Source organism: Shewanella denitrificans OS217 (genome assembly GCF_000013765.1).
Taxonomy (GTDB): Bacteria; Pseudomonadota; Gammaproteobacteria; order Enterobacterales; family Shewanellaceae; genus Shewanella; species Shewanella denitrificans.
The window spans coordinates 1210171-1325513 of sequence record NC_007954.1 but is presented as its reverse complement, the minus strand read 5'-3'; the positions used below and the strand labels follow the sequence as shown (position 1 = coordinate 1325513).

The window sequence follows — 115343 nt, the reverse complement described above, 5'->3', positions numbered from 1 at the left end:
CGAAGAAACTGGGCAAACAGGCTTTCATTTTGTTGATGAAGCCCTGCCGCCAAAGACTTTATTTGCCTTCGCAAAACGCTTAATTGAGCGCGGTGTGGTGATCAGTTGGTGGGGCAACATTCGTTTCGAGCGAACCTTTAGCCCAGCACGTTGCCAATTACTGGCAGACTCTGGTTGTATCGCGGTCAGCGGCGGCCTTGAAGTGGCGTCCGATCGCCTTTTAAAACTGATGAAAAAAGGCGTCAGTGTAGAGCGCGTCGCCAAGGTCACTAAAGCCTTCAGTGATGCTGGGATTATGGTTCACGCTTACTTGATGTATGGCTTCCCCACCCAAACCGAGCAAGAAACTGTCGACTCCCTTGAGATGGTGCGTCAGATGATGGCCCTAGGCTGTTTTCAGTCCGCCTACTGGCATCGTTTTGTCGCCACGGTTCACAGCCCTATTGGCATGAACCCTGAACAATTTGGCATTACCCTCGCTGAGCGCCCAGAAATTTTATTCGCTGAAAACGATGTGGACTTTACCGATCCCACAGGCACAGATCATGAAATGCTGGGCGAGGGGCTGCGTAAAGCTATCTACAACTATATGCACGGTATAGGTTTCGAACAGCCGATGAGCTTCTGGTTTAACCAGAGCGTTTGCCGCACTTCAATGAAAAAAGACTTGATATCAAAAGCAGTTAATAATCTCATCGAAAGCTATGAAGAATGAGTCATAGTTAATCGCTATTCGTTAATCGTTAATCGTTAATCGTTAATCGTATAAATTAGTAGCATCAGCTAAAAAGGCCACCTTCTTGTTTCTGAAACTTAGCAGTTTCGACAGAAAGTGGCCTTTAGTTATTATTTATTTCGAGTTTGCATGTTAAACATCAAATTCGCTTTCACCGCTAACCATTCATGGTTGATTATCGAAAATACCACGGTATCTCGATAGCTACCATCGGCCATTATCTGCGCGTTTCTGATCACGCCATCTTGTTTGGCACCTAAACGAGCAATTGCTGTACGTGAAGCCTGGTTGTACCAATGAGTTCTAAACTCAACGGCAATCGCCTTGAGGTGCTCAAATGCATGGTTCAAGAGAAGGTATTTACATTCTGTATTCACTAGTGTTTTTTGATAGCTTTTTGAATACCAGGTATAGCCAATTTCTATTCGCTTATTCGCACAATCAGCATTGCAGAAACGAGTGCTGCCGATAATCTTTTGGCTAAGATTATCAACCACCACGAAAGGCAAGGACCGCCCTAGCGCTTGTTCTGATAACGCTAAATCAATATAGGCATCAACAGAATCCTGATTTGGAACACTGGTAAACCATAAGTCCCACAGTTGGCCATCAGATGCAGCATCCACCAAAGCCGCTGCATGCCCTCTCTGTAATGGCTTTAACGTCACTGTCTTGCCTTTAAGCTCAGTGTCAAACAGCCACTTTTCATCCTGCATATTTCACATCCTGCATATTTCACATCCTAGTTAGAACGACTAGATAATAGTTAAAAAAAAGCCACTTAGCGCTTGTGGCCTAAGGCGCAGCCCTCAATGACATTGCCAGTTTCTCAATACCATGGGAAGGCGTCCAGCGCTTATATTCAACAAAACCCTGCTGCTTATATAACTTAATGGCAGGGTGATTGCGAACGGCGGTCTCGACAACCGCCTGTGCATATTCAAAATTTACTAGCACATAGCGTATTAGCTTGCTGGCAATGCCCCTCCTAAAATAGTCAGGGCTAACGGTGAGGCTATTAATATCTAAACAATAATCCTCCAGAACAATCTCTATTACCGCCGCTAGACTGGCATGCTCACTAAAGCCATAAAATTGTGACCCTGATTGTGCTATATCTGCTGCGCTTCGGGACAGTGGCGGAAAGTTAGCCGCGCCTATTAGCTGAGCTTCGATCTTGTATGAGGCTTGGAAAATAGAGAAAATGTGATCCGCTATTTCGGCATCACAATGTTCAAGTTTTGTAATCATGCTAGGCCTTAAAATTGTCAATCAGTGCAAACCAGTGTTTGTTGAGCATAAGAATGATAAGTCCTTTATCACAGTCGATATTAAATCAACGGTTTCGTTTAATTCAGCCTGAATATTAAAATGAATTTTTATAGCGAGCCCTGCTAACAATAAGTACCTTGATGATAAACCATTTGCCATTGCTGATTTCTAAGCTGCCAAATGGAGCATCTAAGCGATACACTTGCCTCTGTTTCACCCGCTTTTACCATAGTCGCCCGATACAAGAGTTGGGCACAATCTACTGCTAGCATTCTAAGTTGATAATCTTGGGCTTGAATTAGGGGTGGCGACTCAAAAGGCAGGCGCGCTAATGCAGCTTGTTTGTCAAATTGGCTACCCGCTGCGGTTATTTCGATAAAATCATCCCCCAGCAGCTTATCAAGTTCGGCAATTGATCCCCTCACCTTAGGCTCGAATAAGCATTCTTCTAAATCGATCAATTTCGCCTTAAGTGCTTCCAATAAGATTCCCTCCAGTGAGTACTGCTAATCAACTGTATTTAATGAACTTATCAGAATCATCCAAATTATGCTATGGGCAAGACACTACACATAAGCTTGAAGTAAATTTTTAAACGGGGCACTAACTCTACTGATGTAAACAGTGAGCTTATCCTTGCAATCAGGCAGAAACAAAATAAGTGAAAACAATTATATATAGATATATCAATAAGGTAAGAGGCCAGTATTTGATGATGCATAAAAAACAACTCAAAATTAACTCAGCTCACTTTACTGTATAAAAAACCAGTGTATACTGTTTATCAATACAGTGTTTGTGCATTTATCGAACGGGAATTGACTATGCTTTGCCAACTCAGCATTAATAATTTTGCCATTGTACGTTTTCTTGAATTAGATTTCAGAGCGGGCATGACCAGCATCACAGGTGAAACCGGTGCCGGTAAGTCTATTGCGATCGACGCCTTAGGCTTATGCCTAGGTAATCGAGGCGATGCTAATAGTGTGCGCCCGGGGTCAACAAAAGCCGAGATCAGTGCCCGCTTTAGCTTAGATGATGTACCTCTTGCCAAGCGCTGGCTCGAGGATAACGATCTCGAGCTCGATAATGAATGTATCTTACGACGCACCCTAAACAGTGATGGCCGTACCCGTGCCTATATTAACGGCAACCCAGTACCTGTCACCCAGCTTAAACATATAGGGCAGCTACTCATTGGTATTCACGGCCAACATGCCCACCATGCCATGCTAAAAAGTGAGCACCAGCTTACCTTGTTAGACAGCTACGCCAATCACAAACTCCTACTCGATGCCGTCAGCAGCAGCTACCAAAGAAGCAAGCAGATTGAAAGCGAGCTCAAGCAGCTGCAACTGAGTCAGCAAGAACGCATTGCCCGTAAGCAATTACTGCAATACCAAGTTGAAGAACTGGATGAGTTTGGACTGAAGCCGGAAGAGTTTGAAGAAATTGAGCAAGAACACAAGCGCCTTGCTAACGGCAGTGAGTTAATTGAAAGCTGCCAAGCGGGTCTGTCATTATTGTGTGAAGATGATGAAGCCAATATTGAGAGCTTGCTCAATAAAGCGGTATCCTTGGCCGATACGTTAGCCGGCTTAGATCCAAAGCTTGCTAATGTGGCTGTGATGCTTAATGAAGCCTTGATCCAAGTGCAAGAAAGCGCCAGCGAGCTTGAAGACTACTTAAGCCATTTAGAGCTTGATCCTGAGCATTTCGCTCAGCTTGAGCTGCGTCTCTCAAAGGCCATGCAATTAGCACGAAAACATCATGTTAGCGCCGATAAGCTGGCAATACATCATCAGCTACTGTCCCAAGAGCTGGCTGACATTGACGGTGATGAAACCAAGCTTAATGAAATAGCGGCCCAACTTGAAATCAATAAGCAAGCCTACTTAAGTCATGCGCAAAAGCTCAGTCAGAGCCGCTGTCGCTATGCCAAGGAGCTAGATAAACTGGTGACTCGCTCCATTCATGAGTTGAACATGCCTAAAGGAAAATTCACCATAGCGGTTAATTTTGATGCGCAAATGCTTAGCAGCAATGGCTGCGATCACGTAGAGTTTTTAGTCAGCACTAACCCAGGGCAAGAGTTACAGCCTTTGGCAAAAGTCGCCTCAGGTGGTGAACTGTCACGTATTGGTTTGGGCATACAAGTCATTACCGCCAAGAAAGTCGCCACCCCAACGCTCATTTTCGATGAGGTGGACGTGGGGATTTCAGGCCCAACGGCCGCCGTGGTTGGCCGTATGCTCAGAAGTTTAGGTGACTCCACCCAAGTCTTGTGCGTGACTCACTTGCCGCAAGTGGCAGGCAATGGTCATCAACACATGTTTGTGGATAAGTTTAATAAGGCGGGCAGCACTGAAACCACAATGAGACCATTAGATAAAGAGCAAAGAATTCAAGAACTGGCACGCTTACTGGGCGGTGATGTGATCACAGAAAACACTTTAGCCAACGCCAGGGAGCTTATGCAGTCAGCGTAGCAAACAAGGTAAATACTGTTAAGCTTACAGATACAAAATAGCCGCTCTATGAGCGGCTATTTTTATTTTTGGATATTGATTATCTGTAATCTGTAATCCGTAATCCGTAATCCGTAATCCAGTTAGCCTAACCAGAAGATGATGAGCTGTAAGCTCAAAAAGGCGAACACACCGGCTAGCACATCGTCGATCATTATGCCAAAGCCGCCATGGACTTTGGCATCGAGCCAACGTATGGGCCAAGGTTTAACAATATCGAAGAAGCGAAATAGGCCAAAGCCTATAGCAAGCCAGATAACGCCTTGTGGGGCGGCAATCATAGTAATCAATAAACCGGCGACTTCATCCCAGACGATAGCACCATGATCGTGCACCCCCATGTCTTTAGCGGCTTGCCCGCAAATATAAATGCCGATAACAGAGCAAAATACCGTGATGGCCAGATACCAGGGAAGGCTAAGTTGTGCCAGCAATAGGTACAGGGGAACGGCGGCAAGGGTACCAAAGGTACCAGGCGCTTTGGCTGCCAGCCCGCTGCCAAAACCCAAGGCAAGAAAGTGCACCGGGTTTTTTAGGGATAACTTAGCAACATTAGCGTCTTGGGTGAGAAACGTCATTAAAAATGCTCAAAACCACTGAAATTGGGGATAAATGCTTGGCCATCGAGGAGCAATTTAAGTTCACGCCCAGCTGAGATTTGACCAATTTTGCTGAACTTAACCCCAGCATGCAAGAGTGCAGTATCCAGCGCCCCCCGCTGAGATTCAGGCACAGTAAATAACAGTTCGTAATCTTCGCCGCCGGTGAGGCCGTAACTTAGGGCATCATCTTGGCTAACACTGCTGGTCATGGCTTCAGACTGTGGAATACTGCCGACATCGATGATGGCCCCCACTTCTGAAGCCTTAAGAATATGGCCAAGATCTGACATCAAGCCATCGGATAAGTCGATGGCGCTACTGGCTAATGAGCGCAATGACTGTCCCGCTAGCACCCTAGGTGTGGGGCGATAATGACGACCAATTAAGTAGTCTTTATTGTCGGCATCTACTTGCACCTTGCCAGCCAAAATATTCAAACCTAGGGCGGAATCCCCTAAGGTGCCGGTGACATAAATCCAATCTCCCACTTTGGCGCCACTGCGCTTGAGCGCTGTGTCATTGGGCACTAGACCATGGATGGTGATATTGATGCTTAACGGTCCGCGAGTGGTATCACCACCAATCAAACTGACGCCATAGTAATCCGCCGCTTCAAATAAGCCTTCGCTAAAGCCTTGCAGCCAGGTTTGGTTAACCTCAGGTAAGGTTAGCGCTAAGGTCATCCATGCTGGCTCTGCGCCCATCGCCGCTAAGTCAGACAGATTCACCGCTAAGGATTTGTAGCCCAGTTCTCTTGCTGGCATATCGGCAAAGAAATGCACACCTTCGACTAAGGTATCGCAGGAAATGGCCAGGGATTTGTTTTCGGGGACTTGAACTAAGGCGCAGTCATCACCTATGCCCAGCTTCACGTCGCGGCGCTGCTGATTTTGGCGATGAAAATAGTGCTCGATGAGTTGGAATTCTTTCACTTTACCGTCTGGTGCGGAACACTCCGCCCACCTTCTACAAATTGAGTATGGGGTGAAAATGAAAAACGGTATCCTAAGATACCGTTTTACTGACTCGTTAACGTCTAACGAGTTTATCTAATAGTCCGTTAACAAACTTATGGCTATCGTCCGCACCAAAAGCTTTTGCAAGCTCAATGGCTTCGTTAATGGCCACTTTGTAAGGGACATCTTTACGGAAGGTCAACTCGTAACCTGCCAAACGGACAATCGCCTTCTCCACTGGAGAAACGTCTTCAAATTTACGGTCTAAATGTGGCCTAAGCAAGTCATCAATTTGTTCATGCTTAGAAGCCACACCCGCCAATAATTCACGAAAATAAGCGACATCCACGCCATCAATATTTTGCTCTGTGATAAATTCATGTTCAACGTCAGCAACATTGTTTTTGCTTAATTGCCATGAATAAATAGCCTGCACAGCTAAACGGCGAGCCTTACGGCGCTCAGAAGGTTTCATTACTTTTCCTACTATGACAGCTGTTGTTCTAATTGTTGCAGCACGTTAACCATTTCGAGTAAACCCAGAGCCGCTTCGCCGCCCTTGTTACCCGCTTTAGTACCTGAGCGCTCGATAGCTTGCTCTATGGTATCTGTAGTTAACACGCCAAATGACACAGGCAAGTCGAACTCAAGTGCAACTTGAGCTAGGCCTTTGTTACATTCACCGGCAACAAAATCAAAATGAGGAGTACCACCACGGATCACTGCACCCAGTGCAATAATGCCGTCAAACTTACCGCTAGCCGCAACGCGACGAGCCGCAAGGGGTAATTCGACTGCGCCTGGTACTCGTACCACTGTGATATTTTCATCAGCGACTTGACCAAAACGCTTTAGGGTATCAATCGCCCCGTCTAGTAAGCTTTCAACTAAAAAACTGTTGAAACGCGACACAACGATGGCCACTTTGGCATTTTTCGCTTCGATATTGCCTTGAACTACGTTCATTATCTTACCTAATTTAGCTAAAGCACCCCGCTCGGGGCGAAAAGAGGCGCTATGATATCACAGCAAAACGCCCTGAGCGCTATGCAATTAATGAGAATTGTTAAATTTTGCCTAGAGTAAATTATTCAGAAATATAATCAGTCACTTCTAAACCAAAACCTGAGAGTGAGTGATAACGCTTAGGCGAGCTCAATAGGCGCATCTTACTCACCCCTAGGCTTGCCAAAATTTGCGATCCCACCCCCACACGACGCGATGTCCCTTGCCATTTCGCAGAGACGGGCGCTTCACCTTTGTCTTCGGCTTCAAAGGCTTTCACTTTAGCGAGGATTTCGCTTGAATGTTCACGGTTACCCAGCAACACAAGTACCCCGCCTTCAGTGGCGATGCGCTCCATAGCTGTCTCTAAAGGCCAGCTGCGCTTTTGATCTCGCTCAGAATGCAGTAAATCGTTGAAGGTATTTTGCAGATGCACTCTCACTAATGGATTGTGATTCACATCGCCTTTCACCAAAGCATAATGCAACTGGTTATCGATAGTATCTCTGAAGGTCACCATGTTGAATTCACCGAAACGTGTCGGCAATTTACATTCGGCTTCACGCACCACACTGGTTTCTTTGGTATTGCGGTATTCGATAAGGTCTGCAATCGTGCCCATCTTAATGCCGTGTTTTTCACTGAAGATTTCAAGGTCTGGACAGCGCGCCATGGTGCCATCTTCATTTAAAATTTCAACGATAACCCCTGATGGCTCAAGGCCAGCAAGGCGAGCCAAATCACAACCCGCTTCCGTGTGACCAGCGCGAATGAGCACGCCGCCATCTTGGGCCATTAATGGGAATATATGCCCAGGCTGAACTAAATCAGAAGCTTTGGCATCTTTAGCCACGGCAGCTTTTACGGTCACAGCGCGATCGTGGGCAGAGATCCCCGTCGTCACACCGGTAGCGGCTTCGATAGACACAGTGAAGTTAGTGGAGAATTGAGCGTTATTGTTGGTCACCATCAAAGGAAGATTCAACTGCTGACAGCGCGCCTTAGTCATGGTCTGGCAAATTAGGCCGCGGCCATAGGTGGCCATGAAGTTAATGGCCTCTGGGGTCACTAAATCGGCCGCCATAATAAGGTCGCCCTCATTTTCCCTGTCTTCATCGTCCATCAGAATAACCATTTTGCCCTGACGTATGTCTTCGATGATTTCTTCTATGCTATGTAGCGCCATTATGAGACCTTCTATCAAGTTGAAGTGTTAAAATTAGTTATGCATTAATTTAAGCTGTTATTCGTTACCCAATCACTATTTCATAAATCCTGAGCGTGCCAGTAGCTCCATGGTCACGCCGCCTTCGGCCGAAGGTGCTTTCGCCCCCATCAAACGCTCAAGGTAGCGGGCGATAAGATCCACTTCAAGGTTTACCCTGTCACCCGTGTTTAAATCTAATAGTGTGGTTTCGCCAGCAGTGTGCGGCACGATAGTGAGCCTGAAATTATCACCATCGACTTCATTAACCGTAAGACTAACGCCATCTATGGTCACTGAACCTTTATGGGCAATATAGCGGGCAAGCTCACTGGGCGCTTTTAACCAAAACTCGATGGCCTTGCCACGAGCTTGTCGCTGCATCACCTCTGCCATGCCATCCACATGACCGCTGACCATGTGGCCGCCTAAACGTGTGGTGGCGGTAAGGGCTTTTTCAAGATTAACCTTCTGGCCCACTTTATAGCGAGCAAAGCCTGTCAATGCCACAGTTTCTGCAGACACGTCGGCCATGTACCCCTGTTTAAGGCTCTGAACGACAGTTAGGCACACGCCATTAGTGGCAATGCTATCACCGAGTTTAACATCACTTAAGTCAAGCTTGCCGCTATCCACAGTGAGGCGAATATCCTGACCGTGGCGCTCAATCTTAGTTAATGTCCCTAGGGCTTCGATTATTCCGGTAAACATGTTTGGCTCACTTATCTTATATGCTGTTATCTGATGTGGCGCCATCTTCACGGCGACGCTTGGCAAGTTGAACCGCGTGGCACTCTGCCAAGTCTAAACGCGTTATTCTTTGCCAAGTCTAAAAATATAGCGTCTATCTTCGCCTAATTGGCGACTGTCTTTCAGCTGCAAGCTTGGAATATCATCCATGGCCTGATAATCCGGTAACTGCACTAGGTTTCGCCCATGGCTACCCAAGATTTTCATCGCTTGATATAGATACAGTTCATCCCCAAGCCCAAGTTCGAGCACCTTACCCGCTAAGGTGGCGCCGGCTTCAATTAATACCTGATTATAGCTTTTGCCTAAGTGGTGAAATAGGCTTATCAACGGCACTCTGCCATCATTGTCTGGCGCAAACTGCAGGCATTGCACATGGGCTGGAAAGATAACTGTCTCGGGGTAGGCTTGAGTGCTGACCAAGATAATGGGGCTAGTGATGCTAAAAAGCCTTTTGTCTGCTGTAAGCCTCGCTTTACTGTCGAGTACGATTCTTACTGGCTGGTGAAGCTCAGTCACATCAAGCTCATCTTTAAGACTGCCAAGGCTTTGATAGCGCACATTAAGGCTCGGGTCATCGGCTAATACGGTTTCTATGCCTGTGATTAACGCGCAGCTTCTGGCGCGAAGTTTTTGCACATCGTTACGGGATGCATCGCCCGTTATCCATTTAGACACCCCATTTGAGAGCGCAGTTTTACCGTCAAGACTTGCAGCAAGTTTCACTGTCACCCAAGGCAAACCTGTGCGCATGCGCTTCATAAAGCCTAAATTTAACTCAAGAGCCTGGGCTTGCAATAAACCGACTTCAACCGCTATGCCAGCTTCTCGCAGCATAGCAATGCCTTTACCGGCAACCTGTGGATTAGCATCTGTGATGGCGACCACCACTTTGGCGACACCGCTTTCCACTAAGGTTTGGGCGCAAGGCGGGGTGCGGCCGAAATGGCTGCAAGGCTCTAAGGTTACGTAGGCGGTGGCGCCTATGGCGGATAAATTGGCGGATTTCAGCGCAGCAAGGGCGTTAACTTCGGCGTGACCAAAGCCCGCTTTCTGATGGTAGCCCTCGGCTAACTTGATGCCATCTTTGACAATTACGCAGCCCACACAAGGATTGGGGCGAGTGGTATAACGGCCTCGTTCTGCCAATTGGATGGCACGGCTCATCATTTCTATGTCAAATTTGGACCAGCTTGGCATGGTTAGCACCTAATGGTTTGCTCGCGTTAGCATTGGCGTGTTGCTAGCCTTTATATGGGCAAAATCGTTGATTTCAAGCCAGTGTTAATACAATCAGTGTGATTAAAATCAGTATCACGATTTAAATTCTGGCTACTTCTCTAACTTGGCGATGGCTTCACCGAACTGTGAAACATCTTCAAAGGCACGGTAGACAGAGGCAAAACGGATATAGGCCACTTTATCTAAGTGCATGAGTTGTTCCATCATCAAATTGCCTATCATCTCTGAGTTAATTTCACGCTCACCGGTTGCCCTCAGGGTTGATTTGATTTTTGTTAAGGCTTGCTCCAGCTGGTCCATGGACACAGGGCGTTTCTCTACTGCCCGCAGCATACCGCCTCTGAGCTTATCTTCATCGAAGGGTTGACGAGTATCATCACGTTTTATCACCCTAGGCATCACAAGCTCAGCGCCTTCGAAGGTGGTGAAACGTTCGTGGCACAGAGTGCACTCACGGCGACGGCGAACTTGATGACCATCTGCCACCAGCCTTGAATCTATGACTTTAGTATCTGTGGCACTACAAAAAGGGCAATGCATTGGTGTCTCCAGCAAAAAACAAAATGGCCACAAAGACTTAAGTCTTGAGGCCATTGAAGTTTATCCTATTTGGGCGTTAAGGTTAACTGAAACCTATCAAATTGCCCTTAGGATTAAGCGTATACTGGATACTTGGCACACAGGGCTAACACTTCACCCTTGACCCGCTCAATAACCGCTGGATTATTAGCGTCATCGAGAATGTCACACACCCAAGTTGTCAAGGCTTTGGCTTCGGCTTCTTTAAAACCACGACGGGTAATAGCCGGAGTACCGATACGCACACCAGATGTCACAAAAGGTGAACGTGGATCGTTTGGCACCGAGTTTTTATTCACGGTAATGTTAGCGCTACCTAAGGCGGCATCCGCTTCTTTACCGGTAAGATCACGGCCAATTAAGTCAACCAGCATCAGGTGGTTATCTGTGCCGCCTGAGACGATTTTATAACCGCGCTCGATAAACACTTCAACCATAGCCTTAGCGTTTTTCACCACTTGCTGCTGATAGGTTTTAAACTCAGGCTCTAAGGCTTCCTTAAAGGCCACCGCTTTACCCGCGATAACATGCATCAATGGGCCGCCCTGTCCGCCAGGGAACACGGCCGAATTTAGCTTCTTGTACAAGTCTTCATCGTCTGCTGCCGATAAGATTAACCCGCCACGAGGGCCTGCTAAGGTCTTATGTGTGGTGGATGTCACCACGTGGGCATGGGGCACAGGGTTTGGATACACGCCTGCGGCAATTAAACCTGCAACGTGGGCCATATCAACAAATAAGTAAGCGCCAATTTTGTCTGCGATTTCACGCATTTTTGCCCAATCAACGATACCAGAAAAGGCAGAGAAGCCACCGATCATCATCTTAGGCTTATGCTCAACGGCTAAACGCTCCATCTCAACGTAATCTATCTTGCCCGCTTCATCGATGCCGTAAGGAATGATGTTATACAGCTTGCCAGAAAAGTTCACTGGTGAACCGTGCGTTAAGTGACCACCATGAGCCAAATTCATCCCAAGCACAGTATCACCGGGCTTAAGTAGCGCCATGTACACAGCGCTGTTGGCTTGCGATCCTGAATGAGGCTGAACGTTGGCATAAGTCGCGCCAAACAATTCTTTAGCACGTTCGATGGCCAAGGTTTCAACCACATCGACGTATTCACAACCGCCGTAATAACGCTTGCCTGGGTAACCTTCTGCATACTTATTGGTAAGCTGTGAACCTTGTGCTTCCATGACGCGAGGACTGGTGTAGTTTTCTGATGCAATTAACTCTATGTGCTCTTCTTGACGACGGGTTTCGTCTTCAATGGCTTTAAATAGTTGTGGATCATAATCCGCGATATTCATAGCTTTGTTTAGCATTGGTTACTCCAACTGCAAGTTTCTATTTGTAGGGTTGCGCGGTATTCTACTCTGCCAAGCGCAACAATCCCAGTATTTAGACCATGAAATTCCTTGTATTAGCATGCCCTAAAAGCGAAAACTCAATTTGAGTTAGCAACAGAATACAGTAGAATTATCGCCATCATTAGTCACTGAAGAATCCATAACATGGCTCAATTTGTATACAGCATGCTTAGAGTGGGCAAAATTGTCCCACCCAAGAAGCAAATTCTTAAAGACATCTCCTTAAGTTTCTTCCCCGGCGCCAAGATTGGTGTGTTAGGTCTTAACGGCTCTGGTAAATCAACCCTACTGCGCATCATGGCAGGCCTTGACACTGAAATCGAAGGTGAAGCTCGCCCTATGCCAGGCCTTAAGATAGGTTATTTGCCTCAAGAGCCTAAGCTTAATGAAGAGCAAACGGTGCGCGAAGCCATAGAAGAAGCGGTAGGCGTGGCCAAAAATGCCCTTAAGCGTCTTGATGAAGTCTATGCACTTTACGCCGAACCCGATGCAGACTTTGATGCCCTTGCCAAAGAACAAGGTGAGCTTGAAGCCATTATCCAAGCTCAAGATGCTCATAACTTAGATCATATCTTAGACAGAGCCGCCGATGCGCTACGTTTGCCTGAGTGGGATGCCAAAATCGGCGTGCTGTCTGGGGGTGAACGTCGCCGGGTGGCCTTATGTCGTCTACTGCTAGAAAAGCCTGAAATGCTATTGCTCGATGAACCGACCAACCACTTGGACGCTGAATCTGTGGCTTGGCTTGAACATTTCTTGCAAGAATACTCAGGCACTGTGGTGGCCATTACCCACGATAGATACTTCCTCGATAACGCAGCAGGCTGGATTTTAGAACTTGACCGCGGCGAAGGTATTCCATGGGAAGGTAACTACTCATCTTGGCTTGAACAAAAAGATAACCGCCTAAAGCAGGAGTCATCCACTGAAAGCGCCCGTCAGAAGACCATAGCCAAGGAATTGGAATGGGTGCGTCAAGGCGCAAAAGGTCGTCAGTCTAAAGGCAAGGCCCGTATGGCGCGCTTTGAAGAATTGAACACCAATGATTACCAAAAACGCAATGAAACCAACGAGCTCTTCATTCCGCCAGGACCACGCTTAGGCGATAAAGTGATCGAAGTCACTAATCTGACCAAATCTTACGGCGATCGCGTCTTGATTGATGACTTGTCATTCTCTGTGCCTAAGGGCGCCATTGTCGGCATTATCGGTGCTAACGGCGCGGGTAAATCGACCCTGTTCAGAATGATTTCTGGCGATGAGCAACCAGACAGCGGCAGCATTTCTGTGGGCGAGTCAGTGCAATTAGCCTCGGTTGAGCAGTTCCGCGACTCAATGAATGACAAGAACACGGTTTGGCAGGAAATCTCTGGCGGCCAAGACATAATGCGCATCAACAATATGGAAATCCCAAGCCGTGCTTACGTGGGCCGGTTTAACTTCCGTGGCGGCGATCAGCAGAAAATCATCGGCACTTTATCCGGCGGTGAGCGTAACCGCGTCCACTTAGCCAAGCTATTACAAGCGGGCGGTAACGTACTATTACTCGATGAACCCACCAACGACTTAGACGTTGAAACCTTGCGCGCACTGGAAGAAGCCTTATTGGAATTCCCAGGTTGCGCCATGGTGATTTCACACGATCGTTGGTTCCTCGACCGTATCGCTACCCACATCTTAGATTATCGCGACGAAGGCAAGGTGAACTTCTACGAAGGTAACTTCACCGAATACTCCACTTGGCTCAAAGCCACCTACGGCGCCGATATCGTCGAACCCCACCGCTTGAAATACAAGCGTATGGTGAAGTAAAGCTTCTCCTGCTTCGCTATAAATAGTGAAACTTATCTCGGTAAAGGACAAAGACAAACAAAAAAGGCATCGAATTCGATGCCCTTTTTTATGGCAGGGGTTTATAAATGGCTTAATGAAGGTAAATATTAGGGTTCACCTTTTCGGTTTTTGTGTGCCCTTTAGCCTTAAAAGATTACCAACCTGACTTTAGCGATCGATAAGCATCCACCGCGATCAGATTTAACACGTTTTTGGACAAAAGCGTGTTTTGGGGGTTAATTTTAGCAAGTATTTAAGACGTCCAAACTTCGTTTGGATTAACCTCGTGGGTCTTCAACCCACACCCGACCAAGAGGGAAAGTTCAACAGCAAACCCTCCCTTGTAATGGTCAAGTTTTTCTGGAGAGATTTTAAGCCGCTTTTTTTAACTCATTATATTTTTGATGTGGCGTCTTATAATCTATTGCCGAATGTCTGCGTTTGTAATTGTAGAACTGAATATATTGCTCAACCACGCTCACTACTGCGCTGTGATTTATAAATGCTAAATGGTTTAATCTTTCAGTCTTTAAACTCCTAAAAAATCGTTCCATCACCGCATTATCCCAGCAATTGCCTCTACGACTCATGCTTTGCTCGATACCTAAGTGTTTTAGCCGCTCTCTAAACACTTTGGCTGAGTACTGACAGCCCTGGTCGGAGTGAAACATCAATGCCTGTGTATTGGGCCTCTTACGTTGTATCGCGTTATTTAAGGCCGCTGTCGCTAATGCTGCATTGGGTTGACTTGATAAAGCATACCCAACGATCTCTTTGGTTCCTAAATCAAGCACACAGGCTAAATAACTCCAGCCTTGATGTGATTTTATATAGGTAATATCACCAACCCAGTGAGTATTATAAGTCGTAGGATTAAACTGTCGTCTAAGCAAATTAGGGGCGTAAACTTGCTCCTCACCTTGGTTAGGATAGTAATGCTTTTTCTTTGGCCTAATCGCCCTTAGCCCCAAGTTTTTCATGACCGTAGAAATAGCGTAAACACCTACTCTACAATCTAAATCAAGTAGTTCAGCCTGTATTCTTCGTTTGCCATAAGTAGAGTAAGAATCAGTGAAAACTTCCTCAACCAACTGCATAACTGACTGTTTATTAATACTTAACGGTATTGGTTTGTAATAGAAACTACTGCAACTTATTTCGAAGGCGCGACATAACTCATTCACTTTAAACTCGGGGTTTGCTTTCTTTACTTCGCGCATCATTTTAAGTTTTGATTGTCTCGAATGAAGAAAGCTGCAGCCTTTTTTAAGATATCATTATCCCTCATGGCTTGTTTTAGTTGGGCTTCTAGAAGCTGTATTCTTCGTTGGTCTTCAGTTAATGCTTTGGCATTTTCTGGGGTTTCACCGGCTAATTCAGCTTGATACTGCACTTTCCATCTAGACACCGCAGATTTACCGGCACCTGACATATCTTCAATTTGCTTGTTGGTGTAACCCTGTTCGACCATCAGCTTGGCATATTCTAATTTTTGAAGAGGGCTGATATGGACTGCGCTTTTTCTGGTCATGTTTAATACCGATAAGATTTTGTGTATTTTAAGCTGAAAATCACTCCAGTTTCATTAGACCATTACACCTCTTGGAGCTCCCTCCGTGCCGCCCCGACGAAGTTGTTCTTCCTCATATTCAAGTAAAAATACCTAACGGCACGACAGTACGTCCATGTACTAACGCGCCTTAACCATCATCCCTGATGGTTACACGGTATTTTTACGTGAATATTTCGGCAACTTCGAGGGGAGTTGATGCAACCTGTGAGTGTACTGTTAAGGTTAGCATAGCTATGGTTCTAGATTTTTAAGAGCGAGAAGAACACACCTAAATATATAAGGTGAGCCATGAGTATTTGCGAGCCGACCGTCCGCCCCACAGCCGCTCTCTGGCATCCATGCCATCGCGGCATTTGTGAATCCTTTCACATCAGATGGGGCGGCCGACTTTAGTTTAAATCAAGAGCCAAGGACGGACTTGCTGCGTGTCGGTGAGTGAATGCCATGGTAAGCCTGTATGCGGGACTTCAGTGACCTACGTTTGAAGCTTAACGATTTAGCACCAATTATCTGACACGTTTTTGGACAGAAGTTTGTTAGATTTTTAGCAATAATTCGTGAATTGGGGATTAGCATTGAAAACTAACGCCTGCCAGCAGAGGCGAGTGAAGCGAGTCCAGCCAGCTTGCTGGCGAATTGGCTGGCTTTGTTATGTGTGGTTACTTGCATTGATGTATTTCTTTATAAAGGTGGCTATTTTCATAATCACAAGTACAGGTTTCGTAATTGTAACTTCCACCAGAATCTAGACAGGAGTCTGCAACAGGTACCATCCAGTCAAGAGCTAGTGAAACTGCTACAAGGAAAACAAGCAGCACTAGTAAAGCACTTAAAACATATCCAAATACTTTCAAAAATCTTTCATTCCATTACACATAACGCTGCTATCTAGGGAATCCCCTGATAATTGCTTTTATTTTCAATTTAGTAGACACGCATGGTGCTATCTGATCTAATCAATTTCGCCAAAAACCTACTAGATCTAACACCATGCGTGATATCCATATCTTACACGATTTAATCAAAAAACAATGCCCTCAAATACACCAAAAACGACTTAATTCTCTGATGGTTGCCACTGAGTCACTCCTCGATGGTAATCAACTATCACTTACTCAGCTTGGTCGTAATATTACGGGCTCCGTGGCAGCTAAACACAACATTAAACGTATTGACCGACTCATTAGGTAATTATCACTTAGCTCAAGATAAAATAACAATATATCAGTGGCATGCTCGCTATCTTTGTGGCGCAAACCCTATGCCTATTATCTTGGTCGATTGGTCTGATGTCCGTGAACAGCTTCGAATAATGACGCTACGCGCATCCATCAGCGTTCAAGGTCGCTCTGTGACTCTGTATGAACGGACTTTCTTGTTTGAGGACTACAACGCACCTCGCAGCCATAATGCTTTTCTCGCTGAACTTGCCAACGTTTTACCTCAAGGTTGTTGTCCTCTGATTGTCACCGATGCAGGCTATCGCAATACTTGGTTTAGGGAAGTTGAGCGCTATGGCTGGTTCTGGCTTGGCAGAGTGCGAGGCGATGTAAGCTTTATGCACCACGGGCAAACCACTTGGCATTCAAATAAATCACTCTACTCAAAAGCAAACTCAACCGCTAAATACATAGGTAATGTTCAGCTTGCACGTAAATCACCGCTAAGCTGCCATTTATATCTATTTAAGGCTAAGTCCAAATTACGTAAAGATAAGCGCTCTTCAAAAGCGGGCCGAAACCACACCGCACAAAAGAGTTATCGCTTAGGCAGTAAGGAGCCGTGGCTGCTGGCGACCAACTTACCGCCTGAATACTTCAATCCAGCAAAAGTGGTTGAGCTATATGCTAAACGCATGCAAATTGAAGAAACCTTTCGGGATTTAAAAAGCCCACAATATGGCATGGGATTGAGGCAAAGTCGCAGTCGGTGTCCAAAGCGATATGATGTATTGTTGCTTATCGCTATGCTGGCAGAAATACTGTTGTGGTGTATAGGCATAGCCGCGAGGCATCTTGGCTGGCAGAAGGATTTCCAAGCTAACAGCATCAAATATCGCGCTGTATTATCCGTTGTAAGATTAGGAAAAGAAGTGCGGCGAAGGCCAAAATACACACTAAAAGCATCGATAATTTACTGGGCATTAAACGAATATATCAAACTGGTTCATACCGCTGGCAGACCTAAATTATGAGGGGATCCGCCAGCGCCCCAATAAGGGGCTAAAAATTGTTTGCTAAAATGTTGAGGGACGAAAACAGCAAACTGTTTTTAGTCCTGCTTGATTGGCTTGTTGAACGAAGCCGCTTTGCGGCAGGAAAGATAAAACACCGCCTTACCTCCCCATCCCAAATACTTACTAGACCCTGCCAATTTGGCATTTATCTAGGAGTATTGTCATGAACCCATCCGAGCAACAACGCTTCGATTGTCTTTATCAACAACATCTTACCAACTTAACCCTGCAAGGCAAGCGCCCTGCTACCATCGATGCCTACAGTCGGGCTGTTAGGCGTATAGCGGCCTACTTCGACTGCTGCCCCGACAAGCTCACAACTGCTGATTTAAAACGTTACTTCGCCGATTTAATTGCCTCTCATTCATGGAGTACCGTGAAACTTGACCGTAATGGTCTGCAATTCTTCTATCGCCATGTGCTCAACCAAGCTTGGCAGTGGCTCAGCATCGTCAAGCCGCCGCAAGTCAACCATCTGCCCGATATCCTCACCCCCGCTGAAGTGTCTATGGTCATTAGCCTCACTCACAAGTTGCGTTATCAAGTGTGCTTTTTAACCCTTTACAGCATGGGATTACGTCTCGGTGAAGCGGTCTCGTTGCAGATTGGCGATATCGACTCACAGTTGATGCAGGTGCATATCCGTGATGCCAAAGGCGGTAAGGATAGACTGATTCCTTTACCGCAACGCACCTTGCAGGCACTGCGTTATTACTGGCAAACCCATCGCCATCCTCGTTATTTATTTCCGGGTAAGGATGGTAAGCCAAATTCACTGATGGACCGTGGTGGCATTCAGAAAGCGATGAAAAAAGTGATTAGTGAATGCCATATTCACAAATCCATCAGCCCACATAATTTACGTCACAGCTATGCCACTCATCTGCTCGAACAAGGGTTAGATTTACGCTCAGTGCAGCAGTTACTCGGCCACAACAGCCTCAACACCACCGCCCGTTACACCCGGCTCACCACCATCACTCGCAAGAACACTGTCGAATCGATTAACCAACTGACGAATAATCTGGTATTGATGTGGGAGTGTGAACAATGAAGTTCATCGATATTTTACGTGACCATCTTGATGAGTTTAATGCGCATTATCAAGGGTATATCACCACATCCATGCGCCAAGCCATTCATGCCATGCTCAGTTGCCGCACTCATTCCCAAAAAGTCAGCCACTGGGCTTGTCAGGGATGCGCTCATACTGCTGACTTTCCGCTGTCATGCGGCCATCGCAGTTGTCCGCAATGTCAGTACAACACCACGAGTGACTGGCTCGCTAAACAGCAGGCTAAGCTACTCCCCGTCAATTACTACATGGTGACTTTTACCTTACCATTTGAGCTTCGAGTCGTGGCAAAACATCAACCTGAGGTGATGTATCAAGCGATGTTCTCCGTTGCTGCCAGTGTGCTAAAAGAGTTTGCTAAAAACTCGAAGCTACTCGGCGGTGAAATTGGTTTTACGGGCGTGCTGCATACTCACAATCGGCGGCGCGACCTGCATCCGCATATTCATTTCATCATCCCTGCAGGTAGCTTCGATAAAGACAGAAAACAGTGGCACAAGAGTAAAGGCAAATACCTGTTCAACAACGTTAATCTGGCCTCGGTGTGGCGAGCAAAGTTACTAGAGCAACTGACAAAAAAGTTCAACATCAAGCTACCATCAGCCACACCTAAGAAGTGGGTTGTCGACTGCCAGCATGTTGGCAAAGGGCTGCCAGCGCTTAAATACCTATCACGCTATCTCTATCGCGGCGTACTGCCTGACAAAAGCATCATAGGTACGACCGATGAACAAGTCTGCTTCGAGTATCAAAATAGCCAAACCAAAACCACTGAAATACGCACTTTACCTACAGTGAAGTTTCTATGGTTGGTACTACAACATGTATTACCCAAAGGGCTACGGCGAGTCAGAGATTATGGACTGTTGAGCGGTAACTGCAGCAAGCTCAGGCAACAGATACAGCTCATGCTCGCTGTCGCTGGTGCGGTGTTTCCAATAATATCTGAGCTAAAGCGAACTGTGGCGATACGACTTTGTCCATGTTGCCATCAGCCTATGTCATTTATCGGAATACATGCACGACCGGCAAGCTTACAAACACCAATAAGCAACACTGCCTAACGCCGCTGTTTAAGCGGTAAAGGTCATGAGTTTAAGACTTAAGATACAGAAGCCGATGGACAAAAAGGAGGTGATTAAGGAGTTGATATATAAAGTTAATTAATTGGCTATCGATGCCAATGGGTTGTTGCATCTTATAAAAAGTGACATAAACCAAACCCACCGACAGCGGCGTAAGTTCTTACGTCGATATTTACTATATAAAGGTATCACTTCTAGCAAGCTCGGGCTTGTTCAACACTTGGGATAAGGACGCGGCTTCGCGCGGCCTATCCTTATTAGTTATGTGCCTTGGTCAATTTGGTACCAATTGAAATAGCTTTAGAGAAAATTATATCCATTTCCTTAAAAGCTTCTATTGTAGCTCCTGAGCTTACAATGCCACCAGGCTTAATGTCTTGAACAATAGCATCAATCAGTTGATGGAAAACAACAATATCATGAGCCATAGTTTTTTCTATCACCCCGACGTGCATACAGTTTTCTTGATAAACCCTTGAATAATGATCAGGAACACTAACAACAAAAGAATAGGTAGTTCCTTCTGGTTGATTTTTTAATTCTTCTGCTGCTTTTTTAATTGAGCAAAGATATCCTCTTTGATTAATAATCTCTATTAATGCTGATATCTCTGCAATCAAACATGATTCGATTTTTTTAGAAAAATTTCGCTCTCTTCTGCGCTCTAAAAAATATGTAGGGAAAAAAGAAACTAAACCACCAGCAACAGCCCCGCCTAAAGCAGCGTAAACTGGTAACCATTCATTTGGTTTTGACGCAGCCATATCACTCAACAACTTAATAGTTTCAGTAATAGCTTTTATTTCATCAGGTGACACCACACACTCCTTGGCACATAACGCCCCAAGCAGGGGATTTTATGAGTGTTTTTAAGCGAGTAAAATTCCCGCTGACTTGGTTTGTTGAACGCGGCTTCGCGCGGCCTATCCTTATTGTATGGATAATAACTAAGTAATTTGGGTAAAGTGAGTCCCAAGCTTTTGTCGCAACTTAAGCCTTCTATATGATAGCTCGATATCCTTATGGCTCCTCTATTGAGAGACCGATAACAAACGTGAGCATCATGTAGAACTCCAAGCATTATACTCGAATAGTCGAATGGGTCTAGAACCCGTATTTCGCAATAAAGAGAACGCTTATTATGAAGAGCCATCACATGCAAAACATCAATGTCGGAGTTGATATTGGTAAATCACAACTTGATATCTTTATCCGCCCCCTTGATATCTTTTTCACTGTTGCTAATGACGAAAAAGGGATTAGAGATGCCATCAATAAGATAAAAATTCACAAGCCTCAGTGCATTGTAGTAGAAGCCACTGGTCGACTGGAAATGCCATTCATTCTAGCTTGTTCAGAAGCAAAGCTTCCCTTTGTTATCGCTAACCCTATGCACGTGAAACGATTTGCTGGCGCGATTGGTCGACGAGCCAAAAATGACCGATTAGACGCTGAACTTATCGCCCACTATGCCGAAGCCATCAAGCCTAAACTGACTGAGTTAAAACCTGAAAAAATAAGATTAATGAGTGATTTAGTTACTCGAAGGAATCAACTTCTCACCATGCAGACCATGGAAAAAAATCGCCATCAAATCTTATCTAAAACACTCCTTTCTACCATTAAACCCATTCTTACAGCGCTAAAGAACCAGATAACAAAAATCGAGTTGAAAATACAAAAGTTAATTGAAGAATGTACCGAGTATCAAAGCAAAAACATCATATTGCAGAGCATGCCAGGGATAGGAAAAATAGCAGCCGCATCAATTATCAGTAATGTGCCAGAGCTAGGCTATATCACCAATAAACAAGCAGCTTCCCTCATCGGGGTTGCCCCCATGACCAAAGAAAGTGGCGACTACAAAGGCAAGCGGGTCATCCAAGGCGGACGAGCACAAGTACGCACTGTACTCTATATGGCAATGATGTCGGCTATGCAGTGTAACCCAGTGTTTAAAGCCATATATCAGCGACTACTTGGACTAGGAAAGCCCAAGAAAGTGGCTATTATTGCATGCGTGCGAAAGATGGTCGTCATCCTCAATTCGATGCTAAGAGATGGCGTCATGTGGGATGAGAATACAGGTGAAAATAAGTTGTTGACGCCATAGTCGTTTGTTATATTGCGACATTGTGTTGTACGTAATACCAAGCAGTACTCGAAGCCACAAAGCCAATAAAACTATATTGCATTATAAATACAATACTATTTACGTCTACTGATACCGAACCCAATATTAATATTGGTGTAATACCACCTAAAACTAAACCTGTAATTGCGAACAGTGATCCACTTTGCCATTTTTTTAGGCTTAACTTTGAACGAATATAAATCAACGGATATGAAAGAGCTACAGAGCAAATAAATGCAACAGGAAAAGCAAACAAGCCAAATAAAATTGAAGCTCCAGAATAATCAGGAAGTGCAATTATTATCAATGCTAATGCAGAAGTTAAACTTGCATAAAAACTTGCGATTAAACAGTGCTTCAATTGAACTCCCTAGCAATATAACGCCGCCATCTAGGGAATCCCCAGATAATCCTGTTGTAATTCAAAATAGTAGACACGCATGGTGCTATCTGATCTAATCAATTTCGCCACTCTTAAACAAGATGGCGACTAAAACTCACACCATGTGTGCTGCTGGTCAATTTAAGCATATCTTACACGATTTAATCAAAAAAAAATGCCCTCACTCTTATAACATAAGCATCAAAAACGCCTTAATTCACTGATGATTGCCACTGTCCCCTTGCTCAATGATAATCACTCGATGGCAATCAACTACCACTCACACAGCTTGGTCGTAATATCACAGACGGTGTCGCAGTAAAACATCTTGGCTGGCAGAAGGATTTCCAAGCTAACAGCATCAAATATCGCGCTGTATTATCCATTGTCAGACAGGGATAAGAGGTACGACGAAGGTAATAATTCGCACCCCATTCAGTTAAAAAAGTTGTCGATAATTTACTGGGCATTAAACGAATATATCAAACTGGTTCATACCGCTGGCAGACCTAAATTATGAGGGGATCCGCCAGCGCCTCATTAAGAGGCAATAAAATAGTTGGTTAAAATAAGCGAGGCACGAGCAAAAACCAACTGTTTTTTGTCCTGCTTGAATGACGTGTTAGGGCACTTATCGAAAGTTTTTTGCTTTTTCAGGATTGTAGAGTGGACTGGATTTGTCCAGATAAAAGCCCTTAAGTTGCTCGGTTGCTTGTACATCACCTTGTTTAACACCTTTTATTAGCAACATTTCAGCTAACAGGGCATTTTTATGAGTACCAAGCCCCTCATGATGAAGTATTGCAAGCTCACTATATATTGGTAAACCTAACTTGAAAGCTTTTGACCATTCTCTAAAAACAAGTTTGTAATCAGGTTTATACGAATCATCTCCAAAGTGCAACAAACCATACCTGTAATGACCTATCGGGATACTCATTTCAGAAGCTATTTTGAATAATTCATTTGCTCTCGCTAGGTCTTCACTTCCGCACTTGCCTGATTCGTATATAGAGCCCAAATTAATTAATGCTCCGGGTAGATTTCTATCGGCTAGCTCATGTAATAAGAGCACCCCCGATTCACAATCACCATTGTTAACCTTGCTCATAGCCTCTTTGAATAAAGAGTTAACATCTGCGTGAGTAAAAAAGCTACTCAGACACAGCAATACAATAGCGATAGATTTAATTGAGTTCGAATACATGCTAGTGCCCTAAAGTCTTAGTATTTATGCCTTGTGCTGTTTGCAAGGCATAAATCGCGTGTTGGACTTGGCCGATGCCAACTCCAGATTAATTGGTATGCTTTATGCTATAGGAATTTGCTTTTTTGAAGCTGGTTCTGGGCTGTAGAGAAGTTAAAAACTGATTGTTCGGCTTGATTTGTACGTGTTTCATTGAAATTCCTTTGTCATAGTTGTGTTCCATCGTATCTTTTTTAAGTTTAGCTGATTCAATGAAGCTTAAACATTCACGCAGCCTCTTTTGGGCTCCGCGCAGCGGCTTAGTTCAACGCTAAAGCTCACTGGCGGCAATGGAGCGCAGCGGAATAGCCGTCCAGTGCAGCGCCTTGTTAGGCGCAAGTTTTCTACGCTGAAGTTCGGATTGCAATTTCAGTCTGCCATTTTTGCGGATCGGGTTCTTCCGAAGGATCAGTCAAATAGGTTTCAAGGCGAGCACCCCAACGGCTCTCATCTTCGGAGGCATCCCACCGCACGTTATTATCAGCAGCCCATTTCTTTAGGTTTGCGGTTGCATCCTGCAGGCGATCGTATTCCCCAATGTGTGTAGTGACTGCATAGCGCCCAGCAGGAATTACACCTGCATCGACCCTACCATCACCTTGTAAATGGTTTGATACAGGAAAGCCCACTTCAATATCAAATTCTTCGTTCTGATCTATGACAAGATATCTGTAAAATGGAGCGCCCGCTGGATTGACCCCACGAGCTGCCAACCAAACCGCAAGCTCCCCAATGAGTGGGGGTAGTTTGGTAGACAGTTCAGCCCTACTGGCATGCGCTCTAATCGCAACGTAACTTTGATCTCTTCGTTGTTCTAGCTTTGGTGAAGTATCTTTCATATTCACGATTTCGCCTCGCTTCCTTCGCCTAACGTCCAAAGCAACGGCGCGGCTTTTTGCGTCCGCTGCCTTTGCTTGTTATTGCGCCACCAGTTGCAATTTCGCGGTTTACCGCCAGCCCTGTTAACACAACAATTCGATATAAAATTATTACCCACACTGTAAAACAACCTTGCGTAAAACTGCAACGAATAATTGCATACTAGGTTGAGCTGATGCTGATAAAACTGTTGGAAGTTAAACGCGTTGTTTGGCGAAAAACTGAAAGGGCGATTACCGAAAAAGACCCTAGCCAACCACAAGCTATTGAAATAAATTTTACCGATTAACCGGAATAAATAGTTGAAAAGATAAAGCGCTATAACAGCTTATTGATTAGCAGCAGGATAACCCTCCTGCTTTCTTGTAAGTTTCTTCGTCAAAATATCACTTGTAAGTGTTTGTTGTAAATATATTATTTAACAAAAAATACAGGTTAAATATGACAATTCAGCAGATAAAAAAGATGCATAGGTGTTTACGAGGTCTGCATAGCACTTTTATATATATTACAAACTATTGATAATAATGAGTTAATGCTTAACAGTTAGTATTATCGATGCGTCAATCCAACGATTTATGCATCTTTTTCATAGCAATTATCTCAACCTCAACTATAACTGTATATAAACACAGTGCATTGGTAAGGTAACGGTTATGGGGCAATTAACATTTTTGGAGGCTATACGGACAGAGATCAGGGTACGCCATTACAGCTATCAAACAGAAAAATCCTACCTCTATTGGAACCGCTATTTCATTCGACATTGCAATATTCGTCATGGCGCTGATATAACCCCCGCTTTGATTGAACAATTTCTCTGTTTTTTAGCAGTGGAGTGCGAAGTGTCGGCGAGCACCCAGAAACAGGCCCTATGTGCCATTGTATTTGCTTGTCGCCATGTGTTAAAAATTGAGCCCAATGAGTTACAATTTCCCTATGCAAAAGCCCCTAAACGAATACCGCAGGTATTGTCTAACGAAGAAGCAAAACTGATCATCAGCAATTTGTCAGGCTACCACTATTTAATTGGTGCCATCCTATTTGGCTCAGGGCTAAGATTAAAGGAAGCCTTAAAACTTAGGGTAAAAGATATTGATCTAACCACTAAATCTATCTTTGTGTACCGAGGTAAAGGGCAAAAAGATCGAGTTTGTATGCTACCTAACGGATTGATTGATGTTCTAAAGTCACAAATGAAACAGGTAAAAAAGCTCCACGAGGCGGATTTGTCAGATGGCTTTGGACTTGCTTCATTGCCCATCTCTCTCATCAGAAAATACCGTAGTAACGCCTCTAAGTTTCATTGGCAATATATCTTTCCTGCTAGCCGCCGTTGTATGCACCCAAGTGACAACTATGTGTGCAGACACCATATTCATCCAACGGCTTTTTCACGTGCATTAAGGCAAGCTACCACTAACTGTGGTATAGATAAGCGCGTTACCGCCCATACTTTCCGCCATTCATTTGCAACATCTTTATTACTCAAAGGCCATGACATTCGTACCATCCAAGAGTTATTGGGACACAGTGATGTCAAAACAACCGAGATATATACCCATGTGATTGGTGGCCATCATACTGGGGTCATAAGTCCTCTTGACAGTCTTTAAGGCATAATACAAAACAAGTTACTAGGGCCTTATCTTTTGCTTTCCGCATTAGTAAATATAAGGCAAACACAGAAACACAAAGTTCGAATGAGTAATTGTTCTAAATCATAATGGGGCAAAACTCGCTAGAACTCCGGCCAAAGTTTATCAATGAGCAGCTCAATTAATACCTCTTGATTAAAGCTGAAAAGTTACACTGGAGCCAATAAAAGGACATTGAGCTAAATGGCTCTAGTTAAACTATTGAGCCAGGCTGCTGGGCCGCTGGGATGCCGTACCCAGGCTCACCGGGACTTTTCGAATTGCAATTAACAATTTGTATTAATTGAAGATTTAATGATTACTTGACAAAAACCTCATCTAATTTAAATGTCTCCAGTCGTTTGCCAGCTTCTTGGCTAACTAACACCATCTTTTTTGCCACTTCATTGCCTGTTATCGGGCGATAACGCCTGAGAAAACTGATGCTGCAAATCACTGGGAGAATATAAGCCGCAATTTTTTCACCTAAGCGAAAATGCCTGCGCTCACCAAGCAATAGTGAGGGTTGGAAAATGCTGATGCGATTAAAGCCTAACGCGCCTATTTTTACTTCTAACTCCCCTTTCATTTTTAAATAGGGACTATGACTTTTTTCATTGGCGCCACTGGATGAAACCAATAAATAATGGGATACGCCGTTGTTAAGCGCAAGTTTTGCTGCCTCAAATTGATAATCAATATCGACCTTGCGCTGAGCGGCCAATGAGCCTGCTTGCTTAAGCGTTGTCCCAAGGCACGAGAACAAGATATCCCCCTTAAAAGCAGCGCTGTAAGCGGCTAAACGTTCAAAGTTAACGACATGATTCACCACGTTAGCGGATGAATAAGCAACAGGGCTACGGGTTATGCTAATGACTTTTTCAATATGCGCAGCATTAACTAAGTGCTCAACCACAGATTGACCAACCAAGCCTGTAGCGCCTACAACTATGGCCGTTTTCTTCATCATCAGCTCTGTTTGTATCTCAATGGGAGTAAAATAGCATATCTAGATCTAGGGTTTACAAACTAAAAGGGTAGCAACCTCTATTCTCCTGCCATTTGCTTTAAAAACGCTAGCCTGTGCAGCTCTTGTTCATTCAGTTGCCTACTGGTGCATCGTATAACTGCAGGGCGGACTAAGGGTTACTCCCTTAGCAAGAAAAAAGCCCCGCTAATCAGCAGGGCTTGTTTATTTTAAGGTCATAGGATTAACCTTATCAAAACTATTTACTTAACTTTTAAGGTAATAGTTCCGGTTTTACGCTCACCTGCTTTAGTCGTGTAACTATAATCAAATGTGGCGCTATTGGCACGACTTGCCGTGTCATCCTCTAGATAGAGGTAAGCATAACTTGAATATTTATAACCCGATTCTAAGCTAGTACCCCGCAGAGGAGAAATTGAGTCATACGTAATATTTTCATTTTGAGCCGCTTTAAGCAAATATTGCTTGTTTACATTCCCCAGGTAACCAGACTGAACCACTTGAATTACATTATTTGCAGCAATGTTGACTCCATTAGCAGTATAAGAGGTCATAGTAAGGGTGAGATCACTTAAGCTATTAATAGACAGTGGAAAATATACCCTAACACTTGAGCTTCCACCGCACCAACCGCATGAAACCGCAACATCGGCAGTATTTTTGGCGACGATCAGTGCACCATTGGTAGTGTAATTGACGTTATCTAGCACAACATCATTAATGCTAAAGCTAGTTTTATAGACATTCAATGCATTAATGTTGTCATTGGAAACATCTTCCTCTTGACCAGAAATCACATTAACTAACTTGCCAACTCGATACTCATATTCGCCATCCTCTAATGTTGCTGAAGTTGGTGTTGCAGTCAGCTTAGTGCCGTTTAACGTTAACGAGACTTGTGATTCAAGTGTTTTGTTATCACGTTTTACCGAAGTGCTACCTGGCAAAACACCCTGATCATTAGTGGTATTCCCAGGAATAACTTTTAATGCATTCACAGAGGCTAATGTCACACTAACCTGCTTGCCATCTACTTTAATTAATTCAACGGGAGCCGAATAAAAGACGTCAAGTTTATTGTCTTTAACTTTCTGTGAAAGAGCGGTGATTGAAGGTGACTGGTAACTAAATGCAGATAATCCTACAACTAAGTTCAATTTGCCATCAACAACTTCGGTAACAAAATTTTGGTATTGATTGCCAGAAACTTGCACTCGGTATTGTTTGTCAAAATCAGTCGGAGAAATTGTCATTTCAGCGCTTGTATAACTCACATCCCCAACGGTAAAGCTAGGTATTTTAACCGTGAGGTATCCCCTGTATCGCGTATCTAACACATACTGAGAGGTCGCAGCGTCATAGGCAAAGTAGGCATTACCATTATCATTATCATTTGTTGAGACTCTAGCCCCTTCTAAGGTCGAACCCTCTCCATCGAGCAAGCTCAAGCGTAAATTATATTCCCTTAATTGGTTGACCTCTTTAAGATAAAGGGTATTTTCAGCCCATACCTTGTTTGCACTCAATAGTTTAGTCGCTGAGCCGTTCTGTCCAAGCTCCAGTTCGAAATCATTAACGCCATCGCTGTCAACATCGAGTTTTGCATGCAGCTCAGTTGAGATCCCTTCGGGTAATACCAGCTTGTACTCGCCAGTCTCTTTCGTGTAGACAGCTAAGCTCTCTGGCTGTAGTAGTTCTAGCTTGTAAGGGCTGTAATAGGGTGATGAGTTGTTAACCACATATTGTGGATATAACTCTAAGTTCTCAACATAGGAGTTTTTACCCGTTTGTAACAGTGTAAGTTGCTTCTCTTTTGGCTTACCCACTAGGATTTCGCCGAGATCTTGACTGATAATTTGACCTTGTGAACTTGTTTTTGTCATGCCTTTGAAAGTCATTGAAACGAACGCCGCTGACGGACTGGTCACTTTCAATAAGAAATCACTATTTGCGGCTTGTTTAGTCAGGAGCAGCTTGGCACTGGTAATATTGACAGGAGCCGACCATTCACCAGCAAACTTGATAGAAACTTGCGCGTCAGATAAGTCAACATCTGCAGTCGCACCTTTAATTGTTGCTGATAAATTAATCGGTGCTACATTAGCATCAATTTGATTTTGTAATAATTGGTTTTGAGCTTCTAACGCGGCAACGACATTATCGTTATTATTGTTATCTTCAACCTCTAAACAGCCGGATAAAGAAAGTGCTGCAGAAACAGCTAACACTATTTTAATATTGTTTGACATCAAATACTTCCTATATTTGTTTAATTTCTTTACGCATTTACTTTTGTTAATATTTTCATAAAATTGTCAATACGTTATTTTTTCTATAAACGTAAATGCGACAGGGTAACTGGGTGGCGGCAGGAATGTATCAAAGCCATTACAGCACTGCAATCAATTTATAAAATAAAGATTAAACTTATATCTTATCTAAATGGACTGGGGACATAGACGTGTACTCCCCCTCACCTGACTTCTTCTAGGGCACGGCATTGCTCAGTTTTCGTTAAGGTCTGTCCAAAGTTTAGGCCTAATTAAAAAGCGTATGACCTTCCATGAGTGCGGCAGGGCAACCGCATGAGTGTTCATTATTTAGTCGGTGCGCATAATCCAGCGATTAACACCTTCTCCAGAAATGCTGGATTCATTAAACAACGCTTTCGTTTACCAACAATACTGAGCTTTGTCGGTTCTTTTTGCAGCATGTTTAGCGACATGTGCCTTAAGTAAGCGAGATTTTCAGCGCCGTTATTTTTGTAGATCTGGCATTCATCTTCGTTCATGCTGACATCCAAGACCCAGTGCATTGACTCGATCCCCCAATGTTCGCGAGTCGCACTTAAGGCTGCTCTGCTGATAACACTTTCGAACTGATATAGTAACGATATTCAAGGCTCGCCGTCTTACCTTTAACAGCCCTAAAGCTTTCAACCATAACGATGGATTTGAGTGCTTCCCAATGTGTAAAATCACCGTCAAGCTCTGCTGAGCTCAACACAAAACAGGCTCGATTTTCTATACGACCATGGCTTTTTTCTATATTGACATGGTCATCACTTAAGCCAGCCGAACGATGCGAACTAAAGGCTTTATTTATTGCTTTAGCTAAGTTGCCTTGATTGTTTTTTACCGCCAATAGGTAGTCACCACCTTTGTCGATAATCGTTGTAGCAATAGCCGTTTGACAGCCCATAGCATCGATTGTCACTAGCGCTCCGCGCAGGTCTAGCATTTTTAATAGGGTTGGAATGGCTGTGATTTCATTACTTTTTTGCTCTGCTTTTAATTGACCAAGTACCAACTTATTCGCTGAGGCATAAGCGCTTATCATGTGAATAGTACTGCTTCGATCATCGCGATTATATGACCCACGTAGCGTCTTTCCATCAATCGCAATGACTTCTCCATTAGTCAGCTGATGAACCGACTTCATCCATGCGAGAAAGCACGCATTAAAGCTATCTGGCTCAATCATAGAAACTATCCTAGCAATGGTATCGTCAGCAGGGATCCCATCGATGAACATTTTTTGTTTTTTGAACCAAGAATGGTGACCAAGAATGTATTCTCGGATCTCGAACCAGCCATTGGAACTCGCAATAACAGCGCACAGCGAACCGAACAGTACATCGAACAGGGGATAGGTAACTTTTGCACTTTGGCGATGGTCGTCAATGGCACTAAAATGCTGCTTGAATGATTCGATATACATGAGCTGACTCCTGAAAAAGGAGTATAAGATCACAAGCACGTGATCAGGTCAATATTCTTCTAAAATCGCTCAAATAACGTTCACGATCTGGCCTTGATGAGTGCGGCCTGTTAAATCTCTATAAAGGCAAGGTGAACGTCTACGAAGGCAACTTCAGCGAATACTCCACTTGGTTAAAAGCCACCTACGGCGCCGACATCGTCGAACCCCACCGCCTGAAATACAAGCGCATGGTGAAGTAAAGCTTCTCCTGCTTCGATATTAATATTGAATACTTATCTCACGACGGGATAAAACAAATAAAAGGGCATCGAATTCGATGCCCTTTTTTATTCTGTGTTTGCTCACAACGTCAAAGTACCCAAAACAGATTAATTACCCTGTCACAACGTCCCACAAAGTAGGTCATGACAGTATCTTTACTCAGTAATTGTTGGACCATTTTGAATAAAGTCGAGCAAGATACAGTGAGTACTTTGTACCTGTCCCCAATTAAAGCCATATTTTTCCATCACAGCCGGACTTGTAATTCCTCGTTTTACATTATTATCAATCAAGAATACCGTGGCATTACACTGTGCGAGTATTGCGCCATTGGTCATGTCAGGGCCTCTTGGAATATTGATTGAGTCAATACTGACCGTAACTTCGCCAGAAAATAAGTTATTAAATGTTTCTGGGTTTGGGATCCAGCGGCGCTGACCTTGATCAATTAAGTAAGTTTCTGCTTGGCCTGGGGCTCTTACTCGAACACCATTTAATTCATTATAATCTGCTGCATAAACATTAAGGCTGGTGAAAATAATAAATCCTGTTACAGCTGATTTAATTAGGTTCATAATGTGTATCCTTTATGGTTGCTTTGAAGATGGAGAGCTTCCATCTCTCAGCTCACTAAGTTAATCATTAATCCATTCACTACAACCACAGAGGCGATACATTTACGCTACAAAATCATAACTGTTTTATATGCAATAAAACCTAACAATTTAACGCCCTATTATAGACAGTTAAACCCTAGCTTTTTAAAGTCTGAATTCAATATCTAAGTCCACCAATACAAAGCTCACCACTATTCTCCTGCCATTTGCTTTAAAAACTCTAGCCGTTGTAATTCTTGCTCGTCCGGCTGCCAGGGTTCATCGGATAACTGTTCTACGGCAAAGTCCCCGAGCTCAAAGCTGGGTTTTTCGCTATTGCCATAGCGAGTTAACTCCCCAGGCACAGCAGGGCGGCGCTCTAACACAAAAGTGGTCAATGTAAATGGCCCTGAATGGTTTGAAAGCACGCCTTTGTAGGCTTTAAGCTCCATCGAAGTGCTACCTTCGGCAAGCTTCTTCGAGCTGGTCAGTAGTGCTACTGGCTGCTCATTTTCACGGTAAAGGTTTGCCCGTAAGCGGTAGTAGCCCGCCTTTTTAACCTCAATACTCACCGGAATTAACATGTCACTGCCTTCAGCGCTCATGTCGCCCACCCCGGTAATCGTTGCCGTGGGGTAGCTGTATTCTATGCCAGTGGAGAGGGTTTGCTGTTTGCCTTTGGCGCTGAAGCTGAGCCTGACTTCCAGTGGGCCGTCCCATTCTTCTTTGGGCTTAAGCTGCGCTGTCCAATCGCCATCTGTGGTTTGCATCTCTTCCTTGGCTAAGGCATCCCCCCCTGCGCCCTGCTCACTAAGCAAGGTGACTTTTGCCTTCGTTACCTGCATACCATCCACAAGGAGTTTAACCACCACAGGTTCTGGGTAACTGAAACGATACTTAGGTAAGACTATGCTGGCACTCCCCCCTTCCAACATGACTGCCTGAGGCAAATAGTTATTTGGGTTAAGTAAATGAGTGTCTTCTGCGGTTAACGGCACTGAGTATGACGGCTGGGATAACTCACTGGCGTAAGCTTTGGCCAACAATGAAAAGCTTTCGCTGATAGACTCTGGAATAATTTCGACCTCGCTCACATCCTTTGGTTTTATCTTATTCACTGACGTTGTGGTTGTAACGTCTTTGACAGTAGGCAAAGCCAAAACCTCAGCTGGCGCAATTGCCAGTTGAGGTTCGGGTTCAGAAGCCAAATACCAGAACCCTGCTAGACCCACTAGCAGAGTGACAACACTGATGATTTTTTTATGCTTCATAATCGCTTAGTTTGCCGCCTGATACACGAGTGATGACATGCTGGTATTGCCTGAGTTACGCACTAAGCGATAGCGCGAACTGAACACCCACCAACCGCGTTTCTCTTCATAGGTAGTAAACTGCAAATTATCCCCATTGAGATAATTAACACTGCTATTGGCTGTAGTCACCTCATCTTTAGCGCTGTTAGTGATAGTGTCACCATGGCTATAACCCTCGCTCATTAACATAGGATAATGGTAAGGCATAAACTGGCTTGGGCCGCTGACCGAAGTGAGCTTGCCATCGAACGCCACTGTGCGAGAACAGCTGTTGTAACTGCCAACCGATGCTGCGCCGCAGCTAGAATGGCTGGCAACGACGCCATCATCTTCGCCGGGTAAAAATGCCCCTGTCGCCCCTAAGAAATCAGAACCCGCTCCAGCAAAACGCAGGCGTGGCACACGGCTAGTGGGAAACGCAGCCAGCTGGCGAGCACTATTGACTCGTAAGTCATTCAACACACCTATGGTTGAAGGTGTCGGGGTCATGCCAAGCCATAAAGATACGGCAAATCTTAAGGTGGCATCGATAAGGCCTGAGCCGTTAGCCACATTCACCGCCAAATCGGCCAACTCAACCCCACCACCGGCGCCAGCAAAGTCAAAGGTGGCAACTATGTTCAGTGGTTGCAGCCCCGCATTTTGCAGCCACAGTGCTTGGTTATCGATAATATAACGGGTGACTAAATCGCCGGTAGAATGGGTGACAAACACGCAGCCACTGGCACAAGTCCCAGCCCGTGACATTTGCTGTAACTTAGGCCACACATAGTCGCTGGTGATTTTATTGGCGATACGCTCTTGTGATGGCCAGTCAATGCGCTCATCGGCGCGATCGCGCCAATATTGGGCCCAATATTGGCCGCCGTTTGTACGAACTTGCTCCCCTGTGGGTCTACTCTCTAAATTGTCGGCTTGAAAGCCATGCACTAGCACCACTGGATAGCCACCCACTGCGGCTTGCGCTGCGCCACTCAGTAAGCCTGCTAACAGCAAAAACGTCGATTTTCTCATTAGGTTGTCCTTCTCATTTTTCTGCTACTGCGGCCTTAACGGCGCTAGCATTATTGTTATATTTATAGTGTTAAACACAGGAGTCTTGTTACTGCCCATCAACAACATAGAGCAGATAAAAAACTTTGCAACTACTAAAAAAAGCCCCTTTTGGGGCAAATAATCGGCCTGCGTTTGAATGCAAAAAATGCTAACAAGAGTAGATAAGCTAAGGGGTTTATTCTAAATGATTTACAGCTAAGATTGAGTCAAGATGGATTTAACAAAACGTTAACACTGTCGTTTTAAGTTATTACTCTATCTATTTTTCATCAAGGACACTTTTTTTGATTTCAAGACTAAAAAGCATCATAGAGAACAACTATGAGTCAGTCACCTCATGGGAGGCAGCCTGGTGGATTGGCTATTTATCACTGAATGTAAAACGAGGCTAGGCTTGTACCTATAACAAAAAAACCGCCGATAGGGCTATCAGCGGCTTTATCTCAAACTTACTTAAGACTATTCGCTGATCCAAGTGACGATATTAGTGAGGGTTTTCTGAAAAAATCCCATGGGTTTAATCATGACATAGCCCAAATTTAGCTCCCGTTCATCAGTATTTTCTTTAAGCTGCTTATTTAGTTCATTTAAGTGTGACACACTCAGATCCAGCGCCGCTTCCTCTGGCTGATATTGGCTGCCTATGGGGTAATAACTGCCCCCACTACGCTTCATCTCTATGTGAGCCCCCATAATGGCTGCAATTTGATTATTGGCAGCAAAGCTAGCCAATCTGTCTATGCTACTTCGATAAGCATGCCAGTCTTTCACATAGACCAAACCTGGATAAAGGGTATCACCAGTCATTAACCATTGAGTTCGTGAGTCATAAATACTAATGGCCTGCGCTTGATGCCCAGGGGTTGCCATCACAGTCAGCATTCTGCCACCGAGTTCTAAGGTCTTAGTCCCTTTGGGCCAATTATCGAAACCAAAATAGTCTTGCACCGCCTTAAGGTTTGGCTCTATGACAGTGACCTTAGTTTGCCCCTTGAAATAATCATCCCCTCGATAATGATCCCTATGACCGTGACTGTGGGCAAGCAGCATATTCCTCGCGGAAAATTCGGCCTTACCTAGCTGTTTTGTTAGTAAGGTTTCAATTGCTTTATAGACAGAATGCTCCGCTTCATCCAGCGCTCCAGAGTCCAACACCAGAATAGTCTCACTGCCCACCAGCAAGTAAATGAAGGGCGCTTCGAAGGTTAAGCATTTATTCTGCCGTAAGATAAAGGTGTTTTCATCATGCTGATAAACATCAAGGTTTGCCGACTTATCCGTATCGCAATCTACTGCGCCATGGTGCCACTGGGTTTTAGCAAGGACTGACTGATAGGGCACAGTGTCATTAGCCGTTATCTTGGCCTGTGACTGAGCAGAACAGGCCGACAAGAGCAAGATGCTTAAACTTAAAGACAGTGATTTCATGTTATTTTCCTTACGTTTTATAGCCCAAGTAACACAGTTCACCGCCAGTAAGGATCCCGTTAATCCGCTTTCAAATAACTGGCGATAATGCTGGTGCTTAATACTGAACGAGTAAAATAGGCATGTTTCACTTCAAGATAGCGAGGATCGCTAAAGAATTCATTCATGTGAGCTTCAGTGGGAAAATTGATGGTAAACAGGCGATTTATTGGCGCCTCACTGGGGGACTTCAACACTTCAGACACTCTCAAATCGTAACCGAAGTCACCTCCGAATTGAGTTAAAATCGGCTTCATTGCACTGCGATATTGATCATAAATCTCATTATCCGTAACCGCTAATCCCACTAACATCTCAAACATCAGCATCCCTCAATTCATCGTTTTTTATTAAGCTTAAAGCTAAACTAGTGCCTTTTTAGCGCAAAAGCTTACCCTTGACATTACTGCTTAGGGAGTGGGTTTTCAAGATAAAACCATGAAATGAGGGGCCATAGAAGCGATTAATATGTAAGCAAATTATTCGCCTGTGCAGAACTGTGCTGAGCTACACCGAACTGAACTAAGCCGAAATGGGCTGAACTGGGATTAACACAAGATAATCCCTTTACTTAGCACCTTGACAGGGTAGTTCAGTCTTCAAAAAAGCATGCAATTGTCGCTCGATTTCAGCCTTAAGCCAGACTGGGCCAGCATCATACATGTCGTTATGGCGTGACCTGGGAATACTAATGATACAAAGCCCTAAGGCTTGTTGCTCATCAGGAGTTGGCAATACGTCTTTGTCGGCGGGGAAGTCACTGCCACGAATGGATAACAACTTGATAGCAGCGGTCTTAGGCAGCGGCACGCGGCGGCTGTCTAAGGTGATGACTGTTGAGATAAACGCCTCATTTTCAGCCAACATCTCATTGGCAAGCCAGGCTGAGATATCGCCACCATTGGAGTGGCCAATCAAGAGTAGGTGATCAAAATCAAACCCTGTCATGGTCTGTTTAAGTTGCGAGCGAACAAAGCGCAATGTGTTAGCGCCTCGCTGCCAGTTTTCACTGCGCGTTTGGTATAAATTTCCAGTCACAGATAAGGGAGGGTCTGTCGGTAACTCGTGACCCACGGCGACGACTAGATAACCTAACTCGGAAAGGCTAGTCGCCAAAAAACCATAATCTGTGTGCAGTAAACCGTAACCTGCACTAAGGATGGCCACTGGGCAAGGTGAATTCACGCAGTTTTTGTCATCAGCCCATTGCGGCGGGTAAATCGCAATAGGGATAGCACGCCGGCGCTGTTCGTCCATCAGCAGCTCCTTGCTAGGTTCGCGCAGCTGTATTTTGAAATTGCCCTCTTGTGCCATCAACCAAGGGCTGGGTAAGTAAAGTGCCACTAGCAAAGTGAAAAAAAGACAAGCTGACAAGAAAGCAAGTTTGAGCGTGAAAACTGAAAAGTGAGGCATGTTCACCCCTGAAGTAAATAATTGTTATTTTGAGAAAAATGGATAAATAATCCATAACCAATAGTGAAGTTTAACCACTCACTACTTACCACTCGCACTCAGCACTCAGCACTCAGCACTCACTATTATCCATTAACTCTAGTAATCAAACCCTTCCTGAGCGGCGATACCATTGTCGAAGGCATGTTTGACTGCAACGATTTCACTTACCGTATCGGCAAGCTCTATCAAGGTTCGGTGACAACTGCGACCGGTAATGATCACATGCTGCATAGATGGGCGGTTATTTAACGCCTCGATGACCCGCTCAAGTGGTAAGTAGTGATAACTTATCATATAGGTCAACTCATCGAGCATCACCACATTAAGGCGCTCATCTTTGAGCATGACTTCAGCGGCTTGCCACGCTTCTAAGGCGGCGGCCGTGTCTTTGGCCTTGTCTTGAGTGTCCCAGGTAAAGCCTGTGCCCATCACATGAAATTTCACTCCGGCGCCTTCAAGCAGGTTACGTTCGCCGCACTCCCAGTTACCTTTGATAAATTGCACCACCCCGGCCTTATGACCGTGCCCGACGGCGCGGGCGACTGTGCCAAACCCTGAAGTGGACTTGCCCTTGCCGTTGCCAGTGAGCACCAATAAGATGCCTTTTCTGTCCTGGGCGGCGGCAATTTTGGCATCCACTGCCAGCTTCACTTTTTGCTGGCGTTTCTTATGACGATCGGCATGAGTATCCACAGATGTTGTGCTCATAGGGCTCTCTGGCGTCGTTTCAGGAGCCGACTCTAACTCGAGTGCTTCTGGGCTTGAATGCCTGTCATGGTTTGAACTCACTGGCGGCTCCTTGCTTTGTTTATCACGAAATAAGGTGGGCATTAATAGCATACATTTGAGCACGCTATTAATGTTTGTGTTGACGACTCAGTTGAGTCGATGAGATTTTTGTCACTTAAACTTAAACCCTCAAATCTAAACACTCAACCTTAGGCACTTAAGCCAACGGCAAGAATAATCAAGTAACACATGATTTCACTCACTTGCTGGGCCGCATCTAAGGTATCTCCAGTGTAACCACCAATCTGACTTCTAAAATATTTGCACAGACAGAAACGCAGCGCCCACAAGGAAATAAACAATACGAAGGCCGCTAAGCCATTGAGCCAAAACAGCACAAAAATACCACTGGCCAGCAGAATAAATAGATCATTCAATGATTGGTCATGGCTTAATCGCTTACCTTCTTCAAGTTCAAGATCGGTGACGTATTTCACGCTAAAAATCAGGCTTGCCGCCAACACTCGGCTCAAAGTGTGAGCCACAATAAAACCAGTAATCGCCGCCCAAGGACTAAATAACGCCAATTCCACCAGCAGTTGCCACCTGAGCAATAAAATCAACGCCAACACTATGGCACCATAGCTGCCAAGGTGGTTGTCTTTCATTATTCGAAGTTTATCTTCAAACGTCTTGCCACCAAGGAAACCATCAGCGGTATCGGCTAAGCCATCTTCGTGGAAACCGCCAGTGACCAATACCCCAGCCACCATGGCTAAGAGCACTGCGACACTGGTAGGCAGCCATTGTTGGGTGAACCAATACACAAGCGCACAAATAAGACCAATCAAGAGCCCGACGAGTCCAAAGTAACGGCTGGATTTTTTAAGCTCATTATCATCCGCGATGACCCAAGAAGGCGTGGGAAGTCGAGTAAAAAAACCTGTGGCAACAAAAAATAAATTCAACTGTCTTAGCCAGTTATATTCATTCGACATTCAAGATGTTCCTTAGTTAAACAAAAAAGTTAAACAATAAGTTAAGCATTCGACAAGTATGAGTTAGTTTTTAGTTGTTCATGTCTTGCTAGGCGGCTGTATTTTACAAGTAAAACCGCCTAATTACTCAACAATTTAAGGTTTTTTCCATTACTTTTACTAATATCAGCCCTAGTAATTAGCCGCGCTTGCTGTAATAACTGAAAACGATAGTCTTGGCTTTAACTCAGCGGCGCCCACGCAAAACCACCAAGAAAAACACACTGCCAATAGCGGCGGTAATAATGCCTACGGGCAACTCTTGGTTTGCCAGAATACAGCGAGCAAACACGTCCACCCACAACATAAATAGCCCGCCAACTAAGGCGATTAAGCCAAGGCTTTGACTGCGGGGCAATAACAAACGTACCAAATGCGGCACCATCAAGCCCACAAAGCCTATGCCGCCACAGCTGGCGACTAAGGTCGCCGTGAGTAGTGAGCATAGCAGCAAGACGCCAAGGCGCAATTTGACCACATTCACCCCTAAAGTATGGGCGGTTTCATCTCCGGCCAATAAGGCCAGCAGTTGACGTTTAAGGCCAACAAACACCAAACCGCACAGCAGCACCACGGCACTTGGCAAGATAAGCGCGCTCCATGTTGCTTTGGTAAAGCTGCCAAGGCTCCAAAACAGCACTGAGGCCGCTGCCTGCGGACTTGAAAAATACAGCACCAAACTGGTCAAGGCGCCAAACATAAAGGAGGTCGCCACCCCAGAGAGCAACATGCGCTCTACTTGATTGCCCCTGCCAAAACCTGACAGGCTTAGCACTAAAAGAATAGACAGACTCGCACCAATAAAGGCCCCAACAGACAAAGAAAGATGGCTCCAACTCAAAAAGCTGCCGCCCGCCATCATAAAGGAAGTCCCCATCAGGCTCATCACCACTACTGCGCCAAAGGCCGCCCCTGAGCTTATGCCAAATAAATAAGGATCTGCCAAAGGATTACGGGTCACGGTTTGCAGCACACTGCCCGCAAGGGATAACCCTGCCCCAGCCACTATCGCTAACAAGATGCGCGGAAAGCGCAGATCCATCACGATACGCTCGATTAACGGGCTCACCTCTCCAAGGCCAAACAGGCTGTGGGCTAAAGCGGCAATCACTTGACTGAGGCTAATATCGGCGGCGCCGAAACTTGCGGCAAATAGCGGGCTGACTATTACCAACAAGAATGCCAGCAAGCATGTGAGCAAGCGTAAGATTAATTTAGGCCAGCTCTGAGTCATCATTGCTCTGCTCCATCAAAACCACCAGCTCTTTTCGCAGCCCTTTCCGCACCGATTAGATGGGCCGTCGCAGTGGATAAGGCATGAGCACTGGCATTGTAGCCATAAAAGTAACTGATCAAAGGCTGACCATGCTGAGGATGAGGGCGAATATCGCAGCAGACCCCAAACACTTCACTTATGCGCGCGGGAGTCAGCACCTCATCAGGACGACCTTGAGCCACCAAGCGGCCTTGATGAATAAGCAGCAGTTTGTCGCACAGGGCGCTGGCAAGATTTAAATCATGGATGGAGGCCATGACGCTTATACCTAAGCTTTTGACTAGTTCAAGAATTTGAATTTGATAACGTATGTCTAAATGATTGGTGGGTTCATCCAAGATAAGCAGTTTGGGCTGCTGCACTATGGCTCTGGCTATCAAGGCGCGCTGCTTCTCCCCCCCTGACAATTGGCTAAAGGCTTGCTCTGCCTGCGTCTCAAGCCCGACCTTAGCTAAGGCTTGATCTACCCGCTGTTTATCCTCAGAAGTTAAGCCATCAAACAAGCCTTTGTGGGGCGTGAGCCCAAGGCTTACAACCTGCACTGTGCTCATGGCAAACTCAGCCGAGCCTTGGGCTTCTTGCTGCACCACGGCAATCAACTTGGCAAGCTCGCGAGAGGAATACTGGCCGAGATCACGGCCAAACAGCTCAATTTGGCCATCACTTGCCTTAATAAACCGATAAAGGCAGCGTAATAAGCTGGATTTCCCTGCGCCATTGGGGCCTATGAGCCCCAGCATGGTGCCTGCCTCTAAGTTGAAACTCAGTTTATCCAGCACCTGCTTGTGCCCTGCCTGCCAACTGAGATCGGATACCCTTAAGACCTTATCTTTCAATAAGCCAGTTTGGCTATTCTCAGCTAATACTTCGCCATGATTCATTTGGCTTTCTCTGGCCCCTTTTGTTAACCGTGTTTTTGAACCGCGCTCTTTTATTTAACCGAGCTCTTTATTAACCGCACTGATTATTAACCTCACTGATTTAACCGCGCTCTTTATTAACCGCACTATCATTAATCCTGCATTCTGTTCATCAGTGAGCCATAACACTCTTGGGCCTAAGTGTACGTTATATGCCATGCAAGTCATTAATAAAGATGACTTAAAACTTATCCCTTCAACTAATATTAAACGGGCACAAACCTAAAGCATGCCAATATTACAGTTTGTGCTTGCTCTCGGTGTTAAAATCTGACTATTATAGCCATCTAGACGTTTAAACACCCAAAACTAGTTCAATCTCAATCCTGTGTGTCCTGCTGAACCCGAACAAGAAAAGCAGATACCAAAAACAGCAGATGGAATTGAACAGTAGAAAGTTGCTAGATTTTCGTCGTTATCGCGTCACTTATTTTATGCAGTAAAAGGTAAACAATCCATGGCCACAGCAGCACACAGCACTACCTTAGTCCAACTCACTGAATTATTAGCACAGCGCATAGTGATGCTGGATGGCGCCATGGGTACCATGATCCAAGACTACAAGCTGGAAGAAGCAGATTATCGCGGCCAGCGCTTTAAGGATTGGCACTGCGATGTCAAAGGTAACAATGACTTATTGGTGTTGAGTCAGCCGCAAATCATCAAACAAATTCACCTAGATTACCTGCTCGCTGGCAGTGACATCATAGAAACCAACACCTTTAACGCCACCACTATCGCCATGGCCGACTATGACATGCAGGCATTGGCGGCTGAAATCAACCAAGTGGGCGCCCGCCTTGCACGGGAAGCTGCCGATGAAATTAGCACGCAAACTGGCATTCGCCGTTATGTTGCTGGGGTCCTTGGGCCCACCAACCGCACTTGCTCCATCAGCCCAGATGTGAACGACCCAAGCTTTCGCAATGTGAGTTTCGATCAACTCGTTAAGGCCTATCTTGAGTCCAGCTTAGCCTTAATCCAAGGCGGCGCCGACATCATCATGGTGGAAACCATATTCGATACCTTAAACGCCAAGGCGGCGCTGTTTGCCATCGAAAAAGCCTTCGATGTTTTAGGTGAGCGCTTACCTGTGATGGTGTCTGGCACGATAACGGATGCCTCGGGCCGTACTCTCACAGGGCAAACCACAGAGGCCTTTTATAACTCACTGCGTCACATTAAGCCCATTTCCATCGGCCTTAATTGCGCCCTAGGGCCAAAAGAGCTGCGCCCTTATGTCGAAGAGTTAGCAAGAATTTCAGAAACCTATATTTCAGTTCACCCTAACGCTGGCCTGCCCAATGAGTTTGGCGGCTATGATGAAACCCCAGCGGAAATGGCTGAAATTCTCGCTCAATGGGCCGAAGAAGGGCTGGTGAATATCGTTGGCGGTTGCTGCGGCAGTACTCCAGCTCACATTCGCGCTATCGCAGAGGCGGTAGATAAATTCGATGCCAGAGCCTTGCCTGATATTGCCATCGCCTGCCGCTTATCTGGCCTTGAGCCCTTGACCATAGACAGTAACTCCTTATTCGTGAACGTGGGCGAGCGCGCCAATGTGACAGGCTCTGCCAAGTTTTTGCGCTTAATTAAAGAAGAGAAATTCGAAGAAGCCTTAGATGTGGTGCGTGAGCAAGTGGAAAACGGCGCCCAGATCATCGACGTCAACATGGATGAAGGCATGCTAGATGGCGTGGCGGCCATGAGTCAGTTTTTAAACTTAATTGCCTCTGAGCCCGATATCTCACGGGTGCCCATCATGATTGACTCCTCCAAATGGGAGGTCATAGAAGCCGGGCTTAAGTGCGTGCAAGGCAAGGCCATAGTCAACTCCATTTCCATGAAAGAAGGCGAAGCTGCCTTTATCAAACAGGCCACCTTAGTGAAGCGCTATGGCGCCGCCGCTATCGTGATGGCGTTTGATGAAGACGGTCAGGCAGACACCCGCAAGCGTAAAACCGAGATTTGCACCCGCGCCTATCGCCTCTTGGTGGATGTGGTGGGCTTCCCTCCCGAAGACATTATTTTTGACCCTAATATTTTCGCCATCGCCACCGGCATCGATGAACACGATAACTACGCGGTGGACTTTATCGAGTCCATCAAAGACATTAAGGCGAACCTACCCCATGCGATGATTTCCGGCGGCGTCTCCAACGTGTCCTTCTCATTTCGTGGCAATAATCCGGTGCGCGAAGCCATACACGCCGTGTTTTTATACCACGCCATTCAAGCGGGCATGGACATGGGCATAGTTAACGCCGGTCAATTGGCGATTTATGATGATATCGACCCAGAGCTTAAACTCAGGGTCGAAAACGTGGTGCGCAACTTACCTTGCCCAGTGGCGGACTCCAGTAACACAGAGCAATTATTAGAAATCGCCGAGCAGTTTCGCGGCGATGGCAGTCAAGAGGTCAAAAAAGAGGACTCAGCCTGGCGCAGTTTGCCGGTGGCAGAGCGCTTATCTTATGCCTTAGTGAAAGGCATCACAGAATTTATCGATGAGGACACAGAAGCTGCACGCCTTGAGTCCGTGCGGCCACTGGACGTCATCGAAGGCCCCTTGATGAATGGCATGAATGTGGTGGGCGACTTATTTGGCTCGGGCAAGATGTTCCTGCCGCAAGTGGTCAAGTCCGCACGGGTAATGAAAAAAGCCGTGGCCTACTTAAACCCCTATATTGAGCTTGAAAAGGTTGAGGGTCAGTCCAACGGCAAAATCTTGATGGTGACGGTAAAAGGCGATGTGCACGACATAGGCAAGAATATTGTCGGCGTGGTATTGGCCTGTAACGGTTATGAGGTTATAGACCTTGGGGTCATGGTCTCCATTGAGAAAATCATCGAGGTAGCACGGGCTGAAAAGGTCGACATCATCGGCATGTCTGGGCTTATCACCCCAAGCTTGGATGAAATGGTGCACAACGTAAAAACCTTAATTCGCGAGGGCTTAAGCCTGCCGGTTATCATAGGCGGCGCCACTTGCTCAAAAATTCATACCGCAGTGAAAATCGCCCCGCATTATCCCCCTGGCGCCATTTATATTGCCGATGCCTCCCGCGCTGTGCCCATGGTGGCAAAGCTGATTGGCAATCAAACTCGGCAAGACACTATCGATGCCACCTATGTGGAATACCAAGAGATGCGCGAAAAGCGTTTATCGCAAACTAAGCGTAAAACCATCACAAGCCTTGCTAAAGCGCGGGAAAACCGCTGCCAACACGACTGGCAAGATTACACCCCGGTTAAGCCTAAAATACTGGGCCGCCAAGTGTTTGAAGATTATCCGTTAAGCGATTTAGTTGAGCGTATCGATTGGACACCGTTTTTCAGAAGTTGGGAGCTCCATGGCCGTTATCCTGAAATTTTAAACGACAAAATCGTCGGCGTTGAAGCCCAAAAGCTGTTTGAGGATGGCAAAGCCATGCTAGAACAAATCATCAGTGAGAAGTGGCTCACCGCCAAGGCGGTCATTGGGCTGTTTCCCGCCAATACAGTGAACTTTGATGATATCGAGCTATACGCGTGTGACGGCACTGATGAAGACCGAAGCCAGCCTATCATGACCACCCATCATCTACGGATGCAGCTTGAGCGTGTGGGCAATGATAACTTTTGCCTCGCCGATTTTGTCGCGCCAAAAGACTCTGGGGTTGCCGATTACATGGGCGGGTTTGCGGTCACCGCAGGTCACGGTATTGATGAGCATGTGGCCCGCTTTGAGGCCAATCACGATGACTACAGCGCCATCATGCTTAAGTGCTTGGCTGACAGATTAGCAGAAGCCTTTGCAGAAAGAATGCACGAGCGGGTGCGTAAAGAATTCTGGGGTTACGCAGCCGATGAAACCTTAGATAACGAAGCGTTAATTCGCGAGAAATACAAGGGCATACGCCCCGCACCCGGCTACCCGGCATGTCCTGATCACACTGAAAAAGGCTTGTTATGGGAGCTGCTCAAACCCGATGAAACGATAGGGCTCAATATCACCGAAAGCTACGCCATGTTCCCCACTGCAGCGGTGTCCGGTTGGTACTTCGCCCACCCCAAATCCCGCTACTTCGGCGTCACCAACATAGGTCGCGATCAAGTGGAAGACTACGCAGCCCGTAAGGGTATGAGCGTCACAGAAACCGAACGCTGGTTAGCACCAGTGCTAGACTATGATCCTGAGTAAAAGGTGAGCCCGAGTAGGGATTGAACCTGAGTTTGATCTTTGAAATCGGCCAAAAGAGCAAAATAAAATGGGTGATAATCGCTAATATAGATATTTGTCACTCACTAAATTTAAGCGTGCCTTAAAGACTAAATAGCATTTATCTAAATAATTCCAGTACAGGCTTGCCAGGGTGTTCACTTGCCGACACGCGTGAATACTTCCATGTAGCTCGCTTCGACGTCCTGTCTCAGACGGTCGTCTCGCAAATCACCATGGTTCACCTCTTAAACTCAGAGGTACCTGTCAGCTCCAGAAACTTAAAGGCAGCCATTTAACAGAATTTAACAATGGGGAGATTACCGCACGGTTAAACTTTTAGAGCTCACTCGTCGTATCAGCAGAAAAGCGCTTTAGCTTAACGAAAAAGTAAGTAACTCGTTTTTTGACATAAGTACATTAGATGCATAACTTTAATGTGAGGGATTTTGATTAGAGAAAGTATCTTTAAAATTTAAACATTGTTAAACCCGTTCAATTGAGACAAGAGAGCTAGATATAGATCGACTAACTAAGTCATTGTAATCTAAAGTCTTCGTGTAATTTTCAGACAAAAACAAATTATATATATCCATCCTCGTGTTTTCATCTAATGAATCCCACCAAGATAAACGAAAATAGTTGTTTTCAGTGTACGCAAATATACAGGTTGTTAACCAATTATTTATGTAAGCAAGAGGCATGGATAACACCTCTTTTAAGTAATTCCCGATAGTGTCATGTTTTTTGAGGTGACTTACTACGTAAGCCGCATTACCGTTTAATGTCACGGTAGAAATAGAGAAATGCTGAAATTTTTCATTTGCATAACCTATATTTTGGATTTTTATTCCATTAAGGTCAAAATATGGAGAAATGCTTGCACATACTGCGATTGTAAGCGGTGCATCAAACTCAAGAACATAAGAAATAATTTCATCAATTTGACTATTGACTTTGATATCCTCGTAAGCAACTTTGATTAGAGCTATGTCACTGAACCCCTTCTCAATGTTAACTTGGTGAATGTACAGTCTCTCTTGAAGAAAAACTTGATGATACACATCTAGTCCACTGTCCAAGTACTTTCTCTGCCAATCGGTAGCATCAATAGCGGCTTTCTTTTGGTAGTACTCATGACAAACTGCGCGATATGAGCTAGCCCAACAATTTTCTTTTGTTTTAGAAAAACCATTTAGCTCAATACATTTGAACAATTCAGTATCATGATACTTACAAAAACCCAAAAAGATTGATGCTTTTTTCTCAATGCCAGCTTTTAATCTAGTGGGATTATCTATACCGTTTAGATTTCGGTAGAACGTCCCCACATGACCATTTTCAGCAAAACTAGAAAGTACCTTACCCTTTTGAATTGTATGTGCCTTACTGATCTCAAATACACAGTTTTCTTTATCAAATTCAGCACAGCAATATTTATTTTGGTCAAAAATAGCGCTTACTTTATTTCTGACTTCATGCTCACTGAGCTCTCGTTTTAGGTTACGCTCTTTATGACAGTCTTTGTATAAACGGCCACTTAAGCACCAACATTGCTCGTTATCACTCATAATCGAAGCTTGCAATGTACAGTCTACAAGATGAGCATGACTATTTTGATTTAGTTTCCCAATAGCTTCATTTAGCAAACTTCTTATGGATGACATGTATTGTCCCTAAAGTAGTTAATACTTCAAAAAGTAATTGTATGCTTTTAAGTGAACATAGGGTGACAGGGACCCTGCCGTGCAGCTCACCCCAATAGCCCAGATTGTTTCTAGGATTGAAAATGTTGCTGTTGTTTTCATTTTATTCATAGGCGGTTCCTCCACTTGGTTGATAGTTTGCACTGATAGACTGAAACTTCTGATACACACAAGGATTACGAGGGCTACGAGGAAAACTGACACCAGAGGAATTGAACCTCCCGCTGCCACCCCAATCAGCCTATGTTCACTCACAGACATATTTAACTAAACAAAATTAGGACTCTTGGTGAGGTAAGTTATTTAACAATTTACAAAATGCTCTATCTGCTGCACCTTGCCCTTCATAAATATAACCAGTATCAAAAAACAAATCTCCACCTTCGTTACTTACCTGAATTCCCCAGCAGCCATGATCATTTTCTGGACTTTTCACAATTTCAACGATAATTTTACTCACAATATAATCTCCTTTATCCATGATGGTAACATTCCATGTGATCCTGAATCATGTTGCCAATCACCGCCATAGCGATAGGAATGACACTCCATACTAATTGTAAGATATGAATTAAGTCAAAGTATATCGCGTCAATTATGGCGTCTATTATTTGAGCTCTATAGATTGTGAACTTCGCAGGTTGATCCATACACCTCATATTAAACCAATCTTCTTCAGGCCTTGTATTGTCAAGGATGCGAGCGTAGCGAGTACCAGTATGGCTTGTCCTTGATGATAGAAGGCCCTGATTAAATAATGACCTATGAGGCGTATTCTTATTGAAGCTAAGTTGCCTTTCTAGTTGTCGTCTTACACCAAACGCACTATTACACTACAGACATGTTGAGAATTGAAACCCCATCGAATCAGATAGAATGATATTTTTAACAATGTCTGCAATCTCGTCCAAATCACTATTCGCCGTCAAGTTTCGTCCTAAAAATGGCGCTACAATTAACTTCGTAGCATGATTTGAACTAAGCACTGATATGATGTTTCGCTCGCCAATCTTGAATTCTGTTTCTGTGAGAGATGCTGGTGAGCCCTCCCCCCAAAAAGCGAGTTTGAACTCTTCCATATAACCACGGCCAAAACAAACGATAACCTTTGGTTTGAACTCATTGACTAAGGCATGTAATAGCTTGAACCTGTATTGAGCGCAATATGTTTGGTAGTGATACTTAATCCGTGTTTTAGTCAGCTCAATATGCTCAGCTGACCATTTATCGATTTGCGGTGCTGGAAGGGGGAATAAATTAACTTTAAACTCGTTTGAATCTGCTTCACAATATTTTTCGCGCATGTACTCCTTATAACCACCTTCAAAGTCGAATACCCGGCATAATAACTTCGCAATTTTTTGATCAAACTGCCATTTAAAAAATTGAGGGGTCTCGTCTTTCCATTCCTTTGATAAATAAGGAACGTCAAAGTTCGCAATGGAATACGTAGGTCTGGTTATATTAGCCGTGATCTTTTCATCAGATGATCCCCATTCCAAACCGGAAAACCAAAGCGGAGAGCGAATGTTCCCCCCATCAAAGCCTATTAGCTTCGATTCTAAACTAGTGTAGAAATCAATCATGAATGGTGTTTGCTCCGTTCCGGGGACAGCTTAATGATATGTCCAAAAGTACAGACTCAGGTCATCCAACCTATATACATAATCCCATTGTGTACTCAGGTCTTTCGAATAGGTTATTCACGGCACATTGATGCCGAAAAAAGAGGGGAGTCCATTCAGTATCCCTAAGAGCTAAATCGCATAGTAATTAGTTCTGGATGAGGCTCTAAAAGCGATAGATATGGTTTACCTGTTTTTAAGCTTTTGTTGTACCAGCCATACAACAAGAACCAGCTACCATTTAACTCTTTGCATGGTTCATCATTTGAAAGCTTACATTTAGCTTTAAAAACCCTAAAAACATCTTTCGGGATCTTGATGGATAGGTCTAAGCAATCTTCACCAGTGTTCAACCAAACAGTGCCATCGACTCCTTCATGAGCATTCCAAATAGAACCCCAAAAAAAAGTTGGAAACTTACCTGGAATTAGCTTATCCATATAGCTGCTAAATTTATCTGTATTGTAAAACACATTTCGAATTGGTTTTTGTACCCCTAAAACTTTTATGTGCGCACTACTTTGCGCAAATTTCGGATCTTCCTTTAATGTTTTAAGAAGTGTACTTAAACGTCTGGACCACTCGCTCTTACCTTCACCTGAAGCTTCACCGAATTTACGATACGAACCACGTTTCTTCTTTGTGGTATTTTCATCACCCTTTGGCTTAATAGGGTTTACCTGCGTTTCATCTTGCCCAAAGTTAAAGTCCACTACATAGACATCATTTTCATTTTTTAGCTCTTGAACAGATTCATAACCTTCGCTGCTGACCTTTACACTTTCAGGGCTTCTTTCTGGGCAAATAGTCCCATCAATTAATTGGTGGACACTTCTGCAATGAGGTGCACGTCCGTTAGATGATCGTGCAACATAAGCCGCTTTTTCGAAGCAACCCGAGCAGTAAAGCCTGGTTCTTACTCTAGCCAGTTCAGTTGGTTCCAACTTTTCTAGTCTTAAAGCACTGTAATGGTTTTCCTCTGCTTCAGTCAGTGGAGTGCCATGTTTAGAAAAAATAACAGTTTCCATTGAATTCCTTATCCGTTTATTTTGTAGTGGCCTACGACGATTAAACAGCTTGATCGAAGCTTTACAAATTACACTGTATGTTACTGATTTTAAGAAATATATGCACTTTAATAGTTATTATTCTTGTTTAAAGATGGACGTCGAAGCGAGCTACATGGACGCCTCTGATTTAAATCAACTGCCCGCGTGTCGATGAGCTAAGTGTCATGGCAAGCCTATATGCCATACCTTCAGCCACCATTTTTTTACAGTAACTAACACTGCCAACTAATGTACGATTCAGTGTTAGTCATTACTGTTCATCGCGGAGCCAACATCTTATTTCCTGAGGAAATATAAATCTAATAATATGACGCTGTCGTTAACAAGCTTTCACTGAAATTGAAAATGTCATCAATTGATTCTATTGGGTGGCGAGTTTCATTTTTATCGTTGTCAAAGATACCAATATATTTCTGCTTAGCATTGAAATGTAAACGGGTTAGTGGTTTGCGATTATTATCATCTAACAATACGCCAAAATAACTCTGAGTATCACGAGCAACGATTCTGTGTGCAGCAATTTTTTGGCGGAGTATGGCTTTAATTATGTTATAGCCTTCGGTTTCTTCATCTGTAGTGATGACTTTCGACTTGTTATCTTTATCTGAGTTGTCATCCGTTTCAGCATGCACTAGTTGAGATTCTACTGCTTTAGCATCATCCCCTATCGCTGATTTTAATCTGGCATTAATGCTATCGTTTAAAAACTGTTTAAGTGCTTTGGTCGTGATCTCAAGAAACTGCGCTTTCACCTTCGCAGTAAGTACACCTTCGTAAACCCTTGAAGCAAAAAATTTAACGAACTCTTCTTCTGGTTGGGAAAATTGCGCCGTAAGTTCTTTTTTTATCTGGCTGAGATATTTAAGCTCACCTGCCGCATCCACGATAGAATCGACATCAAATGAACTCTTTGTTAATTTTTTAACTTCATTAACGATATGCTCATCAATATCCTCAATGTCCAAGGTAAGAAATGGCTTCTCATCCATTTTATTTGGTGTATCTAAGTCTGTAAAAAATTGATACAGCGAGCCATTCGTTAATATTGCGAGCCTAGCGTTAGTAACAGAAAAATACCTGAACAGCTGACTAGCATGCTTACTACTGAGTTTTTCACCGTACTTTTTACACTCTATAAGAATTTGAACCTCACCTTCTTTCATTAGAGCATAATCAACTTTCTCACCCTTTTTTATGCCTGTATCAGCAGTAAATTCAGGAATAACCTCACTGGGGTCAAAAACGTCATAGCCCAAAACAGAGTGTAAAAATGGCATAACAAGCGCATTCTTAGTGGCTTCTTCTGTTAACAAACTATTTGATACTTGGGTAATTTTTTTCTGAAGCTGTAATAATCGTTCAATAAAATCCATTTTGCACCTCATCCATTTAGCTGTGTCATTTAATGAGTGAGCCATACTGCTCACATTGCTGTTCAAATAACATACGCCTGATTATTAGAATTATCCACATCAAAACTGCATTAATCACCAAATTACAATGACTAACACCTATCGCATTAAACTCCAAACATCCCAATCAGCTTGGTTAATAGCAACCTATTGTGGCAAAAGGTACACGGAAACTAATAAAGTGAACCGTGGCAAGCCTACATGCCATGGTATAAGCCCACACAAAGTGCTTAATCCTCTGACTGCTTGGGTTTTATGTTGAGTTTATTGGCGAAAAGAGCATAAACATGGCTAACACCATTAAATACTAAGTTTTTCCTCTTGTATCTCCATCATCAACATGTTTTTTTACCGGCATTTGGCTCCTCAATATTGTCAATGTCGACGAGATTCCACGGCATGTTTTTTTGACGATAAAGGCGTTTGTTTAACTTTGGATAATCACCAACATCATGATCAAGACGCTGACCCACCACTATACATTTCAATATTGAATTGCCAGTATTTTTAAGCGAATGAGCCTTTCCGCCTGCTCGATACCCTATAAAATCACCCGCTTTCACTGAGTATATTGCCTCTCCTATCTGAGCTTCAGCCACACCTTCAAGAATGTAAACGCACTCGTCTTCATGGTAGTGCCGATGAAATTCTGTAGATTCATGGCTAGGTTGAATTTCGATGATATGAAATCCAAATCCAGATAAACCAGTGAGATCACCAAGAGATTTATTAGTCCGTTTTGCGTTTTCATTCAAAAAATGTGTTTTTGATATCCCTTCAAATTGCTCAATTTCTTCTTTGGTGACTAGGTATTTATCCATTGTTCTCTCCATGATTAACTGTGACATCCATAACAAATCTTATTGCTAACAGAAACATAAACGCTGATAAGGTGAGCCAGCGTGCTTCGCTAAGTGACTGTCTACTTATTGTTTAAAGGTAGGACATCGAAGCGAGCAACATGGACACCTCAGCTTTAAACCCCAAATACCCCTTTTGAGTAAATAGCATGGCTGTAAGCCTAAGTCGTGGTGCTTAATCTTCTGGCAGCTTGGGTATTATGTTGAGCTTGAGTTTATTGGCGAGTGGCTCTAAAGCGGCGCCTTGGATAATGACCGAGATAAGGACGATGAAAAATACCATGTGGATCATTTCTCGTGAGCCTTCAACGCCTGCGGCGGCGGGAATTAGTGCAAATACAATTGGCGTAGCGCCCTTAAGGCCTATCATAGATACGAATAACCGCTTGCGCCAATTGGCCTGCCTAAACGGCAGATAGCACAATTGTACCGCTAACGGACGTGCCACTAATATCAGTAAGATGGCAGGTAATAATGAGACTGCAAATACAGGCAATAATTGCTGCGGGAACATTTGCAAACCAAGAATAATAAACATCAACGATTGGGCTAACCAAGATATGCCATTGAAGAAATGCTTACTGACTTCAGCGCCTTTCTTTAAATCATTGCCTATGATGACCCCTGCAATATAAACCGCGATAAGCTCATTGCCCCCTAACAGCCCAGTACTGGAGACTGTGATGGCAAAGCTTGCCAAAATAAACACAGGAATAAGGCCAAATTCAGGCAGTTTGATGTGATTTAGTGCCCAAACGGCTAATTTACCTATTAATAGACCAATAATGACACCAACGCCGATTTGCTGCCCAAGGCTAAAAATGACAGATAAGGCCGTGGGGGCACCGTTGGCGCTATTGATAATATAGTCAGTGAGCATGACCACCATCAGCAAGGCGATGGGATCGTTTGTGGCGGATTCAAATTCTAAAATAGTGCTGGTGCCATGTTTTAATTTCAATTTTTTTGATTCTAAAATTGAAAATACTGCCGCCGCATCTGTGGATGACACTACCGCTGCAAATAACATGCAAGTTACCAAGTTAAAATCGAGTAACGCATTCAAAATAAAGCCAAAAATCACCGTGGTCAGAATCACTCCTGCGGTAGATAACATGCCGCCTTCTTTCCAAGCAAATTGAATATGCTTCATTGGGGTGTTCAGCCCGCCCACGAACACTATGGTATTTAACGCTAGAGTCCCGATAATTGAGGTGACGTTTAGGTCGTCATACACAAAACCAAACTCACCATTGCCAAAAACCAAACCTACCCCCATGAAAATAAGTAACGAGGGTAAACCTAAGGTTTTAGAGGGGTGATGAAGTAAAATCCCAATAGCAATAAGGATGGAAATCCCTAAAATAATAATCTCCGACGGCATATGGGCACTCTTTAGCTTAAAAGGCAGTAATTGAAATTAACGTAAATGGCTATTTTAGCATTTAATTAGCCTAAGCTTGTTTTATGGACATTTATTAATAATACCAATCCTATTAGCCATCTGATTTTGCTGAAGTGCTCTTGGCGACTAAATGTTGAATCTTTTCATTTAGACCTCTAATTACCATTCTACCCCACAGTGCTAATCACAATACTAATCACAATACTAATTACAGTACTAATTACAGTACTAATTACAGTACTAATTACAGTACTAATTACAGTACTAATTACAGTACTAATCAAGTGCTGCCCAGGCATGTATGTGTTTGGCCAACTGCTGTGGTTTTTCTAGTGGCAACATATGACCTGTGCCCAATGTTTTGTGCATTAAAAACTGTGGGCTTTGCGCCGTTAACTCATCCAAACACGCGACATCGACCAAGGGGTCTTGGTCACTGCAATAAAAATGAATGGGAAAGTTAAGCCCACTCAAGGCTTGAATAACATCGACCCTGTGGGAAGTGTGTTGATACTGACTGATAAACTCGGCTTCACCTAACTCAGCATCCATCTGCTGCACCAAATCGATAAGTTCCCCTTGCTGAATTGAGTCATCGAACAAGTTTGCTATCTTTTTTCGGCTAGCGCCTTTATAACCATGAGATTGCACAAACTTCAATATTGCACTGCGCTGTTCAAGCTCGGCAACCGCTAAAGCTGTCGGGCTATTGGCTATCACAAACAACTTGGCAATACGCTCTGGGTAGCGGGTGGCAAACAAGCTGGCGATATACCCGCCCAATGAAAAGCCGATGAGGCATATTTTATCCTCGCCAATGATGTCATGGAAGTGCGCGGCGAGTTGCTCAAGATCCATGTCTCGAGGAATCGCTAAGTATATTAACTCAAACGCACTGTCCAAATGAGGCTGAAGCCTTGTCCATAATCTGTGGTTGCACATGGTGCCTGGCAATAAATACAACTTTTGCTTCATAACCGCTCCGAAACTGAACGCCCTAATCAATTAACGCCACAACACCTAAGATCCAACATCCCAAACACACAAAAACAAAAGAACAAAAAACCTAATTTCAGCAATGTCTTGGACTTTATCACCCAATCAGTTTGCTGCGTCTTTCCATCAAGACGACATCGCGCCAAAGGGGGCCCATTTGGCCAAATTTTTCTCGAACACCGATAATTCGAAAGCCGTTTTTCTTGTGTAGCTCAATGCTAGCTTCATTTTCAGGGAATATGCCCGCTTGCAAGGTCCAAATATGATTGGATTCTGAATCTGTAATTAGCTTAGACAAGAGTAAATGCCCTATGCCTTTGCCTTGGGCGGACTTCGCAAGGTAGACGCTCACTTCAGCCACGCCAGAATACACTTGCCGGCTTGAAATGGGGGATAATGCGGCCCAGCCAAGAATGAGTTTATCTTGAACAGCAACCAGTCGACAGCACTTGAGCATTGAACTATCCCACTCGAGCCAATCTTTGGCCACTGTCTGAAAGGTTGCATTGCCAGTATCTATCCCCTGCTGGTAGATGCGTTTAACGTCAGGATAGTCTTGTTGGTTAAATGTTCGAACTACGAGCATTACATATCCTAATAAGCCTGCAATCGGCAACTAATTTGATGAGTGATGACAGTATGTTAGCTAGCTTATCAGCTTATGCCAAGTTAACTTTCAAGAGTAATGTGGCACATAATGAGCATCGGAATTGGCGATAACAGACTAGGGCCTTGTAGGTACGTTATTAGTACATTTAAGCCCTATTCAGCAGCCCTGTGCAGCCTTATTTTAATTGCTACATGAGCCGCTTGAGCATCATAAAAATGTCGTCATTTAAACAATCAGGGCTAATCAAATAATTCTTCTACTCTATGCTGGCTAAATTTGCATTTTCATCATCAACTGCTAACGTGAGATGGTGCTAATTTGGATTTAAGCTAATCGAAATTATGTCATTACAATCAAGGACAGAGCCAATATCGACGGCAAGCTTACGCGCCGCTAATATTACCCGTAAGAATAATTGAGGTGAGCTATGAGTCCATCTAATGCGTCGCGGCGCAGCTTCATCAAGCAATGTGTAATTGGCGGCGTTGCCGTTTATTCCGCCCCTTTGCTGTGGGAAATGAGCCGAGCCAATGCGTCCATGGTGTCAGCAGAACTGGCAGCCCAATGGCAAACTCAGGTTAATGGCCAATCTAGACTTAAGTTTCGCAACGACGGCATAGCCAAAGTGACAGGTCAGAAAGTCTATGGCCGTGATTACCGTGCCATGGACATGGCGGGCTGGCCAGCACAGCAAGGCTATGCCTTTATCCTGCGGGCCACTGACGCCTCCCGTGTGTATCAAGGCTTCTCCCTTGACCACCTCCCTGATCCTGCTAAGCCCTATAAAGTCATCACCGCCGCCGAGCTTGCCCGTGACAAGGTCAAGCTGCCAGACTTTTACGGCGACAATATGTTACTGCCACCAGGCCAAACCGCGGATTATCTCGGCCATGCGGTAGCCTTGTTGTTATTTGATAATTTTCCCGCCTTTAAACAGGCTAAGTCTTTGCTGCAGTTTGATGCCGATTTATTGCGTTACGGTGAGAAAACGCCTTTTGTGTCTGATTCGAAAGACCCCTACGCCAGTTGGCGTATTATTCGGGTCGAAGGCGAAAATGGCGCAAGGGAAGATCGTTACAGCCCACTCCATGATGGACTCTTCTTCCCTAATTTCAAAAGCCATCAGCCCCAATGGTTAGGAGACGCCAATGCCCAGGGCTCAATTTCAGAGCGTGGGCTTTTTTATGCCGGCGAAATAGACAAACAGATTGCCAAGGGTAAAACCAATCAAGAATGGCAAGTGTTAGAGCGGGAATACCGCACCCAAATCATAGATCCCATGATGATGGAGCCCGAAGCCTTTAATGGCTGGTATGATGCCGACAGCCAAACCTTCCATACGGTAATCACCTCCCAATCTCCCCATGATTTTCAGGAAATGGCAGTGCACATGCTGGCGCAGGGGCCATTGGCGGGAAAAGTGAAGCACTTAGTGGTGCACTCGCCTTATATTGGCGGCGGTTTTGGCGCCAAAGATCATTCGATATTTCCCTATTATGGCGTGCTCGCCGCCCTTTATGCCAAGGGCCCAGTGCGCCTTGCCAATGACAGGTTTGAGCAGTTCCAGTCCGGCCTTAAGCGCCACCCCTTCACCATGAAGAGTCGCTTAGCGGTAGATAAGGCCAGCCTAAAAATCCAAGCCCTGACCTCAGAGATGACCATAGATGGCGGCGGGCGGGTGAATTTTAGTCCCTCGGTAACCTCAGTTGGCGCCACGGCAATGCAGAGCATTTATTACGTGCCGCGCAATGACATTATCGCCACCTCTTATGCCTCACGTAACCCAGATGCGGGCTCGATGCGCGGCTATGGCACCTTGCAATCCATGGCAGCCATGGAGGGCATGATCCACGAGATGGCGGCCGAGCTAAAGGTTGACCCTTTTAAGCTGCGGGCGGCCAATGTGATGGAGTCGGGTCAGCGCAATACTCAAGGGGCAATTCCTAATGGCACCTTAAGATATCGCGAGATGCTCAACATGGCAGAAAAAGATCCCGTGTGGCAGCAGCGAGCCGCCACTAAAACCCGCTATGAGGCCGAGCACCCTGGCATGCGTTATGGGGTCGGTTTTGGCATAGCCACCAAAGATTATGGCACAGGCGCTGCGGCCCCAAGTGCGGCCCTTAAGCTTGCTAAAGACGGTAAAATATCCCTAGATATTGGCTTTATCGAAATGGGCACGGGCACCCAAACGGCCCAAGCTGTGGTGGTCAGCGAATCCTTAGGCCACTTTGCCCATGAAGTGAAGCTTGCCACCATGGATATCTGGGAGGCAATGCAATTAGAGCAAACCGATAACCCTTATATTATCTCGCAGCAGCGCCAAGATGAAATGGCGGCTAACCCCCGCTGGACCCCAGTCAAAGCCATGGCATCCTCAGCCTCCATGTCGGCTTATTATCAGAGCCATGTGACCCGTATTGCCGCGGATCTCATCTATCGCCACGGGCTCTGGCCTGCGGCCGTGTCTATTTGGAATGAGTTGTATTTTAACTCTCCCATGGGCGCCACTAACCTTAACGACCCTCATCAAGGTCGCTGGGTCGATGGCAAGCTCACCGCCATGGGTTTCCCGCCACTTGCCATGGATATTCTCGCCAAACGAGCTCACGATCTCGGTCTAGTCGTTGGCGTTATGTGCCACGGCTTTAATCGCTGGGCCTGGGCGCAAGCCGACTTTGAGATTTTTGGCACCACAGAGCGCATCGCCATCGATGCCTTAGCGCTGCAATACGGTGAAGGCAATCATTATCACGGCAATGCCGCTCGCCATGCCAAGATGAGCTCCATGGGCTATCACCTTATTGACCGCAAAGCCATGAGCTACCCTAAGGCCGAGCTCAATAATGCCATGGTGACTTACTACGCCCCCTGCGCCACTTTAGTGGAAGTCGCCGTCAACGAAGGCAATGGCGAGGTCAGCTTGCTCAGCACTCATACCTGGTTAGAGGCCGGTAAGGTTATCGTCAAAGAATTAGTAGAAGGGCAAATTCAAGGGGGGCTAGTGATGGGCGTTGGTCACGCCTTGTATGAAGAAGTCCCCCCCTTTGAAGCGGGCGCCGGCAATGGCACTTGGAATCTGAACCGCTATCAGGTGCCACTTGCGCGCCATGTGGGCGTTTGGAAGCAAAAGCATACTATCTTGGCGCCACTGTCGGATACTGATCCCAGTCGCGGCATCGCCGAAGTGGTGATGGTACCTGTGGTGTCAGCCTTGGTTGAAGCCGTATATCAAGCCACCCAAGTGCGTTTTTACGATCTACCCATGACAGCGAAAAAAATCAAGGAGGCCATGGTATGAACCAGTCCATTAAACTGACCATAAATAACCAAGCTGTGGGCCCCATTGAAGTGACTGATGGCGTGATGATGATAGAGTTCTTGCACGAGTACTTAAACCTTACCGGGACCAAGTTTGGCTGCGGCGCTGGGGTATGTCATGCCTGCACTGTGATTGTCGATGATGAACAAGGCATGAGCGAAGTCGTGCGCACTTGCATTAATGGCGTCGAGCGTTTCAATGGCAAGCGCATTCGCACCATTGAAGGTCATGCCAAGCTCAATGAACAAGGAGAGATCACCGCCCTGAGCCCAGTGCAGCAAGCATTTTTGGAGCATTTCTCGTTTCAATGTGGTTGGTGCACCTCAGGTTTTGTCAATGAAGCCACGGCGCTAATTGAACGGCTGGAGCGAAAACCTATCCCCAGCGCTCAAGTTGAAGACGCCATAGAAGAAGCCTTAGGCGAACATGTTTGCCGCTGCACTGGCTATGTCAAATATTACGCCGCAGTCAAAGACGTGATCCTCAGGACAAAGGGGCTAACCCTCTCATGAAACCTGCATACTCAAGCCATTTATCACCGCTTTACAGCCTAGTCCTAGCACTATGTTTATGCCTAGTGGCATTGCCCAGCATGGCCGCCGATAAAGATGAGGAAACTAGCGCCATCGAACGCGGCGCTTACCTAATGAAGATAGGCGATTGTGTGGCCTGCCATACCGCGGTAGGCGGCCGTGAATTAACCGGTGGTTTGCCATTTGAAACCCCCTTTGGCCCTGTGTATTCCACCAATATCACCTCAGATAAAGACACTGGCATAGGCAACTACAGTTATGATGATTTTTATGATGCCATGCACCATGGGGTCGGGATTAACGGTAACCTGTACCCCGCCATGCCTTATACCTCTTACAGCCTACTAACCGATGAAGACACTAGGGCCATTTATGCTTATTTGATGAGCACTAAACCCATTAAGCAAGCCAATCTTGATAATGATGTGTCCTTTCCGTTTAACTTGCGCTTTGGCCTTAAGGGATGGAATTTAATCGCTCACGATGCCAAGGTGTTTAAGCCCAATAACGCCAAGAGTGAGTCGTGGAATCGTGGCAATTACTTAGTCAACGCCCTAGGGCATTGCGGCGAGTGCCACACCCCCAGAGACACCCTCTATGCCATGGAGCCAGATAAGCACTTTCAAGGCGCCATCATAGAAGGGCTTGAGGCATCGGACATCACCCCTTCGGAGCTTAATCGCCAAAATTGGACCCATGAGGACCTTAACAATCTTTTTACTGAGGGCTATTCACGTAAAGGCACCGTCTTTGGCGGCATGTACCCTGTGGTGTACCACAGCTTTAGTCACTTAACCGACACCGACATGCTCGCCGTGAGTCGTTACCTGCTGGATACTGATGACAATATTGAGCCGCAAAAACTCACCTTTAATGGCCACAACCCCAAGCTCCCTGGGTATCCCCTCTACAAGGGGTACTGCGCCGGTTGTCATGGTCAAAATGGTGAAGGCAGGCCCAATGTCGCCCCAGCCATGGCAGGTAACGCCACCTTAGATAAGGCCAGCCCCCACAATGTTGTCGCGGTTATCCTTAAAGGGATTGACAGCCAGCATTACAACAGCACCACCAGCTTCTATGCCATGCCAGGTTACGCAAAAGAGTTAGATGAGGAACAGATTAAAGATTTGGCCAACTATCTGCGACTCACTTGGAGCAATCAGCCAGCAAACCTTGATATCAAGACGATAAGAAACGTGAAAGAAACAGTGTTCAGCCACAACTAATACCAAAAAATCTTTGATAAATGAAAATACTCCCTCTAGGGAGTATTTATCAGCGCTCGAACCTTGTTGTTCTGAATTGGGATTTAGCGGAGTTCAGAGGTTCTGTAACGCCTTAAACGATAGAGGTTTAGCGCCGGGAGCACGAGCACGGCTTCAATGGGCGTAAAAAAAAGACAAGATAATAGCGTAGCCTTCAGCCCCAGAGTGTTCGCCTCTATCCCCGCAGCTTTAGCTGAGCGATGTAACCTTATATTGAGCCACAACACTAGTAACACCACATCAAATATTACAAACCAATAGCCAAGAAGCCAGGATTTAGCGCCATAACCCGATAAATACAAGGCGGCGCAGCTAAAGGCGACGACATAAAATAGCCAGTAACACCATTTGAGTTTGCTATATGCTTGCATGTTAAATTTATCTACCAAGCCGTCAATTAAACGAACACCTTGCCCTGCAAATACAAGCTTGCAAAGCCAGACACCAATACCCTGTCATCCAGCAGTTGGCAAAATAGCACGCCACCTCGTTTTGAGGCCTGATAAGCAACCAAAGTCGTTTTGGACAATTGCTCACCCCAGTAAGGCGCGAGCCCTGCGTGGATTGAACCTGTGACAGGATCTTCATCACCACCGTTAGCGGGCCAAAAGTAACGGGAGATAAAATCGTACTCACAGGCTTTGGCTGTGACAACAAGATCGAAAGGGGCCAATAATTTAAGCTGTGAGGAGTCGTACTCCACCGCCCTCACCGCCTCCTCTGAGGCCATAATGGCAAAATACGCCTGCCTGTTTTTTAGCACGCCAATGGGTTTAATAGAAAGCCCGTTAATTAGCGCTTGGGGAATATCAATCACTTGGGCTGGTGCTTGATTGGGGAAACTCATCTCAATTCTGCCATCTTCCATTCGAGTGACAAACAAACTGCCCACCTTACTGGTGGTAAACTCAATTTCCCCTCGAAAAGCCAACTGATTGAAAATCACGAAAGAGGCTGCCAAGGTCGCATGACCACAAAAATCAATTTCGCTTAAGGGTGAAAACCAACGAATTTGATATTGATGGGGGGAAATCGCCCTAATAAAGGCCGTTTCTGAGAGGTTATTTTCAGCGGCAATATTTTGCATCAGTGCTGGTTCTAGCCACTCAGTTAGCGGGATAACCGCCGCAGAATTGCCGTTAAATTGCTGCTTGCTAAACGCATCGACAATAAAAATATCCAGTTCCATGACTATACTCCCATGACTTTATAGCGCGTTATAATGTTAGCGTTTCCAGTAGATTACTTTCTAACTGATTATTGATAAACGATTATTTTCAATGGACTCTTCAACACTTATTCTTTATCGAAGCTATCCACCACTATGGCCCCCATGGAGGCTGGCATTGAAATCACTATGATGCGCTTAAAAGAGATCCAAGGATCTTCTAACAAAGGCAGCTTATCTAAACAGAACAGCACTAGGGCGACCACTAAGGCAGTCATGACATAGGCGATGACAATCCGTGATACAAATACGAATTTCCTCGATTTAATATTGTGCTGGAACACGCTTTGATAGGTAAATAAGCCCAAAAATAGCACTGACAGACTAAACAGCATGAGTAGATTTTGAGTCGGTAAGGTTTCACCTAAGCGCCAGGCTTCTTCCGAAAAAGAAATAGGCACAGCCAAGGCAAATGCTCCCACAAATATTTGACTCGCGTCCTCTACATTAAAACTAAATTTCATCATGTTTCTCTTTCTGTTTAGCGCTCGATACAAGGCTCTAATACTGGCAAGAATTAACAGCCCTAGTTAACTATTGATCGTCTTGCGGGTTCATTAAGCTAGAATAAATTGAGTGATAACAGCTTAGATTTTATTGATAATTTCTCAATAAGTAATCTGATTGCTGTTAACACTCTAGTGCATTAACAATATAACAATGTGTCAGTCAAGCCCTAGCGTTTTTGCTAAGGTGCTAAATTAAAAAAACACTGGGCTCCCCCCCTTGGTGCTGTACTAGGTTTTTGTATTGCCCTCTTTTGTCAGCAATTAATGATGAATTAACCCATGAAGGCCACACGCGCGCAGAATGTGCGCATTCATCAGTTATCAGTTATTAGTTATTAGTTATTAGTTATTGGGTATTGGATATTACTAATGAAACAATGACTATCGAGACTCACCTTAGGATAAGCGAATAATGAACACCCAAGACTTAGCACTTTTTGTGCGCACCGCCGATTGCGGCAGCATTACCGCGGCGGCCCAGGCCCTTGATATGAGCACCGCCGCTGCCAGTGCGGCAGTAAAACGTTTAGAGAAGCAGCTCAACAGTACCTTGTTTATTCGCTCCACTCGGCAATTACGATTAACCACAGAAGGAGAGCACTTTCTGCTTCACTGCCGCAAAGCACTGGACACCTTGGCCGCTGGGCAAGCTTCCATGGAGGCCTTGCAGGGACGTATTGCTGGTGAGGTGCGTATTTCGGCGCCTTCAGATCTTGGCCGTAATCTGTTACTGCCTTGGATAGATGACATCATGGATGAACACCCAGATCTAAGATTGCACTTGATTATTGGTGACTCACTCGCCGACTTTTATCATGACAGAATCGATCTCGCCCTGCGCTATGGTCGGCCTAATGACTCTTCCATGGTGGCTTTTAACATCGCCAACGTGGAGCGGATCATCTGCGCCTCCCCCAGTTACTTAAGCCGCTTTGGCATGCCGTTAACGCCTGCCGATCTTGCCGATCACAATTGCCTCTTGTATCACCTCAATGATAGGCCATTTGATCTCTGGGAGTTTGAAACTAAATCGCCAACTGGGACCACTGGGGAGCGGGAGCCAGAACAGTTTAAAATTCGTGTAAAAAGTAATCGTTGCTGTAATGATGGCGATTTGGTGCACCGCTGGGCCTTGGCAGGCAAAGGGATTGCCAATAAGTCACGTTTGGATGTGAACCATGATTTAGCTGCGGGGCGCTTGGTTAAATTATTGCCTGATTACCATTCCCCTCAGAAAGAACTTAACCTCTTGTGCCCCTCCCGCAGCCAAGTTACCCCTACTGTTTTGCTATTAAGAGACATGCTAAGGGATAAATTTAAGCAAATGCTCGGTTAACCTTTAGCCTATGTATCACGAAGTTCATCTAGCATCTGCAGATAAATGACCCTAAGTTTATTTAAAAGACTGGCTATTTATAACGCTGTGTACTTATCGAAACAGGCCTGAACTGGGTTTTTTATGTAGCATGCTGCTTGCTTAATATGGTGCGGGTATTCATAGTCTTTTCTTTCATATTGGCCAATAAAATCAATAAGCTGCTGAAAGCTCGCCTGAGCTTGTTGCTGATATTGAGCTTGACTTTGCAAATCCTGCCTCAAATGATACAACTTAGCCTTTTCATGGCTGAGTAAGGCAATGCCATAATCAATTTTGGCGAATTGCACTTGTTGATCAACCGCGCCAAAGCGCCACAAATCACTGTGGCTAGTGAGTAAATCGATGGCATTTTGCACTTGCTCTAATTCATTATCCTCTGACAAGTATTGAGAACTTACCCACTGAGCTATGGCCAGATTATAGGCACTGTCAAATAACAAATAAGCACAGCGAACAGCCTTTTCTGTACCGGCAACGTCAGCGATATCACAATGGGATTGCAACTCGGAAAATGTGTTCGGCGAGACATTACGAATAAGAAAACGCTTCGCCTGTGCCGCCAACGCCGTATTGTCACTAAAGGCTAGCTCGGCAATCTTAAGTTGCGCCGCCCCCGTTAAATGCCACTTATCCTTTAAGGCTAAATCTGCCGATGATGCCTTAGCTAGGGCCGTCACCAGTCCGAGCTGACTGCCAAGGCTCGTGTCTTCATCCAGCAAGGTTTTTTCGATAAGCGGGGTTAAACTGACGATATTGTCTACCAAATATTGGCTGGCAAATTGACGAATATAAGAGTCATCGGCCTCCAATGCCTGCATCACCAAAGCTGTGTCCACTTTATCGCCAGCGTGAGCCTGGCTTATCAAACCAAAGGAGGGGTTATTTGACCAAGGAAGCCTGGATGTTACAGGTAATAAGTTACCGATATTTAACTCCCTGGAAGCTGAATTACTCACAATCAACTCTATATTACCTGTGGGTGTTTTTAACCAGAGTTGCTTGCGCTGATATAACAGCTGCACATCCAGTAAATCAATGACTTTATCCAAGGGTAATTGATAATCATGAAAGTTACGGGTGGCGTCATCCTCGATGCGAATGGAAAAATGATTCGGCAACTTATCCCCAGCATAGTGCCAATGGACATTTTTAAGCCATTGGCTAAGCTCGTTTCTGGTATACAGGGTTCTTATGGTGTTGTTCACTTTAAGGTTTGTATTTAAATCTAAAACTATACCTGACATCAGTATATTGGTTTTATTCTGCTCAATCGTCCAATGGTAAGACACCATTAACAGCAAAGACGCGATAAACACCCAGTTGCTTAAATAAAGCCAAGCGCACATACGCCGCTCTTTACCTTTTACGCTGTCCCATCTTGTCCTGAGTTTTCTCTCCACTATCACAATCAACACAGCAACGGCACCAGCTGGGCCCCACTGAAGTAACATTTGTGCAATCTGTTGGATATCCATGTCCTGACCTCACGTCCTAACGCTGCATCACGCTAAAATACATGAATATCATTATAGACCACAGCAGGGTTTCCGCTCCTTATACTCAGGTAAACGGCACAACTTTCAAACAAAGAAAACGGAATACAGAGTCCATTTACCGCCCCAAAAAGCAAATCAAAAAATAGAGTTAAAACTCAAATAAATCACTGAAAATAGAGCGTTTATTCTAAAATTAATTGTAAAAATATTCTCCTATCAAAAAACACCCCTTATGTTTAACTGCAACGCCAACAATCAGTGAAACATTACACTTTAAAACAAGCGGTTGTTTAAAACAAAATCTCGCTGATTTATCGACGTGAATTTAGATTCAAACAAAGATTGCAATTAACAAATATTCAACCTATTTGTAACAAAGGTTGTTTTGTTGCCACTCCGACTTGCCCACCCAAGCCAGCGAACAGAGCAACACAGCTCCATAACACGACTCATAAAAATGCCTATTGAGATAACTCAGTTCGAGGAGAACACAATGAAAAAATGGATTTATGCCTGCGCCATACTGCTCATGAGTGCGACAAGTTTTGTTCATGCCGCCCAAGCCCCCCTGAAATACCCTGTCGTTATGGTTCACGGCATCTTTGGTTTCGATGATGTATGGGGTATCGATTACTTCTACCGCATACCACAAGCCTTGAAAGATGAAGGTGCCAAGGTGTTTGTTGCCTCAGTATCACCGGCGAATTCCACCGAAGTACGCGGCGAACAACTTAGAACGTACATCCAAGCCGTGCTGGCCCAGACAGGCGCGACTAAAGTGAACTTAATTGGCCATAGCCACGGCGGACCGACGGTGAGATATGTTGCCAGTGTCAGCCCTGAAATGGTGGCTTCTGTGACCTCTATCGGTGGCGTGAATTGGGGCAGCCGTTTTGCCGATGTGATGCGCGGCTTAGTGCCAATGGACTCCGCCACTGAATGGTTAGTAAAACAAGGATTAGATACCTTAGGTCGGGTTATTTCTGGGGTTTCTGGCTCGCCACAACGCCCTCAAGACAGCCTTGCCATGACACAGTCGCTGACGACTCAAGGTTCAGTGCTATTTAATAGTCGCTACCCTGAAGGCATGCCGAGCCGATATTGTGGTCAAGGCCAAGCGCTTGCCAGCAACGGGGTGCGTTACTTCTCTTGGTCTGGCGCCTCGGCGTTCACCAACGCCTTAGATCCTATCGATTACGGCCTGGAACTCACCAGCCTAGTGTTTAATGAACCCAATGACGGATTAGTGTCTAGCTGTAGTTCACATTTGGGACAAGTGATCAAAGACAATTACACTATGAATCACTTAGATGAAGTTAATCATACTTTTGGGATCACCAGCTGGTTTGAAACCAATCCCGTGACCTTGTATCGCCAGCACATGACGCGCTTGCGCCAACTGGGGCTGTAACACATGAGACTTAGCCGCTACCGCTTACCTTTGTTTATCATAGCGAGCCTGTTACTGGGCCTGCTTTGGCTAACATTGATCTCCTCCAAGGCGCCATCAAGCCCTGAGCCCCGCTCCCAAGGGCAAGTGTCACTTCAGGGGGAAAATGCACAGATGAGTCAACGCCTACAAGTGCAAGGGCAAGGGCACTTGAAGGCTAACGCCATTGAATTAGCGGCTAAGGCTTTGGAACATGAAGCCAAAAATAATAAGGATCTAAACCTTAATCTCAGCCTTCGCTGGCACTTTGACGATATTATTTTGACCTTACAAAGCCAAGCTTCGGATAAGAACAGTGCCCAAGCATTACTGCAACAGTTAGCCGATAATCTGTCCCTGTCGCCACAGGGACGAGCTCAACTTATGACGCTGTTTGACCGCTATCGCGCTTATGCCATGGCACTGGCAAGGATTAAACCCAGCAATTTAAGCATGGATTATGTCGACATCAATGCCGCAACTGCGCTATTAAGCCAAGCCCATGAATTGCAGTTGCAATACTTCAATGAGGCTGAGATCGCAGCATTTTTTGAACAAGATAACAATTATGATCGCCAAGCCCTAGCGCGGGTCGAAATTCGTCAAGACTCGAGTCTGAGTGATATCCAAAAGCAGCAGCTTTTGGCTCACCATATCAGTCAGCTTCCCCCCCAAGCCTTCGATGCCATTGCCCCAAGTTTAGATGCGGCAGTGATAGCATCCGTGCTAGATAAAGATCCAGAGTCGGCCCCTCAAATAAACGCGGAGCACTCGGCTCAGATGGCGCTCTGGAGTCCTGAGGTTCAGCAAAGGGTGGCATCGAGTCGCGAGCAAAATCAAGCATGGCGCACAAAAGTGGAAGCTTACTCCGCCTTTAGCCGTCAATTATCCGCAGAAAAATATCAGCAAAAGGAATTGCAGCAACTCACTGAAAATTACTTAGCACAACACTTTAGTGCCAATGAAATCAAACGACTGAGGGTGTTTATCGCCCATCCAGAATTGTTAACTCATTAAGCGACTAAATACCGAAATACACAATAAGAAGCGAAGCACTCGCTCATTGTTCACAGCAAAGTCCAACATGACTCAAACTAACCTAAAGGTCACTCATGAAAAAACGACTCATATTAACTCAATACCTCTTGCCCGCACTCATGTGCTCGCTTCTACCAGCCTCTGCCATGGCGGCCACCAAATCGGCTGCCGACACTGCGCAACTATCCGTTTCCAGTGTGCAAGCCCAGCAAACCTATACCTATGTCAGGTGTTGGTTCAGGCCACAATCGAGTCATGACGACCCGTCCACCGATTGGGAATGGGCCCGCAATAGCAATGGCAGTTATTTTAAGTTAACTGGCTATTGGTATAGCGCTGTGTCATTTAAAAATATGTTCTACACCAATGAATCTCAAAACACTATCGCACAGCGCTGTCAGCAGACCTTAGGCGCAAACCACCCACAGGCCGATATCACCTATTTTGCTGCCGATAATCGCTGGTCCTATAACCACAGTATTTGGAGCAACACCAGCAGCGTGACTCCAACTGTGGATAAGATGGTCAGCTTTGGTGACAGTATCTCAGACACAGGTAATATCTATAATGCCAGCCAGTGGCTGTTCCCCAATGATAATGCCTGGTTCTTAGGTCATTTCAGCAACGGCCTAGTATGGACTGAGTATTTAGCCAAACAGCAACAGCTGCCTCTCTATAACTGGGCCATAGGCGGCGCTGCTGGCTCGACTCAATATGTGCTGCTCTCAGGGGTGTTAGATCAGGTTAAGTCCTATATCCAATACATGAATTACGCGAACAATTATGATCCAGCCAAGACCTTGTTTACCTTGGAGTTTGGCTTGAATGATTTCCTTAACTATGGCCGCTCAGCCAGTGCCGTTACGGCAGATTTTAAACAAGCGCTGGAAACCCTGGAAGCCAATGGGGCACAAAACATTTTGGTGTTAAATTTACCGGACGCCACCATAGCGCCGCAGTTTAAGTACAGTGCGCCAGGCGAAGCGGCGATAGTGAAAGCCAAGATAGACACCTTTAACGCCTTCGCCAGCCAACAAGTGGCGACCATGCAGAACCGCGGGATCAATATCCAGTTATTCGATACCGAGACTTTGCTGGCCGATATGGTCTCTAATCCTGCAAGTTTTGGATTACGCAATACCACAGACTCTTGCTTAGACATCAATCGCAGCTCATCCTCTGACTATCTGCACAGCCATTCACTGCGAAACGACTGTGCAACCTATGGCTCTGACACTTATGTGTTTTGGGACGTCACCCACCCGACGACAAAAACCCATAAGGTAATTGCCGATGCGGTGAACGCCAGCCTGATGCAACATTTTAAGTAACTAAAGCTAAAAAAAAGGCCCAAGTTTCTATTAATAAACTTGGGCCTTTTCTTTAATCGATAATGATTAATCACTCATTATTTAACGAAGACGCTGCTGCTTATATTGTTTAGCCGCTGTGGGTATTTGCGTTACCTTGCCAGTTTCAAGCCAATTACGTAAACGATTGGCATCGGCCAGATGGGTAAGCTTACCGAAAGCATCCAGCACCACGAAGGCCACCTGGCGCTTATTCATCTCGGTGCGCATCACAAGACAGCGGCCAGCATCATTGGTAAAACCAGTTTTGGTTAATTGTATGTTCCAATCATTTTTAAACACTAAACGATTGGAATTTCGAAAATCTAACTTGTACCAAGGATTGCTAAAGGTCACCGTTTTCTTATCCGTCGAGCTTAACTCACCCAACAAAGGGTAGCCTTCGCTGGCTTTGAGCAACATAACTAGGTCTCTAGCGCTAGAGACGTTTTTACGAGACAATCCAGTCGGTTCAACGAAACTTGATTTCGTCATCCCTAAGGCTTTGGCTTTGTCATTCATGGCACGAATGAAGGCGGCGTAGCCCCCTGGATAATGATGCGCAAGACTTGCGGCGGCGCGGTTTTCAGAGGACATCAATGCCAGTAATAACATGTCCTTACGAGACAGTTCACTGCCTATACGCACCCTTGAATAGACATTGCGCATCTCTTTGGTTTCATTTATTTTTATGCTTATTTTTTGTTCTAAAGGCAGTTTGGCATCTAAGGTGACCATGGCGGTCATCAACTTAGTGACTGACGCAATCGGCATTACCCTGTCTGGATTGCTGGCATACAGGACTTCATCGGTATTTAAGTCCACCAGCATGCCACTGGTTGAGGCTAATTCTTGTTGAGCTGCATAAATATGGGGGGATAGGCAAAATAATATTGCCCCGAGTACCAGTGGCTTAACTAATACACGGCGTAATGAACTTGATAAAAGACGATTTTTCATTGAAGACTTCACTGAATTGATTGAATAATCATGCACGCCGACATCCGGCAATTTCGAGTATAGTATATTGTTGAAACGCAGGGAATAAGCTGAATGCAGCCCGAGTGAATTATTATGACTTTGATTACTTCAGAGCGTCTTAGCAAAACCTAATACTCATCTTACAAGGGGGTAATTGCAACAAACACTTTTCAGCCTTAAGACGACATTGGTTTTCAATTCTTTTAAATTCAATATGCTATATTGTAGTCAACGCAAACACTGTCTTGATCATATAGAGAAGTGCAATGGACAACCCCTTTACCCTAGTCAGTAAAATTTACCAGGCTATTTTGTGTCGTTGGCACCTTTGGTTTTCCCCCGCCAAAGACGATGATCCTAAGAAAAAGCCTAAGCTTTCAATTAAAGACATAGCCAAACTCACCTGCCCTCCCTATTCACTAATGCAATGCGGCTTAACCCTAGGCTTTCCTTTGGCTGAATTTGAAAAATCTTTTATCGGCCGTGAAGAGCAATTAGAGCAGTTACAACAGAGCCTAGATAACTGGCAAGACGGCCAAGGCGAGCTAACTTGTATCGTGGCGCCTTTTGGCTCTGGCCTTAGCACGTTACTGAGTGTCTTTGTGGCAAGCCAAAAGCCTGGGGTAAGCATAGGGTTTATGAGTTTTTATCAAGCCCCGCTAACGCCTAAGGAAGCCATAGCTCAGCTCTATGCTTGCTTTAACATTAACCAAGCCCCCGACAGCATTACCCAAGCGATTAAGCTTATCAAGCAGCAGCCAGCCCAAGTGATGATCTTAGATAATCTACACAAGCTGATGATACGCCTAATGGGTAATTACCAGGCCCTTGTCACCTTGGCCACCATATTAATGGAGACTCGGACCCAGCATTGCTGGATCTTTGGCTGTGAATCCTTCGCCTGGCAGCGACTCACCTCACAATACCAAATTAACAATTACATAAAATTTGTGATCAAAATCGATTATTTTACCTTGGATGAAACCACAGAGCTTATCCATCAATATTTGAATGAGCTTGAGCTGCTGACCACAGAAGAAGAGGCAGAATTGCGTGAGCAGGCCTGCAAACAGATTTATATGACAAGCTCAGGTCAGCCCAAATTAGCTAAGCTATTATTGTTCGATGCCATTAAATTGGATGACAGTCAGAACATGTATTTTTCTGAAATAAGCGAGCTAGATACTGGCAGTCTTAAGCAATGTAAAGATGAAGATTTATTTTCCTTGGCGGAAGTCTATGTCCACGGCGGCTTAAGTGTCAGACAACATAGTGACATTTTCACCGCTAGCATAGAGCAAAGCAGCCTAAAGCTTGAATACTTAAGTCGCCAAGGCATGTTATTTGCGCAGTATTCACATTATGATTTTGCGGCCCACAAGTATGGGGTCCCCCCTTGCTTGACCAAGATAGTGGCCAGTCATTTAGTCAATAACAATAAACTGTTTAAATAAGGCGCAGCGATGGAAGACTCACGTAAAGCATTACAAGCCATGCTAGAGATTATCTCTTGGGAGAAATTGCTGGCGGTGCTTATCATCTGTGCACTGGCCTGGTTATTTTTAGTCTTAGCCCAATATGCCTTGGTAAAATTAACCCTAAAACTGCCAAAATACCGCTTATTCTTGAGTCGCCTCTACCCCTTTATTCGCTTGTTTGTCTGGGGCGCTGTTATCGCTTACGCCATCATAGGCATACTCGACCCCCATGAAAACTTAGTACTCGCGGTTATTGGCTCAATCAGTATAGTCATAGGTTTAGCCACCCAAGAGCCGGCTAAGAATATGATTGCGGGCTTTATTATTATGCTAAATCCCCCCTATCGCGTCGGTGACATGGTGACACTCTCGGGCCACTATGGTGAAGTGATAAAGCTTGAATGGAGTGTCACTTGGCTTAGGACATTCGATGATAACACTGTTATGGTGCCAAACGCTGAAGCCTTAAAAACTGCGGTTTCAAATTCTAATAGCGGCGCTTTAGATGAGATGGTGGTGATCAATTTTAAGTTGCCAGTGAATGTGGATCATAATCATGCTTGCGCCCTTGCAAGGGAAGCCACCCAGTGCTCGCCTTATACCTTTTTGAACAAACCCATCAGGGTAATACTCGGTACAGATCACAGCTTCGGCCAGCATTTAATCTCGCTGACCATTAAAGCCTATGTGATGGATGTCAGATTAGAGCGAAAATTTGCCAGCGATATTAATAATCGGGTACTGACGGCATTCAAACAGGCGGGCCTGTATGATAATGGGCAAGACTCATCCAAGCAGTGATACCAGCAAACACTGTTTCTTGGATCTTGTTCATATTATTTAGCCGTTGTTTTCATTATAATCACAGCAATTTTTATCACCTTGCCCCGAGGGCAAAGAGGAACTCCCATGACACAAGATGAAATGAAAAAAGCCGCCGGTTGGGCTGCACTTAAATACGTTGAAGTAGACAGCATAGTTGGCGTTGGCACTGGCTCAACGGTTAATCATTTCATCGATGCATTAGCCACAATGAAGCACAATATCAAGGGTGCGGTATCGAGCTCCGTCGCTTCCACTGAGAAAATGAAAGCCTTAGGCATTGATGTGTTTGACTTAAATGAAGTGTCTGAACTATCGATTTATGTGGATGGTGCCGATGAAATCAATGCCCATATGGACATGATCAAAGGCGGCGGCGCAGCCCTTACCCGTGAAAAAATCGTCGCCGCAGTGGCCGATAAATTTATTTGCATCGTGGACAATACCAAGCAAGTCGACGTGTTAGGTCAGTTCCCCTTACCGGTTGAAGTCATTCCTATGGCGCGCTCTTATGTTGCTCGTGAGCTGGTAAAATTGGGCGGCGATCCCGTCTATCGTCAAGGGGTCATCACAGACAATGGCAATGTGATTTTAGACGTATACAACCTTAAAATATTGAACCCTAAGGCGTTAGAAACTCAAATCAATGCCATCGTAGGCGTAGTCACCAATGGTCTGTTCGCCAATCGCGGCGCTGATATACTGTTAATGGGTACCCCTGATGGCGTAAAGACATCAACAAACTAGTACCTTTTAACGGTTAGTGGTTAATTGTTAATTGTTAATTGTTAATTGTTAATTGTTAATTGTTAATTGGGATTGCCATAAAAAATGCCTGCTTATCGCAGGCATTTTTCTAATCTTAATACAGCAATGCCGGATCACACTTTGAACTTGCTCACAGCAGCACTTAGGCTAGCCGCTCTTTGTCTGACATCTTCTGAAGAGGCTGCATTCTTAGCCGCCGTTTGCGAGGAATCATCGGCAATATCCCGAATAACTACCACGTTCTTATTCACTTCGGCTGACACCATGCTTTGCTCCTCAATGGCCGCCGCTATCTGAGTGCTCATGTCCATGATGTTGGTGACATCATCGTTTATCTGCTTTAGTAGACGGCCAGCACCGGCGGCTTGCTCTGCACTGTCACTGCCCTGCTGCTGACTCACTTCCATTAACTGCACAATTGAGCGAGTACGAGTCTGCAAGGTTTGGGTGATGGCGGAAATCTGCGCCGTGGACGATTGAGTGCGCATCGCGAGATTTCTCACCTCGTCGGCGACCACAGCAAACCCGCGGCCTTGCTCGCCTGCCCTTGCCGCTTCAATGGCAGCATTTAAAGCCAGCAAATTGGTCTGTTCGGCGATGCCACGAATAACATCGAGCACACTGCCTATAGTCTTACTGTCTTGCTCGAGTTCCGATACCACTCGAGATGAATCATTAAGCTGTGCCGACAATTGCTGAATTTTACTTATGGTTTGCTCGACGCTCTGCAGGCCACTCTGGGCATTTTCATGAGTTTGACTGGCTTTGGCTGCCGCAAGCTCAGTATTATTGGCAATTTCATCAATGGTGGAGCCCATTTCGGTAATTGCCGTGGCCACCATGTCTGTCTCGTTGAGCTGCTTGGCCATGCCCTTAGACGCGGCTGATGCATTGACAGACAATTCATTACAGGACTGGTTCATGGCTGAGACAGACTCATTAACCTGTTCAATTAATTTCTGAAAACTCTCCACCATATGATTAAAATGCAGTGCAATACGCGCTAATTCATCATCGCTTGAAGCATCACATCTCAGGGTCAAATCTTTAGTTTTTTCTATTTGACTAATAATGTTGGTAATTTTATCAACTGGGTCGATAATGCTGCGGATAATCAAATACGTTGCCACTGACAAGGCCGCTGCAATGAGAATGAAGATAGCAACCCCAAACAGAAATCCCCTTTCTCCAGCATCCTTAATGGCACTTTTTGTCTGGGATTGCAGCGCATCGATATCGGCTTCAGTTTGATGGATAGCATCGCGCAGTACCGCCATCTTGCCATCATTTGGCGTCATACCAAACTGACGCTCTTTTTCCGTAAGGATAATAAAGGCTTGCTGATATTTATCCATCAGACTGGTTAATTGAGCAACACGGCCACTGTCTAAGCTGGATAAAGATGCGGCTGTTTTAAATAGGCTGACGTTAGTGTTGAATTTATCCACATAGCCTAAGTCTCTTCGCAACATAAAGTCTTTTTCATTGCGCCTTAACTGCAACATGATCACAGTTAATCGCTCTTGATCTGCGGTGTCTAAAATTTGCTCTATCTCGTGAACTTTATCCCTTAAGTTACCGTAGAGCCCAGATTTTGGCGTGAGACCAATTTCAGACTGTAAGGCCACGATTTCAGCAAAAATGCTTTGGTAATGACCCACGCTGGTTAATAAGCTGGACAACGCCGTTATTGGGATATCATGAGCGTTCAATGCCTTGGTAATGTCTTGCGCCAATTGCTTAATTTCTAACACATGCTTTTGGTGTTTCTCCACATGAGCCATGTCAAGTCGGGACAGAAAATCTTTCTCTTCTTTACGTAAATTGAGTACTTTAAGATCGATTTCGCTGACATTGAGTTCTGCTGAAGTGAGCTGAGCCTGTTGACTGTTTGAATATTGCTGCAAAGCAAACATGGCAATTAATGCGCCAATTGATACGGCGGCACTGAGCATTAATTTTGAGCGTATTAGCATCAAATATCCTTAATTTTTTTATCTAAGATGGGATAGATTGTAAAGTTGCTTGGGTAAATATAGTTGTCAAACGTAAAAATAGCTCAATCACAAATCAAACGATGGGAAAATAATTCGGTGAAGTTTTTATGACAAGCTGCCTAACTCTGTTTAATAGCGGCAGCAGTACCAATAAATGAAGAGAGGTTTTCAATAAAAATTTTTCCTAATTTAAACAAGTAGCTGTTAATTATGTTCTGCATTAACAGGGCTTTCAACAGAAAATGTAAACTTTCACCTCAAAAAATCAGCAAACGCCTAAACATAAAGATACATTGTTGAATGTTGATGCCAAACAACATCATTAAAATGAGCGCAAGCAAGAAGATTTTGTAAAACATTAGCAATTTTGACCCGGTGATACCTGACTAAAACAACAATATTTGCAGCCTTTGTACACCTGTTTAGCTGTAGCCTATGTCTAATAAAAAAACAGCAATAAATGGATAACCCGTTTGAGAGACTGTGATGACGCCCAAGACTCAAACTTGCAGGTTTTGATGTCGGCGTATTTATTGATATGCGCAGAGGGAGTATCGAGCGATGTCGATGTCAGTCCATTTACTGCTGAGCAAAATTGAATACCATCAGTGGTGAGATAAGCCTCAGAGATTAAACTTGATCCTAGGACTTAGGTTTTAGATTCTAAGTCCTAGGTTCTAGGTTCTAAGGCCGTTAAATCGAATCGATTTCGGCTTGAGTGAGATAACGCCACTCGCCTAAGGCAAGCCCGGGGTCAAGTTCAATGCTACCAACACACTCACGGTGTAAATTAATCACCGCGTTGCCCGTCGCGGCAAACATGCGTTTTACCTGATGGTACTTACCTTCTGTGATTGTGAGTCTGGCATGATGGCTATCGATAATCTCAAGCGTGGCGGGTTTAGTTAAGCCATCTTCGTTTCTCAGGGCTATGCCTTCAGCAAAGGTTTCAATCAAACTCTCATCTAGTGGCTCAGCCACTTCCACTAAATAACGCTTACCACAATCTTTTTTCGGTGATGTGGCTCTGTGAGACCATTGGCCATCGCTAGTGATTAACACTAAGCCCGTAGTGTCCGCATCTAAGCGCCCTGCTATGTGTAAATTGCTTGCCTTCTCAACATCTATCAGACTTAGCACTGAAGGATAAACTTCATCTATGGTTGAACAAATGGTGTCGACTGGCTTATTGAGCATCAGGTAACGCACACCAAATAGGGATAACTCTCGCCCTTCAAGACACACTTTTGTGCCTGGCTCCACTTTAAAACCTGAGTCCTTCACAATCACACCATCGCAGGTCACATCACCGCGATGCAGGGCTTTCTTGGCTAACGAACGACTGAGCTCAGAGGCTTCAGTAATAAACTTATCTAAACGCACTGTAATAATACCTAATTTGTTGCTTATCCCATCCCCGCATAGGCGGGAGCTAATAAGCTGTCATTATGAGGCCCAAGGCGACAAAGACAAAGCCTTGTGTTTGCTTTAAATTTACTCAGGATTGATGATTTACATTTTTGGTTACATAAATTGCCAGTTTAAGGGCTATTTAATCAGTAAATACAGCTCTTGTGCCTTGTTAACATTAGCGCTTTGGCATTAACATAGTGTGCAGAAGAATGCGCGATAAATTGATGTTTTATTGTGTTGCCCATTGTGATGGATAGCACCAATTGCTTTTATCTAAAACTGTATCCAAGCCCCATTGAAGGGCAACATTTAATAATGCCAAGGAAACAAAATGAAAAAATTAGTCATTGGGGGACTTTGTGCCTCGCTTATCGCAGGACTGAGTGCCTGTTCAGATAACAAAACTGATGTTAATGCCGCAACTGATACCGTCAAAACAGCAACCGCTGCTGCCGTAGAAAAAGCACTAACTTCTGGCATCTCATTTGACAACATAGACGAAAGTGTCCGCCCACAAGATGACTTTTACATGTACGTTAACGGCGCTTGGATGAAAACTGCTGAGATCCCAGGGGATCGTACTAACATAGGCGCTTTCTACGACCTACGTGAAAAAGCCCGTGATGATGTTAAAGCCATCATAGAAGAAGTCGCGGCAATGAAAGACTTAGCCGACGGCAGTGACGAGCAGAAAGTGGCCGACCTTTACCGCGCATTCATGGACGTTGAAACCTTAAATAAACTTGGCATCAAGCCTATCCAAGGTGAGCTTGATAAAATCAATGCCATTGCGAACAAGACTGACTTAGTGAAGTACTTTGCCCACAGTCAAATGAAAGGCATGGGCACACCTATGGGCTTTTACATCGATGTCGATGCAAAAAACTCTAGCCGTTATGCCCCCCACATTTGGCAATACGGGTTAAGCCTGCCAGAAAAAGATTTTTACTTTAACGATTCTGAGCGTCATGTTGGCATTCGCGCCGCATACCTTGCTCACATAGAAAAAATGTTCGATTTAGCCGGTTTTAAAGACGGTAAAGCCAGTGCTAACACCATTATGACGTTAGAGACCGCCATTGCTGAACAGCATTGGGACCTGGTTGAAACTCGTGACAGCACTAAGACCTATAACTTATATCAAGTTAAAGACTTAGCAACACTTGCTCCAGATATCGACTGGACGGCTTACCTGACGACCTTAGGTAGTGAAAAGCAAACTGATATCATTATCAACCAGCCAAGCTTCATCCAAGGCATGAATGACATCGTTAAGACCACAGATCTTGCCACATGGAAAGCCTACCTGTCTTGGCAGTTACTGACTCACACAGCCAATAACCTAACTGAAGCATTAGATGCTGAAAATTTTGAGTTTTTCTCGAAAACGTTGAATGGTCAAGCTGAACAAGAGCCACGCTGGAAACGCGGTGTTGCCACAGTAAGCGCCACCTTAGGTGAAGTTGTGGGTAAAGTGTACGTTAAGCGTCATTTCGTCCCTGAAGCGAAAGAGCGCATGAGCGACCTCGTTGAAAACCTACGCGGTGCTTATGGTTCAAGTATAGATTCATTGGATTGGATGAGTGCTGAAACCAAGGTTGCTGCCAAAGACAAGCTGGCTAAATTCAATCCAAAAATTGGTTATCCAAACAAGTGGGCTGATTACAGCAAGTTAACCATCAAGTCTGATGACTTAGTGGGCAATGCCATGCGCGCGGGTGAAGTTGAGCATGCTAAATCACTGGCCAAGTTAGGCACGCCAATCGATAAAGACGAATGGCACATGACCCCACAAACGGTTAACGCTTACTACAACCCTACCATGAATGAAATCGTCTTCCCTGCTGCGATTCTACAGCCGCCCTTCTTCAGCCTAGAAGCCGATGATGCGGTGAACTACGGTGGTATTGGTGCCGTTATCGGCCACGAAATGGGCCATGGTTTTGACGACCAAGGTGCCAAGTTTGATGGCGAAGGCAACATGCGCGACTGGTGGACAGAAAGCGACCTTAAGGCCTTTACCGCTAAAGGTAATGCCTTAATTACCCAATACAGTGGTTATCAAGTGTATGACGACCTAAACGTAAACGGTGAGTTAACGTTAGGCGAGAACATCGGTGATTTGTCTGGCGTAACCATCGCCTACAAGGCCTATAAAATGTCATTAGATGGCAAAGAAGCGCCAGTGATTGACGGTCTAACGGGCGATCAGCGTTTCTTTATGGGCTTCACCCAAATTTGGCGCGTGAAAATGAAAGAAGAAGCCATGCGTAACCGCGTAGCCACTGATCCACATTCACCAGGTCACTTCCGTGCCCTAGGCGCCTTGTCTAACATGCCTGAATTCTATGAAGCCTATGGCCTCAAAGAAGGCGACAAGATGTACCTAGCGCCAGAGAAGCGTGTAAAAATCTGGTAATCTAATCAAGTTATTTGATTGAAACAAAAAGGCCGAGATAGTTATCTCGGCCTTTTTTTATGTCTATGCTTCAGTTATTAACTAACCTGAGATCGGTTTAAGCCATAACAGAAATCGCATTGAAATCGACATCTGTGATATTAAGTTGTGGCTTACTCTCTTTGAGTTGATAGGCAATTAAACCGCCAATCATATTCAGCATAAAACCATGCACACTTCTATGCCTCGAATGCTCGATTTGTGAGATATTCTTAAGCTGATCATTGATCGTTTCTATAATAAATCTTCGTGAAAGCATTGCCCTATCCCACAGTGATAAAACCTTCTTTTTCATGTTCTTGCGAACATTGTTTACTAGTGTTACGCCTTGCTCAAGTAGCTCGCTTGCCAACGCTTTACTGATATAGCCTTTATCCGCATACAGCTTGTCCATAGCATTCACCACCATGCCTGAAACAGGCTTAGTGTCATGGGTATTGGCTGGAGTAATTTTGGCGGCAACAATCCCTCCCTTATGGTTAACGATGAGGTGAAGCTTGAACCCGTAGAACCACCCCATGGTCCCTTTTCCGCGGCGAGCAAGGCCAGATAACGTTTTATGTCGTGGAATTCGCAAATTGTGGCAAACCTTTACACTGGTCGAATCGACGAATTCAATCCCCGTAGGTAGACTTCTGATGCTGGAGAAATAGCTGCATAGTGGCACGACAGCTGTCGGCATAAGCTCAAGAAAACGGGTATAGCTGAGTAAGTGGGGGAAATCAGATTTGAAAAAACGAGCAAGATATCCAGTGTAGTAATTTTTGAAGTCACGATGATGAGATGTATGGAAGAGTATGATAATAGTCATTATTTCGCTCATGCTCATTCTGCTTGAACGTTGGCGCTTACGCGTGCCATCTGTTACGCATTGTTTTTTCCATTGCGGCATAAATACAGCACAAAAATCATCGACATCACAAAATACATCCACTAAATTATCCATAAGCCCTCTGCGTGATTGGTTCCTTCTTGGTCGAAAGATCTGATCACAAAGAGGGCGATTAGTTCAGTTTTTTATCCCGAGTTGAGGTTAACTATTAACCATTAAAAAGCGTATAACAAGGTCATGTTGGTTTCAGTGTCTGTGCTGGTCTTGCTATCTAGGGGGTTACTGTTGTATCTCACTATCACAGCAAACTTCATCGCCAAGGCACCCACAATATTGGCGGTTAACGAGGTTTCTGAACGGGCATCAATCTTCTCACCCATATCCATGACTAACTTCTGGCCAAATTTTGAAGAATCCCCAAGTTTGGTCTCAAAATTGATGACAGCGTGGGCTACCACACTTTTATCCGTGTCATAGCCTTCGATGGCCGCCAGTGTGCTATCTAACTTTTGATAAATAAAACCTGGGCCAATTTCGGCTTTAAGCTTGGTTCTGTCATCATTAATGAATTTATGACCATAACCGCTAGCGGCGGTAAAGCTGTATTCATAGCCAGTAAAAGGGTCGACTTCATAATTCATGTTAGAAAAGATATAGCTGTCGTGATCGATAAGGTAATCACCTTGAGCACCGACTATGTAACGCTTAGCCGTTACGGTTTCTGTGTCTTCCTTATACAAGCCTTCCAGCAAATACTGATTTTCCCAATTACCGAGTTCATGCTTAAGGGCTAAGCGACCTTTAAAAGAAGAGGTATCGGTATTACCTGTGGTTAATGTCGCCCCAAGTTCGACTTCGCCAGCTAAGATATCGTCCCCTTCCACAAAACTGCTGCCTGCATGTGCCATAAAGGGTAAACATAAACTCAATGCTGTGATCACTAACGGGGTTTTCATACTTCTGGCTCTCCTCTGTATAATTTTGCCGACATGCTAACATTTCAAGCTGCGAATGAAAAATCTAAGGCTTTTTGACAGGGATAAAAAAGCCCACTAACGAGTAGCGGGCTTAACATTTAGCTTTCAGGCTTTAGCCATTATCTGTTACATGTTGATTTTAGGATCTAATGCACCTGACTGGTATGACTTATACATGGCTTGCAAAGATAATGGCTTGATTTTAGAGGCCATTCCCGCGCTGCCAAAAGCTTCATAGCGCACAGTACAGATGTCTGCCATGGCTTCCATTGAGGCTTTTAAGAACTTACGTGGATCAAACTCAGCGGGGTTTTCCGCCAAGAACTTACGCACAGCGCCAGTGGAGGCAAGGCGTAAGTCGGTATCGATATTCACTTTACGCACGCCATGCTTGATGCCTTCGACGATTTCTTCTAATGGCACACCGTAAGTCTCAGGGATAGCGCCGCCGTACTGGTTGATTATCTGTAACCACTCTTGGGGCACAGAGGAAGAACCGTGCATCACTAAATGAGTATTAGGAATGCGGGCATGGATTTCCTTGATGCGATCGATACGCAACACATCCCCTGTTGGCTTACGGCTAAACTTGTAAGCCCCGTGACTGGTACCAATAGCAATGGCTAAGGCATCCACATGGGTATCGGCAACGAAACGCGCCGCTTCATCAGGCGTAGTTAGCATTTGATCCATGCTTAAAGTGCCCACAGCGCCTATGCCATCTTCTTCGCCCGCTTGGCCTGTCTCTAAGCTACCAAGACAGCCAATCTCACCTTCTACCGACACGCCACACGCGTGAGCAAAAGCTACAGTTCTGCGGGTCACATCGACGTTATATTCGTAAGATGCAGGGGTTTTACCATCTGCCATTAAGGAGCCGTCCATCATCACTGATGACATGCCCAGCTGAATAGAACGCTGACAGATATCAGGATCGGTACCGTGATCTTGATGAATACACACAGGGATATCAGGATACTGCTCAAGGGCCGCCGCCATTAAGTACTTAAGGAACTGCGGGCGGGCATACTTACGCGCGCCGGCCGAGGCTTGTACTATCACAGGACTGTCCGTAGCTTCTGCGGCCTGCATGATGGCACGCATTTGTTCAAGGTTATTGACGTTAAATGCGGGCACACCATAACCATGCTCTGCAGCATGATCGAGTAATTGACGTAGGGAAATAAGAGCCATTTTTGTTCTCCAATAATAGGGTGAATTAACACCTAGGGCACTATCGTTTGGATGGATTTAATACGCCAAGAAGAAGGTCCATGACAAGTCTTCGAGGCGCGGTTAAGTGTTATCATTTTTTTTGCTATCTGTTGTCGATAGCTTATTTAATTCTTCACTAGTAACGCATTAGCACCGCTTTAACACTGACGCAGTTATAAAAACGGCCCTTGAAACAAGAGCCGTATTATCACATTTATGCGCCGCGCTTCTCAAGCATTGCAACCGCTGGTAACTCTTTTCCTTCTAAAAACTCAAGGAAAGCGCCGCCGCCAGTAGAAATGTAAGACACCTTATCGGCGATATTGTATTTATCTACCGCGGCAAGGGTATCGCCGCCGCCTGCAATAGAAAATGCTTTCGAATCCGCAATAGCGCGCGCAATACGCTCAGTGCCTTTACCGAATTGATCGAACTCGAACACACCCACAGGGCCGTTCCAGACTATGGTACCCGCTGTTTCGATTATTTTCGCTAACGCTTCGGCGCTGTCTGGGCCAATATCAAAAATCATATCGGTATCAGATACCTGGCTCACATCAACAAGTTTTGCAGCGGCCGTTGGGCTAAACTCGCTGGCGACAACAACATCCGTAGGCACTGGAATATCACCGCCGCGGCTACGGGCATTAGCCACTAATCGCTTGGCTTCATCGACTAAATCCGCTTCGTACAAAGATTTACCCACATTAAAGCCAGCTGCTGCAATAAAGGTATTAGCGATACCGCCGCCAACCACTAGCTGATCAACAATGCCAGATAGGCTTTCAAGCACAGTAAGCTTAGTGGAGACTTTAGAGCCGCCAACTATGGCCACCATAGGGCGGGCTGGGTTATCTAAGGCTTTTCCTAAAGCATCAAGCTCTTGGGCAAGAAGCGGGCCTGCGCACGCGATCGGGGCAAACATGCCCACACCGTGAGTTGAGGCTTGAGCGCGGTGCGCCGTACCAAAGGCATCCATCACGTACACATCACAAAGCGCCGCCATCTTCTTAGACAAGGCTTCATCGTTTTTGCCTTCACCCTGGTTAAAGCGCACGTTTTCAAACACCACGACTTCGCCAACGTTCGCTTCAACGCCGTCTAAATAGTCAGTGGCTAAACGCACAGGGGACTTCAAGGCTTTGGCTAAATAATCAACCACGGGCTGCAGTGAGAATTCATTATTGAACTCGCCTTCCGTTGGGCGGCCTAGGTGAGACATCACCATAACGGCAGCGCCCTTGTCTAAGGCCAATTGAATGGTTGGCAGTGATGCACGCAGGCGCGCGTCACTGGTGACCATGCCATCACTGACTGGCACATTGAGATCTTGACGAATAAGCACCCGCTTATTCGTTAAATCGAGATCTGTCATATTGATAATAGCCATAATAGCCTTTCCTCTTAAGTTAAAAACGAAACTGGCTTGCTCAGTGGTCAGTTCACACTGGAGCTTAAATTCTGTATTTTGCGCCTTGTTACTTCGCGATCTTGACGTTTTTAGCTTTTATCATCGCCAGGCTAGTATCAAGCATGCGATTGGCAAAACCCCATTTCCATTAATGATAGCCGCACCACAATTCAGTCACAGAAACTGCACACTCGTTACTTCACACTCTTGGCGCTCTTTGCTCTAATCATCGCCAGGCTAGTGTCGAGCATGCGGTTGGCAAAACCCCATTCGTTATCGCACCACAAGAGTAACTTGACCAAGTGGCCGTCACTGACGCGAGTCTGGGTGGCATCGACTATGCTGGAGCGTGGATCGTGATTAAAATCACAAGACACTAATGGCTCATCAGTATAACCTAAAATCCCATCGAAACGCCCTTTCGCTGCCTGCTGCAAGACGCTGTTTATTATAGAAATGTCGACTCGATCACGTAAAGTTACCGATACATCTATGGCGGTTACATTGATGGTGGGTACCCGCACTGAGATGGCTTCAAACTTGTCTTTCATCTTAGGTAAAATACGCTCGATGCCACGAGCAAGCTTAGTATCCACGGGAATAATTGACTGGCCAGCGGCGCGGGTACGGCGCAAGTCATCATGATAAGCATCGATGACTTGTTGATCGTTCATTGCCGAATGTATGGTGGTGATAGCACCGCTTATTACGCCAAAATGGCTGTCGAGCACATCGATCACTGGCACTATGCAGTTGGTGGTGCAAGAAGCATTAGACACCACGGTATGCTCTGCCGCTAACAGGTGATGATTGACCCCGTAAACGATAGTCGCATCCACATCTTGGGACGAAGGATGGCTGATAAGCACTTGCTTAGCACCTGAAATAATGTGGGCTTCGCAGGCTTCACGTTCAATTAGACTGCCACTGGCCTCGAATACTATGTCGATATCCAGCTCCCCCCAAGGCAGCTTAGTGGCATCACTTTGATGGAATAAGGCGATGGCATCATCACCTATGTGTAACTTCCCTTCTTGCAACTCCACCGTCTGTCCGAAGCGGCCATGGGTAGTATCGTATTGAGTTAAATGACGGATAGCTTCAGGTTTCGCCAATTCATTAATGGCAACGATTTGAATTTGCTGACGTTTTCCCGACTCATACAGGGCACGAAGAATTGAGCGGCCGATACGGCCATAACCATTGATAGCAACGCGGATCATTAAAGGTTCAGCTTCCTCTATCGTCATAAAAAGAGATAAAAAAACGGCCTGTATCAATACAGGCCGTCATTATACAAGTTAACGCTTACAGACTAAACACCTATCAGCTAAGTATCCGCTAAAGGGAGGATTTTAGTCTGTAAAAGGTTTCATTCAAGCACTTATCCCAAGGATTAGCCTAAGCTTTTCACTGTCGCCACTACGTTATCGACGGTGAAACCAAAGTGCTTAAGCAAGTCACCACCTGGGGCTGACTCACCAAAGGTCGTCATACCAACCATAGCGCCGCCAAAGCCCACGTACTTGTGCCAGAAATCCACATGTGCCGCTTCAATGGCTACACGCTTAGTCACAACTTTTGGCAATACAGACTCTTTGTAAGCGATGTCTTGCTTATCAAACTCTGTGGTTGATGGCATAGACACAACACGCACCTTAACGCCTTGCTCGGTTAATGCTGCAGCACTTTCTATTGCAAGCTGCACTTCAGAACCCGTCGCCATTAAGATGACATCGGCTGTGCCAGCGCAATCGAGTAGCACATAAGCGCCTTTGGCAACGTTAGCTAATTGCTCAGGCGTGCGGGCTTGAGCTTTCAGGTTTTGACGGCTGAAAATCAGTGACGTTGGTGCATCACGACGCTCGATAGCCGCTTTCCAAGATACCGCTGTTTCAGCGGCATCACAGGGGCGCCATACTGCCATATTTGGCGTCATGCGTAAGTTAGCTAGCTGCTCAACTGGTTGGTGAGTCGGGCCATCTTCGCCTTGACCGATAGAATCATGGGTATAAACGAAGATGTTCTGAATGCCCATCAGCGCAGACATACGTACCGCATTACGGGCGTATTCCATAAACATCATGAAGGTCGCGCCGTAGTTGATGAAACCGCCGTGCAATGACGCGCCATTCATGATGCCGCTCATGCCAAATTCACGCACACCGTAATAGATGTAGTTACCGGCAGCATCGTCTTGAATGCCTTTAGAACCTGACCATAAGGTTAAGTTAGAACCGGCTAAATCCGCAGAGCCGCCTAACAACTCTGGCAACATAGCACCAAAGAAGCCGATAGCATTTTGCGAGGCTTTACGGCTAGCAATGCCTTCGCCTTTATCTTGACACTCTTGAATGAAGGCTTGAGCCTTGGCTTCAAAATCTGCGGGTAAGTCACCTTTTAACACGCGGCGCTCATACTCAGCAGCCAGTGCTGGGTGAGCCGCTTTATAGGCTTCAAACTTGCTTTCCCAAGCCGCTTCAATCGCTTGGCCTTTTTCTTTGGCATCCCATCCTGCATATACGTCTGTTGGGATTTCGAATGGGGCATGTGGCCAAGCTAGGAATTCACGCGCTGCAGCAATTTCAGCGTCTCCGAGTGGCGCGCCGTGACAGTCATGGCTGCCAGACTTGTTTGGCGAACCAAAACCAATAATGGTTTTGCAGCAAATCATGCTTGGCTTATCGGTGACCGACTTAGCTTCATTGATTGCCGCTTTAATGGCTTCTGGGTCGTGACCATCCACGCCAGCAATCACGTGCCAGCCATAAGCTTCGAAACGCTTAGGGGTATCGTCGGTGAACCAGCCTTCAACATGACCATCGATTGAAATGCCGTTGTCATCCCAAAATGCGATTAACTTGCCTAAGCCTAAGGTGCCCGCTAATGAACAGGCCTCGTGGGAGATGCCTTCCATTAAACAGCCATCACCTAAGAAACAGTAAGTAAAGTGATCGACGATATCATGGCCTTCACGGTTAAACTGCGCCGCTAAGGTTTTTTCAGCAATGGCCATACCGACCGCGTTGCTAATACCTGCGCCTAATGGGCCAGTGGTGGTTTCAACACCTGGGGTGTAACCGTATTCAGGGTGGCCTGGAGTCTTAGAATGTAGCTGACGGAATTGCTTTAGCTCTTCGATTGGCAAAGCATAACCGCTTAGGTGCAGTAAAGAGTAAATCAGCATAGAGCCGTGACCGTTTGATAAAATAAAACGATCGCGATCGACCCACTCAGGGTTCGTCGGGTTGTGCTTAAGGAAATCATTCCAAAGCACTTCGGCGATATCAGCCATACCCATAGGTGCACCAGGGTGACCTGAATTGGCTTTTTGAACTGCATCCATACTTAATGCACGGATAGCGTTAGCGAGTACTTTACGGGAAGACATGCTCTCTCCTGCTTGATTATGATGTTTGCTAGTATTGAGGTGCACTAGCAATTGTGGAGGCACATTTTCCCTTACTCGGCACTGTGACGCAAATTAAAAATTTTTGTGAGATTCATCTAAACGTCAGTTTGAGCCCCAAAAAGCCTTAATCACAGAGCATTTGTTAATAAATATATACCGCTTAAATGGCGTATCTTGCTGACTCTGCTAAATTTACTCAAGTGGTTTTATTCAGTATTAATCAAACTGGCAACACCAAACAAAAACGCATGTTAACCAATATAAATTATTAATCTTTGCGCTGAACAAACACAATTTAAGCGTTGGCAGAAAGTAAAATAATTCAATTGATTTCATAGCATTAATTGATTAGCCTTGAAAACTAACCGATGAAAAGATTGCCATTTTATCCCCCAAATCTTGAATGGGGGGGGTAAATTTTAGTTTAGGGGTGTTATCTGGCAAAAATTTCATTAAAATAGACGTCTAGATGTAGAAGCTTCTACACGTTCAAATTCCCCAAGACGAGATTTACCTATTATGGCAAAGCACTTGTTCACCTCTGAATCCGTTTCAGAAGGTCATCCAGATAAAATCGCCGATCAGATATCTGATGCGGTATTAGACGCAATTCTTGAGCAAGACCCAAAAGCTCGTGTTGCCTGTGAAACCTATGTTAAAACCGGCATGGTATTAGTGGGCGGTGAAGTCACCACCTCTGCCTGGGTTGATATCGAAGAAATTACCCGTAAAACCGTGCGCGAAATTGGCTACACCCATTCAGACATGGGTTTTGATGCAGACTCTTGCGCGGTATTAAACGCCATTGGCAAGCAATCACCAGACATCAACCAAGGTGTGGATCGTGCCGATCCTGCCGAGCAAGGTGCGGGCGATCAAGGATTAATGTTTGGCTATGCCAACAATGAAACTGACGTACTGATGCCAGCCCCTATTACTTATGCTCACGCATTAGTGAAACGTCAGTCCGAAGTACGTAAAGACGGTACCCTACCTTGGCTGCGACCAGACGCAAAAAGCCAGGTCACTTTTGCTTATGAAGACGGTAAAATTGTCGGTATCGACGCTATCGTGTTATCGACCCAGCACAGAGAAGACGTCACTCAAGCGGATTTGATTGAAGGTGTGATGGAAACCATCATCAAGCCAGTATTACCGGCGCAGTGGTTAAATAAAGACACTAAATACTTTATTAACCCAACGGGGCGTTTCGTTATTGGCGGTCCAGTAGGTGATTGTGGCTTAACAGGTCGTAAGATCATCGTTGACACCTACGGCGGCATGGCCCGCCACGGCGGCGGCGCGTTCTCTGGGAAAGATCCATCTAAAGTGGATCGCAGTGCAGCCTATGCTGCCCGATATGTAGCAAAAAACATCGTTGCTGCTGGTCTTGCTGACCGCTGTGAAATCCAAGTGTCTTACGCCATTGGCGTTGCCGAGCCTACCTCAATCAGCATTGAGACTTTCGGCACGGGTAAAGTGTCTGAAGAAGTGCTCATTAAGCTAGTTCGCCAGCACTTTGAGCTACGTCCCTACGGCCTAACGGCCATGCTAGACTTGGCTCGCCCTATCTATCAGCAAACTGCAGCTTACGGACACTTTGGCCGTGAAGGCTTCCCATGGGAAGCGACAGACAAGGCCGAAATGCTGCGCGCCGACGCTGGACTCTGATCGGTTCTAGGTTCTAGGTTCTAGGTTCTAGGTTCTGAAAATTGTCAGCCTAATATGAAAGCCAGTTGCTAACCCAACTGGCTTTTTTGTTGCCCAGTTTTCTTGTGATGCTAAAAACCGCTTGTCTGTGCTCGCTTTACCGTGCCAAGCTGTTTCCTTGCAAAAGATGAACTGAGCACTTAGAACATAAACTAGGGAGATTAAATAACAATGAATAACCGGCTTAAGATTGCCATCTTTGGTGCAGGCTCTACCGGCTGTTATTTGGCTGGCGAACTCGCCCTTGCGGGCCTTGATGTTAGCTTAATCTGCAGACAACGCATTAAAGACGCCATAGTGACCACTGGCGGTATTCATCTCACTGATTATCTCGGATTAGATAAGGTAGTCATGCCAAGGCAATTGCTCACAGAACTCAAAGATGAAACCTTCGATCTTGTGTTTGTCACGGTGAAATGCCATCAACTTGAAGGCGTTGTTGCAAAGCTTTTAGCCATGACTCACTCACAAAGCAGCCTAGTCTTAATGCAAAACGGCCTTGGCAGTCGCGATCTTGTCGCGTCAGCCCTAAAACAGCAACATGGCAGCCGGCAATTACTCCTTGGGATCACCCCCTTTAATGTGCTGCAAAAAGCCAATGCCGTGTTCCATAAAGGCACCGAAGGCGGTTTTGTGTTTCAAGAGCACGATGCACTACAGCCTATTTATCACGCCCTGACAACTCATGGATTTAGCTGCGAGCTCAAAGTCGATTTCGAGTCTGTCATTCATGGGAAATTATTATTAAATCTAAACAATGCCTTAAATGCCATCATGGATTTACCCATAAAACAGCAATTGAGCCAACGCCCGACACGCATTTGGCTGGCTAAGGCCATGAGAGAATGGCTCAGCGTCTGCCGCGCAGCAGGGTTTAGCCTAGGGCAATTCACTAGAGTGAAGCCCCAATATTTGCCGTTTATTTTGTCCCTACCAGATTTTTTATTCTCCCGCCTCGCAAAAGCCATGCTCAGCATAGATGACAAGGCGCGCTCATCCATGTGGGAAGACATTCAAGCTAAGCGAACAACAGAAATTGATTATCTCAACGGCGCAGTCGTGCGTTTAGGGCAAGAGTATGGGGTGAACACCCCAGTCAATGCCGCCATAGTTGAAGCCATCAAGCTGCTTGAACAAGGACATAAGGTTAGTTTGACGCAGCTAATCCAACGAACGAGCAAATAAGCTAAAGAGCATAAACCCAAGAGTAAAAGCCTAGGAGTATATAGAGAGTGCAGATCATTCCCCCCAATGACTTTAAACGTCTGCCTTGGAAGAATGGCAAAGGCGAGACCATAGAACTTGCCATCAATGAGGGCGGTACAATGGCTGACTTTGACTGGCGCATCAGTATGGCAAAGGTCACCGAAGATGGGCCTTTCTCGGACTTTAGTGGTTACCAACGTCAGCTATTGCTGCTTGAAGGTGTGGGGATCACCCTCAAGCACCAAAACCATGATGGTCGGCATCAATACCAGACATTAGCCACGCCGCTGGCCGTCGCCAACTTTGATGGCGGCCTTATGACCTCAGGTGTGTTAATTAATGGCCCTATTAGTGATTTTAACTTGATAGTAAAAGCCGCTAAATATCAGACTGACGTTCACGTATTGCAAGCCAGTACACTTACACTGCCTTTATCTCAGCTGCTATTTGCCTATGCTGTCACCGGCAGTTGTGAAGTGACATTCAGCAATAACACCATAACACTCCCCCAAGGGTATTTAGTCAGGCTTGCAGCCGACGATTTAGCGTCCAGTAGTCCTGTTAATTTCAGCGGTGAACGAGTCATTATTATGAGCCTAGCCTTATTATAAGTTTAGTTTTATTATGAGTTCAGCCTTGTTGTAGCAGAGCAGGATTGGTTAAACATAAAAAAACCACTGCCTTGGCAGTGGTTTTGCTTTTTGTTCAATGACCGACAACTCAATAAGCGATAGCTCAATAAGCTATTCAGTTAATCACAACTTGAAAGATTATTTAACCTTGCGGATAAAAGGCAGCACTAACAGCGCAACACCCACTAACAAGAAAGGCACACTTAGCCATTGGCCGGCACTTAAGACAAAGTCTTCGGCGTAGGCGGCTTGTTTTACCTTAACAAACTCGATGGCAAAACGGGCGCTAAACACGGTGCAAAGGAACACACCGAATAACACCCCGTGCTTCTCTTTAAGCTGAGTAAACTTATACAAGGCATATAAGGTGATAAAAATCGCCAGATAAGCGATAGCCTCATAAAGCTGAGCTGGATGACGCGGCAGAAAATCGATGCGTTCAAACACTATCGCCCAGGGAGCATTGCTCGGTACGCCCAAAATCTCTGAGTTGGCAAAGTTCGCCATGCGCACAAAAAAGCCAAAAATCGCCGTGGCGATAGCCAGTCTGTCCAGCAGGAATAGGAACGGCAGCTTAATCTTTTTGTGGTAATAATACAGCGCAATAATCGCCCCAAGACCGCCACCATGACTGGCAAGGCCGCCTTCCCAAATCGCCAAAATTTTAGCCGGATGAGAGAAATAATAACTGGGATCGTAAAAAATCACATGGGCCAAACGGGCGCCAACAATAATGCCTACGACGCAATAAATCAGGAAGTTATCTAATGACTCAAGATCTAAGCCTTCCTTGACGTACATACGTTTCATGACTTGAAAACCCGCGGCAATCGCGGTTGCAAACAATGCCCCGTACCAATGTATGCTCAGACCTAAAAACGACACCATCACAGGGTCAATATTCCACACAAAATGTTCCAAGCTCACCTTCCCTTTCACGAATAACAATCTCGACCCACACTATTGGGCCACTAAAGCCTGACATGCTACACCTTTTACAACAATTTGGCTCTAGCCGAAATGAGGCAAAATCATTAACTTAAATTCACCCTCAAGCAAGAAAAGTCTGGATCCTAGATCCATCGCCTAAGCCTATATTATTTCCAGTAAGCGTCTTGTGAGCCTTATTTGTGCAATGTTGCCGTCACAACCCCGGCCCCCATTAACATTGAGCCACTGAGTTTATTAAACCCTTGCTGACACTGTGGTGAATTAATTTTACTGCGTAAATAGCCTGAAAATATTGAATAACATGACGCGCTAAACGCTGAGACCATCAAGAAAGACACGGCCATGGTCAGTATTTGTGCTGATACTGGCTGCTGTGTATTGATGAACAAAGGGAAAAAAGCGATAAAGAAAATGATCCCTTTAGGGTTTAAGGCGGTGACTACCAAGGCTTGTTTGAACATTTTCCCCTGCTGTGTCTTATCAGCAAGGCTAGTGTCCACTTTCTGCTTACTGCGCCAAGCCTTCACACCAAGATACATTAAATAGCCAGCGGCGACCCATTTGAAAATATTAAAGAACACCGCAGAGGTTGCCAATAGCGCACCTAGCCCGGCGAAAGATACGCTCATGGCAATCACATCACCACACAGCACTCCAGTGACCAAAGGGATCACCGATGCCTTACCCTGAGTCAATGATTGCCCCATGACCATAAAAACCGTGGGTCCTGGAGAGAAACACAAGATAGTCGATGCTAATACAAATGAAAGCCAAACTTCAATACTCATGCCTTACCTCATCAATGTTAATTTTGTCATTGTGTACTCCCCTGTAATGGTATATCCGCCAGCAGACGTCATTGGCATATCAATACCTATTCTATCCCCTAGCTTATATGAGTCTTCTGCAGGCAAGAAGAGTGAAAGTGATTTTAATCTATTCAACCAAATTTGCAGCTCAACTTGATAATCGCCTGTTTCTTAGGCTAACCGTTAACAATAGTAAGCTGATTGAAATAGCGCCAAAGTAATAGGGAACCCCGGCTTGCCAGCTCGATTGACTATTGACGCCAAAAAAGTCCACATACAGGGCCGTTTGTATCGGTCCAATATACCAAAGCGTTGGGTAGAGCACTTCAAATAGGCGCTTTGTCCCTGATAAGGTGCCACAAAAATAGGCCAAGGCGACAGAAAAAGAGATGGCGACAACCAATTGTACCAGCAGCAACCACTCAGCCATGGACACTAAGCGCAGCATACCGCCACAACTGGCCATAGCCAATAGCAACCAGGCAGCACTGAAGCTTGCCAAGGTTTGAAGGCTTGAAGATTGCCTGCTATAGCTCATCAGTTCCAGAGTATTGGCTTGTTTTTCTTGTTGGCCCAGTTGTGAAATCACCAACACGCACCATAACCAGGAGATAGGCAAAAGTAAGCCCATCAGCATCTGCTGCTCAATAACAAGTTGAATGACATTTAGCACCAGCAAACCCAAAAGCCAATAAATAGAATGGCCTTTGAGCAGTAACTTAAGCTCCAAACGCAACAAACGTGTAAAGGCAAAATGCCGAGTTAATGCTATAAACACAGGATCCAGCGCCCTGCTTACTTTAGTTTGCAATGTCTTCGTCATTGGCGATAACCCCTGATGCTCGGCAGCTAAAGCTTGACTGAAGCGATTAAATAGCCCCCATGCGAGCATAAAACATCCAAAACTTATCACAACCAGCGGCATCCCCCCCCAAAGATGAGATAAGGTGGGCTCCAATCCCTGCCACACAAAGGTGTTAATTTCACGGGTTTCATCACTGATGTTTATGCCTATGTTCGAAACGCCCGCTTGTGCTGGAAAACGCTCGACAACCTCGGCTTCAAGGTGTGCTAATAAAGCCCCCACACCAGAGACGCTTTCAATGGTGTAAGTCACTGAACCTATCCACATAAAGAAATAGATGATGTTACCCAAGCCGCCCTTAAGCCATTTGATTGATTCAAACAGCAGTGCGATAGAGGCAATGGCGAACAGTAGCGGCAACACAAACACTAACTGCGGCCAGGCTAACGCCCACAAATCGATTTGGTAACTCTCACCATAATAGAATTGGATCAAGATGCTGGTTAGCAGCATCACCAGCACAACACAGACTTGGATAAATACATTCACGCTCCATTTAGCGAACAGGTAAGCCTGCTTGCTAATTGGCGTTGAAGCGATAAGTTCAAAGGTGTTTGATTGCCTGTCTACTTCAATTGCATTTTTAACCAAATAGAAGCAGATAATGGGTAAAAACATTACGTTTAGCATTGCCAAGCACACACCTATCCAAGCGCTATTATAAATACCACGGTAACCGTTAAGCACTAAGGTCTGGTAATGAGCATCAGGGGAAGGGAAAAACAATAAGGTTAATACCGACATTGCCAGCAATGAAACCATAAAACTTTGTTGCCGAGTTCGCTGTTTAAGATCGGCGATAATGCTTTGCCAAGTTTGACTCATCAGCTTGCCCTCGCGATGAATGAGCTGGGCTGATGATTGATTGTATAGTAAAGGTAAGCATCCTCAAGGGTTGGCACTCTCAAGGTGGCACTGGCATCAGGGCAATGATTAGCAACAATATTGACCTCAAGCTTATCTGCTTTTCTTACGCTGTGACTCACAATATATTCATGTTGCAGTTGCCTTAAATCCGCTGAGTTAACCGTTAATGTCCAGCATTTATTGGCAACACTTTGTTGCAGTGTGCTTGGCGTCCCAGATTGAATCAACTGACCCGAATGCATGATGGCAATCTTGTCGGCAATCGATTCCACATCGGCGACGATATGGGTGGAGAAAATAATGCAGCGCTCGGTGGCAAGCTCAGTGAGTAACTGACGAAAATTGCTACGCTCCTGCGGATCTAAGCCAACGGTGGGCTCATCGATAATCAGCAGTTTGGGATCATTAAGTAGCGCCTGAGCAATACCAATTCGCTGCTTCATGCCGCCTGAGTAGCCCTTCAATGGCAAATGCGCGGCGTGGGTTAGATTGAGTTTATTCAGTAACTCATCGATAGTGTGATTAGCCTGAGCGGCATCGAGTGCTTTTATGCCTGCAATATAGTGTAAAAACTCAAACCCAGATAACTGTTCATACACCCCAAAATATTGCGGTAAATAACCCAATTCGCGCCTTAAGGTTTGCGGCGACTGCACAATGTCCTTGCCCCGCCACAACACCTTGCCGGAAGTGGGTTTAGCAATGGTTGCCAGAATACGCATCAGGCTAGATTTTCCAGCACCATTAGGACCTAATAGGCCTAATATCCCAGGTTCAATTTGCAGTGACAGAGATTTTATCGCACTATTTACCTGTTTTTGGCTCTTGTATTGATGACTCAAAGATTGAATATCCAGCAGCATAATTTTTATCTTCTTGATTAAGTTGTAAAAAAGTTAGCAAATATCGAGCCAGATAATTTATTCACTAAATTTCAATAACCTACAACCAATGCAAAACTTACATACTGAAACAAATGATGAGTTTCACCAATAATGAGTGAAATGCATAAACTCGAACAGGCGTATTCTCCCTAGAGTTCAACACACTTAATACCTTCCCTTTAACTAGGCTAAAAATCAGCAAAAAAAAAACGGTCAATCAAATTGACCGCTTTGATAACATTGACCTCAAGGCGCACAGCTAGGCTGTGCGCCAAATCTAACAGCTAAGCTAGACAGAGCTTACTTAGCCTGCCAAGCACTGATGTAGTCTTTAAGATCTGTCATTGCGGCAGCGCCAACATAAGACACTGCGGCAAGTTGATCCATGCTTGTGATAGGACGGGCGGCAATAATATTGTTCGCTGCGGTCTTATTCATCGCGGCATCAATATCGAGCTCATTCAAGGTGGCATTATTGACCATGTCCATCACCACACCAACTTGAGATGCCGAGAAGAAAACCCCCTCCCACGTTCCTTCGGTATAGCTAGTCTGGACACAATTACTACCATTACCCGCTAAACAAAATGCATAGCTGAAGTGACCTTCAAATTCGGCGGCAGTTTGTGCATCATGGATAACTACCACGTTTTCATCGTTACCGAAGGCAGCAGCACCACTAATATTGTGCGAGCCCGTTAACACTATGTCATCGATGATGATGTACTTATGGTGCCATTTATCGTTGCCATTTAGCTTGGCGACACGCACATCGGCAGGGTTTTCCCAGATGTTGTTCACAGCGCCTGTGTAGCTGTCGACCTCTATCACACCTGCAGTATTAGGCTCTTCTTTGCCTAACATATCTTGGAACTCAGAATAATAACGGGAAAAGAACGACCTATCACCTAGACCCTGTACTTCCACGCCTGCATCGTGTCTTAGCTCCATTTCATCGGCAACATCTTGAGCGCTAATAACAAACTGTGCTAAATGAATGCGGCGATTAGCATTGCGGATATACTGCTGCATGTTATACAAGCTAGAGCCCTGATATAGCGTCGGAGACTGAGGGGTGAATTGCACGTCGATGCGAATGTTATCGTTATTGGTATACACGGTCTCGAGTTGATGATCAGGCTTGCCTAAACCAAATAGCGAATCCTTAGCACCACCAGGGCCATCGCCCCACATAAGATTAAACTGATGAGTAAATACGTTTGCCATCTGGTTAGAATCTATGATGACGATATGATTATCATTGCCTTCGCTAATCAAATTACCTTGGGCATCTAAATCACCGTGCACGCCAGACTGGCTAAAGTTAGTACTGCCGGATAATACTTTTTTGCCATCAACCACGATAAATTTATTATGTTGGATTTTAGAACCCGCGCTACCATTTTCAGTGTCATCTATCCAAGGCACCCCACCCTGATTTAATATTCCAAGTGCGGTTAAGTTTTCTCCAGCAATATTATCTTCATCGGTAATAAATTTAACATCTACACCTCTTTGTTTTGCCGACACCATGGCATTTGCAATATTAGGCAAATCCAAATCGTAGATAGCCATATACAAAGATGAATTAGCAGAATTAATTAAATCGACAATTTTATGTTCAAGATTGGCTTGTATTGCAGGAGGGTTAACTGTGTGGTTAAAGTAAACTTCGATATCATCGGCATAGCTCAGACTAGACACAAAAGAAAAGCTAGTCGCAAGCGATAATAACAACCCCATATTTAGTTTATTGAATTTCATTTTTGACCCTATTTTTTGTATTTTATAATTATATTCATATCAAAAAATGAGCAATCAGAATCCCAATTTCATTGCAGCTAGGCTACCTTAACCCTCCCTAGTTTATTAACTCGGCTGGGATAGTAGCAAGATAAATGCTGTATTTGTAGTCGAAATGTTAAATTAATTAAATCGGATTTTATCCGTACCACAGCGGCTTTAACCCTGACAAGGTAAACACAAGGAAATGCTGACTCAAAGGCGCGAGAAGGAGTGAAGCTGCCGCCTGTTCGATAGCTTCCCAGCCTTCATGGTACAAACACCTGCGCTAGCAAGTTAATTTTTATCAGCTTATTTGCTCTGGTTACTGGCTAAAAGTCTAAGACTGACTAATCCTTATACAAGATTTAAGCAACCCTAGTTTGCTTTCCACTCAGAATTCGCCACATGCATGAAACCCAAAATAAGGATGATTGACAATGATGATAATGAAACGCCTTGGTATTAGTTGCCTGCTGTGGGCAGGAGTGTTGTTTTCGGTAAATGGTTTCGCCGTTACCCTCAATGTGCTCGAATGGGAAGGCTACATCAGTCCATTTAAAGAAGAGTTCACCACCTATGCTAAATCTAAAGGCATGGATGTGGAGCTCAATATTATCGAGCCTTACATTACCGATCCCGAACTCATTTTTAATAAGATGCGGGTTCAGGCAGCCGATGTGACCACCCCCACCCATAACTATTACAAGATGAATCAAGATAAGTTAATTCAAGTGCTGCAGCCCATAGACTTCAGTAAGTTATCAAATTACAGCAAGGTATTAGCCTCATTACGATCCAGTCAATATGATCAGACCAAAGCGGGTAAATACTCGGTTCCTCTTCTCGGTGGCTCTTATGGTTTAGCCTACAACGCCAGTAAGCGTGCTGAGCCAAAATCATGGGAAGAACTATGGTTACCTGAAAACAAAGGTAAATTTGCCATCACGGGAGATCAATTCGAAGCCAACATTTATACTACAATGTTGGTGCTCGGCTATCCCCCAGAAAGCTTCTACGACATAGACTCGACAAAATTTGATATACCCAAAATCGAAGCTAAATTGAACACGCTCGTGGCTAATGCCGATTCATTTTGGGGCGGCATGGCAGATGTAGAACGCATGAAAGAGCTAGAGCTAGTGACCACTTACTGGTTTGCCGTGGCAGCCGCCAATCAAGGCGGGCAAAATTGGAAATTGGCAGATCCTAAAGAAGGTCAAACCGTTTGGTTAGACACCTTGGCCATAGGCAAGCATTTAAGCGGCGAAAAACTCGATGCTGCGTATTTGTTGATGGATTTTATGATAAGCGAGCCGGTGCAGAAACGCTTACTTGAGATGTACGGCTCTATTATAGTCAATGGTGATACCGTTAAATTACTCGACCCCCAGCTCGCTAAAGATGCCAGAGTCGGTGATGAGTCCTTTTTCTCAGAGCAATACCTTTGGCGTCCACTAAATACGCGAACCCGTAATATTTACAAGCAAATGTGGACCAAGGCTAAGGGGAAATAACAGAGGGCTAAACATGTATCAACACAGTGTCGCTGGGCAAAACTACCGCTTTAATGACTTAACACAGTTATTAGCAAAAGCCAGCCCAGCACGCTCTGGAGACAATTTAGCGGGCATTGCGGCAGCCAGCGAAACCGAGCGTATGGCTGCAAAAATGTGCCTTGCCGAGCAGCCGCTGAAAATTTTTTTACAAGACCTGCTCATCCCCTATGAAGAAGATGAAGTCAGTCGCCTGATAATCGATAACCATCAAATGAGCGCCTTCTTAACCATCAGCCATTTAACTGTGGGAGATTTTAGAAATTGGCTATTGCTGGATAGTACTTGTTCACAAACCTTAAGCGCTGTTTGTGCTGGTATTACCCCGGAAATGGCAGCCGCAGTGTCCAAAATAATGCGCAATCAAGACTTGATTAAGGTGGCGAAGAAGTGCTTCAACCCCACAGCCTTTCGAAATAGCTTAGGCTTAACCCAAGGCCTGTCTTCACGCATACAACCTAATAACCCCACAGATGACCCTCGCGGCATAGCAGCATCTCTACTGGACGGTTTACTTTATGGCTGCGGTGATGCTGTCATCGGCATCAATCCGGCGAGCGATAGCCTGCCCTTGCTAGAGCGCTTGTACTATTTGCTCGATGAAGTGATATCCCATTACCAGATCCCGACCCAATCCTGTATTTTGACCCATGTCAGCAATCAAATCCAATTGATAGAGCAAGGCGCGCCAGTGGATCTGGTGTTTCAATCCATTGCCGGCACCGAAAAAGCTAACGACAGCTTTGGCATTAATTTAGCGCTACTGCAAGAGGCTCAAAGCGCCGCCTTGGCATTGGCCCGCGGCACTGTTGGCAATAATTTAATGTATTTTGAAACAGGCCAAGGCGCCGCCCTGTCTGCCAACAGTCATCATGGCATAGATCAACAAACTTGCGAGGCCAGAGCCTATGGAGTGGCTCGGCATTTCTCACCCCTGTTAGTCAACAGTGTGGTGGGTTTTATTGGCCCAGAATACTTGTATGACTCGAAGCAAATCATCAGGGCGGGACTGGAAGATCACTTTTGTGGCAAATTGCTTGGTCTGCCCATGGGCTGCGATGTCTGCTACACCAATCATGCCCAAGCGGATCAAGATGATATTGATTCCTTGATGATCTTGTTAGCCAATGCCGGCGTCACCTTCTTAATGGGAGTGCCCGGCGGGGATGACATCATGCTCAGCTATCAAAGCACCTCCTACCACGACATCTTGTACTTACGACAAGTGTGCGGTTTATCCGCCGCGCCGGAGTTTGAACTATGGTTACAAAAAATGCAGCTGATGGACCCACAAGGCAAGATGCTAACAGTAACGGCCAAGCATCCCCTGTTCAAGGAGCTGCCACAGCGATTAGCACAAACACGGCCGCTGTAGCCGTTGCGTGTCCCTCAAGCCCAGTGCGTCCCTCAGAATTAGTGCAAGCGGATCCTTGGCCTGAGCTGATGGCCTTTACTCAGGCTAGAATTTCCCTCGGCCGAGTCGGCACAAGCCTACCCACAGCGCAAGTGCAGGCCCTAGCACTTGCCCATGCCATGGCGCGAGATGCGGTGCATTTACCCTTAGATGTGCCCTTATTGGCTCAAGGGCTTAAAGACTTAGGCTTCGATACGCTCACTGTCACCAGCCAGGCTAACAACCGATCCCAATATTTGCTCAGGCCAGATTTGGGCAGGCGTTTACATGAGAGGCATTTTGCTGAACTGGAGCAATACCAGAGGGAAAGACCCAGTTTATTACTTGTGATAGCCGATGGATTATCCTCCCTTGCCGTCGCCCGCCATAGCCTGCCACTGATCAAAGAGATGAGTACGCGGCTGCCAAAAGACTGGACACTGGCACCTGTGGTGATAGCCACACAAGGGCGAGTGGCCCTTGGGGACGAGATTGCACAGCGACTCAATGCCACTATGGTGGCGATACTCATAGGTGAACGGCCGGGACTTACTACCCCAGACAGTTTAGGGGTGTATTTTACGTATGCCCCCAGAGTAGGCTGCAGTGATGCGATGCGAAATTGCATTTCAAATATTCATCCCCAAGGCCTAGATTATGCCAGCGCCGCCACTAAGCTGATATGGCTAGCCAAGGAGGCATTAAAGCGAAGAGTATCCGGTGTGATGTTAAAGGACACGGCACCGGTTAATCACTCATTAACTTAGAAACTAGAAACTAGAAACTAAAAACTGAAACCAAGGCAAAGCCTACAAAAACTAGGCCGCACAACAGATAAGGTGATGTAGCAGTGAGGTGAGCTTATTCGTCTTGGGGGATCTGAGCGTATTCTTCAGACACCTGATAATCATTGAGAATTTTTTGATAAGTCCCATTGGTTTTAATGGTTTTCAGCCCTTTATTAAACACTTGGGTCAAGACTTTAGCGTTAGGATACTTTCTAGAGATCATCAAGTGTAACCCACTTTGACTTTCAGGTTTTTTGGCAACCGCAAAATGGTCTTTCTTATGGGGGAAATTTGTCTTAATAAGATGCCAGCCCACCATTTCATCAATCAAGGTAAAGTCGACTCGCTCCTTGAGCAACATATTCATATTTTGTAAATCTGTGCTGACATAATTGACGTTAAGTCGAAGGGCCTGAAAATCGGCCTCATACCAAAACCCCCTAACCCCGCCCATCTTGTAACCTTGAAAATCCTTTAATTTTTTCCAAGAGAAGCCATTAGGGAAGCGCATTTTGTTGTAAAAAAATTTAGGGAAAAAGGCCAAAAAAGGATCTGAAAAATCAAAAACTTTCGCCCTTTCCCTAGTCATCACATAGGGAAAGGTCGCGAATGCAGCGCCACTTATCACTGATGCCTGACCACGATTCCAAGGCTGGAATACTATGTCAACTTCGATGTCCGAGTCTTTAAAAATAGCCCTGATAATATCAGGCACCATGCCGGTTGCGACCCCATTATTATCAATAACATAGGGAGGATAATCACTGGTAACAAACACTAGAGGTTCTTGGGCTTTTGCCATCGAAAAAAAACTCAGCAAGAGTAACAATGTGAATATCACGGACTTCATGGTTTCCCCTATTTTAAAATTCAAGGCAGTTCCTTTACTTGGTGTCTAATTGTGGTCTACAAAGTGCTGTTTTACATAATGGAAAGCGAAAATTAGATTTACCAAGCCTAAGCCATACCCAGTAACCTCAGCATCATTGCCCCTAAGCGGCAACGCTTTAGCCCCTAAGTCACTTCTCTCAACAGGGCAACAACAAAAAACCTAAGTCACATTGGCTATAGCCATAATGTGTAGATGAGAACTTAGCAAGTTTTCATGATTGATACTATTAGCCAAAACAGCTATATCAAGCTTAATTGCAGTAAGCCACTTCACACTCAATATTGATATTAGCTTAAATCCTTTTGTGAGGTTTTATTTAATACTGCCATTCATACTCATTGATTTATACATATATGCACTTTCGATTCATGAATAATGCTAATTTTAACTCAGCCCCCTTAAGTAAGGACAACTTATAAAGCTGGACTCTGTATTAAATTTATTTCTAGCATTATTTAACAAGGAATGGCAGAGTTAGTTATAAGTGAAGAAAACTGACAATCGCTTCTTCGCTACACTTTCAAACACCAATAGGAAATAAAAATAATATGGAATATCGCTTGCCCTTGGCGCAGATGCAACACAATGTTGCACAGCATCCAGATAAAACTTGGTTGCATCAGCCTGTCAATAGAGTTTGGCACACGTATACTTGGGGCGAAGCCGATGAACAGGCAAGAAAAATGGCCCAAGCCTTACTGTCAAATGGCTTGAGCCGCGGAGATAAAATCGCTGTTATAGGCAAAAACTCTGCCGAATGGTTTATTGCTGATCTCGCCATCATGATGGCAGGATTGATAAGTGTGCCCATCTACCCCACCGCTGGCGCCGATAACATTAAGTACGTGTTGGAGCACAGTGGCGCTAAAGCGGTTTTTATCGGTAAACTGGATAAGACAGACGCCTTAGCTGAGGCATTACCGAGCGATATGCTCAGCATCGCCTTCCCGTATCCCACACTCCCCTGTAAAGCCCAATGGAATGATTGGTTGCAAGAATACCAGCCGCTGCAAACACTTCATCAACCAGAAGCCGATGAGATTTTCTCTCTCATCTACACCTCAGGCAGTACAGGTTTAGCCAAAGGTGTGGTGGTGACACAAAAAAACGTGGCCTCCTCTGCTATGAGCGCCGCCAAACTGCTGGTCTCCAATGACAATAGTCGCCTTATGTCTTACCTGCCATTGGCCCATATCACAGAGCGCTGCGTCGTTGAATTACCCTCAATCTATAGCCCATCGGATATCTTCTTTACTGAGTCCCTTGAGACCTTTATCCATGATGTTCGCCATGCTAAGCCCACAAGTTTTGTGTCTGTACCTAGGCTGTGGACTAAGTTTCAGTCGCAGATTTTGGCCAAGCTGCCCAACAAAAAGTTGCAGTTTTTGCTTAACATTCCCTTTATTGGAAAACTGGTGGCGAAAAAAATCCGCACTCAACTTGGCCTCAGCCAAGCCAGCTTATTTGGCTCAGGCAGTGCGCCTATCTCCCCCGAAGTCTTGCTCTGGTTCCATGGCGTTGGGATAAGCATAGGTGAAGGCTGGGGAATGACAGAAACCTCGGGCCTGTCGTGCTGTAATATTCCGTTCAATTTAAGTCATGTAGGCACCATAGGCACACCTCAGCCTTGCGTAGAGATGAAGCTGTCAGAGGAAGGCGAAGTGCTGATCCGCGGTGATGCCGTATTCTCTGAGTATTACAACAACCCACAAGCCACCCAGGAGGCGTTTGCCGATGGCTGGTTTAAAACTGGTGACAAGGGCAAAATCAATGCCGATGGTGCTTGGTCCATTATTGGTCGAGTAAAGGAGCAATTTAAAACCAGCAAAGGTAAATATGTGGCCCCTGTTCCCATAGAGTCGAGCCTTGGGCGTAATACCGATATCGAACAAGTCTGTGTCATGGGAATTGGCCGTAAACAGCCTATCGCACTGGTGGTTCTCGGTGAAGGTGCAAGCAAGAACCGCGCTGAAGTCACTCAAGAATTGCAAAAAACCTTGGATGCGGTAAACCGTGAACTCGAGTCTCATCAACGGCTTGAACATATCATAGTGGTTAAAGAGCCTTGGGCTATTGAAAACGAACTGCTCACGCCGACGCTCAAACTGAAGCGAGATAAATTGGAGAACCACTACGGCCATTTCCTAACCGCGGCCTTGCAAACTAGCATAGTCTGGGAAGACACGATGTAACTCAAGACTAACTCACACACATCTTGATAACCCACGGTTTTATGTGGGTTATCAAGTTATTTGCCTAGCTGTTACATGTTCCCCTTCATCACATCCCTTGCTTTACTCATTTGCATGACTCATTCCTGTGTTTTCCCAAAGCATACTTTTCCATCAAAGCAGCTCCCAAGACTTAAGCCAACACAGCGAAACGGCCACTTCACCTACAATCACTCATAGAACCCGCCAAGAAATCAAACAATAAAACCTAAATAAAATCAATATAAACAATAACAAGCCGATAAATTTAAACGGGCGTTTAATTTACTAAATAATAAGTTGCAAATATGTTGCTGATACGTTAGCTTTTAGCTAACGGATTGACCACTAAATAATTGACGATAATTAAATAGAAATAAACATTTTATTATGCCGTTTATTTAAGTTTAATTAAGATGTGTAAAAACATGCTACTAAATAAATTCACAATAGGATTAACAAGCATTTAGCTTGCCTTGACCTTATTACTTTAAATAATAATTATTACTTAAATAATAATTATTATTTAAATAATACTGTTATTTTGTACTGTCTATTTGTTTTGGCACTATTTAAAAGCTGCGTATATAAATCTAATTGTATTCCAATCGTGCTATTAAGTTAGTTTCGATTCGACTTATGGATTCGACTTACGTTAGTCAAAAGGATTTGTCATGAATAATTTTTTTACCCGCGTAGATAATCTATCCAGGCTTTCAGTAGAAAAGCACAATGTGGCATTCAGTCTATTCGACTGGCCGGCTCATATCGCTGAAGATACTTGGTGGCAATCCCCCGATGTGCTTTCAATCGCCTTAACAGATCATATTGAGCAGTGGGATGAAGCGCAGCTTATCAAACTCGCCAAGTGGGAATGCATCAATTCATTCAGCCTTAACTATACCGGCGAGCTGGAACTTATCCAGGAAGTCAGCAGAATACTCGACAAAGTCGCCTTAAGTGATGCCAGGGAATACTTGTACCATTTGATCGACGAAGAAAACCAGCACATGTGGTACTTCCAAAAATTTTGCCGAGCCTATGGCGGTAAGGTCTACCCCAACAAAAAGTTCCAAATTGAAAAACAACTCATGTCCCCTGCAAAAGAGCATTTCCTCGTGTTTGCTCGCATCCTTATTTTCGAAGAAATCGGCCATTATTATAATATTCAAAATGCAAGGGACTCGAGAGTGCATCCCTTCGTCAGGGAGATAAACGAAGCCCACTATAAAGATGAGTCTCGTCATATCGCCTACGGCCGCCAAGTATTGGAGCATTTGGCTAAGGATGCGATCACAGATGAAGGCGATGCACTCTGGTTAGGGCAACAGCTGGATAAATCAATCGCCATCAATATTGCAGCCCTTTATAACCCCCAAGCCTATCGAGATGCCGGTATTACCAAGGGCATGGCGCTGCGAGAATCCTTATTGAACCACCCCAATAGAATCGAATTACATGAAACTAAATTACTGGGCTCCTTCAAGCGTCATGCAGAACGTTTAGGAATAACACTGACAGATACAAGGAAGTGAATATGGACACGAGTGTAAACGCATTTGACGAGCTATGTGAATGGTTAAGAGTCAAAGTGAAATGGCCAGAGAAAATCCCTATCGAGTTAAACCTCATCGAACATAAAGTCGTTAATTCACTGATTTTTGTTGAGTTTTTACTAATGTTAGAGGAGGCCATAGGTCAGGAAATTGAAGTCGATGAATCCTTGCAGCTGAAGGTGTCTTCACTGCGCGCGGTTAAAGACAATTTTTTTACCTAACTTCAGTTAATTTCACTCGGTTTCACTCGACTTAATCGGATGAATTCAGATAATCATTTATAGGTGCACGCAATTATGAAAAAGTCATATGGCTCAAACGGTTTATACGATGTTATAAAGCAAGATTTATATACAGACAATGAAGCAATATTGCTAACCGGTTCCACAGGTTTTTTAGGGGGCCACTACCTGTATTGGAAACTCCACACCCCAGGAAAAGTGTTTGTATTAGCCAGGGGGGAAGATGAACAGCAAGCCCACCAGCGAGTGTGCGATAACCTGGCAAAATGTGCCAAGAGTTATAATTTACCGGACATTCCTGCAGACCTATTAGCCGAACGCCTTGTGTGTGTTAAGGGTGACCTTAAAAAACCAGGCCTTGGCCTACAAGCCGAACAAATGGCGCTATTGCAACAAAGCAAGATTGCCGAAGTGTGGCATTTTGCCGCCAGCTTATCTTATCGCTGGGAAGACAAAGACAAGATAGATGCGACCAACATCAGCGGCACAGAACACTTGCTTGAGTTATGCCACGGCTTAGCTGCCGGGCGCTTTATCTATATCTCCACCGCGTATACCTCAGGTAAGCAAAGCGGTGATATTAAAGAAACCTTGCACAGTGACCGCGAAGGCTTCACTAATTATTATGAACAAAGTAAATGGTCAGCTGAAAAGCTTATTCATGAATATACCCAGCAACGCAATATCGCCTGCACCATAGTACGTCCTTCAATCATTCTCGGCCCAGAGCTGACTCAATGCAGCGGCGGCACACGTTTTGGTTTATATGGCCTGTTCCAAGAGATGTATCAGATGCGTGACACCTTGTCACAGGTGAAACGCAATCTTAGATTGGTGGGCAATCCCCAAGCCGTGGGTAACTTCATCCCGGTGGATCAAGTGGTGCTTGATTGCCTCTACTTAAAATCCATCGATTTTGGTGATCAGCTGGTCTATCACTCGGTAAATTCGAGCGATCTCAAAGTCAGCGACGTGATCAAAAAGTGCGAACACTATAACCAACTCGATTGCATTGAAATCGTCCAAGCCCGTGAAGGTAAGGTGTCTTCCTTTGAGTCTTTGTTCGACAGTAAAACTCGCTTTTACGAAGGCTACTACGACACAATGAAGCAATTTAACCGGGTTCTTCCAAAGCATAATCCCATGACGATGGAGAAAATTGAGAATTTTGTGCGTCTGTTTGCCGATGAATTAAAATCTGAGGAACAAGGGCATATTTTCCTTCGCCATCAAGTGAAAAGTTGGGACGCAGAAACCTTAACCGTACATACCTTAGGCAATCCAGATGCCTCTCCCATAGTGATCGCCAATGCCTATGGCATGCCCGTCGATTTTATCGCGCCATTAGCCCGCAGACTGAGTGAGCATTACTTTGTGCTGACTTGGGACACACGTTGGGTCCCCGCAGTCACCCAAACCTTCGAGCTGGAGAAGTGCAACTCATTGACTCAAGCCAAAGATGTGATAGCCATCATGGATCATTTTGAACTGGCAACGGCGGCCGTTGTGGGTTGGAGCAGCGGCGCACAAACTTGCCTAAGAGTGCTCAATGAGTTCCCCGCACGGATAAACGGCGGCGCACTGCTTAATGGCGGCGTGTCCCTAAAACTGCAACCTGCCATTCCTGTGAGTCAATTCGAGGAAAGCTTGAAGTCCTTGTTACCTAAGATCAGTGCCAATCGACGCATGGCCGAGTTTTATTGCCAATTAATTTACGGCAACCTAGAGGCGAAGGCGAGTGATGAGCAGGCCATAGACTCAGTGCTCACCAGCACAGACCCACACCTGTTATACATGACCAGTATGCCCTTTAGAAATGCCGAGTCCTTGTTTCGCTACGCCAACATGATGCATCAGATGTTTAATGAGCAAGATGATGCCTTCACAAGCGGTATTTCGGCGCCAGTACTGGTATTGGGATGCGAGCATGATGAAGTCACCCACCCCAAGCTTGCCCAAGCCTTGGCTGACAACTTGTCCAACAGTGAATTGGTGATGCTAGAAAACGCGGGGCATTTTGCTCAATATTATGATCATCATGTGGCTAATTTAGTTGCCGATTTTGTCAGCCGTATCAAGACTCATAGCAGACAAGCCCTATGCCAGCAATGATCCAGCAATTAAGGGATTGCTCCCTCACCTTTGCCCACAGGCCAGCCCTGTGGGTAGAGGACAGAGAGTACAGCTACCGCGAACTATTTGCGCAAGCGGACCTTATCGCTTGCCAAATACAAAAGTTAACAACCACCGACGCTGTGTTGGTATTGTCGAAGAAATCCTTCAAAGGCTATGCTGGCATTCTCAGCTGTTTCTTGGCTGGGGTGACTTATATCCCACTGAATGACAGCTTCCCAACGGATAAGTTAGTGGACATCATCCAGAGTAGCGGTTGCACAACTTTACTTGCTGATCCTGGCTGTGAAGAGAGTCTACTCAAATTGCTACAACAGTTACCCGACCCCTTAACTGTGCTGGTAAGCGGCAAAACCAGCAATCTCAGCTATGCCCAAGGGGTTCACACTCTGGCTGACAACTTGGATGATAATGAGACTGTGAATGAATATGCGGCTAGCTATGCGAATGGTCATTTGCAAAGCACTGGCAGCACTAAACACTGTGCTAAGGCAGAGCCTGTATCAAACAGTCATTTGGCCTATTTAATGTTTACCTCTGGCAGTACCGGCAAGCCTAAGGGCGTGCCTGTATCGACGCAAAACCTACTGAGCTACCTTGAGCATATTCGTAAGCTTTATGACTTTACGCCCTATGATAGGCACAGCCAATTCTTCGAATTTACCTTCGACTTATCCATGCACGATATCATGGTGTGCTGGACATCGGGTGGCTGTCTGTACGCGGCAGATGGTTTTGCTAAGCTTATGCCCTTGCACTTTGCTAGCAAACACAAATTAACTGTGTGGTTTTCTGTGCCCTCCCAAGTCAGTGCCGCTCAGGCTGTGTTGAAAAATAAATTTTTCAAACAACAACTGCCAAATTTACGCTACAGCCTCTTCTGTGGTGAAGCCCTGCCAGCAAGCCTTACCCGGGATTGGGCCAGTGTCGCCCCCCACTCCAGCATAGATAATCTCTATGGTCCCACCGAAGCCACCATAGCTTATACCTGGTTACGGGTTGACCCTGACAAGCATGGCGAATGCGGCATCATCCCTATAGGTAAGCCTTTTGGTGACAATAAGGTCATGGTGCTCGATGAGCAGCAGCGCTTAGTCGCCAGCGGTGAAATTGGTCAGCTGTATCTGTATGGGCCTCAAGTAGTAGCCGAGTATTGGCAAGATCCTGCGAACACTCAAAAGAGCTTTCTCAATCTAGCCGTGGATAATAACTCTCAGCAAGCACACCTCTATTGTACTGGCGATCTTGTGAGTCAGTCGCCATCGGATGAGCTAGCGTTCCATGGCCGCGCCGACCAGCAAATCAAAATGCGTGGTTACCGGATTGAACTGCAGGAGATAGAAAATAAAATTCGCAGCCTAACCGGCAGTCAGCAGGTGGCGGTATTAGCCCACCCCATTGGCATCAATGGTGAAGTTCTGGGGTTAGCCGCGTTTTACGATGCGCTTGGGTTTAATGAGCATGAAATGATATTACTTTGCCGCAAGGTATTACCGGATTATATGATACCGTCAAGGGGCTATTATTTGGCAAAGTTTCCACACAATGCCAATGGCAAAGTCGATAGGAAAGCACTGCTTACACTGGCGGAATAAGATGAACACGATGAAAGACCAATCACAAATATCACTAAGTAATCAGATTGTTAGAGATGACTCTTGTATCCTGTGTAAAATCAATCAGGACAGCTTGCCACACCTTGAGTTGCTCACATCGGCACATTTTAAGGTCGTGTTAGATAATCGCCCCATCACACGCGGGCACTTATTGGTAATAAGCCGCTCTCATCACACCTATTTAGACAACTTACCCCCCGCAGAGTCCAGTGAACTGCTGCTATTATGTAGCCGACTCACAGGCCTGTTGCGCTATGTCATGCCAGAACACGGCGATTGCAATCTGCTGATTAACAATGGGCCTCAATCGGGCCAACATATTGGCCATGTCCATGTTCACCTTATTCCCAGAAGCAAGGGCGACAGCTTGGCTTTTTATTGGCGCTTATTGAGCCGTTTTATTAATCCATTCAGCCCGATGAATCGTCAGTCTGAATTGCAAAAAATCGCCACCAAATGGCGCAGAGAACTGGCAAAGATAGAAAGCCCATTGGCATAATTCAGTCATGATATAACATCCTCGGGGTAAGTCCTCAGCCAATACTGGCTGCAGCTACCGAGCCCTTTAATTTTCATAGGCAATAAAGAAGGTTCCTTTAGCTAAAATGCCTTGGCGACACTCGAACCTATGGGGTATGGAGGCATTGAATTTTATCGCCTGGCCTGCTTTCACAGAAACCTGTTTTGAAGATAAGTACAGGCTCAGCTCCCCCTGTTCGACCCAGACATATTTAACCGCTGTGGATTTAGGGTTGGCTGAAAATTGAGTTTTACCCGCCTTGATAAAATAGAACTGATAGAGATCCGCCGGGGATGAACTCGATCTAGCCGCCAATTGATGACAAACAAAGGCACTAGCGCTTTTACTGACAATATTACTTTCCGATGGCGTCAGCACTTCCAAAGTATTTAACCCTTTTGGCACCTTAATAAAATCCTCAAGGCTTATACTCATCGCATCAGCTAATTTAGCCAATATCATGATAGTTGGGCTTTTTTGACCACTTTCTATCTGGGATATCATTGAGCGGCTCACCCCAGATCTATCAGCAAGTGATTGCAAGCTTTCATGGTTTGCCTGCCTGAAACTTCGGATGAACAAGCCAATATAATCAAAATTCATAAGGTGTCTACTATAGTGGATTTTACACACTATAGACTTCTTTTCGATAGCGTTAAAGTTTACAGTAATTGCTCTGTTAATCTGCAGTTGAATAGGGAAATACCATGAAAAATAAAGTCGTTGCGATTACCGGCGGTAACTCAGGGATAGGCTTAGCCATGTCGACACTCTTTTTAGAAAACGGCTATAAGGTTGCCATTTTTGCCCGCGATAGGGATAGCATGAAGCATTTTCAAGAGAAATCACCTAATGATGTATTGGTGTTCAAAGGTGATGTCAGTGTGAATAAAGACTTAGAAGATTTTTTCAACACCTGTTATGAATTGTGGGGCGGCATTGATACCTTGATAGCCAATGCAGGAATTGCCCAACCAGAAAACATTGCCGATGTCACAGAAGCAAGTTTCGATAAATGCATGAATATCAATGTTAAAGGGGTATTTTTTACCGTGCAAAAATCCTTAGGCTACTTAAATAAAGCCGCCTCAATTATCATACTCTCCTCTATTCAAGCACAGCGTGGTGCAGGTATTTGGTCAGTATATGGGGCAACCAAGGCCGCGGTGCGCTCCTTGACCCGCTCATTTGCCCAAGCTCTTGGCCCAGAAGGCATTAGAGTCAACACCTTATCTCCAGGAGTCACAGACACGCCGATATTAACAAAGTTTGGTTTTGCTGAAGATCAATTAGCAGACATCTTAGCCCAAGTGTCGGCGAACACTCCACTGGGTCGTATTGCAAGCCCTGCAGAAATCGCTAAATCGGCCTTGTTTTTAGCCTCTGATAACGCCTCATTTATCACAGGTGCTGATTTACAAGTAGATGGCGGTTTAGCGCAAATCTAACCACCATAGGCAGCCTAAGCATGATTCGAGCCTTATTTGGCGGAACGTTAAATTATAAAGTGGAAAACGCGTAAAACCCTGAATTAAGGTGCTTTACGGCCAAGCCCTCAAGTTCATGTATAGGAACTTGAGGGCTTTATCTTCAACAGATCAGGAATCTTCAAAGGCTAAATCAGTAGTAAAGACTAAGTTATCAGCCTAGCCCAGATTATTTTTTAGCATCAATAAAGGGCAGTGTGCCTGTGGGCAGCATAGTGGTGGGCAGTTTACCGTCCCAACGTTCGGCTTTGGTGAGCTCCACAAGATTTTGGTTTTGGGCCAGGGCTTCGGCGCGGCTTTTAATGGCGGTGGCTTCTGCAATACCCTTGATGCGAATACTCTCGGCTTCGGCTTTAGCACGGGCTAATTGTGAGTCGGCCTCAGCTTGAGCTTGAGTCACGGCAATTTGCGCACTCACCCGCTCTTTTTCTAAGTTTTGCAGCTGAGTCTGCACTTCCACTTCGGCGCGCATCCTGTCTTCCACTGATTTCTCGTAAGCGTTAGAAAAATCGATATTCTCAATCTGCACTGAGGTGATATCTACCGGCCCCTTGATTGACTTTTTAATGGCTTCGGTGACATCGATACCAAACTTGATGCGCTCTTGCACCACTGAAATAGCCGTGTATTTACCGAAGATATTCTCAACTTGGGTCGGCACTTGGCGGTCCAGTAAACGCGCTATCATCGAATCTATGCTTTTGAAGTTAGCATACACTTCCTCGACTTTATCAGGGGGAATGCTAAAAGTGACAGAGGCGCGCAGCGTGGCTGGCTGCTGATCGCGGCTGTAGGCCTGCAGCGCTTGGTAGCTCGTGGTGTGAGTCTGAGTGGATATGCGCACTACGGAATCAAACATGGGCAGTTTGAAACCAAGCCCTGGCTCTGCGGTGCCGATAATCTTACCATTTCTTAAGATAACGCCGCGCTCACCTTGGTCAACCGTATACCAGCTGCCAAATAGGGATATGAGTGCCAAGATAACAACCATGACGAGAATAATAGTGGTGAGGCTCAAACTATTTGAGAGCTTAGCGCTCAAATCAACATTGGGGGTACTTTTTAACATATTGCATCCTTTCTATCGTCATAATAGAGCCACAGTAAATGACATGAGGCACTGATACAAGGAGAATACCTTTTCAATCCATTTGAACCATTTAGCTTCTCCCCAATCACCCGCATCAATATATCCATGAGTTTCCTATGGGCTCGCGTGCAGCTAAAGTCGGCCAAACTTCATTTGGATCAAAGTCGCAGGGTATTGGGTGTAACTTGTGATTGCTATGTCAATTGAGTGCTCTATGTCTTAGCTATTAACAGATTAAAAACAACAAGGACGATAAAAAGTATGCCATCACCAAGTCGAGCTTAAAAGGTGCAATGAGAACAATCGATTAGCCGATTTCTTTTGCAACAAATCACTACCCTAATAAGGCAAAATCCTATAGCATGTTGCGTTAAAAAAGTGCGAGTAATTAAACTTTGGCTGGCATCATCCAAGTCCAATAAACAATTACAGCCTCGAAAATAGCACAACAGATAAATACCCCTAGCTTCTGGGTAATAAAAAGCTGTCATAACAAGATTGTAATAAGGAGATGTTTTGAAGAAATACATGGTTATTGAGAATTTCAAACCCGGTTTGATGGAAGAGAATTATAAAGTGTATAACGCCAAGGGACGTCAATTCCCAGAGGGGCTGCACTATTTAAATTCATGGGCAAACACAGAAAAAAACATTTGCTTTCAGCTGATGGAATCCAATGATGAAGCCCTGTTTTATGAGTGGTTTAAAAAGTGGGATAAGTTTGTTGATTTTGAACTATTCCCGCTGGATTAACATATAAAAATAAGCGAATTAACGAGACTCGCACGCGAACCCTTGTTCATTAACGGGTGTTTTTAATTAAAAATAGGTCTGATGGCTTAGCTCAGGCCTATCCTTTCGGCTAAACCAATCTCAAGCCCTAGCAGTCAAGGATAACGACTCGTGAATGCTAACAGTACGTGATTTTAACTATGCTGTTACAGCACTAATTTACTGACATTGGTTTTCGGCTCTGGTTTCTGTACATTAGGTTTGCGACACGGAACTGTCATCTCATTCGTTCATGCATATACTGGACGTTAAGCATCTAATCAAACACCGGAGTGATAAATTGCTAAATCTTAACGTGTTAATCCTTATGTTAAGTCTCATCGCCTATATTCCAACCTCATTTGCGAGTGCTATAACCGCAGAGGAGCAAGTGTTAAAGGTGGTCGATGAGATGAACTCCGCGTGGCTTGAGCAAGATCTCTCTCGGTGTATTTCATATTTCACCCTAGATACACATTTTGAGAACTCCTATGGCTGGTCTATTGCCAACCGTGAATCCCTTAAACACTTCCTTCAGGGCTTCCTGTTTGCAAAGTATCCTAAAATTGAGCAAAAATATGTCCACACTGGATCTACAGTTGAATTTTTAACCGCCGACATTGCCTTAGTTGAAGAAGCTAAGAGAATCGATTCACAAGACAGTCAATCCCCCCCAAGATGGGTAAGAACTAACTTCCTACTGAAGCAGATAGACGGTCAATGGTTAATTTGGAAGACACACAGCTGGACACCAAAATCCCATGACGTTCCACCTACAGACTTCGTTGTACCTAACAAATATCCACAGATTTTTAATTAACAGTCAGTAGATAAATGATGCATCCCAGTAAAATTGTCCGTGAAAAAATGTGCAAGCTTACCGACCTTCCCAATATCGCTAAGGCAGGCGCCGCTGACCTTGTTTTGCTTGGTATAAAACATGAAACAGAATTAGCATTATTAACCCTACCTGCCACATATATGTAGGGGCAAACACACTTAGGAGTATGTCGTAATGGATATGAATACATTAATCTTGTTTGTCATTGCAGCTTTATCTATAAACTTGATCCCAGGCCCCGACGTTATCTACATAGTAACCAATACAATGAAAGGGAAAATGAAATCAGGAATTAAGGCATCCTTAGGTTTGGGCGTGGGGTATTTGATTCATACTTTAGCAGCAGCGCTAGGTCTTTCTGCATTAATTTTGAGCTCTGCATTTTTGTTTACCCTGATTAAATATTTAGGTGCTATGTATCTCCTCTATTTAGGTTTAACGTCACTGTTAAATTGTTACAGAAAAAAATCTAAAATTTTGCTTGAAGACACTAACAAAAAAGATACTGGAGTGTTTAAACAGGGAGTCATTATTAGTGTGTTAAATCCTAAAGTAGCGATGTTCTTTCTGGCTTTCCTGCCTCAATTCATCGATCCTTTAGCAATTAATGCGACACAAAACTTATTAACTTTAGGCTTATTATTTAGTGTGTTAGCGACATCATGCAACTTATTATACGCAAGTCTAGGTAATGTTTTATTTAGTAGCCCTAAAGCGCAGAAATACTCAAGAGTACTTGAAGGTGTATCGGGAACTATTTTGGTTGGTTTAAGTGCAAAAATTGCATTAAGCAGTGATGAGTATTAACAATAATTAGCGGTGCCTGCCATAGTTAAATTCTCCATGATAACCAGATTAATTATTAAGAAATTGTCATTAAGCACAAAACAACATCCAATGCGAACCTTGTTGGGCGAAGCCCAGTGAGTATTTGTCCCAGCCGTGTTGTTTGCGGCGATTTTGGGCAACCATTTCTGCATCGTTATTGTTCTTTGTTTTTTGAATTGAACGATGAACCAATTGCTATACCGATGCCACTACCAAGTGCTATTCCGATGGATAGGCTGAACGGCAATATATCAAAAACAACACCACTTATAGCGCCGAGTGCAGAACCTATACCAGCACCTACAGCTATATAAACGCCCATTTTATGTTGCGGGAGATCTTCTTTATCTTGATTCGACATTTCAACGTTCCTTATTTATGAGCTATATCTGGTTGCCTAGCCTTTGTATTGTACGCAAGGAAAGTGGAAAAAGTGGCTGCATCTTTAGATTTAAGGCTTTAAGCCGTCAATTTACGCTAATGCTAACATGGTGAGCCATGGCGTTTCACCACGAGAAGGCGAGACGACCGTCCATCCCATGTCCGCTTTATGGCATCTGACCCACATGGAAGTGGGAAATGTCATTATGATGTCTGGAACATCATTGACCATGCCATCACGGCATGTGTGAGCCCTTTCACATCGACGGGATGTTCGAGCCCTCATGGATGACGCTTCACCTCACAACAGGCTGACTTGCGCACTAAAAGATAGCCAAATAAAAACAACAAACCTGTCACTAACCAAATCATACCGGTATAAAAAACAACTGAATTAACCATATCAGGATGACGGATCCACAGCTGCAATGGCAATACGCCACGAATAATACAAAGTGCTGCGATCGTGTATATGCCAAGCCTTAATAAAGGTAACTTTCTAATCATACCTGCACCAGATAGCGCATATAGTCCAACGACTGAGAAAATAACCGACACAAATATCGTTCCAATTGGCGCTAACCAAGTTCCATTTCTAGCTGATTCAATAATTTGAACTGGCGCCATTTGAGCTGAAAAACATTCAGGGCCAAAAAATAGACAAGACATATGCGCAATAGCAGTACCCACCGAAATTAAGGCAGCAAGAACTAAAAATGTAACTCCGTATTTTGATTTCACACGACACTCCATTTAAGCGCACAAGCTTTGTATTATGCGCATTTTGCTAAGGGTATTTACCTAGGCTATTTACTTATGAAGACGGGTCCAACTTTCTCGACAACACCTCAGACAATACCTCAGCCAACACACTGATACTACTCGTGAAAAAAACTTACATCAAGGTTAAGTACGCAAGGAATGTTGAAAAATAGATTTATAAGTCGATACTTAGATCCCTCTTAACACTGTGCTCACAGATGGCACCT

General features: G+C 44.9%; 96 protein-coding genes and 3 pseudogenes (1 of these 99 running past the window's edge). 37 read left to right on the top strand and 62 right to left on the bottom strand.

From position 1 onward, the window contains the following. Positions 1-715 carry the 3' portion of a B12-binding domain-containing radical SAM protein gene (locus tag SDEN_RS06000; RefSeq protein WP_041405699.1) on the top strand. Its footprint begins 1220 nt before the window's first position, so only the last 715 of its 1935 coding nucleotides appear in the window; the start codon falls outside the window, past its left edge; its stop codon occupies positions 713-715. A gap of 131 nt (positions 716-846) precedes the next feature. Here the strand turns inward: SDEN_RS06000 and SDEN_RS05995 are convergent, their stop codons facing one another. From SDEN_RS05995 to SDEN_RS05985, 3 genes are all read right to left on the bottom strand, one after another. Next, positions 847-1452 carry a GNAT family N-acetyltransferase gene (locus SDEN_RS05995; protein ID WP_011495601.1) on the bottom strand — a complete coding sequence of 202 codons (606 nt, stop codon included), beginning with the start codon at positions 1450-1452 and terminating at the stop codon, positions 847-849. A gap of 79 nt (positions 1453-1531) precedes the next feature. Continuing rightward, positions 1532-1987 carry a GNAT family N-acetyltransferase gene (locus tag SDEN_RS05990; RefSeq protein ID WP_011495600.1) on the bottom strand — a complete coding sequence of 152 codons (456 nt, stop codon included), beginning with the start codon at positions 1985-1987 and terminating at the stop codon, positions 1532-1534. A gap of 143 nt (positions 1988-2130) precedes the next feature. Then, a complete protein-coding gene (locus SDEN_RS05985) occupies positions 2131-2490 on the bottom strand; it encodes a DUF4440 domain-containing protein (protein WP_011495599.1) in 360 nt (119 codons plus the stop codon). 342 nt (positions 2491-2832) lie between these two features. On the opposite strand from SDEN_RS05985, the gene recN reads away from it, so the two are divergent. Further along, positions 2833-4497 (top strand): DNA repair protein RecN, encoded by a 1665-nt coding sequence (gene recN / locus SDEN_RS05980; RefSeq protein WP_011495598.1) that lies wholly within the window; start codon positions 2833-2835, stop codon positions 4495-4497. Between the two features lie 122 nt (positions 4498-4619). Here recN and SDEN_RS05975 read toward each other — a convergent pair whose 3' ends face one another. The 9 genes from SDEN_RS05975 to glyA form a co-directional block, all read right to left on the bottom strand. Continuing rightward, on the bottom strand, positions 4620-5114 hold the full coding sequence (locus SDEN_RS05975; protein ID WP_011495597.1) for a phosphatidylglycerophosphatase A family protein: 495 nt from the start codon (positions 5112-5114) through the stop codon (positions 4620-4622). Continuing rightward, the gene (thiL, locus tag SDEN_RS05970) at positions 5114-6070 is read right to left on the bottom strand and encodes a thiamine-phosphate kinase (RefSeq protein ID WP_011495596.1); all 957 of its coding nucleotides are present in this window, start codon (positions 6068-6070) and stop codon (positions 5114-5116) included. Before thiL ends, SDEN_RS05975 begins: the two co-directional genes overlap by 1 nt. 97 nt (positions 6071-6167) lie before the next feature. Continuing rightward, positions 6168-6569, bottom strand: a complete 402-nt coding sequence (gene nusB, locus SDEN_RS05965; RefSeq protein WP_011495595.1) for a transcription antitermination factor NusB — start codon at positions 6567-6569, stop codon at positions 6168-6170. Positions 6570-6580: 11 nt separating this feature from the next. Next, the gene (gene ribE / locus SDEN_RS05960; RefSeq protein ID WP_011495594.1) at positions 6581-7060 is read right to left on the bottom strand and encodes a 6,7-dimethyl-8-ribityllumazine synthase; all 480 of its coding nucleotides are present in this window, start codon (positions 7058-7060) and stop codon (positions 6581-6583) included. A gap of 121 nt (positions 7061-7181) precedes the next feature. Continuing rightward, positions 7182-8285: a bifunctional 3,4-dihydroxy-2-butanone-4-phosphate synthase/GTP cyclohydrolase II gene (ribBA, locus tag SDEN_RS05955; RefSeq protein WP_011495593.1), complete on the bottom strand. Its 1104-nt coding sequence runs from the start codon at positions 8283-8285 to the stop codon at positions 7182-7184. A 75-nt stretch (positions 8286-8360) separates the two neighbouring features. Then, positions 8361-9014, bottom strand: a complete 654-nt coding sequence (locus SDEN_RS05950) for a riboflavin synthase (protein ID WP_011495592.1) — start codon at positions 9012-9014, stop codon at positions 8361-8363. 102 nt (positions 9015-9116) lie between these two features. Beyond that, the gene (gene ribD / locus SDEN_RS05945; RefSeq protein WP_011495591.1) at positions 9117-10253 is read right to left on the bottom strand and encodes a bifunctional diaminohydroxyphosphoribosylaminopyrimidine deaminase/5-amino-6-(5-phosphoribosylamino)uracil reductase RibD; all 1137 of its coding nucleotides are present in this window, start codon (positions 10251-10253) and stop codon (positions 9117-9119) included. A 132-nt stretch (positions 10254-10385) separates the two neighbouring features. Continuing rightward, complete coding sequence (gene nrdR / locus SDEN_RS05940) at positions 10386-10835, bottom strand: transcriptional regulator NrdR (protein WP_011495590.1); 450 nt, start codon at positions 10833-10835, stop codon at positions 10386-10388. Between the two features lie 113 nt (positions 10836-10948). Further along, positions 10949-12202: a serine hydroxymethyltransferase gene (gene glyA / locus SDEN_RS05935; protein ID WP_011495589.1), complete on the bottom strand. Its 1254-nt coding sequence runs from the start codon at positions 12200-12202 to the stop codon at positions 10949-10951. A 189-nt stretch (positions 12203-12391) separates the two neighbouring features. Between glyA and ettA the strand changes: the two genes are divergently transcribed. Then, entirely contained in the window at positions 12392-14059 is a 1668-nt protein-coding gene (ettA, locus tag SDEN_RS05930; RefSeq protein ID WP_011495588.1) for an energy-dependent translational throttle protein EttA, read from the top strand. Between the two features lie 392 nt (positions 14060-14451). On the opposite strand, the gene SDEN_RS05925 is transcribed toward ettA, so the two are convergent. After that, positions 14452-15611 (bottom strand): IS3-like element ISSde8 family transposase gene (locus SDEN_RS05925; protein ID WP_086022097.1). Its coding sequence is split into 2 segments (ribosomal slippage): positions 14452-15353 and positions 15353-15611, totalling 1161 coding nucleotides; the frame shifts between segments, so codons are not numbered across the junction. A 1032-nt stretch (positions 15612-16643) separates the two neighbouring features. Here SDEN_RS05925 and SDEN_RS05915 point away from each other — a divergent pair. The 3 genes and pseudogenes from SDEN_RS05915 (at position 16644) to SDEN_RS05905 (ending at position 20028) form a co-directional block, all read left to right on the top strand. Next, positions 16644-17847, top strand: a pseudogene (locus tag SDEN_RS05915) (IS4-like element ISSde1 family transposase). A gap of 205 nt (positions 17848-18052) precedes the next feature. Beyond that, positions 18053-18943, top strand: coding sequence for a tyrosine-type recombinase/integrase (locus SDEN_RS05910; RefSeq protein ID WP_011495586.1), 891 nt, complete (start codon positions 18053-18055; stop codon positions 18941-18943). After that, the gene (locus SDEN_RS05905; RefSeq protein WP_011495585.1) at positions 18940-20028 is read left to right on the top strand and encodes an IS91-like element ISSde12 family transposase; all 1089 of its coding nucleotides are present in this window, start codon (positions 18940-18942) and stop codon (positions 20026-20028) included. The genes SDEN_RS05910 and SDEN_RS05905 overlap by 4 nt, the downstream gene beginning before the upstream one ends. Before the next feature lie 278 nt (positions 20029-20306). On the opposite strand, the gene SDEN_RS05900 is transcribed toward SDEN_RS05905, so the two are convergent. After that, positions 20307-20867, bottom strand: coding sequence for a hypothetical protein (locus SDEN_RS05900; protein ID WP_041405698.1), 561 nt, complete (start codon positions 20865-20867; stop codon positions 20307-20309). A gap of 323 nt (positions 20868-21190) precedes the next feature. On the opposite strand from SDEN_RS05900, the gene SDEN_RS05895 reads away from it, so the two are divergent. Beyond that, complete coding sequence (locus tag SDEN_RS05895; protein ID WP_011495583.1) at positions 21191-22162, top strand: IS110-like element ISSde13 family transposase; 972 nt, start codon at positions 21191-21193, stop codon at positions 22160-22162. Between the two features lie 7 nt (positions 22163-22169). Here the strand turns inward: SDEN_RS05895 and SDEN_RS20495 are convergent, their stop codons facing one another. Continuing rightward, a complete protein-coding gene (locus SDEN_RS20495) occupies positions 22170-22544 on the bottom strand; it encodes a hypothetical protein (protein WP_157599838.1) in 375 nt (124 codons plus the stop codon). Between the two features lie 330 nt (positions 22545-22874). On the opposite strand from SDEN_RS20495, the pseudogene SDEN_RS20490 reads away from it, so the two are divergent. Then, positions 22875-23085, top strand: a pseudogene (locus SDEN_RS20490) (IS4 family transposase); the annotation flags it as partial. 111 nt (positions 23086-23196) lie between these two features. Here the strand turns inward: SDEN_RS20490 and SDEN_RS05890 are convergent. Next, the gene (locus tag SDEN_RS05890; protein WP_011495582.1) at positions 23197-23772 is read right to left on the bottom strand and encodes a tetratricopeptide repeat protein; all 576 of its coding nucleotides are present in this window, start codon (positions 23770-23772) and stop codon (positions 23197-23199) included. Between the two features lie 383 nt (positions 23773-24155). Beyond that, positions 24156-24650, bottom strand: a complete 495-nt coding sequence (locus SDEN_RS05885) for a GyrI-like domain-containing protein (RefSeq protein WP_011495581.1) — start codon at positions 24648-24650, stop codon at positions 24156-24158. Positions 24651-25346: 696 nt separating this feature from the next. Between SDEN_RS05885 and SDEN_RS05880 the strand changes: the two genes are divergently transcribed. Continuing rightward, entirely contained in the window at positions 25347-26306 is a 960-nt protein-coding gene (locus SDEN_RS05880) for an integron integrase (protein WP_011495580.1), read from the top strand. Between the two features lie 340 nt (positions 26307-26646). Here the strand turns inward: SDEN_RS05880 and SDEN_RS05875 are convergent, their stop codons facing one another. The 13 genes and pseudogenes from SDEN_RS05875 to SDEN_RS05815 form a co-directional block, all read right to left on the bottom strand. Then, complete coding sequence (locus SDEN_RS05875) at positions 26647-27294, bottom strand: NAD(P)H-binding protein (RefSeq protein ID WP_041405697.1); 648 nt, start codon at positions 27292-27294, stop codon at positions 26647-26649. 263 nt (positions 27295-27557) lie between these two features. Beyond that, positions 27558-29564, bottom strand: a complete 2007-nt coding sequence (locus SDEN_RS05870) for a hypothetical protein (RefSeq protein ID WP_011495578.1) — start codon at positions 29562-29564, stop codon at positions 27558-27560. Positions 29565-29911: 347 nt separating this feature from the next. Then, a pseudogene (locus SDEN_RS05865) lies at positions 29912-31035 on the bottom strand (ISAs1-like element ISSde9 family transposase). Positions 31036-31454: 419 nt separating this feature from the next. Then, complete coding sequence (locus tag SDEN_RS05860; protein WP_011495575.1) at positions 31455-31874, bottom strand: hypothetical protein; 420 nt, start codon at positions 31872-31874, stop codon at positions 31455-31457. A 233-nt stretch (positions 31875-32107) separates the two neighbouring features. Further along, the gene (locus SDEN_RS05855; RefSeq protein ID WP_011495574.1) at positions 32108-33166 is read right to left on the bottom strand and encodes a hypothetical protein; all 1059 of its coding nucleotides are present in this window, start codon (positions 33164-33166) and stop codon (positions 32108-32110) included. Positions 33167-33172: 6 nt separating this feature from the next. Then, positions 33173-34222, bottom strand: a complete 1050-nt coding sequence (locus SDEN_RS05850) for a hypothetical protein (protein ID WP_011495573.1) — start codon at positions 34220-34222, stop codon at positions 33173-33175. A 501-nt stretch (positions 34223-34723) separates the two neighbouring features. Then, a complete protein-coding gene (locus tag SDEN_RS05845) occupies positions 34724-35692 on the bottom strand; it encodes an MBL fold metallo-hydrolase (protein WP_011495572.1) in 969 nt (322 codons plus the stop codon). Between the two features lie 59 nt (positions 35693-35751). After that, positions 35752-36054, bottom strand: a complete 303-nt coding sequence (locus tag SDEN_RS05840) for a DUF1330 domain-containing protein (protein WP_011495571.1) — start codon at positions 36052-36054, stop codon at positions 35752-35754. A gap of 244 nt (positions 36055-36298) precedes the next feature. Beyond that, positions 36299-36988 carry an alpha/beta hydrolase gene (locus SDEN_RS05835; protein ID WP_232279932.1) on the bottom strand — a complete coding sequence of 230 codons (690 nt, stop codon included), beginning with the start codon at positions 36986-36988 and terminating at the stop codon, positions 36299-36301. 294 nt (positions 36989-37282) lie between these two features. Further along, the gene (gene cobO, locus SDEN_RS05830; protein ID WP_041406095.1) at positions 37283-37894 is read right to left on the bottom strand and encodes a cob(I)yrinic acid a,c-diamide adenosyltransferase; all 612 of its coding nucleotides are present in this window, start codon (positions 37892-37894) and stop codon (positions 37283-37285) included. Positions 37895-38124: 230 nt separating this feature from the next. Next, positions 38125-38913: an adenosylcobinamide-GDP ribazoletransferase gene (locus SDEN_RS05825; RefSeq protein ID WP_011495568.1), complete on the bottom strand. Its 789-nt coding sequence runs from the start codon at positions 38911-38913 to the stop codon at positions 38125-38127. A 226-nt stretch (positions 38914-39139) separates the two neighbouring features. After that, entirely contained in the window at positions 39140-40189 is a 1050-nt protein-coding gene (locus SDEN_RS05820; protein WP_011495567.1) for a FecCD family ABC transporter permease, read from the bottom strand. Then, positions 40186-41109 carry an ABC transporter ATP-binding protein gene (locus tag SDEN_RS05815; protein ID WP_011495566.1) on the bottom strand — a complete coding sequence of 308 codons (924 nt, stop codon included), beginning with the start codon at positions 41107-41109 and terminating at the stop codon, positions 40186-40188. The genes SDEN_RS05820 and SDEN_RS05815 overlap by 4 nt, the downstream gene beginning before the upstream one ends. A 496-nt stretch (positions 41110-41605) precedes the next feature. Between SDEN_RS05815 and metH the strand changes: the two genes are divergently transcribed. After that, positions 41606-45331, top strand: a complete 3726-nt coding sequence (gene metH, locus SDEN_RS05810) for a methionine synthase (protein WP_011495565.1) — start codon at positions 41606-41608, stop codon at positions 45329-45331. 503 nt (positions 45332-45834) lie between these two features. On the opposite strand, the gene SDEN_RS05805 is transcribed toward metH, so the two are convergent. From SDEN_RS05805 to SDEN_RS05765, 9 genes are all read right to left on the bottom strand, one after another. Further along, complete coding sequence (locus SDEN_RS05805; RefSeq protein ID WP_011495564.1) at positions 45835-47016, bottom strand: SEC-C metal-binding domain-containing protein; 1182 nt, start codon at positions 47014-47016, stop codon at positions 45835-45837. A 316-nt stretch (positions 47017-47332) separates the two neighbouring features. Continuing rightward, on the bottom strand, positions 47333-47536 hold the full coding sequence (locus SDEN_RS05800) for a hypothetical protein (RefSeq protein WP_041405696.1): 204 nt from the start codon (positions 47534-47536) through the stop codon (positions 47333-47335). Positions 47537-47888: 352 nt separating this feature from the next. Next, positions 47889-48641, bottom strand: coding sequence for a hypothetical protein (locus tag SDEN_RS05795; RefSeq protein WP_011495563.1), 753 nt, complete (start codon positions 48639-48641; stop codon positions 47889-47891). 164 nt (positions 48642-48805) lie between these two features. Next, positions 48806-49708: a hypothetical protein gene (locus SDEN_RS05790; RefSeq protein ID WP_011495562.1), complete on the bottom strand. Its 903-nt coding sequence runs from the start codon at positions 49706-49708 to the stop codon at positions 48806-48808. 341 nt (positions 49709-50049) lie between these two features. Then, positions 50050-51123, bottom strand: coding sequence for a type I restriction endonuclease (locus SDEN_RS05785; protein WP_011495561.1), 1074 nt, complete (start codon positions 51121-51123; stop codon positions 50050-50052). Between the two features lie 374 nt (positions 51124-51497). Continuing rightward, the gene (locus SDEN_RS05780; RefSeq protein WP_041405695.1) at positions 51498-51983 is read right to left on the bottom strand and encodes a cupin domain-containing protein; all 486 of its coding nucleotides are present in this window, start codon (positions 51981-51983) and stop codon (positions 51498-51500) included. A gap of 214 nt (positions 51984-52197) precedes the next feature. Then, a complete protein-coding gene (locus SDEN_RS05775) occupies positions 52198-53406 on the bottom strand; it encodes a potassium/proton antiporter (protein WP_011495559.1) in 1209 nt (402 codons plus the stop codon). Positions 53407-53703: 297 nt separating this feature from the next. Beyond that, complete coding sequence (locus tag SDEN_RS05770) at positions 53704-54402, bottom strand: alpha/beta fold hydrolase (RefSeq protein ID WP_011495558.1); 699 nt, start codon at positions 54400-54402, stop codon at positions 53704-53706. A gap of 118 nt (positions 54403-54520) precedes the next feature. After that, the gene (locus SDEN_RS05765; RefSeq protein ID WP_011495557.1) at positions 54521-55009 is read right to left on the bottom strand and encodes a GNAT family N-acetyltransferase; all 489 of its coding nucleotides are present in this window, start codon (positions 55007-55009) and stop codon (positions 54521-54523) included. A 451-nt stretch (positions 55010-55460) separates the two neighbouring features. On the opposite strand from SDEN_RS05765, the gene SDEN_RS05760 reads away from it, so the two are divergent. The 3 genes from SDEN_RS05760 to SDEN_RS05750 are packed head-to-tail and all read left to right on the top strand — an operon-like array spanning position 55461 to position 60114. Further along, positions 55461-58334 carry a xanthine dehydrogenase family protein molybdopterin-binding subunit gene (locus tag SDEN_RS05760; protein ID WP_011495556.1) on the top strand — a complete coding sequence of 958 codons (2874 nt, stop codon included), beginning with the start codon at positions 55461-55463 and terminating at the stop codon, positions 58332-58334. Beyond that, positions 58331-58867 carry a (2Fe-2S)-binding protein gene (locus SDEN_RS05755; protein WP_011495555.1) on the top strand — a complete coding sequence of 179 codons (537 nt, stop codon included), beginning with the start codon at positions 58331-58333 and terminating at the stop codon, positions 58865-58867. Before SDEN_RS05760 ends, SDEN_RS05755 begins: the two co-directional genes overlap by 4 nt. Beyond that, the gene (locus SDEN_RS05750; RefSeq protein ID WP_011495554.1) at positions 58864-60114 is read left to right on the top strand and encodes a cytochrome c; all 1251 of its coding nucleotides are present in this window, start codon (positions 58864-58866) and stop codon (positions 60112-60114) included. Before SDEN_RS05755 ends, SDEN_RS05750 begins: the two co-directional genes overlap by 4 nt. A gap of 83 nt (positions 60115-60197) precedes the next feature. On the opposite strand, the gene SDEN_RS05745 is transcribed toward SDEN_RS05750, so the two are convergent. The 3 genes from SDEN_RS05745 to SDEN_RS05735 form a co-directional block, all read right to left on the bottom strand. Then, positions 60198-60524, bottom strand: coding sequence for a hypothetical protein (locus SDEN_RS05745; protein ID WP_157599836.1), 327 nt, complete (start codon positions 60522-60524; stop codon positions 60198-60200). A 26-nt stretch (positions 60525-60550) separates the two neighbouring features. Beyond that, positions 60551-61342, bottom strand: a complete 792-nt coding sequence (locus SDEN_RS05740; RefSeq protein ID WP_011495552.1) for a PhzF family phenazine biosynthesis protein — start codon at positions 61340-61342, stop codon at positions 60551-60553. Positions 61343-61449: 107 nt separating this feature from the next. Continuing rightward, positions 61450-61845, bottom strand: coding sequence for a DUF2391 family protein (locus tag SDEN_RS05735; protein ID WP_041405694.1), 396 nt, complete (start codon positions 61843-61845; stop codon positions 61450-61452). A gap of 457 nt (positions 61846-62302) precedes the next feature. Between SDEN_RS05735 and SDEN_RS05730 the strand changes: the two genes are divergently transcribed. Further along, positions 62303-63226, top strand: a complete 924-nt coding sequence (locus SDEN_RS05730) for a LysR family transcriptional regulator (protein ID WP_011495550.1) — start codon at positions 62303-62305, stop codon at positions 63224-63226. A 77-nt stretch (positions 63227-63303) separates the two neighbouring features. Here the strand turns inward: SDEN_RS05730 and SDEN_RS05725 are convergent, their stop codons facing one another. Next, complete coding sequence (locus SDEN_RS05725) at positions 63304-64743, bottom strand: hypothetical protein (protein WP_011495549.1); 1440 nt, start codon at positions 64741-64743, stop codon at positions 63304-63306. Positions 64744-65257: 514 nt separating this feature from the next. On the opposite strand from SDEN_RS05725, the gene SDEN_RS05720 reads away from it, so the two are divergent. The 3 genes from SDEN_RS05720 to SDEN_RS05710 all read left to right on the top strand — a co-directional run bounded on the left by SDEN_RS05720 (position 65258) and on the right by SDEN_RS05710 (position 68562). Then, positions 65258-66175: an esterase/lipase family protein gene (locus SDEN_RS05720; RefSeq protein WP_011495548.1), complete on the top strand. Its 918-nt coding sequence runs from the start codon at positions 65258-65260 to the stop codon at positions 66173-66175. A gap of 3 nt (positions 66176-66178) precedes the next feature. After that, positions 66179-67210 carry a lipase chaperone family protein gene (locus SDEN_RS05715; RefSeq protein WP_011495547.1) on the top strand — a complete coding sequence of 344 codons (1032 nt, stop codon included), beginning with the start codon at positions 66179-66181 and terminating at the stop codon, positions 67208-67210. A gap of 95 nt (positions 67211-67305) precedes the next feature. Then, entirely contained in the window at positions 67306-68562 is a 1257-nt protein-coding gene (locus SDEN_RS05710; protein WP_011495546.1) for an SGNH/GDSL hydrolase family protein, read from the top strand. Positions 68563-68643: 81 nt separating this feature from the next. On the opposite strand, the gene pbpG is transcribed toward SDEN_RS05710, so the two are convergent. Then, positions 68644-69540 (bottom strand): D-alanyl-D-alanine endopeptidase, encoded by an 897-nt coding sequence (gene pbpG / locus SDEN_RS05705; RefSeq protein WP_011495545.1) that lies wholly within the window; start codon positions 69538-69540, stop codon positions 68644-68646. Between the two features lie 287 nt (positions 69541-69827). Between pbpG and SDEN_RS05700 the strand changes: the two genes are divergently transcribed. The 3 genes from SDEN_RS05700 (at position 69828) to rpiA (ending at position 72608) form a co-directional block, all read left to right on the top strand. Then, the gene (locus SDEN_RS05700) at positions 69828-71015 is read left to right on the top strand and encodes an ATP-binding protein (RefSeq protein ID WP_011495544.1); all 1188 of its coding nucleotides are present in this window, start codon (positions 69828-69830) and stop codon (positions 71013-71015) included. Positions 71016-71024: 9 nt separating this feature from the next. Continuing rightward, positions 71025-71840, top strand: a complete 816-nt coding sequence (locus SDEN_RS05695) for a mechanosensitive ion channel family protein (protein ID WP_011495543.1) — start codon at positions 71025-71027, stop codon at positions 71838-71840. Positions 71841-71948: 108 nt separating this feature from the next. Next, entirely contained in the window at positions 71949-72608 is a 660-nt protein-coding gene (rpiA, locus tag SDEN_RS05690) for a ribose-5-phosphate isomerase RpiA (protein WP_011495542.1), read from the top strand. Positions 72609-72742: 134 nt separating this feature from the next. On the opposite strand, the gene SDEN_RS05685 is transcribed toward rpiA, so the two are convergent. Both SDEN_RS05685 and rsuA read right to left on the bottom strand, forming a co-directional pair. Continuing rightward, positions 72743-74605: a methyl-accepting chemotaxis protein gene (locus SDEN_RS05685; protein WP_011495541.1), complete on the bottom strand. Its 1863-nt coding sequence runs from the start codon at positions 74603-74605 to the stop codon at positions 72743-72745. Positions 74606-75319: 714 nt separating this feature from the next. Next, positions 75320-76009 (bottom strand): 16S rRNA pseudouridine(516) synthase RsuA, encoded by a 690-nt coding sequence (gene rsuA, locus SDEN_RS05680; protein WP_011495540.1) that lies wholly within the window; start codon positions 76007-76009, stop codon positions 75320-75322. Positions 76010-76370: 361 nt separating this feature from the next. Here rsuA and SDEN_RS05675 point away from each other — a divergent pair, with 361 nt between their 5' ends. Further along, positions 76371-78458, top strand: a complete 2088-nt coding sequence (locus SDEN_RS05675; protein WP_011495539.1) for a M13 family metallopeptidase — start codon at positions 76371-76373, stop codon at positions 78456-78458. 97 nt (positions 78459-78555) lie between these two features. Here the strand turns inward: SDEN_RS05675 and SDEN_RS05670 are convergent, their stop codons facing one another. The 6 genes from SDEN_RS05670 to tkt form a co-directional block, all read right to left on the bottom strand. Then, on the bottom strand, positions 78556-79443 hold the full coding sequence (locus tag SDEN_RS05670; RefSeq protein WP_011495538.1) for an IS982-like element ISSde7 family transposase: 888 nt from the start codon (positions 79441-79443) through the stop codon (positions 78556-78558). Positions 79444-79544: 101 nt separating this feature from the next. Further along, on the bottom strand, positions 79545-80285 hold the full coding sequence (locus tag SDEN_RS05665) for a DUF481 domain-containing protein (protein ID WP_011495537.1): 741 nt from the start codon (positions 80283-80285) through the stop codon (positions 79545-79547). A gap of 147 nt (positions 80286-80432) precedes the next feature. Further along, positions 80433-81500, bottom strand: coding sequence for a class II fructose-bisphosphate aldolase (gene fba / locus SDEN_RS05660; RefSeq protein WP_011495536.1), 1068 nt, complete (start codon positions 81498-81500; stop codon positions 80433-80435). 235 nt (positions 81501-81735) lie between these two features. Further along, entirely contained in the window at positions 81736-82911 is a 1176-nt protein-coding gene (locus SDEN_RS05655; protein WP_011495535.1) for a phosphoglycerate kinase, read from the bottom strand. Positions 82912-83126: 215 nt separating this feature from the next. Then, positions 83127-84155: an erythrose-4-phosphate dehydrogenase gene (epd, locus tag SDEN_RS05650; protein WP_011495534.1), complete on the bottom strand. Its 1029-nt coding sequence runs from the start codon at positions 84153-84155 to the stop codon at positions 83127-83129. Positions 84156-84328: 173 nt separating this feature from the next. After that, on the bottom strand, positions 84329-86323 hold the full coding sequence (tkt, locus tag SDEN_RS05645) for a transketolase (RefSeq protein ID WP_011495533.1): 1995 nt from the start codon (positions 86321-86323) through the stop codon (positions 84329-84331). Between the two features lie 540 nt (positions 86324-86863). On the opposite strand from tkt, the gene metK reads away from it, so the two are divergent. The 3 genes from metK to SDEN_RS05630 all read left to right on the top strand — a co-directional run bounded on the left by metK (position 86864) and on the right by SDEN_RS05630 (position 89871). Beyond that, positions 86864-88015 (top strand): methionine adenosyltransferase, encoded by a 1152-nt coding sequence (metK, locus tag SDEN_RS05640; RefSeq protein ID WP_011495532.1) that lies wholly within the window; start codon positions 86864-86866, stop codon positions 88013-88015. 210 nt (positions 88016-88225) lie between these two features. After that, a complete protein-coding gene (locus SDEN_RS05635) occupies positions 88226-89239 on the top strand; it encodes a 2-dehydropantoate 2-reductase (RefSeq protein WP_011495531.1) in 1014 nt (337 codons plus the stop codon). 47 nt (positions 89240-89286) lie between these two features. Beyond that, complete coding sequence (locus SDEN_RS05630) at positions 89287-89871, top strand: HutD/Ves family protein (RefSeq protein WP_011495530.1); 585 nt, start codon at positions 89287-89289, stop codon at positions 89869-89871. Positions 89872-90030: 159 nt separating this feature from the next. On the opposite strand, the gene lgt is transcribed toward SDEN_RS05630, so the two are convergent. From lgt to SDEN_RS05605, 5 genes are all read right to left on the bottom strand, one after another. Next, positions 90031-90813 carry a prolipoprotein diacylglyceryl transferase gene (gene lgt / locus SDEN_RS05625; RefSeq protein ID WP_011495529.1) on the bottom strand — a complete coding sequence of 261 codons (783 nt, stop codon included), beginning with the start codon at positions 90811-90813 and terminating at the stop codon, positions 90031-90033. Positions 90814-91016: 203 nt separating this feature from the next. After that, entirely contained in the window at positions 91017-91631 is a 615-nt protein-coding gene (locus SDEN_RS05620; RefSeq protein WP_011495528.1) for a LysE family translocator, read from the bottom strand. A gap of 169 nt (positions 91632-91800) precedes the next feature. Then, entirely contained in the window at positions 91801-93342 is a 1542-nt protein-coding gene (locus SDEN_RS05615) for an ABC transporter permease subunit (RefSeq protein ID WP_011495527.1), read from the bottom strand. Next, a complete protein-coding gene (locus tag SDEN_RS05610) occupies positions 93342-94247 on the bottom strand; it encodes an ABC transporter ATP-binding protein (RefSeq protein WP_011495526.1) in 906 nt (301 codons plus the stop codon). Before SDEN_RS05610 ends, SDEN_RS05615 begins: the two co-directional genes overlap by 1 nt. Positions 94248-94568: 321 nt before the next feature. Beyond that, a complete protein-coding gene (locus SDEN_RS05605) occupies positions 94569-96032 on the bottom strand; it encodes a phospholipase D-like domain-containing protein (protein ID WP_011495525.1) in 1464 nt (487 codons plus the stop codon). Between the two features lie 458 nt (positions 96033-96490). Here SDEN_RS05605 and SDEN_RS05600 point away from each other — a divergent pair, with 458 nt between their 5' ends. From SDEN_RS05600 to eutC, 3 genes are read left to right on the top strand one after another with little or no spacing between them, the layout of a single operon-like run. Continuing rightward, entirely contained in the window at positions 96491-97567 is a 1077-nt protein-coding gene (locus tag SDEN_RS05600; RefSeq protein ID WP_011495524.1) for an ABC transporter substrate-binding protein, read from the top strand. 13 nt (positions 97568-97580) lie between these two features. Further along, positions 97581-98981, top strand: coding sequence for an ethanolamine ammonia-lyase subunit EutB (locus SDEN_RS05595; protein WP_011495523.1), 1401 nt, complete (start codon positions 97581-97583; stop codon positions 98979-98981). After that, entirely contained in the window at positions 98867-99766 is a 900-nt protein-coding gene (eutC, locus tag SDEN_RS05590; RefSeq protein ID WP_157599835.1) for an ethanolamine ammonia-lyase subunit EutC, read from the top strand. The genes SDEN_RS05595 and eutC overlap by 115 nt, the downstream gene beginning before the upstream one ends. A 94-nt stretch (positions 99767-99860) precedes the next feature. On the opposite strand, the gene SDEN_RS05585 is transcribed toward eutC, so the two are convergent. Beyond that, positions 99861-100661, bottom strand: a complete 801-nt coding sequence (locus SDEN_RS05585) for a substrate-binding periplasmic protein (RefSeq protein WP_232279931.1) — start codon at positions 100659-100661, stop codon at positions 99861-99863. 566 nt (positions 100662-101227) lie between these two features. Here SDEN_RS05585 and SDEN_RS05580 point away from each other — a divergent pair. The 6 genes from SDEN_RS05580 to SDEN_RS05555 all read left to right on the top strand — a co-directional run bounded on the left by SDEN_RS05580 (position 101228) and on the right by SDEN_RS05555 (position 108935). Next, on the top strand, positions 101228-102871 hold the full coding sequence (locus tag SDEN_RS05580) for an AMP-binding protein (protein WP_011495520.1): 1644 nt from the start codon (positions 101228-101230) through the stop codon (positions 102869-102871). Positions 102872-103563: 692 nt separating this feature from the next. Beyond that, the gene (locus tag SDEN_RS05575; protein WP_011495519.1) at positions 103564-104424 is read left to right on the top strand and encodes a diiron oxygenase; all 861 of its coding nucleotides are present in this window, start codon (positions 103564-103566) and stop codon (positions 104422-104424) included. A 2-nt stretch (positions 104425-104426) separates the two neighbouring features. Next, positions 104427-104666 (top strand): hypothetical protein, encoded by a 240-nt coding sequence (locus SDEN_RS05570; protein WP_011495518.1) that lies wholly within the window; start codon positions 104427-104429, stop codon positions 104664-104666. A gap of 75 nt (positions 104667-104741) precedes the next feature. Beyond that, the gene (locus tag SDEN_RS05565) at positions 104742-106799 is read left to right on the top strand and encodes an alpha/beta fold hydrolase (protein ID WP_011495517.1); all 2058 of its coding nucleotides are present in this window, start codon (positions 104742-104744) and stop codon (positions 106797-106799) included. Then, on the top strand, positions 106787-108415 hold the full coding sequence (locus SDEN_RS19740; RefSeq protein ID WP_049762951.1) for an AMP-binding protein: 1629 nt from the start codon (positions 106787-106789) through the stop codon (positions 108413-108415). Before SDEN_RS05565 ends, SDEN_RS19740 begins: the two co-directional genes overlap by 13 nt. A 1-nt stretch (position 108416) precedes the next feature. Continuing rightward, on the top strand, positions 108417-108935 hold the full coding sequence (locus tag SDEN_RS05555; protein WP_011495515.1) for an HIT family protein: 519 nt from the start codon (positions 108417-108419) through the stop codon (positions 108933-108935). Between the two features lie 66 nt (positions 108936-109001). Here SDEN_RS05555 and SDEN_RS05550 read toward each other — a convergent pair whose 3' ends face one another. Then, positions 109002-109559, bottom strand: coding sequence for a helix-turn-helix domain-containing protein (locus SDEN_RS05550; protein WP_041405693.1), 558 nt, complete (start codon positions 109557-109559; stop codon positions 109002-109004). 104 nt (positions 109560-109663) lie between these two features. Here SDEN_RS05550 and SDEN_RS05545 point away from each other — a divergent pair, with 104 nt between their 5' ends. Then, positions 109664-110404 (top strand): SDR family NAD(P)-dependent oxidoreductase, encoded by a 741-nt coding sequence (locus tag SDEN_RS05545; RefSeq protein ID WP_011495513.1) that lies wholly within the window; start codon positions 109664-109666, stop codon positions 110402-110404. A gap of 208 nt (positions 110405-110612) precedes the next feature. Here SDEN_RS05545 and SDEN_RS05540 read toward each other — a convergent pair whose 3' ends face one another. Further along, positions 110613-111434, bottom strand: a complete 822-nt coding sequence (locus SDEN_RS05540; RefSeq protein WP_408640238.1) for a prohibitin family protein — start codon at positions 111432-111434, stop codon at positions 110613-110615. Positions 111435-112049: 615 nt separating this feature from the next. Between SDEN_RS05540 and SDEN_RS05535 the strand changes: the two genes are divergently transcribed. The 3 genes from SDEN_RS05535 to SDEN_RS05520 all read left to right on the top strand — a co-directional run bounded on the left by SDEN_RS05535 (position 112050) and on the right by SDEN_RS05520 (position 113952). Next, positions 112050-112286: a DUF3303 domain-containing protein gene (locus SDEN_RS05535; RefSeq protein WP_011495511.1), complete on the top strand. Its 237-nt coding sequence runs from the start codon at positions 112050-112052 to the stop codon at positions 112284-112286. A gap of 346 nt (positions 112287-112632) precedes the next feature. Next, entirely contained in the window at positions 112633-113124 is a 492-nt protein-coding gene (locus tag SDEN_RS05530) for an SgcJ/EcaC family oxidoreductase (RefSeq protein WP_198134631.1), read from the top strand. 195 nt (positions 113125-113319) lie between these two features. Then, positions 113320-113952 (top strand): LysE family translocator, encoded by a 633-nt coding sequence (locus tag SDEN_RS05520; protein ID WP_011495509.1) that lies wholly within the window; start codon positions 113320-113322, stop codon positions 113950-113952. Positions 113953-114127: 175 nt separating this feature from the next. Here SDEN_RS05520 and SDEN_RS05515 read toward each other — a convergent pair whose 3' ends face one another. Together SDEN_RS05515 and SDEN_RS05510 are read right to left on the bottom strand one after the other, a co-directional pair. Continuing rightward, positions 114128-114334 carry a hypothetical protein gene (locus SDEN_RS05515; protein WP_041405692.1) on the bottom strand — a complete coding sequence of 69 codons (207 nt, stop codon included), beginning with the start codon at positions 114332-114334 and terminating at the stop codon, positions 114128-114130. Between the two features lie 302 nt (positions 114335-114636). Then, positions 114637-115095, bottom strand: a complete 459-nt coding sequence (locus SDEN_RS05510) for a hypothetical protein (protein WP_011495508.1) — start codon at positions 115093-115095, stop codon at positions 114637-114639. Between the last annotated feature and the right edge of the window lie 248 nt (positions 115096-115343).

Coding starts and splice junctions, on each gene's coding strand:
- SDEN_RS05995 (WP_011495601.1), bottom strand. CDS start 1,452: ATGCAGGATGAAAAGTGGCTGTTTGACACTGAGCTTAAAGGCAAGACA.
- SDEN_RS05990 (WP_011495600.1), bottom strand. CDS start 1,987: ATGATTACAAAACTTGAACATTGTGATGCCGAAATAGCGGATCACATT.
- recN (WP_011495598.1), top strand. CDS start 2,833: ATGCTTTGCCAACTCAGCATTAATAATTTTGCCATTGTACGTTTTCTT.
- SDEN_RS05975 (WP_011495597.1), bottom strand. CDS start 5,114: ATGACGTTTCTCACCCAAGACGCTAATGTTGCTAAGTTATCCCTAAAA.
- nusB (WP_011495595.1), bottom strand. CDS start 6,569: ATGAAACCTTCTGAGCGCCGTAAGGCTCGCCGTTTAGCTGTGCAGGCT.
- ribE (WP_011495594.1), bottom strand. CDS start 7,060: ATGAACGTAGTTCAAGGCAATATCGAAGCGAAAAATGCCAAAGTGGCC.
- ribBA (WP_011495593.1), bottom strand. CDS start 8,285: ATGGCGCTACATAGCATAGAAGAAATCATCGAAGACATACGTCAGGGC.
- SDEN_RS05950 (WP_011495592.1), bottom strand. CDS start 9,014: ATGTTTACCGGAATAATCGAAGCCCTAGGGACATTAACTAAGATTGAG.
- ribD (WP_011495591.1), bottom strand. CDS start 10,253: ATGCCAAGCTGGTCCAAATTTGACATAGAAATGATGAGCCGTGCCATC.
- nrdR (WP_011495590.1), bottom strand. CDS start 10,835: ATGCATTGCCCTTTTTGTAGTGCCACAGATACTAAAGTCATAGATTCA.
- glyA (WP_011495589.1), bottom strand. CDS start 12,202: ATGCTAAACAAAGCTATGAATATCGCGGATTATGATCCACAACTATTT.
- ettA (WP_011495588.1), top strand. CDS start 12,392: ATGGCTCAATTTGTATACAGCATGCTTAGAGTGGGCAAAATTGTCCCA.
- SDEN_RS05910 (WP_011495586.1), top strand. CDS start 18,053: ATGAACCCATCCGAGCAACAACGCTTCGATTGTCTTTATCAACAACAT.
- SDEN_RS05905 (WP_011495585.1), top strand. CDS start 18,940: ATGAAGTTCATCGATATTTTACGTGACCATCTTGATGAGTTTAATGCG.
- SDEN_RS05895 (WP_011495583.1), top strand. CDS start 21,191: ATGAAGAGCCATCACATGCAAAACATCAATGTCGGAGTTGATATTGGT.
- SDEN_RS05890 (WP_011495582.1), bottom strand. CDS start 23,772: ATGTATTCGAACTCAATTAAATCTATCGCTATTGTATTGCTGTGTCTG.
- SDEN_RS05885 (WP_011495581.1), bottom strand. CDS start 24,650: ATGAAAGATACTTCACCAAAGCTAGAACAACGAAGAGATCAAAGTTAC.
- SDEN_RS05880 (WP_011495580.1), top strand. CDS start 25,347: ATGGGGCAATTAACATTTTTGGAGGCTATACGGACAGAGATCAGGGTA.
- SDEN_RS05875 (WP_041405697.1), bottom strand. CDS start 27,294: ATGAAGAAAACGGCCATAGTTGTAGGCGCTACAGGCTTGGTTGGTCAA.
- SDEN_RS05870 (WP_011495578.1), bottom strand. CDS start 29,564: ATGTCAAACAATATTAAAATAGTGTTAGCTGTTTCTGCAGCACTTTCT.
- SDEN_RS05860 (WP_011495575.1), bottom strand. CDS start 31,874: ATGAACCTAATTAAATCAGCTGTAACAGGATTTATTATTTTCACCAGC.
- SDEN_RS05855 (WP_011495574.1), bottom strand. CDS start 33,166: ATGAAGCATAAAAAAATCATCAGTGTTGTCACTCTGCTAGTGGGTCTA.
- SDEN_RS05850 (WP_011495573.1), bottom strand. CDS start 34,222: ATGAGAAAATCGACGTTTTTGCTGTTAGCAGGCTTACTGAGTGGCGCA.
- SDEN_RS05845 (WP_011495572.1), bottom strand. CDS start 35,692: ATGAAATCACTGTCTTTAAGTTTAAGCATCTTGCTCTTGTCGGCCTGT.
- SDEN_RS05840 (WP_011495571.1), bottom strand. CDS start 36,054: ATGTTTGAGATGTTAGTGGGATTAGCGGTTACGGATAATGAGATTTAT.
- SDEN_RS05835 (WP_232279932.1), bottom strand. CDS start 36,988: ATGGACGAACAGCGCCGGCGTGCTATCCCTATTGCGATTTACCCGCCG.
- cobO (WP_041406095.1), bottom strand. CDS start 37,894: ATGAGCACAACATCTGTGGATACTCATGCCGATCGTCATAAGAAACGC.
- SDEN_RS05825 (WP_011495568.1), bottom strand. CDS start 38,913: ATGTCGAATGAATATAACTGGCTAAGACAGTTGAATTTATTTTTTGTT.
- SDEN_RS05820 (WP_011495567.1), bottom strand. CDS start 40,189: ATGATGACTCAGAGCTGGCCTAAATTAATCTTACGCTTGCTCACATGC.
- SDEN_RS05815 (WP_011495566.1), bottom strand. CDS start 41,109: ATGAATCATGGCGAAGTATTAGCTGAGAATAGCCAAACTGGCTTATTG.
- metH (WP_011495565.1), top strand. CDS start 41,606: ATGGCCACAGCAGCACACAGCACTACCTTAGTCCAACTCACTGAATTA.
- SDEN_RS05805 (WP_011495564.1), bottom strand. CDS start 47,016: ATGTCATCCATAAGAAGTTTGCTAAATGAAGCTATTGGGAAACTAAAT.
- SDEN_RS05800 (WP_041405696.1), bottom strand. CDS start 47,536: ATGGATAAAGGAGATTATATTGTGAGTAAAATTATCGTTGAAATTGTG.
- SDEN_RS05795 (WP_011495563.1), bottom strand. CDS start 48,641: ATGATTGATTTCTACACTAGTTTAGAATCGAAGCTAATAGGCTTTGAT.
- SDEN_RS05790 (WP_011495562.1), bottom strand. CDS start 49,708: ATGGAAACTGTTATTTTTTCTAAACATGGCACTCCACTGACTGAAGCA.
- SDEN_RS05785 (WP_011495561.1), bottom strand. CDS start 51,123: ATGGATTTTATTGAACGATTATTACAGCTTCAGAAAAAAATTACCCAA.
- SDEN_RS05780 (WP_041405695.1), bottom strand. CDS start 51,983: ATGGATAAATACCTAGTCACCAAAGAAGAAATTGAGCAATTTGAAGGG.
- SDEN_RS05775 (WP_011495559.1), bottom strand. CDS start 53,406: ATGCCGTCGGAGATTATTATTTTAGGGATTTCCATCCTTATTGCTATT.
- SDEN_RS05770 (WP_011495558.1), bottom strand. CDS start 54,402: ATGAAGCAAAAGTTGTATTTATTGCCAGGCACCATGTGCAACCACAGA.
- SDEN_RS05765 (WP_011495557.1), bottom strand. CDS start 55,009: ATGCTCGTAGTTCGAACATTTAACCAACAAGACTATCCTGACGTTAAA.
- SDEN_RS05760 (WP_011495556.1), top strand. CDS start 55,461: ATGAGTCCATCTAATGCGTCGCGGCGCAGCTTCATCAAGCAATGTGTA.
- SDEN_RS05755 (WP_011495555.1), top strand. CDS start 58,331: ATGAACCAGTCCATTAAACTGACCATAAATAACCAAGCTGTGGGCCCC.
- SDEN_RS05750 (WP_011495554.1), top strand. CDS start 58,864: ATGAAACCTGCATACTCAAGCCATTTATCACCGCTTTACAGCCTAGTC.
- SDEN_RS05745 (WP_157599836.1), bottom strand. CDS start 60,524: ATGCAAGCATATAGCAAACTCAAATGGTGTTACTGGCTATTTTATGTC.
- SDEN_RS05740 (WP_011495552.1), bottom strand. CDS start 61,342: ATGGAACTGGATATTTTTATTGTCGATGCGTTTAGCAAGCAGCAATTT.
- SDEN_RS05735 (WP_041405694.1), bottom strand. CDS start 61,845: ATGAAATTTAGTTTTAATGTAGAGGACGCGAGTCAAATATTTGTGGGA.
- SDEN_RS05730 (WP_011495550.1), top strand. CDS start 62,303: ATGAACACCCAAGACTTAGCACTTTTTGTGCGCACCGCCGATTGCGGC.
- SDEN_RS05725 (WP_011495549.1), bottom strand. CDS start 64,743: ATGGATATCCAACAGATTGCACAAATGTTACTTCAGTGGGGCCCAGCT.
- SDEN_RS05720 (WP_011495548.1), top strand. CDS start 65,258: ATGAAAAAATGGATTTATGCCTGCGCCATACTGCTCATGAGTGCGACA.
- SDEN_RS05715 (WP_011495547.1), top strand. CDS start 66,179: ATGAGACTTAGCCGCTACCGCTTACCTTTGTTTATCATAGCGAGCCTG.
- SDEN_RS05710 (WP_011495546.1), top strand. CDS start 67,306: ATGAAAAAACGACTCATATTAACTCAATACCTCTTGCCCGCACTCATG.
- pbpG (WP_011495545.1), bottom strand. CDS start 69,540: ATGAAAAATCGTCTTTTATCAAGTTCATTACGCCGTGTATTAGTTAAG.
- SDEN_RS05700 (WP_011495544.1), top strand. CDS start 69,828: ATGGACAACCCCTTTACCCTAGTCAGTAAAATTTACCAGGCTATTTTG.
- SDEN_RS05695 (WP_011495543.1), top strand. CDS start 71,025: ATGGAAGACTCACGTAAAGCATTACAAGCCATGCTAGAGATTATCTCT.
- rpiA (WP_011495542.1), top strand. CDS start 71,949: ATGACACAAGATGAAATGAAAAAAGCCGCCGGTTGGGCTGCACTTAAA.
- SDEN_RS05685 (WP_011495541.1), bottom strand. CDS start 74,605: ATGCTAATACGCTCAAAATTAATGCTCAGTGCCGCCGTATCAATTGGC.
- SDEN_RS05675 (WP_011495539.1), top strand. CDS start 76,371: ATGAAAAAATTAGTCATTGGGGGACTTTGTGCCTCGCTTATCGCAGGA.
- SDEN_RS05670 (WP_011495538.1), bottom strand. CDS start 79,443: ATGGATAATTTAGTGGATGTATTTTGTGATGTCGATGATTTTTGTGCT.
- SDEN_RS05665 (WP_011495537.1), bottom strand. CDS start 80,285: ATGAAAACCCCGTTAGTGATCACAGCATTGAGTTTATGTTTACCCTTT.
- fba (WP_011495536.1), bottom strand. CDS start 81,500: ATGGCTCTTATTTCCCTACGTCAATTACTCGATCATGCTGCAGAGCAT.
- SDEN_RS05655 (WP_011495535.1), bottom strand. CDS start 82,911: ATGGCTATTATCAATATGACAGATCTCGATTTAACGAATAAGCGGGTG.
- epd (WP_011495534.1), bottom strand. CDS start 84,155: ATGATCCGCGTTGCTATCAATGGTTATGGCCGTATCGGCCGCTCAATT.
- tkt (WP_011495533.1), bottom strand. CDS start 86,323: ATGTCTTCCCGTAAAGTACTCGCTAACGCTATCCGTGCATTAAGTATG.
- metK (WP_011495532.1), top strand. CDS start 86,864: ATGGCAAAGCACTTGTTCACCTCTGAATCCGTTTCAGAAGGTCATCCA.
- SDEN_RS05635 (WP_011495531.1), top strand. CDS start 88,226: ATGAATAACCGGCTTAAGATTGCCATCTTTGGTGCAGGCTCTACCGGC.
- SDEN_RS05620 (WP_011495528.1), bottom strand. CDS start 91,631: ATGAGTATTGAAGTTTGGCTTTCATTTGTATTAGCATCGACTATCTTG.
- SDEN_RS05615 (WP_011495527.1), bottom strand. CDS start 93,342: ATGAGTCAAACTTGGCAAAGCATTATCGCCGATCTTAAACAGCGAACT.
- SDEN_RS05610 (WP_011495526.1), bottom strand. CDS start 94,247: ATGCTGCTGGATATTCAATCTTTGAGTCATCAATACAAGAGCCAAAAA.
- SDEN_RS05605 (WP_011495525.1), bottom strand. CDS start 96,032: ATGAAATTCAATAAACTAAATATGGGGTTGTTATTATCGCTTGCGACT.
- SDEN_RS05600 (WP_011495524.1), top strand. CDS start 96,491: ATGATGATAATGAAACGCCTTGGTATTAGTTGCCTGCTGTGGGCAGGA.
- SDEN_RS05595 (WP_011495523.1), top strand. CDS start 97,581: ATGTATCAACACAGTGTCGCTGGGCAAAACTACCGCTTTAATGACTTA.
- eutC (WP_157599835.1), top strand. CDS start 98,867: ATGGTTACAAAAAATGCAGCTGATGGACCCACAAGGCAAGATGCTAAC.
- SDEN_RS05580 (WP_011495520.1), top strand. CDS start 101,228: ATGGAATATCGCTTGCCCTTGGCGCAGATGCAACACAATGTTGCACAG.
- SDEN_RS05575 (WP_011495519.1), top strand. CDS start 103,564: ATGAATAATTTTTTTACCCGCGTAGATAATCTATCCAGGCTTTCAGTA.
- SDEN_RS05570 (WP_011495518.1), top strand. CDS start 104,427: ATGGACACGAGTGTAAACGCATTTGACGAGCTATGTGAATGGTTAAGA.
- SDEN_RS05565 (WP_011495517.1), top strand. CDS start 104,742: ATGAAAAAGTCATATGGCTCAAACGGTTTATACGATGTTATAAAGCAA.
- SDEN_RS19740 (WP_049762951.1), top strand. CDS start 106,787: ATGCCAGCAATGATCCAGCAATTAAGGGATTGCTCCCTCACCTTTGCC.
- SDEN_RS05555 (WP_011495515.1), top strand. CDS start 108,417: ATGAACACGATGAAAGACCAATCACAAATATCACTAAGTAATCAGATT.
- SDEN_RS05550 (WP_041405693.1), bottom strand. CDS start 109,559: ATGAATTTTGATTATATTGGCTTGTTCATCCGAAGTTTCAGGCAGGCA.
- SDEN_RS05545 (WP_011495513.1), top strand. CDS start 109,664: ATGAAAAATAAAGTCGTTGCGATTACCGGCGGTAACTCAGGGATAGGC.
- SDEN_RS05540 (WP_408640238.1), bottom strand. CDS start 111,434: ATGGTTGTTATCTTGGCACTCATATCCCTATTTGGCAGCTGGTATACG.
- SDEN_RS05530 (WP_198134631.1), top strand. CDS start 112,633: ATGTTAAGTCTCATCGCCTATATTCCAACCTCATTTGCGAGTGCTATA.
- SDEN_RS05520 (WP_011495509.1), top strand. CDS start 113,320: ATGGATATGAATACATTAATCTTGTTTGTCATTGCAGCTTTATCTATA.
- SDEN_RS05515 (WP_041405692.1), bottom strand. CDS start 114,334: ATGTCGAATCAAGATAAAGAAGATCTCCCGCAACATAAAATGGGCGTT.